The sequence below is a fragment of the Acidipropionibacterium virtanenii genome (assembly GCF_003325455.1).
In the GTDB taxonomy this organism is placed as follows: Bacteria; Actinomycetota; Actinomycetes; order Propionibacteriales; family Propionibacteriaceae; genus Acidipropionibacterium; species Acidipropionibacterium virtanenii.
In genome coordinates this window covers 169,933-285,275 of the sequence record NZ_CP025198.1, presented here as the reverse complement: position 1 = coordinate 285,275, position 115,343 = coordinate 169,933, and the positions used below count along the sequence as shown (strand labels likewise).

96 protein-coding genes and 1 riboswitch (2 of these 97 only partly in view) are annotated in these 115,343 nt (G+C 68.9%); of the genes, 47 read left to right on the top strand and 49 right to left on the bottom strand.

Annotated elements, in window-relative coordinates; all coding sequences use genetic code 11:
* Nucleotides 1-1,044, top strand: the 3' portion of a protein-coding gene (locus tag JS278_RS01245; RefSeq protein ID WP_114043602.1) for an AAA family ATPase. Its footprint begins 1,686 nt before the window's first position; only the last 1,044 of its 2,730 coding nucleotides appear in the window; the start codon falls outside the window, past its left edge; its stop codon occupies nt 1,042-1,044.
* Between the two features lie 65 nt (nt 1,045-1,109).
* Here JS278_RS01245 and JS278_RS01240 read toward each other — a convergent pair whose 3' ends face one another.
* The 8 genes from JS278_RS01240 to JS278_RS01210 form a co-directional block, all read right to left on the bottom strand.
* Nucleotides 1,110-1,598 carry a hypothetical protein gene (locus JS278_RS01240; protein WP_114043601.1) on the bottom strand — a complete coding sequence of 163 codons (489 nt, stop codon included), beginning with the start codon at nt 1,596-1,598 and terminating at the stop codon, nt 1,110-1,112.
* Between the two features lie 158 nt (nt 1,599-1,756).
* Entirely contained in the window at nt 1,757-2,287 is a 531-nt protein-coding gene (locus JS278_RS01235) for a barstar family protein (RefSeq protein ID WP_114043600.1), read from the bottom strand.
* A gap of 351 nt (nt 2,288-2,638) precedes the next feature.
* Nucleotides 2,639-3,256 (bottom strand): hypothetical protein, encoded by a 618-nt coding sequence (locus JS278_RS01230; RefSeq protein WP_114043599.1) that lies wholly within the window; start codon nt 3,254-3,256, stop codon nt 2,639-2,641.
* The gene (locus tag JS278_RS01225) at nt 3,253-3,588 is read right to left on the bottom strand and encodes a hypothetical protein (RefSeq protein WP_147243115.1); all 336 of its coding nucleotides are present in this window, start codon (nt 3,586-3,588) and stop codon (nt 3,253-3,255) included. Before JS278_RS01225 ends, JS278_RS01230 begins: the two co-directional genes overlap by 4 nt.
* Nucleotides 3,576-4,481: a polymorphic toxin type 50 domain-containing protein gene (locus tag JS278_RS15775; RefSeq protein WP_147243114.1), complete on the bottom strand. Its 906-nt coding sequence runs from the start codon at nt 4,479-4,481 to the stop codon at nt 3,576-3,578. The genes JS278_RS01225 and JS278_RS15775 overlap by 13 nt, the downstream gene beginning before the upstream one ends.
* 405 nt (nt 4,482-4,886) lie before the next feature.
* A complete protein-coding gene (locus JS278_RS01220) occupies nt 4,887-5,219 on the bottom strand; it encodes a hypothetical protein (RefSeq protein WP_147243113.1) in 333 nt (110 codons plus the stop codon).
* Nucleotides 5,207-7,429, bottom strand: coding sequence for an RHS repeat-associated core domain-containing protein (locus JS278_RS01215; RefSeq protein WP_114043596.1), 2,223 nt, complete (start codon nt 7,427-7,429; stop codon nt 5,207-5,209). Before JS278_RS01215 ends, JS278_RS01220 begins: the two co-directional genes overlap by 13 nt.
* 126 nt (nt 7,430-7,555) lie before the next feature.
* The gene (locus JS278_RS01210; RefSeq protein ID WP_181833791.1) at nt 7,556-9,676 is read right to left on the bottom strand and encodes a DNRLRE domain-containing protein; all 2,121 of its coding nucleotides are present in this window, start codon (nt 9,674-9,676) and stop codon (nt 7,556-7,558) included.
* A gap of 788 nt (nt 9,677-10,464) precedes the next feature.
* Between JS278_RS01210 and JS278_RS01205 the strand changes: the two genes are divergently transcribed.
* The 5 genes from JS278_RS01205 (at nt 10,465) to JS278_RS01190 (ending at nt 21,440) form a co-directional block, all read left to right on the top strand.
* A complete protein-coding gene (locus JS278_RS01205; protein ID WP_147243111.1) occupies nt 10,465-16,824 on the top strand; it encodes an RHS repeat-associated core domain-containing protein in 6,360 nt (2,119 codons plus the stop codon).
* Nucleotides 16,824-17,468, top strand: a complete 645-nt coding sequence (locus JS278_RS15770) for a hypothetical protein (RefSeq protein WP_147243110.1) — start codon at nt 16,824-16,826, stop codon at nt 17,466-17,468. The genes JS278_RS01205 and JS278_RS15770 overlap by 1 nt, the downstream gene beginning before the upstream one ends.
* A 421-nt stretch (nt 17,469-17,889) precedes the next feature.
* Complete coding sequence (locus JS278_RS01195) at nt 17,890-19,164, top strand: RHS repeat-associated core domain-containing protein (protein ID WP_181833790.1); 1,275 nt, start codon at nt 17,890-17,892, stop codon at nt 19,162-19,164.
* A gap of 5 nt (nt 19,165-19,169) precedes the next feature.
* The gene (locus tag JS278_RS15765) at nt 19,170-19,619 is read left to right on the top strand and encodes a hypothetical protein (RefSeq protein WP_147243109.1); all 450 of its coding nucleotides are present in this window, start codon (nt 19,170-19,172) and stop codon (nt 19,617-19,619) included.
* A gap of 1,419 nt (nt 19,620-21,038) precedes the next feature.
* The gene (locus JS278_RS01190; protein WP_114043591.1) at nt 21,039-21,440 is read left to right on the top strand and encodes a CbrC family protein; all 402 of its coding nucleotides are present in this window, start codon (nt 21,039-21,041) and stop codon (nt 21,438-21,440) included.
* Between the two features lie 277 nt (nt 21,441-21,717).
* On the opposite strand, the gene JS278_RS01185 is transcribed toward JS278_RS01190, so the two are convergent.
* The 3 genes from JS278_RS01185 to JS278_RS16295 form a co-directional block, all read right to left on the bottom strand.
* Nucleotides 21,718-23,049 (bottom strand): MATE family efflux transporter, encoded by a 1,332-nt coding sequence (locus JS278_RS01185; protein ID WP_114043590.1) that lies wholly within the window; start codon nt 23,047-23,049, stop codon nt 21,718-21,720.
* 13 nt (nt 23,050-23,062) lie between these two features.
* Nucleotides 23,063-23,749: a TetR/AcrR family transcriptional regulator gene (locus tag JS278_RS01180; protein WP_114043589.1), complete on the bottom strand. Its 687-nt coding sequence runs from the start codon at nt 23,747-23,749 to the stop codon at nt 23,063-23,065.
* A 253-nt stretch (nt 23,750-24,002) separates the two neighbouring features.
* Entirely contained in the window at nt 24,003-25,139 is a 1,137-nt protein-coding gene (locus JS278_RS16295) for an ISAs1 family transposase (RefSeq protein WP_245935063.1), read from the bottom strand.
* A gap of 188 nt (nt 25,140-25,327) precedes the next feature.
* On the opposite strand from JS278_RS16295, the gene JS278_RS01170 reads away from it, so the two are divergent.
* From JS278_RS01170 to JS278_RS01145, 6 genes are all read left to right on the top strand, one after another.
* Complete coding sequence (locus JS278_RS01170; protein WP_114043588.1) at nt 25,328-26,200, top strand: aminodeoxychorismate lyase; 873 nt, start codon at nt 25,328-25,330, stop codon at nt 26,198-26,200.
* Entirely contained in the window at nt 26,197-27,198 is a 1,002-nt protein-coding gene (locus tag JS278_RS01165) for a PfkB family carbohydrate kinase (protein WP_181833789.1), read from the top strand. The genes JS278_RS01170 and JS278_RS01165 overlap by 4 nt, the downstream gene beginning before the upstream one ends.
* A gap of 7 nt (nt 27,199-27,205) precedes the next feature.
* Nucleotides 27,206-27,703 carry a Cys-tRNA(Pro) deacylase gene (ybaK, locus tag JS278_RS01160; RefSeq protein WP_114043586.1) on the top strand — a complete coding sequence of 166 codons (498 nt, stop codon included), beginning with the start codon at nt 27,206-27,208 and terminating at the stop codon, nt 27,701-27,703.
* Between the two features lie 129 nt (nt 27,704-27,832).
* Entirely contained in the window at nt 27,833-29,212 is a 1,380-nt protein-coding gene (locus JS278_RS01155) for an extracellular solute-binding protein (RefSeq protein ID WP_114043585.1), read from the top strand.
* A gap of 5 nt (nt 29,213-29,217) precedes the next feature.
* The gene (locus tag JS278_RS01150) at nt 29,218-30,171 is read left to right on the top strand and encodes a carbohydrate ABC transporter permease (protein ID WP_181833788.1); all 954 of its coding nucleotides are present in this window, start codon (nt 29,218-29,220) and stop codon (nt 30,169-30,171) included.
* Nucleotides 30,172-30,176: 5 nt separating this feature from the next.
* Nucleotides 30,177-31,019, top strand: coding sequence for a carbohydrate ABC transporter permease (locus JS278_RS01145; protein WP_245935161.1), 843 nt, complete (start codon nt 30,177-30,179; stop codon nt 31,017-31,019).
* Here JS278_RS01145 and JS278_RS01140 read toward each other — a convergent pair whose 3' ends face one another.
* The 16 genes from JS278_RS01140 to JS278_RS01065 form a co-directional block, all read right to left on the bottom strand.
* The gene (locus JS278_RS01140; protein ID WP_181833787.1) at nt 31,020-32,027 is read right to left on the bottom strand and encodes a LacI family DNA-binding transcriptional regulator; all 1,008 of its coding nucleotides are present in this window, start codon (nt 32,025-32,027) and stop codon (nt 31,020-31,022) included.
* A gap of 119 nt (nt 32,028-32,146) precedes the next feature.
* The gene (locus JS278_RS01135) at nt 32,147-32,545 is read right to left on the bottom strand and encodes a hypothetical protein (RefSeq protein WP_114043583.1); all 399 of its coding nucleotides are present in this window, start codon (nt 32,543-32,545) and stop codon (nt 32,147-32,149) included.
* 41 nt (nt 32,546-32,586) lie between these two features.
* On the bottom strand, nt 32,587-33,078 hold the full coding sequence (locus tag JS278_RS01130; RefSeq protein WP_147243108.1) for a hypothetical protein: 492 nt from the start codon (nt 33,076-33,078) through the stop codon (nt 32,587-32,589).
* Nucleotides 33,075-33,953 carry a PIG-L deacetylase family protein gene (locus JS278_RS01125; protein ID WP_245935160.1) on the bottom strand — a complete coding sequence of 293 codons (879 nt, stop codon included), beginning with the start codon at nt 33,951-33,953 and terminating at the stop codon, nt 33,075-33,077. The genes JS278_RS01130 and JS278_RS01125 overlap by 4 nt, the downstream gene beginning before the upstream one ends.
* 59 nt (nt 33,954-34,012) lie before the next feature.
* Entirely contained in the window at nt 34,013-36,364 is a 2,352-nt protein-coding gene (locus tag JS278_RS01120; RefSeq protein WP_147243107.1) for a beta-ketoacyl-[acyl-carrier-protein] synthase family protein, read from the bottom strand.
* Complete coding sequence (locus JS278_RS01115) at nt 36,361-37,344, bottom strand: aminomethyltransferase family protein (RefSeq protein WP_114043579.1); 984 nt, start codon at nt 37,342-37,344, stop codon at nt 36,361-36,363. The genes JS278_RS01120 and JS278_RS01115 overlap by 4 nt, the downstream gene beginning before the upstream one ends.
* 6 nt (nt 37,345-37,350) lie before the next feature.
* A complete protein-coding gene (locus JS278_RS01110) occupies nt 37,351-38,667 on the bottom strand; it encodes a DUF6365 family protein (RefSeq protein WP_114043578.1) in 1,317 nt (438 codons plus the stop codon).
* On the bottom strand, nt 38,660-40,837 hold the full coding sequence (locus JS278_RS01105) for a GNAT family N-acetyltransferase (RefSeq protein ID WP_114043577.1): 2,178 nt from the start codon (nt 40,835-40,837) through the stop codon (nt 38,660-38,662). The genes JS278_RS01110 and JS278_RS01105 overlap by 8 nt, the downstream gene beginning before the upstream one ends.
* Nucleotides 40,837-41,352: a 3-hydroxyacyl-ACP dehydratase FabZ family protein gene (locus JS278_RS01100; RefSeq protein WP_114043576.1), complete on the bottom strand. Its 516-nt coding sequence runs from the start codon at nt 41,350-41,352 to the stop codon at nt 40,837-40,839. The genes JS278_RS01105 and JS278_RS01100 overlap by 1 nt, the downstream gene beginning before the upstream one ends.
* Entirely contained in the window at nt 41,349-41,630 is a 282-nt protein-coding gene (locus JS278_RS01095; protein WP_114043575.1) for a phosphopantetheine-binding protein, read from the bottom strand. Before JS278_RS01095 ends, JS278_RS01100 begins: the two co-directional genes overlap by 4 nt.
* A 78-nt stretch (nt 41,631-41,708) precedes the next feature.
* Nucleotides 41,709-42,452 (bottom strand): SDR family oxidoreductase, encoded by a 744-nt coding sequence (locus tag JS278_RS01090; protein WP_114043574.1) that lies wholly within the window; start codon nt 42,450-42,452, stop codon nt 41,709-41,711.
* A complete protein-coding gene (locus JS278_RS01085) occupies nt 42,449-43,357 on the bottom strand; it encodes an ACP S-malonyltransferase (protein ID WP_114043573.1) in 909 nt (302 codons plus the stop codon). The genes JS278_RS01090 and JS278_RS01085 overlap by 4 nt, the downstream gene beginning before the upstream one ends.
* The gene (locus tag JS278_RS01080) at nt 43,354-44,235 is read right to left on the bottom strand and encodes an ABC transporter permease (RefSeq protein WP_181833786.1); all 882 of its coding nucleotides are present in this window, start codon (nt 44,233-44,235) and stop codon (nt 43,354-43,356) included. The genes JS278_RS01085 and JS278_RS01080 overlap by 4 nt, the downstream gene beginning before the upstream one ends.
* On the bottom strand, nt 44,232-45,137 hold the full coding sequence (locus JS278_RS01075) for an ABC transporter ATP-binding protein (protein WP_114043571.1): 906 nt from the start codon (nt 45,135-45,137) through the stop codon (nt 44,232-44,234). Before JS278_RS01075 ends, JS278_RS01080 begins: the two co-directional genes overlap by 4 nt.
* A gap of 185 nt (nt 45,138-45,322) precedes the next feature.
* On the bottom strand, nt 45,323-46,114 hold the full coding sequence (locus tag JS278_RS16290) for a L,D-transpeptidase (RefSeq protein WP_245935159.1): 792 nt from the start codon (nt 46,112-46,114) through the stop codon (nt 45,323-45,325).
* A gap of 100 nt (nt 46,115-46,214) precedes the next feature.
* Nucleotides 46,215-47,750 carry a glycoside hydrolase family 32 protein gene (locus tag JS278_RS01065; RefSeq protein WP_114043570.1) on the bottom strand — a complete coding sequence of 512 codons (1,536 nt, stop codon included), beginning with the start codon at nt 47,748-47,750 and terminating at the stop codon, nt 46,215-46,217.
* A gap of 256 nt (nt 47,751-48,006) precedes the next feature.
* Between JS278_RS01065 and JS278_RS01060 the strand changes: the two genes are divergently transcribed.
* Nucleotides 48,007-48,939 (top strand): carbohydrate kinase family protein, encoded by a 933-nt coding sequence (locus JS278_RS01060; protein WP_114043569.1) that lies wholly within the window; start codon nt 48,007-48,009, stop codon nt 48,937-48,939.
* A 104-nt stretch (nt 48,940-49,043) separates the two neighbouring features.
* Here the strand turns inward: JS278_RS01060 and JS278_RS01055 are convergent, their stop codons facing one another.
* Both JS278_RS01055 and JS278_RS01050 read right to left on the bottom strand, forming a co-directional pair.
* Nucleotides 49,044-49,391, bottom strand: coding sequence for a type II toxin-antitoxin system PemK/MazF family toxin (locus JS278_RS01055; protein ID WP_114043568.1), 348 nt, complete (start codon nt 49,389-49,391; stop codon nt 49,044-49,046).
* Nucleotides 49,378-49,608 carry a ribbon-helix-helix domain-containing protein gene (locus tag JS278_RS01050; RefSeq protein WP_114043567.1) on the bottom strand — a complete coding sequence of 77 codons (231 nt, stop codon included), beginning with the start codon at nt 49,606-49,608 and terminating at the stop codon, nt 49,378-49,380. The genes JS278_RS01055 and JS278_RS01050 overlap by 14 nt, the downstream gene beginning before the upstream one ends.
* 145 nt (nt 49,609-49,753) lie before the next feature.
* Between JS278_RS01050 and JS278_RS01045 the strand changes: the two genes are divergently transcribed.
* The 9 genes from JS278_RS01045 (at nt 49,754) to JS278_RS01005 (ending at nt 64,537) form a co-directional block, all read left to right on the top strand.
* Nucleotides 49,754-49,993, top strand: coding sequence for an AbrB/MazE/SpoVT family DNA-binding domain-containing protein (locus JS278_RS01045; RefSeq protein WP_114043566.1), 240 nt, complete (start codon nt 49,754-49,756; stop codon nt 49,991-49,993).
* Nucleotides 49,990-50,418, top strand: coding sequence for a type II toxin-antitoxin system VapC family toxin (locus tag JS278_RS01040; protein WP_114043565.1), 429 nt, complete (start codon nt 49,990-49,992; stop codon nt 50,416-50,418). Before JS278_RS01045 ends, JS278_RS01040 begins: the two co-directional genes overlap by 4 nt.
* 15 nt (nt 50,419-50,433) lie before the next feature.
* Nucleotides 50,434-52,566, top strand: a complete 2,133-nt coding sequence (locus tag JS278_RS01035) for an NAD(+) synthase (protein WP_114043564.1) — start codon at nt 50,434-50,436, stop codon at nt 52,564-52,566.
* Nucleotides 52,567-52,782: 216 nt separating this feature from the next.
* Nucleotides 52,783-55,503 (top strand): ATP-binding cassette domain-containing protein, encoded by a 2,721-nt coding sequence (locus JS278_RS01030; protein ID WP_114043563.1) that lies wholly within the window; start codon nt 52,783-52,785, stop codon nt 55,501-55,503.
* Nucleotides 55,504-55,614: 111 nt separating this feature from the next.
* Nucleotides 55,615-57,381, top strand: a complete 1,767-nt coding sequence (locus JS278_RS01025) for a serine/threonine-protein kinase (RefSeq protein ID WP_114043562.1) — start codon at nt 55,615-55,617, stop codon at nt 57,379-57,381.
* A gap of 356 nt (nt 57,382-57,737) precedes the next feature.
* A complete protein-coding gene (locus JS278_RS01020) occupies nt 57,738-59,237 on the top strand; it encodes a hypothetical protein (RefSeq protein WP_114043561.1) in 1,500 nt (499 codons plus the stop codon).
* 277 nt (nt 59,238-59,514) lie between these two features.
* Complete coding sequence (locus tag JS278_RS01015; RefSeq protein ID WP_181833785.1) at nt 59,515-60,534, top strand: type IV toxin-antitoxin system AbiEi family antitoxin domain-containing protein; 1,020 nt, start codon at nt 59,515-59,517, stop codon at nt 60,532-60,534.
* Between the two features lie 172 nt (nt 60,535-60,706).
* Nucleotides 60,707-62,101 (top strand): aldehyde dehydrogenase family protein, encoded by a 1,395-nt coding sequence (locus tag JS278_RS01010; RefSeq protein WP_114043560.1) that lies wholly within the window; start codon nt 60,707-60,709, stop codon nt 62,099-62,101.
* Between the two features lie 156 nt (nt 62,102-62,257).
* Entirely contained in the window at nt 62,258-64,537 is a 2,280-nt protein-coding gene (locus tag JS278_RS01005) for a 6-phosphofructokinase (RefSeq protein WP_245935158.1), read from the top strand.
* A 79-nt stretch (nt 64,538-64,616) separates the two neighbouring features.
* Here the strand turns inward: JS278_RS01005 and ald are convergent, their stop codons facing one another.
* Complete coding sequence (gene ald / locus JS278_RS01000) at nt 64,617-65,732, bottom strand: alanine dehydrogenase (protein ID WP_114043559.1); 1,116 nt, start codon at nt 65,730-65,732, stop codon at nt 64,617-64,619.
* 263 nt (nt 65,733-65,995) lie between these two features.
* On the opposite strand from ald, the gene JS278_RS00995 reads away from it, so the two are divergent.
* From JS278_RS00995 to JS278_RS00980, 4 genes are all read left to right on the top strand, one after another.
* Complete coding sequence (locus JS278_RS00995; protein ID WP_114043558.1) at nt 65,996-66,934, top strand: alpha/beta fold hydrolase; 939 nt, start codon at nt 65,996-65,998, stop codon at nt 66,932-66,934.
* A gap of 88 nt (nt 66,935-67,022) precedes the next feature.
* Complete coding sequence (locus JS278_RS00990; RefSeq protein WP_147243106.1) at nt 67,023-67,475, top strand: hypothetical protein; 453 nt, start codon at nt 67,023-67,025, stop codon at nt 67,473-67,475.
* Nucleotides 67,472-67,885 (top strand): hypothetical protein, encoded by a 414-nt coding sequence (locus JS278_RS00985; RefSeq protein ID WP_114043556.1) that lies wholly within the window; start codon nt 67,472-67,474, stop codon nt 67,883-67,885. The genes JS278_RS00990 and JS278_RS00985 overlap by 4 nt, the downstream gene beginning before the upstream one ends.
* Nucleotides 67,886-67,967: 82 nt before the next feature.
* Nucleotides 67,968-68,732 carry an SOS response-associated peptidase gene (locus tag JS278_RS00980; RefSeq protein ID WP_245935157.1) on the top strand — a complete coding sequence of 255 codons (765 nt, stop codon included), beginning with the start codon at nt 67,968-67,970 and terminating at the stop codon, nt 68,730-68,732.
* 13 nt (nt 68,733-68,745) lie between these two features.
* Here the strand turns inward: JS278_RS00980 and JS278_RS16545 are convergent, their stop codons facing one another.
* The 3 genes from JS278_RS16545 to JS278_RS00970 all read right to left on the bottom strand — a co-directional run bounded on the left by JS278_RS16545 (nt 68,746) and on the right by JS278_RS00970 (nt 70,660).
* The gene (locus JS278_RS16545; protein WP_281269210.1) at nt 68,746-68,874 is read right to left on the bottom strand and encodes a hypothetical protein; all 129 of its coding nucleotides are present in this window, start codon (nt 68,872-68,874) and stop codon (nt 68,746-68,748) included.
* 63 nt (nt 68,875-68,937) lie between these two features.
* Nucleotides 68,938-69,687 (bottom strand): LppX_LprAFG lipoprotein, encoded by a 750-nt coding sequence (locus JS278_RS00975; protein WP_181833784.1) that lies wholly within the window; start codon nt 69,685-69,687, stop codon nt 68,938-68,940.
* A gap of 79 nt (nt 69,688-69,766) precedes the next feature.
* Nucleotides 69,767-70,660 carry a sulfite exporter TauE/SafE family protein gene (locus JS278_RS00970; RefSeq protein WP_114043553.1) on the bottom strand — a complete coding sequence of 298 codons (894 nt, stop codon included), beginning with the start codon at nt 70,658-70,660 and terminating at the stop codon, nt 69,767-69,769.
* A gap of 224 nt (nt 70,661-70,884) precedes the next feature.
* Here JS278_RS00970 and JS278_RS00965 point away from each other — a divergent pair, with 224 nt between their 5' ends.
* The 5 genes from JS278_RS00965 to JS278_RS00945 all read left to right on the top strand — a co-directional run bounded on the left by JS278_RS00965 (nt 70,885) and on the right by JS278_RS00945 (nt 76,912).
* Nucleotides 70,885-71,430 (top strand): hypothetical protein, encoded by a 546-nt coding sequence (locus tag JS278_RS00965; protein ID WP_114043552.1) that lies wholly within the window; start codon nt 70,885-70,887, stop codon nt 71,428-71,430.
* A gap of 258 nt (nt 71,431-71,688) precedes the next feature.
* Nucleotides 71,689-72,843 (top strand): L,D-transpeptidase, encoded by a 1,155-nt coding sequence (locus JS278_RS00960; protein ID WP_245935251.1) that lies wholly within the window; start codon nt 71,689-71,691, stop codon nt 72,841-72,843.
* 312 nt (nt 72,844-73,155) lie between these two features.
* A complete protein-coding gene (locus JS278_RS16540; RefSeq protein WP_181833783.1) occupies nt 73,156-74,283 on the top strand; it encodes a septal ring lytic transglycosylase RlpA family protein in 1,128 nt (375 codons plus the stop codon).
* 255 nt (nt 74,284-74,538) lie between these two features.
* A complete protein-coding gene (locus tag JS278_RS00950; RefSeq protein ID WP_114043549.1) occupies nt 74,539-75,822 on the top strand; it encodes a citrate synthase in 1,284 nt (427 codons plus the stop codon).
* A 22-nt stretch (nt 75,823-75,844) separates the two neighbouring features.
* Complete coding sequence (locus tag JS278_RS00945) at nt 75,845-76,912, top strand: adenosine deaminase (RefSeq protein WP_114043548.1); 1,068 nt, start codon at nt 75,845-75,847, stop codon at nt 76,910-76,912.
* A gap of 46 nt (nt 76,913-76,958) precedes the next feature.
* Here the strand turns inward: JS278_RS00945 and JS278_RS00940 are convergent, their stop codons facing one another.
* The 4 genes from JS278_RS00940 to JS278_RS00925 are packed head-to-tail and all read right to left on the bottom strand — an operon-like array spanning nt 76,959 to nt 80,526.
* Nucleotides 76,959-77,981: a sensor histidine kinase gene (locus JS278_RS00940; RefSeq protein ID WP_147243105.1), complete on the bottom strand. Its 1,023-nt coding sequence runs from the start codon at nt 77,979-77,981 to the stop codon at nt 76,959-76,961.
* A 31-nt stretch (nt 77,982-78,012) separates the two neighbouring features.
* Nucleotides 78,013-78,843: a hypothetical protein gene (locus JS278_RS00935; RefSeq protein ID WP_114043546.1), complete on the bottom strand. Its 831-nt coding sequence runs from the start codon at nt 78,841-78,843 to the stop codon at nt 78,013-78,015.
* 2 nt (nt 78,844-78,845) lie between these two features.
* Nucleotides 78,846-79,784: an ABC transporter ATP-binding protein gene (locus JS278_RS00930; RefSeq protein ID WP_114043545.1), complete on the bottom strand. Its 939-nt coding sequence runs from the start codon at nt 79,782-79,784 to the stop codon at nt 78,846-78,848.
* Nucleotides 79,785-79,842: 58 nt separating this feature from the next.
* Nucleotides 79,843-80,526, bottom strand: a complete 684-nt coding sequence (locus tag JS278_RS00925) for a response regulator transcription factor (RefSeq protein WP_114043544.1) — start codon at nt 80,524-80,526, stop codon at nt 79,843-79,845.
* Between the two features lie 634 nt (nt 80,527-81,160).
* On the opposite strand from JS278_RS00925, the gene JS278_RS00915 reads away from it, so the two are divergent.
* Nucleotides 81,161-81,493: a type II toxin-antitoxin system HicB family antitoxin gene (locus tag JS278_RS00915; protein ID WP_114043543.1), complete on the top strand. Its 333-nt coding sequence runs from the start codon at nt 81,161-81,163 to the stop codon at nt 81,491-81,493.
* A gap of 408 nt (nt 81,494-81,901) precedes the next feature.
* Nucleotides 81,902-83,530 carry an HNH endonuclease signature motif containing protein gene (locus tag JS278_RS00910; RefSeq protein ID WP_114043542.1) on the top strand — a complete coding sequence of 543 codons (1,629 nt, stop codon included), beginning with the start codon at nt 81,902-81,904 and terminating at the stop codon, nt 83,528-83,530.
* Nucleotides 83,531-83,763: 233 nt separating this feature from the next.
* Here JS278_RS00910 and JS278_RS00905 read toward each other — a convergent pair whose 3' ends face one another.
* Complete coding sequence (locus tag JS278_RS00905; RefSeq protein WP_245935250.1) at nt 83,764-84,732, bottom strand: acyltransferase domain-containing protein; 969 nt, start codon at nt 84,730-84,732, stop codon at nt 83,764-83,766.
* Nucleotides 84,733-84,737: 5 nt separating this feature from the next.
* Nucleotides 84,738-86,357, bottom strand: coding sequence for a beta-N-acetylhexosaminidase (locus tag JS278_RS00900; RefSeq protein ID WP_114043540.1), 1,620 nt, complete (start codon nt 86,355-86,357; stop codon nt 84,738-84,740).
* Between the two features lie 289 nt (nt 86,358-86,646).
* Here JS278_RS00900 and JS278_RS00895 point away from each other — a divergent pair, with 289 nt between their 5' ends.
* Entirely contained in the window at nt 86,647-87,657 is a 1,011-nt protein-coding gene (locus JS278_RS00895) for a ubiquitin-like domain-containing protein (RefSeq protein WP_114043539.1), read from the top strand.
* Between the two features lie 7 nt (nt 87,658-87,664).
* On the opposite strand, the gene JS278_RS00890 is transcribed toward JS278_RS00895, so the two are convergent.
* The 3 genes from JS278_RS00890 to JS278_RS00880 all read right to left on the bottom strand — a co-directional run bounded on the left by JS278_RS00890 (nt 87,665) and on the right by JS278_RS00880 (nt 89,775).
* Nucleotides 87,665-88,990 (bottom strand): alpha-L-fucosidase, encoded by a 1,326-nt coding sequence (locus JS278_RS00890; protein WP_114043538.1) that lies wholly within the window; start codon nt 88,988-88,990, stop codon nt 87,665-87,667.
* Between the two features lie 66 nt (nt 88,991-89,056).
* Nucleotides 89,057-89,578: a Panacea domain-containing protein gene (locus JS278_RS00885; protein ID WP_147243104.1), complete on the bottom strand. Its 522-nt coding sequence runs from the start codon at nt 89,576-89,578 to the stop codon at nt 89,057-89,059.
* A complete protein-coding gene (locus JS278_RS00880; RefSeq protein WP_114043536.1) occupies nt 89,575-89,775 on the bottom strand; it encodes a hypothetical protein in 201 nt (66 codons plus the stop codon). The genes JS278_RS00885 and JS278_RS00880 overlap by 4 nt, the downstream gene beginning before the upstream one ends.
* A gap of 182 nt (nt 89,776-89,957) precedes the next feature.
* Here JS278_RS00880 and JS278_RS00875 point away from each other — a divergent pair, with 182 nt between their 5' ends.
* The 3 genes from JS278_RS00875 to JS278_RS15760 all read left to right on the top strand — a co-directional run bounded on the left by JS278_RS00875 (nt 89,958) and on the right by JS278_RS15760 (nt 93,141).
* Complete coding sequence (locus JS278_RS00875; RefSeq protein WP_114043535.1) at nt 89,958-90,755, top strand: helix-turn-helix transcriptional regulator; 798 nt, start codon at nt 89,958-89,960, stop codon at nt 90,753-90,755.
* Nucleotides 90,756-90,780: 25 nt separating this feature from the next.
* The gene (locus tag JS278_RS00870; RefSeq protein WP_114043534.1) at nt 90,781-92,052 is read left to right on the top strand and encodes a chloride channel protein; all 1,272 of its coding nucleotides are present in this window, start codon (nt 90,781-90,783) and stop codon (nt 92,050-92,052) included.
* 99 nt (nt 92,053-92,151) lie between these two features.
* Complete coding sequence (locus JS278_RS15760; protein ID WP_147243103.1) at nt 92,152-93,141, top strand: hypothetical protein; 990 nt, start codon at nt 92,152-92,154, stop codon at nt 93,139-93,141.
* Nucleotides 93,142-93,168: 27 nt separating this feature from the next.
* Here the strand turns inward: JS278_RS15760 and JS278_RS00855 are convergent, their stop codons facing one another.
* Nucleotides 93,169-93,915, bottom strand: coding sequence for an FAD:protein FMN transferase (locus JS278_RS00855; RefSeq protein WP_114043531.1), 747 nt, complete (start codon nt 93,913-93,915; stop codon nt 93,169-93,171).
* 155 nt (nt 93,916-94,070) lie between these two features.
* Here JS278_RS00855 and fumC point away from each other — a divergent pair, with 155 nt between their 5' ends.
* Nucleotides 94,071-95,477 (top strand): class II fumarate hydratase, encoded by a 1,407-nt coding sequence (gene fumC / locus JS278_RS00850; protein WP_114046036.1) that lies wholly within the window; start codon nt 94,071-94,073, stop codon nt 95,475-95,477.
* Nucleotides 95,478-95,572: 95 nt separating this feature from the next.
* Here fumC and JS278_RS00845 read toward each other — a convergent pair whose 3' ends face one another.
* The gene (locus JS278_RS00845) at nt 95,573-95,842 is read right to left on the bottom strand and encodes a hypothetical protein (RefSeq protein ID WP_114043530.1); all 270 of its coding nucleotides are present in this window, start codon (nt 95,840-95,842) and stop codon (nt 95,573-95,575) included.
* 23 nt (nt 95,843-95,865) lie between these two features.
* Nucleotides 95,866-95,973: riboswitch (TPP riboswitch) on the top strand.
* Between JS278_RS00845 and thiC the strand changes: the two genes are divergently transcribed.
* Nucleotides 95,973-97,760: a phosphomethylpyrimidine synthase ThiC gene (gene thiC, locus JS278_RS00840; RefSeq protein ID WP_114046035.1), complete on the top strand. Its 1,788-nt coding sequence runs from the start codon at nt 95,973-95,975 to the stop codon at nt 97,758-97,760. It overlaps the preceding riboswitch by 1 nt.
* Nucleotides 97,761-97,861: 101 nt before the next feature.
* Here thiC and JS278_RS00835 read toward each other — a convergent pair whose 3' ends face one another.
* Both JS278_RS00835 and JS278_RS00830 read right to left on the bottom strand, forming a co-directional pair.
* Entirely contained in the window at nt 97,862-98,548 is a 687-nt protein-coding gene (locus tag JS278_RS00835; protein WP_015071996.1) for a suppressor of fused domain protein, read from the bottom strand.
* A 263-nt stretch (nt 98,549-98,811) separates the two neighbouring features.
* Nucleotides 98,812-99,672 (bottom strand): class I SAM-dependent methyltransferase, encoded by an 861-nt coding sequence (locus JS278_RS00830; protein ID WP_114043529.1) that lies wholly within the window; start codon nt 99,670-99,672, stop codon nt 98,812-98,814.
* Between the two features lie 58 nt (nt 99,673-99,730).
* On the opposite strand from JS278_RS00830, the gene JS278_RS00825 reads away from it, so the two are divergent.
* Entirely contained in the window at nt 99,731-101,083 is a 1,353-nt protein-coding gene (locus JS278_RS00825) for a C1 family peptidase (RefSeq protein WP_114043528.1), read from the top strand.
* A gap of 101 nt (nt 101,084-101,184) precedes the next feature.
* On the opposite strand, the gene pyrB is transcribed toward JS278_RS00825, so the two are convergent.
* Nucleotides 101,185-102,231: an aspartate carbamoyltransferase gene (pyrB, locus tag JS278_RS00820; protein ID WP_114043527.1), complete on the bottom strand. Its 1,047-nt coding sequence runs from the start codon at nt 102,229-102,231 to the stop codon at nt 101,185-101,187.
* Nucleotides 102,232-102,600: 369 nt separating this feature from the next.
* Between pyrB and JS278_RS00815 the strand changes: the two genes are divergently transcribed.
* Together JS278_RS00815 and JS278_RS00810 are read left to right on the top strand one after the other, a co-directional pair.
* Nucleotides 102,601-104,559 (top strand): penicillin-binding transpeptidase domain-containing protein, encoded by a 1,959-nt coding sequence (locus tag JS278_RS00815; protein WP_114043526.1) that lies wholly within the window; start codon nt 102,601-102,603, stop codon nt 104,557-104,559.
* 37 nt (nt 104,560-104,596) lie between these two features.
* Nucleotides 104,597-105,505, top strand: a complete 909-nt coding sequence (locus tag JS278_RS00810) for a mechanosensitive ion channel family protein (protein ID WP_114043525.1) — start codon at nt 104,597-104,599, stop codon at nt 105,503-105,505.
* 194 nt (nt 105,506-105,699) lie between these two features.
* Here the strand turns inward: JS278_RS00810 and JS278_RS00800 are convergent, their stop codons facing one another.
* Entirely contained in the window at nt 105,700-106,848 is a 1,149-nt protein-coding gene (locus JS278_RS00800) for a glycerate kinase (protein ID WP_245935156.1), read from the bottom strand.
* 179 nt (nt 106,849-107,027) lie between these two features.
* Between JS278_RS00800 and JS278_RS00795 the strand changes: the two genes are divergently transcribed.
* The 3 genes from JS278_RS00795 (at nt 107,028) to JS278_RS00785 (ending at nt 111,331) form a co-directional block, all read left to right on the top strand.
* Nucleotides 107,028-108,617: a CCA tRNA nucleotidyltransferase gene (locus tag JS278_RS00795; protein ID WP_114043522.1), complete on the top strand. Its 1,590-nt coding sequence runs from the start codon at nt 107,028-107,030 to the stop codon at nt 108,615-108,617.
* Nucleotides 108,618-108,637: 20 nt separating this feature from the next.
* A complete protein-coding gene (locus JS278_RS00790; RefSeq protein ID WP_114043521.1) occupies nt 108,638-110,155 on the top strand; it encodes a succinic semialdehyde dehydrogenase in 1,518 nt (505 codons plus the stop codon).
* Between the two features lie 159 nt (nt 110,156-110,314).
* A complete protein-coding gene (locus tag JS278_RS00785) occupies nt 110,315-111,331 on the top strand; it encodes a bile acid:sodium symporter family protein (RefSeq protein WP_114043520.1) in 1,017 nt (338 codons plus the stop codon).
* A 71-nt stretch (nt 111,332-111,402) separates the two neighbouring features.
* Here JS278_RS00785 and JS278_RS00780 read toward each other — a convergent pair whose 3' ends face one another.
* On the bottom strand, nt 111,403-112,329 hold the full coding sequence (locus JS278_RS00780; RefSeq protein ID WP_114043519.1) for an NADP-dependent oxidoreductase: 927 nt from the start codon (nt 112,327-112,329) through the stop codon (nt 111,403-111,405).
* 82 nt (nt 112,330-112,411) lie between these two features.
* Here JS278_RS00780 and JS278_RS00775 point away from each other — a divergent pair, with 82 nt between their 5' ends.
* A complete protein-coding gene (locus tag JS278_RS00775; protein ID WP_114043518.1) occupies nt 112,412-113,695 on the top strand; it encodes a C39 family peptidase in 1,284 nt (427 codons plus the stop codon).
* Between the two features lie 17 nt (nt 113,696-113,712).
* Nucleotides 113,713-115,343: the 5' portion of a DUF6049 family protein gene (locus JS278_RS00770; RefSeq protein WP_147243101.1), read on the top strand. The gene runs 451 nt beyond the window's last position; the window shows 1,631 of its 2,082 coding nt (coding positions 1-1,631); it begins with the start codon at nt 113,713-113,715; the stop codon falls past the right edge of the window.

The following is a 115,343-nucleotide window of genomic DNA, read 5'->3' as shown; positions in this document are numbered from 1 at the left end:
GGGGATGCCGCAGGGGACGACGCGGACGCGGACGACACCGGGGCTGAGGCCGGCTCAGGGGACGTGGGAGACGCCGGGCTCACCGTCGGGCAGGCGGAGGAGGCCGCCGCCCGGTGCGAGGCGGCCCACGACGAGGCCGAACTGGCCGAGAAGGCGGCCCGGGCGGCTCGCGAGGCGGTGGGTGAACGGCGCAGCGCGGCCCGCGAGGCGGATTCCGCGGCGGCGTCCACCCTCACCGCGGCCCGTGGGCAGGCCGAGAGGCTGGCGGCCAGGCTCGAGGAGGCCCGCGGCATCGCCACCGATGAGGATCTGGACGCCCGTGTCGAGACCGAGGACACCGCCCACTGGGAGGCCGAAGGGGAGCTTGAGAAGGTGTCCGGGGAACTGGCCGAGCACTCCCCCGATGAAGTCCGCGAGGCCGCCCGGGCCTCCCAGGCGCGATTCGAGAAGGCTTCCGATCGGCTCGGGCGCACCGGCACCCGGTGGGCCGGGCTCGACGGTCAGCTCAGGGGGATGGACCGCTCGGGGCGCCAGGACCGCTTCGACGACATGGAGGGCCGGGTGCACCGGCTGAGGATCGAGGTGACGGCCCTGACGAAGAGGGCGGACGCCGCACGGCTGCTGCGCGACACCCTGGTGAGGCACCGCGACGAGGAGCGCCGGCGGTATCTGGAGCCGTTCACCCGCCAGATCGAGACACTCGGGCGCGGCGTCTTCGGCGCCGATCTGGCGGTGCGGGTGGACGATTCACTGACGGTGACGCAGCGCCAGCTGGGCGGGAAGTGGCTGGCCTGGGATCAGCTGTCGACCGGGGCGAAGGAACAGCTGGGGCTGGTGGTGAGACTGGCCACCGCGCGGCTGGTGAGTCCTGAGGACGGCGTCCCGGTGATTCTGGACGACGCCCTGGTGTACTCCGACCGGGTGCGCTGCGGTCGGATGCTCAAGGAGGTCTCCAGCGGCTCGCAGGCCAACCAGGTGGTGGTGTTCACCAGCGCCCCGGAGCGTTACGACGCCGTCGACGCGGTCCACGTCGACTTCCGATGAGGCACGGCGCGGCGGAGGAGCCACCTAGATGAGGCTGGATACCGGGGCCACGGATCGGCGAACGCTCAACGAGGCAGGATTCCCTCCACAGCGGTCCCCCGGCCCTCCTTGTCCCACGCAACCACCATGTGCAAGACCTCGCCAATTCCGCTGCAGCCAAAAATGACCGGCCATGAACCTGTCCAACTTGAGACATCCTGGTCGCTCAACCGTATGTCGATACAGTCCCGATGGGCGGTGACATGCAGGTCTGCGCATCCGCTCTCGTCACTGTACTTGTCAAGGCGTACCGCGGCCCCCGGAACATAGAACGACGGAAGCGCCGACACATCATCCACATCGGCCCTGCCCGTAGTCACCAGAGTGATCTGGGTTATTGACTCCTTCTCGGGGTCTTGACTGAACTCCACGAGAATGTCGTTTCCGGTAGCCACGACCGGAATTGGCGGGACTGCCGCCTTGTAGTATGAGTCCCATGTGATAGTGACAGGAATATAGTAGTCAAAGTCTACGTAAAGACGGCTGACGGGCGCTGCGTTGTTGAGCTTGAGCACCTGCTACCTCCCGGTGTCCTGAATGGTCATAGACTGTGTTCCCAGCCGATTCCCTTGATGGAGCAAAATCTATCCGGCTCTTCGCGATCCGGAGCGTAGTTTTGGCCGGCCAAGGCCCGCGGGATCGCTCGCTATGGATGCTGAAGAGCCATCAACGCTCACGCGCCGTCGACCGGGGTCATCGCGATGTCCGCACCCGCTCCGCGCCAGCGGTCGAGGTCGGATGGTGTCTCGCCGTGGAGGATGACCTTGAAAGTGATCGGGCCATGGTCCCACCAGTTTCCGGCGTCCAAAGTAGTGCCGAACTCCTGTGCGGCGCCGTTGAGAACGTCCACGAGATCAGGGAGTCGAATAGACCGGGCGTCTTTGAGCATCTGTTCGGAATGGGGGATGGCGATGACTATACCGAGGCCGAAATCGGTCCGCTCGGGCGACAGGCTCATCCAGTCCAGGTCGCAGATGCACTCATCGAAGGCAGGCCAGTTCTCCCCGAAGTACCATGGGAACTGCAGCGCTGCGGAGAACTCGTCGATCATCGTGTCGATAGTCCGGCACTTGTGCCCGCGGACTGAACGAACGACATATCCTCTGTTATGGAGGCGCGTGGCAAATCCATCGAATCCCTGCCAGTCGGCCAGGACGCCGATGAATGTCTCGTCTATGATGTCGAGATTTACTGTGTTTTCCATGGTCAACGACCTCTCACGACGTTCTTGTGTGGGTGGGGTTTCGGTGATGACGCCAGACTCACCCAGAGATCCGGTGCTCCCAGAGCTGCAGGCGGTGGAAATACCGAGCACCAGCCCCGAGGGATCGGAGCGGCCGACGGGGTTCCCTGCCGGGTACTGCCGGAGATCGCCGGCGTCCAGGAGGCGGCGGGCTGAGTGGAGGTCCCGGTGGATGACCGGGTCGGTCGTTTCTATGTTGTCGATGACCTGCTCTCCTCGAGATGAAAGGGCTTCACCCGTATACCCGTCCTGATCTGTGGGCGTACCCGGCCAGGCTGTGGCCGGCTTCCCTTGGCGGTGGGTGTGTCGGGGTCAGGTGACTTCCCGGATGAGGAAGTCTCTGGGGCTGGCTGCGGCGATGATCTCGGCGAGTTGGCGGCGGACCAGGATCTGGCGGAAGGCTTCCAGGCCGTCGCCGAACCATTCGGGGCTGGCGGCGATGTCGACATCGGCCAGGGGTGGTGTGATGTGCAGCGGGGGGAGGAGTTCGGGGGCCAGGGGCAGCCACTTCCATGTGCCGCAGACGGGGCACCTCGCGCCTGTGCGCCGGTGCCGGGCGATGGTCTGGCGCCGGAGATCCTCGGGGTCGTACCAGGCTCGGCCGACGGTGGGTATGACGATCTGCCATGCGTCCCCGGCAGGGGTGGCGGGCCAGGCCACGGGACGCAGGTCAAGTGAGAACCGGCCCCGGAGGGTGTCGGCCAGACCGGCATCCACGCAGAGCGCGTCGTAGTTCCAGTAGGGCACCCAGGCCCCGACCGGGGTGAGGTTGCGCCGCTGCAGTGTCAGGAACCCGGTCTGCGGGCCCTGGGGGATCCCGCAGGCATGGCACCAGCCTCCGGCCCCGAACATCGGATCCAGGCCGAACGACTTCTCGGGCCACGGCCAGCCACGATTGCGCCTGGCCTCAAGTGCAACGAACTCTCTCATTTTGCTTTTGTGGCATAGATCCATGAGACGCCGTCATGCAGGTCGAGTCTTGGACGATCTGTGAGCTCGTAGGAATAGTCGACATAGATCTCCTGCGCAACTAAGGCCTCGAGTTCGCTGACGATATCTCTCATATCCTCCTCGTCTTCCTCGGTAAGACGGGACAACTGGAAGCGAAGCCTCAGGTGCCGCCCGTTCACCTCTACCCCGACCGCGTAGGCATGGTCGGGGTAGAGGCCGAGGGAGGCCTGCGAGGTCTGCGCGGTGGCGTAGTTCTCCCAGATCGGCGCCCGGGCGGGATCTTCGGGAGTTGGTAGTGTCATGGTTTCCACCTCGGATTATATGGTACGACACTTGGAGACTTAGTCCCCTTGATGAAGAATACATGCGTCGGTTGATCTATGTATCCTAGCCTCGGATTTTGATTGAATCCTGTAACGCTATTCACCCTCACGACTATATCATTTCCTTTGACGCCCAAGACCTGAGCATCTCCATTATGAAATGCGTCCAGCACGTCCTGGGCATCTTCAGCTGACTTGAAGTAGCTTCCTCCACCATATTGACTAGCTCCACGCACGTGGCGACCCTGCTTCTGGACACTGATAGTTTTCCTCACCGCGGCGCGGTCGATCGTCACGCCCTTGCTCGTGGTGATAAATCTCGGTGGGGCCGGTTGTGCCTTGGGTCCGAAGATGCGTCCGAGCCATCCACCGATGAAGGGGGCTGTGGCTCCGAAGATCATGCCGATCCCGGCGGAGGCCAGGATGCCGTTGCCGGTGATGGGTTCCCCGAGGATGAGTTGAAGAATGAGGTAGCCGACGACTCCTCCGACCGCGCCCAGCGCCGCGCCCTGGGCGATGGCACCGAACGGAACACATCCGAGGCACAGTAGGTAGGGGTTGGGTGGTGGGGGCAGGGGTGTGACACTCCGGGGTCGTGCGGGGGTGCGGTATCGGGCTTTGGAGACCGTGTGGCGGGCGGGGGCCCGACGGGGTGTGGTGTAGCGGGTGGCGCGGTGGCCTCCGCCGTTGTAGCCCCCGCCGTGGTACCGGCTGGCCCCGCGCCCCCCACCACCGCGGCCGCTGCCGCTGCTACCGCCGCCGCGGCTGGGGCGGTGGGTCTCGTGGAGGGACCCGCCGGTCTCGTTCATCGACCCGGTGGTGCCACCCCCGCAGGCCGTCGAGGTGCAGAACGCCAGCCCCGACGGGTCGGGACGATCCACCGGATTACCCGCCCCGTAGCTGTACGGATTCCACTGGGCGGGGTCGGAGACGTCCAGCAGGGGGTCGGGCTAGGCGAAGGCCCCAGCTACGGGAGTCCGGTGATCTCTTTGAAGTTGTCAATCGTCACCACTTGACAGGACGAGACGTCTCCGCTTCCATCCCTTCCCTCTGCAGACGCAAGTCACGTGTTGCGTCGGGCGTCCCTGCGGGCCTTGGCGCGACGACGCAGTTCCCGTTGGTGAAGACGATAGCTGGCCTCCTTGCCCAGGACGGGATCATCAGCGACTGACTCGACGACCTGTCTCCACGATCACGGTCAGCCGAGCAATACCGCGGGCGACGTGAACGTCGACGTACTGCTCAATTCGCTGTCGTTGATTTTCGGTTGAGCCTCTGGATGTGGATTACCATCTTGCGAGGTACACCCACCGCACTCCATCATGCGGATCCACTTTCGGATGAGTGGTGATTTCAAAAGTTGAATCAACGAAAATGTCCTGTCCAACCAGGGCTTCGAGTTCGCTGACGATATCGTTCATATCCTCTTCCCCGGCCTCGGTAACGTGTGACAACTGGAAGCGGAGCCTCAGGTGCCGTCCCTTCACCTCGACCCCGACGGCGTACGCGTGCTCAGGGATTAGGCCGAGGGAGGCCTGCGAGGTCTGCGCGGTGGCGTAGTTCTCCCAGATCGGCGCCCGGGCGGGATCTTCGGGAGTTGGTAGTGTCATGGTTTCCACCTCGGATTATATGGTACGACACTTGGAGACTTAGTCCCCTTGATGAAGAATACATGCGTCGGTTGATCTATGTATCCTAGCCTCGGATTTTGATTGAATCCTGTAACGCTATTCACCCTCACGACTATATCATTTCCTTTGACGCCCAAGACCTGAGCATCTCCATTATGAAATGCGTCCAGCACGTCCTGGGCATCTTCAGCTGACTTGAAGTAGCTTCCTCCACCATATTGACTAGCTCCACGCACGTGGCGACCCTGCTTCTGGACACTGATAGTTTTCCTCACCGCGGCGCGGTCGATCGTCACGCCCTTGCTCGTGGTGATAAATCTCGGTGGGGCCGGTTGTGCCTTGGGTCCGAAGATGCGTCCGAGCCATCCACCGATGAAGGGGGCTGTGGCTCCGAAGATCATGCCGATCCCGGCGGAGGCCAGGATGCCGTTGCCGGTGATGGGTTCCCCGAGGATGAGTTGAAGAATGAGGTAGCCGACGACTCCTCCGACCGCGCCCAGCGCCGCGCCCTGGGCGATGGCACCGAACGGAACACATCCGAGGCACAGTAGGTAGGGGTTGGGTGGTGGGGGCAGGGGTGTGACGGCCGCGGGTCTGGCCGGAGCCTTGTATCGGGCTTTGGAGACCGTGTGGCGGGCGGGGGCCCGTCGGGGGGTGGTGTAGCGGGTGGCGCGATGTCCTCCGCCGTTGTAGCCCCCGCCGTGGTACCGGCTGGCCCCGCGCCCCCCACCACCGCGGCCGCTGCCGCTGCTACCGCCGCCGCGGCTGGGGCGGTGGGTCTCGTGGAGGGACCCGCCGGTCTCGTTCATCGACCCGGTGGTGCCACCCCCGCAGGCCGTCGAGGTGCAGAACGCCAGCCCCGACGGGTCGGGACGATCCACCGGATTACCCGCCCCGTAGCTGTACGGATTCCACTGGGCGGGGTCGGAGACGTCGAGGATCGGGTCGGGCTGGGTGAAGGTCCCGGTGACCGGGTCGTAATCCCGCGCGCCCAATCTGAGGGTTCCGGCCACGGTGTCGGTGATCCCGGCGGCCATGCCCCGGTCCCCGGACCAGCCGCCAGGCTGGGGGCCGCGCAGCCCGCCGAACGGATCAGCCCGGCGCACCAGGGGCGCCGGGGTGGTGGCGGCATCGACCTGCCAGTCGGTGCCGCTGCCGTCGGTCCACTGCCAGGCCAGCCGGTTCGCCCCGCCGGTGGCGGTGCGCCGGGCGATGGCCGCGCCCTGATAGGTGTAGATCCTGGTCGCGGTGACCTGCCCGCCGGACACCGACAGTTCAGTGCCGCCGGGCAGGTAGACCGTCTGGACCCCGCCGATACTGGTGGCGGCCCGGTCCCCGTCGGCATCGTAGGCGTAGGCCGAGGACCTGTTCCCGTTGGTGGTGGTGGCTGCTGCCAGGTGATTCTCGGCGTCGTACTGGTTCTCCACGGTGCCGGTGGCGGTGCCGGCCAGCACCGATCCGGAGACCCGCCCGGTCGTGTTACCCCCGGCGTCGTAGCCGAAACTCGTAGTCACCGGCGTGGCGCCGGGGGCGGCCACGGTCTGGGAGACCGGCGCGTGAGGCCGGGCGGCAGTAGCCGCCGGGTAGGTCCACGTCGTGACCGTCCCGGAGACCTGGTCGTCCTGGCGGGTCCGGTTCCCGGCCGCGTCATAGGCCCACGACAGCGAGTAGGGCGCCGGCCCCGACGGGGAGGCCGGCGCCGACGCCGGACACGTCGCCGAGGCCACCGTGTAGGCCGTGGCCAGGCGCCCGGCGAAATCATGACCGAAGCACTGCGTGTCGGTCGCCGCCCCGGCCTCCGGCTGGGCGGCCGAGATGCTGCGGGTCAGCCCCGAATCCGTGTAGCGGTACGAGATATCGGCGTCCGCCTTCGCGGCGTTCTCCCGGTCCAGGCGCAGCCGGGCCAGCCGCCCGGTCGCCGGATCATGATCCATGGTCTGCCAGGTCAGATGGCCCGCCGAGGTTCCCGAGGCGATCTGGGCCAGCCGGTCATCGGCGTCCAGCACCGCATCGGCCACATACGCCGCGTTCCCCAGCAGCACCGTGTGCCGGTCCACCGCGTCATAGCCGTACCGCAACTCCTCGGCGGCCAACGGACCCGCCCCCGGCAGCACCGTGCGTTTGAGGGTGCCATTCGGGTTGTAGACGAACGACTGGGTATAAGTGCCCGCCAGACGGGCATCGATCAGACCCGCCACCGCCCCAGCACGTCGAACAGTTCGACGACGACCATCATCGAGATGCAGTGGCGGGTAGTACCTCTATGGAGTTGTCAAGGAGCGTGGGCGATACGACCTTGGCGGACGTGCCCTGAGATCAGCGGGTCAGGAGCATTGCTCCCGATCTGCCCGGAATGTCGCGCGTTCCTGGTAGGTGGTGTGGATGGTGACCTTGTCGATGGCCCCTGTCCAGGTGGTGCCTCCCCAGCCGATGCCCAGGGTCTTGCCCTGGGCGGGGGTGATGCCGGTGGCCTGGTAGGTGTCATCGTCGAGGTCGACGTAGAGGTTGGCGCGTCCGGCCCCGTCGTAGGCGATGCCGACGTAGGCCCAGGTGTCGGCCTCGGCGGCGGGGCCGGTGATGGTGGCGTCACCGACCGATGCGGTCCAGTGGCCGTCGGTGATGGAGATCATGAAGGCGCGGTGACCCGGGGCGGTGTACCAGAGTGCGAAGTGCTCTCCCGCGGCCAGGTCGGCGGATTCGGGGCGGATCCAGGCGGCGGCGGTGAACGCCTGCGTGGAGATCAGTCCCAACCCGGTGGAGTCCAGCAGGCGGACGTTCTGGCCGCCTGGGTGGAAGGCCTGTCCCTGGGCGGCGGGGCAGCCGGGGGGTGTGACGCCGCCGGTCCACAGTCCGGTGCCCTGGCCGTCCAGCGGCAGGTTGAGGAGCACGGCGGGGTCCCCGGTATCGGTGCCGTCGCCGTCCAGCAGCCATCTGTGGGCCAGGGTCTGGGTGCCGGCGGCCTTCAGGTCCAGGTGGGCAGTCGGGGACTGGTTGCCGGCCCGGTCGACAGCGAGCCCGTAGAGCGTGGTGGGGCCGAGCGGGGGTTTCAGCTTCACCGTCACCCCGGCGCTGGTGCCGGGCACCGCGGTGCCGGGCGGATTGGTGATCCCCCACCGGTAGCCGGTGACGTCGGACGTGGGTGAGGTGAGTGCGTAGCCGGTGGCCTGGTTGGCGACGGGATTCTGTTCGCCGGTGATCACCGGGGCCACCGGGGCGGTCCAGTCGGCGGTCACGGCGTAGGAGCCCGACCAGCCCGAGCATCCGCCGCCGGAATTGGAGCAGGCCTGGACACGGTAGGAGTAGGCGCCCTCTTTCGGCGGTTTCCAGGTGGCGTTGACCGTGCCCGCCCCGGTGATGTATCCGGAGTTGAATGTGGTCCAGGTTCCTGATCCGTAGGGCGAGACCCCGAACTTCGCATAGAGCTTCGAGTCGGTCTTGTCGCCCGAGGCGATGGCCGCTGACAGCGTCAGGGTCTTCGCCGAGGTGTAGGGGGTGCCGTTGTACAGCGGGGCGACGTTCGCCCTGGCGGGGGTGTTGGGGGTGACGTGGTAGACCACGGTCAGCGCGGGGGCCTGGCCCGCGATGGTGGCGTATCGGCGCCACCCGTCCCTGTTCGATTCGTTGGCCGAGCGCAGCATGAGGGTCATCGCTCCGGTGGTCTGGTAGCCCTTGACGCCCTGGGTCACGTTCCATTCTGTGCGCGAGTAGCCGGGGCATGAACTCGAATGGCCGTGGGCCACGGTGGCAGTACTCTGCAGAATCTTGGCGGCGGGCTGTTTGCTCCACGTTGTGGCTGAGGAGATGGGGTCGGTGGTCCAGGCCTGAACGCCGGGGCCGTAGGTGGACAGGTTGCAGTTGAAGTTCGCCGAGTGGGTGTTGCGGTGGGCCAGGGTCGCGGAGGCGATGACCCGGCCTTTGAGGGAGGCGAGGTTGAAGCGGTAGTAGACCCGCGAGACCTTGTTGTCGCTCCAGCCGTCGTAGCCGACGCGGGCCTGTTCGGCGCTGCCCCAGAAGGTCTGGCCGTTGTTCCACACCATCGTCCAGGCGGCCTGCCCCACGGTCATGGCCGGATCCACCACGACCGGGAACACGGTGCCGGGGTCGTCCAGCATCGCGGTGTCCACGCCGAGGGCCAGCCGGTGCCCGTCGACGGCCGCGGTGATCTGTCGGCGGTGGCCGTCCCCGCCCGTGGTGGCCACCGCGGCGGCATCGGAGCGGGCGGGGGCGGGTAAGTCGGAGGCGTCCCACATCGCCAGGCCGGGCGCGGTGAACACCAGGCCGCCCTCACCGTCGGTGACTGTCAATCCCTCACGTGAGGCGTTCAGTGACAGGCCCGGCGAGGCAGCCCACGTGTAGGCCAGGTTCGCCACCACGTCGGCGTCGGCCGCTGCCGCGCTGGTGATGACGAGGTAGGTCGCCACACCGGTCCCGGTGGCCCGGGCCACCAGATCCACCCCTGGTGCGACGTCGCGGTATACGGCGGTGTCCCCTGGTGACCACAGGTGTGGGTAGAACTGTGGGCCAGGACAGCTGGAACCAGCGCCCCGCCTCGTCGGCCAGGCGGGCCAGGACGGTCCCGCCACCGGCCTCCAGTGACGCGTCGACCGCGCCGGCCCGGGGAGCCAGTCGCCCCGCAGCTGGGGTGAGGTCCTGATCGACCGGCCTCCACGCCCCGTTCTGCTTGACCTGGGCGGGAGCCGGCGTGATCGTGGCCTCAAGCGTGCCATCGGGTCGGGCGGCCACCAGTGATGTCTGGGTGGTGGAGGCCGCCACCGGCACCGTGGCCCCGCTGGCCTTCGCCTGGGCCAGCGCCTCGGCCTCAGCCGGTGTCGCCGGGACCCCGGTCGGCTCATTGTCACCGGACTGTGGCTCGGCTGTCGCCGAGACACTGGGGTCAGGCTCCGGGCCGGCCCACGCGGCGGAGGTGGGTGCGCACATCAGCGCGGCCAGGCAGGCCACCGCTGTGAGGCGGCGGCGCAGCAGGGATGTCATCACAAGGGGGCCTCTCGAGTACGGTCGCGTCGTCGCGGCCCGGGTTCTCCGACGACCGGAGCCTAGCCATTAGCACACGAACCTGGCAAAACAACCATTTTCGACAGTGGATGGAGTGTGATCAGCCCGTCTACTTGCGCTGTACGCGGAATCTGGTCCATGCTTCTGTCCATCACGGCAGGCCGGACGCCGATGTGCGGCCTGGGGGTCCGTGACCGCCCTCGACAAGAGAGTCCCCACGATGACGCGCTCACCGCTTCCCGCCCTGTCGACCCCCGCCCGCCGGATCATGGTCACGCTGGCCGGGATCGTGGCCGCCACGGTCGCGGCCACCTGCATGCCCGCCGCCCCGGCCCACGCCGACCAGGTCCGGCGAAAGCGCCCGGCGACCACGGGCATGACGCTGACGGCGGCGAAGAAGGTGAAGGCCGGTACCGATCGTGCCGCGAGCCTGCCGGCACCGGCGTGGAAGGCCCCGTCCGCCCCTCTGCCGGCGGCAGGAGCGGCCTCGGTGGCCCCTGCGGCCACGATGCGGCGAGCGGGTTCGCTGCCGGTCCGCATCGGAACCCTCGCCGCGGCCCCCGCGGGCCTGAGAGCCCGGGCCGGCCGGACGGCGGCCGCGGCATCGGCCCCGGCCAGTGTGACAGTGACCTCACAGGCCCCTGCCACTGCGGGAGCCCCGTCGTGGCGGGTCAGCCTGGCCACCGCCTCGCCGGGGTCGGTGGCGCTGAGTCTGGATGTGGCATGGTTGGGCACCGCGGCATCCCGGGCGCGCCTGGTCCGCCTGCCGGCCTGCGCGGCGACCACACCCGACAGGCCGGCCTGCCAGACCGGCACCGAAGTCCCCACTGCTGCGGTGTCGCGGGGACAGGTGACCGGCGTGGTGCCCCTGGCGGCCGGGACCACGGTGATGGCTCTGACCACTGGGGCGTCGGGGACCGGTGGCGATTTCGCGGCGACGTCGCTGGGCGCGGCCTCGGCGTGGAGCGCGGGCGGGTCGTCGGGGGATTTCACCTGGTCCTACCCGGTGCGCACGGTTCCAGCTCCGGCAGGGACGGCTTCGGGCGTGGGGCTGGCCTACTCGGCGGCCTCGGTGGACGGGCGCACGGTGGCGACGAACAATCAGGCCTCGTGGGCCGGGGAGGGCTGGGACCTGTCCCAGGGCTTCATCGAACGGCGCTACACGCCGTGCGCCGAGGACATGACCGGCTCCAACACGGCGGCGAAGACCGGCGACCTGTGCTGGGACCAAGCGAATGCGACCGCCTCATTCGGCACCCATTCCGGGGAACTCGTCCAGGACGGCACATCGGCCCGGTGGCGGTTGCGCAACGATGACGGGACCCGCTTCGAACTGCTGACCGGAGCCGCCAACGGCGACAACGACGGGGAGTACTGGAAGGTCACCGCCCCCGACGGCACCCGCTACATCTTCGGCCAAGGGGTCGCCGGGTCGGAGAAGACCGCCACCAACTCCACCTGGACGGCCCCGGTCTTCGGAAACCAGCCGGGCGAGCCCTGCCATGCCACCTCGTTCGCGGCATCGGCCTGCAGCCAGGCGTGGCGCTGGAACCTGGACCAGGTGATCGATGCCCACGGCAACGCGATGGCCGCCTTCTACGCCACCGAATCCAACCGCTACGGCCAGAACCTCAACACGAAATCGGCTGCCTACATCCGTGGCGGCTATCTGACCCGGATCGTCTACGGCTACCGCGAGGGCGCCGCGACCACCAGCGCCCCGGCCAGGGTGGAGTTCACCACCGCGGACCGATGCCTGGACGGGGCCGCGTGCGGCGCCCCGTCGACGGCGACCGCCTCTCACTGGCCCGACGTGCCGGTCGACCAGATCTGCACGTCGGCCACCTCGTGCCCCACACTGTTCGCCCCGACATTCTTCACCACCAAGAGGCTGGCGCGAATCGCCTCGCAGATGAAGACCTCCTCCGGGTACACCGATGTGGACGTCTACACCCTGACCCACTCCTTCCCCGACCCCGGCGACGGCACTGCCCCGGCGCTGTGGCTGTCCCGCATCGACCACTCCGGGGCGGGCGGAGCGCTGCCCGACGGGGGCACCTCATTCGGCGGTCAGGCCTTGCCGAACCGGGTGGACGGGGTCGAGGACACCACCGGGGCAGTGGCCGCCCCGTTCTACAAGTACCGGATCGTCGCGGTCACCGAGCCCGGGGGCGGCCAGACCATGGTCGACTACCAGACCGCCCAGTGCACCCAGGCCTCGGTGGCCTCCTTGAAGCCCGAGTCGAACACATCGCGATGCTTCCCGACGTGGTGGACCCCGCCGGGGGCCACAGCACCGGTGCTGACATGGTTCCACCGCTACCCCGTGGCCAGGGTCGCCGAGCACGACACGACCGACGCCACCACCCCCGACGTGGAGACCAACTACTCCTACGGGGCACCGGGATGGCGCTACGACGACTCGGCGCTCACACCGGCCAAGTACCGCACGTGGAGCCAGTTCGCCGGCTATGCCAGCGTCGCGACCATCACCGGCAAACCGGGCCAGGCCGACTCCCTGAAGTCGGAGACGGTGTACTACCGAGGGCTGAACGGCGACCGGGCAGGGCCCACCGGAGGCACCAGGAGCGCGTCGGTCTCCTCGACCTGGGACAGGCCGGACACCGATGACTGGTGGAAGGCCGGAACCCCCCGCCAGACCACCACATACAACGGCATCTCCGGGCCCGTGGTCGATCAGACGGTCACCACCATCGGCGGCCTGACCACCACCGTCACCAATCCCGCGGGACGGGCGGCTGGCTACGCCCCGACCACCACGACCATTGACCACACCGTGCTGGCCGCCGGGGGCCGGCGCAGCCACAAGACCGTCGAAACGTCCGATCAGTACGGGAACCTGACCTCGGTCGACGACGCCGGTGACGTCGCGAAATCCGGGGACGAGCTGTGTACCCGCGCCACCTACGCCACATCGGCCTCCGGTCCGCTGAGTCTTCCGGCGACCACACGAACCCGCGCCACCAGCTGCGCCGGTTTCGAGGCTGCCAGCGCCTCCCAGGTGATCGAGGACACCCGCTACTACTACGACGCACAGGCCCTGGGCACAGCGGTGAAAGGTGATCTGTCGGCCGCCGAATCCCTGGCAACGGTCGCCTCTGACGGGGCGATCACCCGCCAGGTCGCAGCACGGGCCACATACGACGGGCTCGGCCGGCCACTGACCCTCACCGACCCGCTGGGCGCGGTGACCACCACCTCCTACACCACAGACGCCGCCACCGGCCTGGTGACCGGCACCACCACGACCAGTCCCGATCCCGACGGCGCCGGGCCACTGAAACCCCACGTGACCACCACCACCCTGGATCCGCGCTTCGGGACCCCCACCAAGACCGTGGAACCCGGCCGCGAGACCACCGAGACCACCTACGACGCGCTGGGGCGCACCACCACGACTTGGCTTCCGGGCAGATCGAAAGCCACCTATCCCACCAGCCCCTCGGTGTCCTACACCTACCAGGCCGGCGGGGTCGGGACACCGGCCGCGACCACGACATCGACGCTGTCGACGACTGGATCACGACTGGTCTCGACCGAACTGTTCGACGGGCTCGGGCGCTCCCGCCAGACCCAGCGTCAGACCATCGACCGGCACATCGACGCCGACGGCAACCCGATCGAGGCCGTCGGCCGGCTCGTCTCCGGCATCCGCTATGACAGCCGCGGCCTGGCGAGTGTGGAGAGCAGTGGCGTGCTGAAGTCCGGGGCTCCGACCTCCTCCTGGGTCCAGGTGCTGGATTCCGAGGTCGATTCCCAGACCGTGGCGACCTTCGACGGGGCCGGGCGCCAGAGCGCGGCGACCCTGTACTCGAAACAGACGAAGAAGTGGGCCACGACCTGGTCCTACGGCGGGGACCGGGTCACCGTCACCCCACCGGCCGGATCGATGCCCTCGACCACCGTCACCGACATCCGTGGCCGAACGGTGCAGAAGATCGCCTACAAGACGTCGAGTACCACTGGGCCGGCCCAGACCTCGGCGTGGACCCGGACCCCGGCCGGCCAGATCGCCTCGATGACCGATCCCGCCGGATCGGTGTGGCGCTACACCTATGACGCCCGCGGCAACCAGGTCAAGGCCGTCGATCCTGATGCCGGGACATCGACGGCCACCTTCGATGCGGCGGGGCGCAAGATCACCGCCACTGATGCGGGCGGCCGCACCCTGGCCTACACCTATGACGCGTTGGGGCGGGCGACGAGCCTGCGCGACGCGACGCCGGCGGGGAACTTGCGGGCCCAGTGGGACTGGGACACCCCGATGGTCGGCTATCTGGGTTCGGCGTCGCGGGTGCTGGCCGGTGGGGCCCGGTGGGTCCAGGCCACCACGGCCCGCGATGCGGCGGGGCGGCCGACGGCCACCGCGACCACTGTGCCGGCGGTGGCGGGTCTGATCGATGCCCGTCTGGCGGGTACTTATGCCCAGTCGTTCGTCTACTATCCCAACGGGATGCCGCGGCGCACGGTGCTGCCGGGGGCCGGTCCGCTGGCCGCCGAGGAGTTGCGGTACGGCTATGACGCGGTGGACCGGCACACGGTGCTGCTGGGGAACGCGGCGTATGTGGCCGATGCGGTGCTGGACGCCGATGACCGGCTGGCCCAGATCGCCTCGGGAACCTCGGCGGGCCATCTGACCTGGCAGACCATGGATCATGATCCGGCGACCGGGCGGCTGGCCCGGCTGCGCCTGGACCGGGAGAACGCCGCGAAGGCGGACGCCGATATCTCGTACCGCTACACGGATTCGGGGCTGACCCGCAGCATCTCGGCCGCCCAGCCGGAGGCCGGGGCGGCGACCGACACGCAGTGCTTCGGTCATGATTTCGCCGGGCGCCTGGCCACGGCCTACTCGGTGGCCTCGGCGACGTGTCCGGCGTCGGCGCCGGCCTCCCCGTCGGGGCCGGCGCCCTACTCGCTGTCGTGGGCCTATGACGCGGCCGGGAACCGGACCCGCCAGGACGACCAGGTCTCCGGGACGGTCACGACGTGGACCTACCCGGCGGCCACCGGTGTCCGGCCTCACGCGCCGGTCTCCCAGACCGTGGCCGCCCCCGGCGCCACGCCGGTGACTACGAGTTTCGGCTACGACGCCGGGGGCAACACGACCGGGCGGGTCTCCGGGTCGGTGCTGGCCGGCACCGCCACCGGGACCGTGGAGAACCAGTACGACGCCGAGAATCACCTGGCAGCAGCCACCAACACCAACGGGGGCAGGTCGTCGGCCTACGCCTACGATGCCGATGGGGACCGGGTCGCCACCAGTATCGGCGGGACCCAGACGGTCTACCTGCCCGGCGGCACTGAACTGTCGGTGTCCGGCGGGCAGGTCACCGCGACCAGGATCTACCAGTATCAGGGCGCGGCCATCGCCCGGCGCACCGCCACCGGCGGGGCGAACCGGCTGGCCTGGCAATGGACCGACGGGGCGGGCAGCGACTGGCAGGTCGATGCCGCCACCACCCCGGCGCCCCTGGTGCGCCGGGCTGATCCGTTCGGCGGGCTGCGCGGCCCCCAGCCTGGCGGCTGGTCCGGGGACCGGGGCATGGCCGCCGGGATCACCGACACCGTGGCCGGAACCCTCAGATTGGGCGCGCGGGATTACGACCCGGTCACCGGGACCTTCACCCAGCCCGACCCGATCCTCGACGTCACCGACCCCGCCCAGTGGAATCCGTACAGCTACGGGGCGGGTAATCCGGTGGATCGTCCCGACCCGTCGGGGCTGGCGTTCTGCACCTCGACGGCCTGCGGGGGTGGCACCACCGGGTCGATGAACGAGACCGGCGGGTCCCTCCACGAGACCCACCGCCCCAGCCGCGGCGGCGGTAGCAGCGGCAGCGGCCGCGGTGGTGGGGGGCGCGGGGCCAGCCGGTACCACGGCGGGGGCTACAACGGCGGAGGACATCGCGCCACCCGCTACACCACACCCCGCACACCGGCCCGCCACGCCACCACCAAAGCCCGATACCACACCCCCACCCGACCGGCCACCGTCACACCCCTACCCCCACCACCCAACCCCTACCTCCTCTGCCTCGGATGCAGCCCCCTGGGACCATTTGGCTGGGGACTCGACAAGACCTACACTTACTCACCCAGCGGTGACCCGGTTGAAGCGACAATCAAGGCCTTTCTCGCCGAAACGACCGTGTCCCGGTACATGATCGACTATCTCATCTGGTCCGCGATCACCAATCGAGATTTCGTTGATTCCCTCAGCGATGCAGCCACAGGCGGACGTGGTCCTGTACTGGTCGGACAGTCCGGAGAGAAGAGGGTCCGCGCGAAATACAATATCGGACCCAGAGAGCGCTACAGAGTCAACGACCACAACCGCATCTCAGACGGAACCAATAGGACTGCAATCACTGAAGTCAAGAACGTGAAATACCTTTGGTACAGTCATCAGCTCCAGGATGCATGGCAGCACGCGCAGGACGAAGGAAAAGACTTCGACCTGTACGTCCGAGGCGGCGAGAACAAGACAAGATTGTCACCGAAGTTGCAGAAAATGATCGACGAGAATGACAGATTCCACCTGAGGTACATACCATAATGGCAGAGAAATACACCCACGCTTCAGATGCTGGGGAATTCCTGGAACAACTATCTAACGACAAAGACTATCAGGCCAGGGAAAGAAAAGCGGAGAGGGAACGAGCCCAGCGCGAACGAGACTTGGCGGAGGCCGAATCACCGATTCTCGCAGACCTGAGAGGTGTGGGATATGATGTGACATCAATCTACTTTCTGAGCACAAAGTACGAAATTTATTCCGCTGCGCTGCCGGTTATTTTCAGGCATCTTGAGCGAGGAGGGTATCCAGGCTCGATTATGGGACACCTGGCTCGCCTGATGGGCGTGAAGGAGGCTCGGCCATACTGGGATCGGCTCCGCGGATTGTATGAGACGCACACCACGGAGACTCAGCTCTGCGATGGCCTCGCAGACGCTCTGGGCCGCTCGGCCGGCAAGGAGCAGTTCGACGGCCTGGTGGAGCTGCTGCTTGATGACTCCCGCGACGGCGTGCGGGTCATGTTCATTCCCGACATCATCCGAGTCGGTCGGGAACAGGGCTGGAAGGTCGTCGAGTCAGTCGCCGATGACCCCGTCCTGGGCAAGGAGGCCAGCTATCGTCTTCACCAACGGGACCTGCGCCGTCGCGCCAAAGCCCGCAGGGAGGCCCGCCGCAACAGGTGACCTGTGGTCGTGGTCGGATCGGGGAACGCGATGGCGTCGCGTCCGACTATCTGGAGTCCACTGATTACTTGATCACGGTCATCCGAGAGCCAGCCGTCAAAGTCCAGCGCAAGCAGTGGTTTTGGCCCGCTGATCTCAGGGCACGTCCGCAACGGTCGTATCGCCCACGCTCCTTGACAACTCCATAGAGGTACTACCCCTCACTGCCGCCGACGACAACGTCCACATCCTTGTGTTCACCTATGCCGTGCTGGGACGGGCGACGAGCCTGCGCGACGCGACGCCGTCAGGGAACCTGCGCGCGGTGGGGCGGGCACGGGCCGATCCTCGGAGGGGCATCTGACCTGGCAGTCCATGGACTACCTATGGACTACGACCTGGTGTCAAGCCCTGGGTCTTGTGGAGAGTCTGAAGGTTGTTCTTGAGGGTCGGCTCCAGGTCGTCGGCCTACGCCTACGACGCCGAGGGGGACCGGGCCGCCACCAGTATCGACGGGGTCCAGACGGTCTACCTTCCCGGCGGCACCGAACTGTCGCTGACCAATGATCAGGTCACCGCGACCAGGATCTACACCTACCAGGTCGCCACCATCGCCCGGCGCACCGCCGGCACCGGGGGCAACCGGCTCGCCTGGTGCTGGTCGGACGGGGCGGGCTCCGAGTGGCAGGTCGACGCCGCCGACACCCCGGCACCCCTGGCCCGCCGCGCTGATCCGTTCGGGGGGCTGCGCGGCCCCCAGCCCGCCGGCTGGTCCGGGGACCGGGGCATGGCCGCCGGCATCACCGACACCGTGACCGGAACCCTGCGGCTGGGCGTCAGGGACTACGACCCGGTCACCGGGACCTTCACCCAACCCGACCCGATCCTCGACACCTCTGATCCCGCCCAGTGGAACCCGTACAGCTACGGGGCCGGCAATCCGGTGGACCGTCCCGACCCCACCGGGCTGGCGTACTGCTCCTCCACCGCCTGCAGCGGCAGCAGCGGATCACTCGGCGAGTCGGGTGTCATCACCGAAACCCCCACCCGCAGCTCAGGCGGCAGCTCCGGCAGTCGTGGCGGCGGCTCCGGTGGGGGCAGCCGGTACCACGGCGGGGGCTACAACGGCGGAGGACATCGCGCCACCCGCTACACCACACCCCGCACACCGGCCCGCCACGCCACCACCAAAGCCCGATACCACACCCCCACCCGACCGGCCACCGTCACACCCCTACCCCCACCACCCAACCCCTACCTCACCTGCCGGGCCTGCACCTTCATCTGGGTCATCCCGATCGCCGTGGGCATCACCGAGGCCGCCATCGACACCGGCATCACCATCGGGATCGGCATCTCCATCGGTATCCTCGCCGACAAGATCAAAGAACGCATCCACACCGCCATCGTCCACAAGAACGAATCAGAACCTCGATCCGTCGACGACATCCTTGGCGATCTCCCAAGAGGCGACGCGAAAAAATCGAAATCATATGAGGTCGATAGCGAGGAGGAACTAGAAGACGTATGGAAACAGCTCACAGAGGGCGAACACACTGACGCCCACTGGAGCGGCCATGCTGAAGGTGAATCAATTCGACGATCAGATGGGGTTGAAGTCGGGATTCGCAATCATTCAAAATCCGGGGGTAGCACTATAGATATACGAATTCCAGGAGAGAGTAAAATGCGCAAAATCCATGTGAGAAGAAGGTGAACCGATTGGATGAGATTATAGAGCAGATTTTGATTGAGGGGACTGTTGATTGGAATTATCCCGCCTGGGTCAGATCATGTGTCGCTGAACTAAGGCCAAGCACACCGGAACAGGAATTTCTCGAGACTCTACGAATCATCAAGGCGATGCTCTATGACAAACTGATAGTCGCGGGAACTATAGACAACAACGGAATATTCATACCGTGGCCGATGAGCCCACAGGAATCATTCATGCGAATCCAGGACGAATGGCAATCTGATTGGAATAACGAGCTACCAACACCTGGCGCCATTGCTTGGTTCGATAACACAAGGAAAGGCGACTGCATCGGAAAGCATTTAATTCAGACGCAAGAGCAAGAAGATACGTACGGTAATCTGAATTCGAGAAAGGATGGTGGCAGCTATAGCACCACCAACCAGCAGTGCGACGGCCCCACATCCGCCACCTGACCCGGGCCATCAGCAAGGTCCAGCCCATCGTGCCACCGACTCCTGAAAGGTCCAGAGTCTCTAAGTGGTGCGACTCCGGACGAAGTGCAAGAGATAATTCCCGATGACCGAGAGAAGCGACCATTAAAGAACGCAGAAGGAGAACGATGGCTTCCAAAGAAGCCCAATGATGACTCGATAGCGCTCGAGAAGGGGAATCTCAAGATTGATGACCCTCTACATAATGACCCCTATCTAAAAGTGAGCCACAATGGACATATTACCCGTGTCTCACTCAAGGGAAACCCAGTTCTCAAGAAGCCACGATGATCGATATAAGAACAATTCTCGAAGCATCCATAGAAGACTATCCGGCCCTATATGAGTTGGCATGGGAATTGAATACCATCCATCCAATGCTGGGGTTGGAGTCTTCTACACGACGGGCCATGTGGGTTACGGGAATGCTCCTACGGAGTGAGCTTGTTAAGGCATACTGGTGCAAAGAACCATACGGAGGTATATGGCCAGCAGACACGGATCAGATAAGTGAGGATATTCTGGACCGTCGATTCTGGGTGCCGATACGTCGTGAAAAAATTGGGATCAGGATAGGTGCCACGATACGTGGAGAAGACGCCTATTACAAGCTGAAGAGGTGCAGACTCCTATAGTACAGCTATATGCTTCAACGTTATTGCGATGTCAGCATTTAAACGTGTCCACCGCTGAGACTGATAGGAGTCTGTGGACCCGCTGGAGGACGAAATGAGAAATTTTGTCGAACTTGAGGCCAGGCGCAATCGTGGCTGGCCGTGGCCCGAGAAGTCGTTCGGCCTGGATCCGATGTTCGGGGTCGAGGGCTGGTGCCATGCCTGTGGGATTCCCCAGGCTCCGCAGACCGGGTCGCTGACACTGCAGCGGCGCAACCTCACCCCGGTCGGGGCCTGGGTGCCCTACTGGAACTACGACGCGCTCTGCGTGGATGCCGGTCTGGCCGAGACGCTCCGGGACCGGTTCGCCCTTGACCTGCGTCCCGTGGCCTGGCCCGCCACCAACTCGCCGAGACCATCGCCGCAGCCAGCCCCAGAGACTTCCTACTCCGGGAAATCACCTGACCCCGACGAGCCACACAGCCAAGGGAAGCCGTCCGCAGCCTGGCCGGGTACGCCCACAGATCGAAACGGGCATACGGGCTCTTCAGGATCCATAGCGAGCGACTTCTCGGGCCACGTCCAGCCACAACTACACCTGGATCATGAAGAGCCGGATAAGATTTGCTCCATCGGAGGAATCAGGTGGGGGCACAGCACTCAAACATGCTCGATTCACCTGGATGTCATTCTGATGACATCTCCTCAGAATTGAGAGATAAGCCAGCATCTGGAGCGAGGACTGTGGAGATCCAGAATCCCGGCGCAAAGAAGAGGATCAAGATTCATGTCAGATAGCAAGTCCGAGGTCGACGAGATCATCGGAGAAGTGCTGATTGAGGGGCTGGTCGACTGGACCGATCCGGGATGGGTGCTGTCGAGCGTTGTGCAGATGCGTCCGGGGACCGCTACGGAGGAACGAGACGAGGCACTGACCTTGATCAGAGCCATGCTGACAGAGGGGTTCGCTACTGCCGGAGGGGTCGATCCTGACGGGAACTTCGTTGCATGGTGCTTGAGTCCAGACAAATCAGCAGACAAAATAGATGATGAATTCATCCGTGAGTGGGGAACGGAACTTCCTACTCCTGGCGCCATATCTTGGTTTCAGAACACCGCTCTTGGGGATGAGATTGCGAACCGTATCATCAAGAATGATGAGCATGGTCGGCCATCGCAACCAAGCTGACTCGATCCTCGCTATTACCCGCCCTTCAGCGAAACCCGTACAGCTACGAGGCGGGGAATCCGGTCGACCGTCCGATCCCTCGGGGCTGGCGTACTGCACCTCGACCGCTGGCGCGGGGCGGGTGCGGACATCGCGATGGCCCCGGTTGACGCGGTGTGAGCGTTGATGGCTCTTCAGCATCCATAGCGAGCGATTTCTGGAGCCACATCCAGCCAATACACCCTGGATCCTGAAGAGCCGGGGATCCTGCCTCGTTGATCGCTCACCGATCCGGGGCTCAGGCCCCCAGCCTCATCCAGGCGTCTCCCCTGCCCCGCCAGGCCAGGATGAGCCCGCGCACCAGCATGAACCCGCCGAAGGCGATCCACAGCCACACCACCCCGGCAGAACCGGTGGGCGAGGCGAGGAAGACGCCGAGGATCATCGGCAGGTAGGCCACCAGCATCACGACCTGGGCTCCGGACAGCCAGCGTCCGTCGCCTGCTCCGATGAGCACGCCGTCAAGCACGAACACCACCCCCGACAGCGGCTGCATCACCGCGATGACGATCAGCCCGGCGGCCATCGCCGCGCGCACCGCCGGATCCTGGCTGAAGGCCATCGGCAGCACGCGATGCAGAGCCAGCACCCCGACCCCGAGTACCACCCCCACCCAGGCCCCCCACTTGACCATCAGCGTGGTGAGCTCACGGGTCCGGCGCCGGTCCCCCGAACCCAGGGAGGCGCCGGTCAGCGCCTGCCCGGCGATTCCCAGGGCGTCCAGTGCCATCGTGAGGAAGTTCCACACCGTCATCGAGACCTGGTAGGAGGCCAGCGCCACCACCCCCAGCCGGGCCGCCACCCAGGTGGTGACCAGCAGCGAGATCCGCAACGCCAGGGTACGGATCAGCAGCGGGACGCCGTCCCGCAGGGAGCCGAGCACCCCCGCCGGCTGGAACCTCAGGGAGGCCCCCGCCCCCCGGGTGCGCACCACGAAGACGATCACCAGTGCCAGCGCCATCCCCACCTGGCAGATCAGCGTGCCCCAGGCCGATCCCGCGATCCCCCACCCCAGCCCCAGCACGAACCAGAGATTCAGCGCCAGGTTCACCGAGAAGGCGACGACCGTCACCACCAGCGGCGTCCGGGTGTCCTGGAAGCCGCGCAGCACCCCGGTGACCGCCATCGTCACCAGCATGGCGGGAATCCCCACCCCGGCGATCCGCAGATACTCCACAGCCGGGCCCGCGGCCGCCTGCTCAGTGCCGAAGAGGCCGACGACCACCGGCGCACCGAACACCAGCAGGGCGGCGACGAGCACGCCGATGATGATCGACAGCCAGGCTCCGTCGATGCCGGCCTGTGCCGCGCCCGCACGGTCACCGGCGCCCATCCGCCGGGCACTGGCCGCCGTCGTCGCGTAGGCCAGGAAGACGAACAGGCCGGTGGCCGTGGTGAGCACCGTGCTCGCGACCCCCAGACCGGCCAGCTGCGCGGTGCCGAGATGGCCGATCACAGCCGAGTCGGCCATCAGGAACAGGGGTTCGGCGATGAGGGACAGAAACGCGGGCACCGCCAGGTTCAGAACCTGGCGGTGCGTCGAGATCGTCTGCGGTTGTGCTGTTGTCACATATGACAGGGTGTCATTGCCTGATGGCCCCGGCAACGCTGGTCCGGATGAGGCCGAGCAGACGCCCCTCCAGCTGGGTGTGATCCTCCATGCGCAGGGCTCCGGTGGTGATGAGCACGCTGAACCCGTAGAGCATGGAACGCAGCATGAGCTCCAGGTCCGCGGAGCCGATGCCGAGGGCCCAGGACAACCCCTCGGGCAGTTGCAGTGAATCCGCGAGCACCTCGCGGGCCGTGCGGGGACCGTCCTCATCCTCGTCCGGGCCCGATTTCGACTCACCGACGTAGAGATAAGCCATCGCCCTGTCGGAAATCGCCGAGGAAACATTGAACCAACCGGGTTCAACGAGCGCGAACCCGATATACCCGCGGCAGGCAGACAGAATCACCTCTGTGGCGATTGTCTTCGGATCGGCCCCGGCATATTCCGCCCGGGCTCGGGCCACCGAAGTTCTCATCGACTCTGCCAGTTTCCGGCTCGCCTTGACGGCCACCTCGTCGAGGAGCGCCTCCCGGCTGTCGAAATGTCGGTAGGCCGCATTGGGCGACACACCCGTGCGCCGAGTGGCTTCGCGCAGCACGACGGCCTCGGCCCCCCCGGACCTGGCCAGTTCCAGCCCCGCGGCGACGAGTGCATGATGCAGGTCTCCGTGGTGGTACGTGTCTCGACTCTTTTCTTCACTGTGAAGCTGCTGTGCCATTCGCTTTCCCCCCTTGACTCCGGGCGGTGGCCACGACCCCCCTCGAGGCGACCTCGACGAGGCTTGATACCCCTCCACTCTAGGTCATTGAATGACACTGTAAACAGTCGGACCCGCGATATGCACAATTGGGCAGCGCGCTCGCCGGCCTTGATCTCGCGTGCATCACGTTCACATCACGGCCCGCCGGCCGCCCTTCTCCACACGCAGGGCCCCGGAAAAGTCGCGTCTCCTCCCTGTGGTGTTGTTGTGTTCAGAGTGTGAGGAGCATGTTGCAAGTGGCGAGTGGGTCCCAGGCGGCCTGACGGGTGGCTTGGGCCATGTTGGTGGCCCCGGTCAGCCGGTGGATGCTGATGGCCAGGTTGCGCAGGCTGGCCATCACGTGCGGGCCCTGGCCGGTACGGATCTGGCTGCGGTCCTCGTCGAACGTGACGTCGCGGACCCAATGGAGCCGGTTCTCCACGCCCCAGTGACCCCGGATCCAGGTCGTGATCCGGGCCGGGGAGGCGGCCGGCAGCCTTGCGGAGGTGATCAGGTAGACCACCTCGACGGTCTTCTTGCCGCCCCTGGTGGAGATCCGGCGCAGCTGGGCGATCTGGGAGGCGCCGGGGAACCCCAGATCGCGGGGGGCCTGGATCACCTTCAAGCTCCGCCGTGTGCGGCGACCGTGGAGCTTCTCCACGCTCACGTGGCCGACGGGAACGTGCTTCCAGGGCTGGCCGGCCAGTCTCCTCAACAGGGTGGGCTGGTTGGACTTGACGGTGAACACGTAGTCCGCCCCGGCGGCCAGGATCGCGGTCGCGGAGGCGGTCTGGGTGTGCAGCGCGTCGGCGGTGATCACCGCCCCGGCGGCCCGAGAGCCCAGGGCGGCGATCATGGCGGGCAGGGCGGGGATCTCGTTGGACTTGGCCTGGACCTCCTCCTGGGCCACGACCGTGCCGGAGGCGTGGTCGAGGCCGGCGACCAGATGGCGGGCCCGCTGGGTGGTTGAGCGGGAGCCCCGCAGTGTCTTGCCGTCGACCGCGATGACCCGGCGCCCCTCGACGGTGGTGGTGCGGGTCCAGGCGTACAGGCACAACTCGGCGTCCAGCATCGCGGCGTCGATGCGCGCGAAGAGTTTGCGCAGGGTGGATTCGCCGGGGGCCGATCTCAGCCCGAACTCCTCCAGCGCCGCGGCGGTCAGTCTGGCGGCCCATTCGCCGGTGGCGGTGAATCCCCGGCAGCCGGCCATCGCCGCTGAGACCGCGACCAGAAGCAGTCCTGGCAAGGGGTATCGCTTGCCGCGGGGTTTGCGGGGGTCGGGGATACGGGCCAGGTGATCGGCCAGCCGGGCATCGGGTGGGGGCGTGTCAAGGGTGCGTGCAGACACTGCGCTGGGAGAGGATGGCATCGCGGGCGGGGTCCTTATGGCTGGACGGGTTGTAGGAGTACTTCCATCCAATCCATGGCGGCCTCGCCCGCCCACCAGACACGCCGAACCTGGCTCAACCCCTAGTCACAGCACACACGACCGACTTTTCCGGAGCCCTGTCTCCACACGGCCGTGCCCCGCCCCCGCCCTGCGGATAGCCTGACCCCATGCCTGCCGAGCAGAGTCTTCTCGTCGCCGTCCTGGGGCGCGGCCCCCTCCCCCGTCCCGTACCCGTGGCCACCGCCGACGATCTCGGCCTGACCAGGGGTGACGGCGTCTTCGAGTCGATCCGGGTGGTCACCGCCGCGAACGGGACCTCGACCGCCCAGCAGATCGACGAGCACCTGGCCCGGCTGTCGCGCTCCGTCGCGGGAATCGGCGGCCCGACCCCCGATACCACGGCCTGGCAGCGCCTGATCGAGGAGATCATGGGCGCCTGGCGATTCCCCGGCGAGGCGGTCCTCAAGCTCATGATCACAGGCGGCCCGGGGGTGCTTCCGGGTGCCCCGCTGGGGATCGCGACGATATCGCGGACGCCGGAGTCCTGGATCGACGCCCGCGACGGGATCGACGTCACCCTGTTGTCACGGGGATATCGCAGTGATTCCTTCGCCGAGGCCCCCTGGCTGCTCGGCGGGGTCAAGACCCTGTCCTCGGCCGTCAACATGGCCGCGGAGCGCGAGGCCGCCGCCCGGGGTGTGGACGACGTCATCTTCACCAGTCTCGACGGCTACCTTCTGGAGGCTCCGACATCGGGGCTGGTCGTGTGCGACGCCGGCGCCCTGGTGACGACTCCGACCGGGGCCACCGGGATCCTGGGCTCCATCACCGTCGACATCGCGCTCAGCGGGGCAGATGAGGACGGCGTGGAGACCAGCAGCAGGCTGCTGCGACCCGAGGAGCTGGAATCCGTCGACGGCGCCTGGCTGCTGGACTCCACCACCGGCGTGGCGCCGATCCTCACCGTCGACGGCAGTCCGGTCAGGCAGGATCCCGGCATGACCGGCCGGCTGAGGCACTGGGCGGGGTTCCAGCAGTGACCTCCGGCACCACCCGCCCAGAGCCGACCGGCGGACGGCTCATCCACACCGGCCAGGCACTGGTGGACGCCGTCGCCGAGGTGCCGGCGCTTCCCCGCCGCGGCGGCAACACGATGGCGACCAGCTACGTCCGGTACGCCGGAGGAGCGGTGAACACACTGGTCGCCGCGGCCCGCTGCGGAGCCCGGGCGGTGCATGCCGGAACGGTGGGCACCGGTCCCGACGGCGACCTGATCCGCGAGGTGCTGGCCCACGAGGGGGTGCGGGTGAGTTCGCCGGCGGGCGGGCCGGACACCGGCACCTGCATCGTGCTGGTGGAGCCCTCTGGGGAACGCACCTTCGTCACGACCAGCGGCGCCGAGCGGCTCATCACGACCGACTCCCTTCAGACCTGCGATCCGAGGCCGGGCGACGCCGTCTGCGTCACCGGCTACTCGCTGGCTCTTCCGTCGACCCGCGACCCCCTGCTCGCCTGGCTCGAGAGTCTGGCCCCCGGCATCGACGTCGTGCTGGATCCCGGCGATGCGGCCGCCGAACTCCCCGGGCCGGTGCTGGAGCGGATGCTCCGCCTGACCACCGTGTGGACCGGCAACGCCGAGGAGTCCTCCGCCCTGGCGGCCGGAGAGCGGCCCGGCCCCACGGCCGCGGAGGATCGGCGGTCTGACCCGCTGAGCACCGAGGCCCTTGAGCGGTGCGCGGCCCGGCTGCCCGCCGGGTGCGTCGTGGTCACCCGCGACGGGCCCAGGGGCTGCGCGGTGCTGGCGGACGGCCGGGCCGCCACGGGAGTGCCGGGATTTCCCCGGCGGGCGGTCGACACCAACGGCGCCGGAGACGTCCACACCGGAGCCCTGATGGCCGCCCGGCTGACCGGGCGGCCCTGGCCGGAGGCGGCCCGACTGGCCAACGCGGCCGCGGCGATCGCGGTGACCCGGCACGGCCCCGACACCGCTCCCCGATCCGATGAGATCGCCGAACTCCTGGAGCGCAGGAGCCGATAATCGGGGCATGCCGCATTCCGACGCCGCCTCACCGGCCACCCGGGCGTTGGCCCGGGCGAAGGTCGAACACACCCTGCACGCCTACGAGCACGATCCCACCAACCATCACTACGGCGAGGAGGGTGCCGCCCGGCTCGGCCTGCCCCCCGAGGTGATGTTCAAGACGCTGGTGGTCCGGCTGGAGGGTTCGGGGGTGCCCACCCCGCTGGCGGTGGGCGTGGTGCCGGTCAGCGGGATGCTGGATCTCAAGGCCTTCGCCGCGGCGATGGGGGCCAAGAGGGCCACGATGGCCGATCCGGCCGACGCGCAACGGGCCACCGGATACATCGTGGGCGGTATCTCCCCGCTGGGCACCAGGAAGAGGCTGCCGACCTGCATCGACTCCTCGGCCCTGGATCACGACACGATGCTCGTCTCGGGGGGCCGGCGCGGGCTGTCGGTGGAGCTGGCCCCGGCCGATCTCATCCGTGTCATCGGAGCCTCGACAGCACCGATCGCCGGCTGAGAATGCGCCGTCACACCTCGCGCCGGGGCCGTGATGCGGATATTGCCCGGAACCCTTGACACGGGTCTGCCGAACGGCCTAATCTCTACATCACCTCACACGTGTTAGGTACTCAACGAGGAGACACGGATGTCATCCCTTTCACGACGGGCGTTCATCGGGCTGGGAGGTGCCGCGGCGGTCGGCACCGGTCTGTCCTGGAGGCGCCTCTCAGGCCTGGACATCCCGGGCCGCAACTCGGACGCGCTCTCGGTGTGCATCAACGGCACCGCCCAGGACGCCGCCGCCAACCAGGGCCTGATCGACGCCTTCCACAAGGTGCACCCGGACATCCCGGCACGCATCACTCCGGTCCAGGGGGAGGATCAGAGCGACTTCTTCGCCAAGGTCCTCACCCTGGTGGCCGCAGGCACTGCCCCCGACGTCGTGATGGTCGCCACCGAGGGCACCCAGCTCTTCGCCGATCGGCTCGCCTATCCGCTGGACGAGTTCGTGATGCGCGACAAGGCCGACATGCAGGAGTACTTCGATGACGTCCATCCCTCTCTGGTGGAGTCCTTCATGTACAAGGGGAATCTCTACGAGCTGCCGATGGATTACAACGCGGCCAATATGTTCATGTCCTCCAAGGCGATGACCATGGCCGGGCTCGACTACCCCGACATCCACTGGACCTGGGATGATTTCCACGGCTATCTCAAGGCGATGAAGAAGGCCGCCACAGGATCGTTCCGGCCGTTCTTCTGGACCAACCGGCTGTTCGGCGGCATCGTGCCGTGGCTTTACACCAACGACACCAGCTTCATCAAGCCCCAGAGATTCACCGGCGGAAGATGGTTCTGGAACCAGTTCTACCCCAAGGAGACCCAGCGCTCCGGCGGCTTCAGATGGACCGAGCCCAATGCCGAGGATCCCAAGGTGATCGAGGCCTTCGAGTTCATGCAGGAGCTGATCGCCGAGAATCTCGCCTCCTCCCCCGTCCAGGGTGGCGGCAACGAGCTGGTGAGCCGGTTCAGCGAGGGCGTCATCGGCATGACGCCGGCCGGCGGCTACTGGGTCGAGGGTCTCATCGAGGCCGGCATGAAGCGCACCGACTACGACGCCGCCTACTTCCCGAAGGGGCGCACCCAGCAGCACCAGTTCGGCTCCACCGGGTACACCATCATGAAGTCCTCGGACAAGAAGGACGAGGCCTGGGAGTGGATCAAGTTCTGCTCGACCCTCGACGGCATGAGGATCGTGCGCAGGAAGCCCGACTCCACCGCCGCCCGGCGCTCCTGGAACACCCAGCTCTACAAGAACGCCGGGCCCAGGCACTGGGACATCTTCTACAACACCGTCGACAAGTTCCCGACCTCCGCCCCGATTCCGGCGCCGCCCCAGGAGGCCGCCGTGGAGTCGGCGCTCATCAAGAACGTCACCAGCGCCGTCACGGGATCCAGGAAACACGTCACGGTCGCACTGAAGAATCTCCAGCGCGACCTCGAGCAGGCCTTCGGCGAGGAGTGATCACCATGGCAACCACCACAGCTCAGACCGTCATCGCCACCGTCCCCGCGACCCCTCCGGCCGCCCGCTCCCTCAAGGAGGCCAACCGCCGCAAGCAGGGCCGGATGGCCGGCTGGTTCCTGGCCCCCACCGTCATCGGCGTCGGGCTGTTCACCGTCGTCCCGATGATCGCCTCGATCGTGCTGGCCTTCTTCTCCTGGGACATCATCTCGACCCCGAAGTTCGTGGGCCTCGACAACTTCGCCACCATCGCCACCAGCTCGACCATCCGGGTGTCCTTCCTCAACACCTTCGGATTCGTCATCGTCGCCGTGATCCTGCAGATCGTGGTCGCCCTGGGACTGGCGGTCCTGGTGCAGACGAAGATGCCCGGCTGGCTGCGCGGCTTCTTCCGCTCGGCCTTCTTCTTCCCGCTCATCCTCTCGGCGGCCTCGGTCTCGCTCATCATGAGCTACCTGTTCAACGAGGATTTCGGCACCATCAACAAGATCCTCGCCCTCATCGGGCTCGGCCCGGTGAAGTGGCTGTCCACGGCTGCGGGGGCGATGGTCGTCACGATCATCGTGTACGTCTGGCAGAACTTCGGATTCACCTTCCTGCTGTTCATCGGAGGCCTGTCCTCCATCCCCGCAGACGTCTACGAGGCCTCCTCGATCGACGGGGCGTCGGGCTGGAACCAGTTCTCCCGGATCACCCTTCCGCTGGTGAGCCCGACCATGCTGGTGGCGTCGGTGATGGCGATCATCTCGGCCCTGCAGATCTTCGACCAGCCCTACGTGCTCACCCGCGGCGGCCCCGGCGACTCCACCAGAACCGCCGTCATGGTGATCTACCAGTCGGCCTTCACGGAACTGCACTTCGGGCTGGCGGCGGCGATCGGCCTGGTGCTGATGCTGGTCATCATGCTGGCCACCTGGGCGCAGTTCAAACTCTCCACCAAGTTCGTCTTCTACATGTGAGGCCGATGATGTCAACCACGGACAAGACACTGCCGGTGAGGACGCACCACCGCCTCTCCGCCTCTCTCATCGGACGGATCGTCGTCCTGGCGATCGCTCTCTTCCTGACCCTCGGGCCGGTGATGTGGACCCTCATCGAGTCCCTCTCCCCGGCCGACTCGACGGGCGCCCGGCATCTCAGTCTGGCCGCCTACCAGGACGTCTTCTCCAAGATCGACGTCATCCGGCTGTTCTGGAACTCGACCCTGGTCACCGGGCTGTGCGCCGTCGGCCAGATGGCCACCGCCGCACTGGCCGGCTACGCCTTCGCCAGGCTGCGGTTCAAGGGCTCGAACCTGCTGTTCGGCATCATCCTGGCCACCATGATGATCCCGATGCAGGTGACCATCGTGCCGGTGTTCATGCTGGTGCGCGGGATGGGCCTGGCCGACACCCTGTGGGCGCTCATCCTGCCGGCGCTGCCCACCGCCTTCGGCACCTTCCTCATGCGCCAGTACTTCATGGGGATCCCCGAGAGCCTCGCCGAGGCCTCCCAGGTGGACGGCGCCTCCCCGTGGCGCACCTTCCGCTCCATCTACCTGCCGCTGGCCACCCCCGGCCTGGCGGTGGTGGGGGTGCTGGCCTTCAACGGCATCTGGAACGAGTTCTTCCGGCCGCTCATCATGACCATCAGCAATGACAACTTCACCCTGCCGCTGGGTCTGGTGAGCCTTCAGGGCAAGCTCGGCACCGGCTCGATGTCCACGGTGCTGGCCGGCGTCGTGCTGTCGATGATCCCCGCCCTGATCGTCTTCATCTTCGGGCAGCGTCCGCTGCGCGAGGGGCTCACCGCGGGAGCCGTGAAGTAATCACCGGCTGGGCGGGGCCACCGATCCGCGCCGCAGCACCGGGGTCGGGACCACCACCTCGCCTCCCGGCAGGCGGGTCTCGCCCAGCGCTTCGAGCAGCAGGTCGACCGCCCGCTCGCCCATCTGCCAGTGCGGGATGCCGATGGTGCTCAGGCCCAGCTGGGGAGCCACGTTCGGATCGTCGTCATAGCCGACCACCGAGAGGTCCTCGGGCACCCTCAGCCCCAGCCGGGCTGCCGCGAGCAGCACTCCGGCGGCCACCCGGTCGTTGGCGCAGAGGACGCCCGTGGGCCGGTCCGGACTGTCGAGGACCCGGGCGCCCACCTCCAGTCCGCGATCGATCTCCCATCCGCAGACCAGTGCCCGGGCGGGGACCCCGGCCTCGCCCAGGGCGCGCTCACGACCGGCGTCGCGTCTCCTGGTGGCCTCGACCTCGAGAGTCCCGGTGAGGGCCAGAATCTCGCAGTGCCCGGCCTCCAGCAGCATCCGGACGGCCTGGTAGCCGCCCTCCTCCTCGTCGCACACCACCCCGGTCGAGGCCCCGTCGGGATCGAAGGCGTTCAGCAGGATGTGGGGTTCGCGCCGGAAGGGCGCCGGCGGCGTCCAGGCCTTCATCCCCTCGGCGGCGTAGAGCAGCCCGTCTACCTGGCGGGCCAGCAGAGCGTCGATGAACTCGCCGCTGCGGTCGGTCCGCCCGTCCGAGCCCATCACCAGCAGCACGTAGTCGGACTCGGCGGCGCGCACCGAGGCGCCGGCGAGCATCGGCCCGCCGTAGGCCCCGGAGATGACGCTGTCGGTGATGACGCCGAGGGTGTGGCTGGTCTGATCGCGCAGGCTCTGGGCGATCCGGTTCGGCCGGTAGCCCAGCCGCTCGGCCGCCTCGCGCACGGCCTGCTGGTTGGCGGTCGATATCGCGCCCTCCGCGCGCCCGTTGAGCACCAGGGAGACCGCGCTACGAGAGACGCCGGCCTCCCGCGCCACGTCCTGGGAGGTCACCTTCCGAGCCACCGCGCACCCCCTCCGGGGAGCGCTCTCCCCTCGATCGTCGATCCGCACTGATTCTACGGGGTTCTACGGGGCCGGTTTCGCTGTGCTGTGCTATCCAGGCGGATTCCCGCCAGGCCTGTTCAGAGGGATTGACGCCGGGCTGAGCGCAGGCTCATCGGCAGCCCGATCAGGCCGATGAGGATGAGGACGCCGAGGACGACGTGCACCCACTTGACGCCGGCCGATCCCAGCCCGATCTGGATGATCATGAGCACCGGCATCGCGACGGCGTGGGCCATGACACCGGCCGAGCCTCCCCTGCGCTTCCACACCACGGCCGAGACGGCGGCCAGCACGGCGGCCAGAGTGCCGGCGTAACCGAGGCCGGCGTGGGCCTCGATGAGGCTCCAGGAACCGCTGAGCATGAGGATGCCGAGGACCAGCTGGGCGGCGACGAGCACCACCGCGGCCCAGGTACCCCAGGTGAGGACGGAGGGAACGGTCGGTCCGGACTCGGGGCGCGGTTCAGAACTGCTCATAGGCTCCAGACTAGGGGCGACGATCTGCTCCGGCGGGGGATTCAGCTACCGGCCGTCCCCCTGCCCGGGAGCTGCCACCGCCCCTCCACCACGAAGGGACCGGCCAGCGCTCCCAGGCCCAGCGCCACCAGCACTGCCGGCCAGGTGATCGTGAGGACCATCGACCAGTCCATCACCAGCCAGTACTGGGCCCCGACCGCCACCGCCAGTCCGGCCGCGGCCACCACCAGACCGGCCAGCCGCTGGCGGCGCGGATCCCCGGTCAGCCGGGAGCCGGTCAGAGCCGCCGCCATCAGCACCGGGACCATCAGCGTCACCGCCGTCCCGGCTCCGCACAGCAGGCCGATGAGCAGCCCGCCGGCCCAGCCGCGCACCGGCAGCCCGGAGCCCGCCCCGGTGTCATCGGTGCCGACGGCCGTCCAGATGGCCAGCGTCAGCCCCCAGATCACCCCGACCACGGAGGCTCCCAGGGTCAGCACCCCGGCAGCACGGGCCACCCGTCCGGACTCGGTGGCCTCGCCGACGTCCCTCACGAGTTCCTCCGGACCGGCCATCCCCGGCCCTCGAGATCACAGGTGCAGTGCGACGGGGTACCGGGCCACGGGCCTCCCTCGAATGGCCAGCTGACGTCGAGAGAGCCCACCACCCCGGGCTCCCGGTAGAACTCCCAACCGAAGGTCGCCTCGAACAGCTCCGGGGGAAGCGAGGTGAATCCCTCGATGTCGGTCACCTGGCTGGCGTGGCAGCGCATCGCCGCCTTCTTGACGTCAACCAGGCCGCGGACGTCGACCCCCCAGCGCAGGTCCGAGGCGAGTGAACCGATCGGGTTGCCGTCGTCGCCCGGCATGGTGGGGTCGGGCATGTGGATGCCCTCCTCCAGGCCGCGCAGCCGGGCCATGCTCACCACCTCCTCCTGGTGGTCGCGGTTGATGGAGACCTCCAGGACGCGGGGACGGCGGGCCGCCTGCTCGACCCCGCTCCAGGTGACGTGATGCACCATGACGTGATCGGGATGGCCGTAGTTGCCGTGCCAGTCGTAACCGACCAGGGCGTCGGCGTCCTCCTCGTCCAGGACGTCGGCGAGTTTCCGGCCGGCCTCGTCGAGATCGGCGTTCATGAAGGCCTCGGGGGCCTTGTTCTGAACCCAGCCGGTCATGCCCGAGTCGTGGTAGCCCAGTGACACCACCCGGGCGACGCCGAGGGTCGCCGCGGAGCGCTCCAGTTCGCGGCGACGACGCTCGGAGACGGTCTCGCCGGGGGCAGGATCGGCGGCGGGCTCCCCGCACTCCCCGCCGGTGGCCACCACGAGGATGACCCGATCCCCCCTGGCGGCGGCCCGGGCCATGGTGCCCGCGGTGGAGGAGGACTCGTCGTCGGGGTGGGCGTGGAGGAAGACGATCGTCGACATGGCCCCCATTTTCCCCGACCCGGCCAAGGACCCCGCACATCCGAGAGGGCGGTCAGGCGTCAGGGGCGCACGATCAGGCTCTGGTGGGAACCGCCGACCCCCAACCCGCTGATGAGCGCACGGCCGCCACCGGCACGGACCGCCTCCAGGCCGAGGCCGATGAGGGGGGCCGCGGACTGGGTCTCGCCGGTGGCCGCCTTCGGGACCAGGATCCGAGTGTGTGCGCCCAGCCCCAGCTCGGCCAGGGCCTGCTTCTCGACGGCGTCGATACCGCCGCGCCCCGACGCCGCCGAGACGACCACCGAGAGGTCCTCCGGACCGATCCCGGCCTGGTCGAGGGCGGCCCGGTAGGCGCGCAGGCAGGCCCGTGGCCCGCCCATCCTGCCCGGGCCCTGCGCACCGCCGGCCATCCCGACGCCATCGATCCTCACCAGCGGCGGGCGCGCGGATGCGCCGGGCCCGTCGGTGCGCTCCAGCAGGACGGCTGCGGCGGCCTCCGCGAGGATCACACCGGTGTCGCGACCGGGCCGGGCGACGTCGGTGGTCAGGAATCCCGGAAAGCGGGAGTAACCCGCGACCAGGGCGTCGCAGGCCTCGTCGACGGCGACCACGATGACCCGGGAGCAGGCGCCGTTGCGGATGGTCTGCCGGGCCAGGTGCAGGGCGGCGACGCCGCTGGTCCAGCCCGAGCAGATCGTGGCGGTCGGCCCGTGCAGGCCGAAGGCCATGCAGACGTGGCCGGCGGCGGCGTTCATCACGGTGTTGGGGAACAGCCTGCTGTCTCCCGCACCGTCGGTCAGCAGCCCGCCCTGGAACCGCTGAATGGTCTCCAGGGGACCGGTCGAGGTGGCCAGGATCAGGCCGCACCCGGCGAGTTCGCCGCGCTCGATCCCGTGATCGCGGATGAGCTGCCGGGTGACGTGGGCCGCGAGCAGGCCGAGCCTGTCGAACCGGCGGACACTCCTCGGGTTGAGGCCGGCCCGCAATGCCGCCGTCGCGGCGCGGGAGACGGGGTAGTCATGGCCGGCCCAGACGCCCACCCGTTCCGTGGCCGGGACGGCGTCCTGCGCGACGGCCCGGTCGATCTGCGCCATGGAGGCCGCGCCTCCGGCCAGCGCGGCCACCCCGGTCACCGCGACCGCCTCGCGCGGCAGGACGGCCGGGGGACGGACGGCCGGCGTCTCAGCGGCCGGTTCCGGGGATCCGAGGGCCAGGCTGGCGTTGTTGCCGCCGAAGGCGAAGGAGTTCGACACGACGACGTCGACGGCCAGATCGCGCGCTCCGGAACCGACGACGTCCACCCGGCCGGCCGCCTCCAGAGCGGCGAAGGACTCCTGCGCGGTGGCATCCGGCGGCACATAGGTGGGATGGATGCGCTGGTGCTCCAGCGTCATCACCGAGACCACGGCCTCGATCGCTCCGGCGGCGCCCAGGGTGTGCCCGATCATGGATTTCGACGAGCTCATCGGGACCGGGACGTCGCGCAGCGCCTTGATGGTCTTGATCTCGCCGGCGTCATTGGCGGGGGTTCCGGTGCCGTGACCGTTGACGTAGTCGACGTCGCGGCCGTCGAGCCCGGCCATCCGCAGGGCCTGCCGCATCGCCTCCAGAGCCCCGCGGCCGCGCGGATCCGGGGCGGTGGGATGGTAGGCGTCGGCGCTCAGGCCGTAGCCCAGCAGCCGCGCGACGACGTGGGCGCCGCGACGCCGGGCGGTCTCTTCCCGCTCCAGCACGAGGAACCCGGCCCCCTCCCCCAGCGTGATGCCGTCGCTGCGGGTGTAGGGCGCGCAGTTGCGCGCCGAGAGCACCCCCAGGCTGGAGAAGCCGCCGAAGGACAGATATGCCAGGGGGTCGAGGCCGCCGGCGAGCACGACGTCGGCGAGCCCGTCCGCCACGAGTTCGAAGCCGTTGGCGATGGCGACCGATCCCGCGGCGCAGGCGTTGGAATGGACCAGCCGGGGCCCCTCGATGCCGAACTGCGCGGCCAGCGAGTCGGCGACGGCGTGCAGCGGGTATTCGAGCAGTTCCCGGGCATGGGTGTGCTCGATCCCGCGGCTGAGCCAGCGCCGCTGGAACCGCTCGCCCTGGCGGGCGGCCCCCAGAGACGTCCCCAGGCTCAGACCGATCCTTTCGGTGCGGTAGCCGCTGTCGGCGATGCCGGCCCGCTCCAGCGCCTCGGCGAGCGCCCTCTCCCCCAGACGCAGTGAGCGGTCCCTCAGCGGCCGGTCAGGCTCCGGGAGGGAGCGCACCTGGCCGGCGCGGTCGCTCATCACGCCGGGGCGGGGCACGATGGTGTTCTCCCCGATCCCGGTGCGGTCGGCGACCAGGTTCTGCCAGACCCGGGGGGCGTCCTCGCCGACGGCGCAGATCATGCCGTATCCGGTGATCACGATCGACATGGCGCCGCTCACCCTCCGATGATCTCGGACCAGGAGCGGGGGCTGATCGCCGGGCGCGCCAGCGTCCGGGCGGTCCGCCCCTCGATCTCCAGGTCGATCCCCGGCACTCCGAAGGGGTCGTCGAGCAGCAGCAGAACCAGACTGTCGGGGCGTCCGGCCCGTGGGGCGACCACCTGCACCCTGCCGATCGTGCTCCCCGCGTCGCGGACCTCGGCGTGCAGCTGGGGGGGTTCGCCGTCCAGCCGGGCTGCCACGATGCGCCGATGAGGTGCGGGAACCTCACGGATCGCGTCGCCGACGAACTCGTCATCGCGGTCCAGCGAGGCGAACCAGGCGATGCCCGTCTCCAGCACGGTGGCGTCCTCGATCTGCTGCGGCAGGACCGGGAAGTTCGTCTCGGCATGGATCCGGGCCAGCACGCCGGGATCGATCAGACCGCCGCCGAGCTTTCGCGCATCGGCCTCCAGGCGATCGCGCACCTCCGGACCCGAGAAGAGCACCAGGTACCCGTACTCCGCCGTCGACCCGGTACGCGCGATGAGCACCGGCTCGTCCCCGCAGCGGCCCGAGAGGGTCTCCCCGAGCAGAATGTCCTCGACCGGCGTGCCGACGGTGTACTCGCCGACGACCTCCCAGGAGCGCGGCCCCTCGATGTGCAGCGCGTGGAGGTCCGGATCCGAGACAGCGGTCGTGTCCAGGCCGGCGACGGTGCGTTCCAGGACCTCCGCCCAGGCGGGCTCGGCGTCCACCACGAGGTGGGTGGTCCCGGCGCCGATCAGTGCGGTCGCGAAGCCCGCGACCCGTCCGCTCTCATCCAGGAGCAGCGAGTCGGTGCAGGTGTCGATGGCGGCGAACTCGGTGGAGACCGCCAGGAGCCGGCGCACCGCCTCGGACCTGCCGGGGCCGGAGATCGCGATGACGGTCCTGCCCGGAACGTCGATCACGCCCACAGTGCTCCGGATGGCGTCGTAACTGTCTTCGATGGACAACATGATTCTTCATTCCTTACGGGTCGGGCTGGAGGATTGTCGGCCCGCGACCGGTCGCGCGGGGTCGGGGGCATCATTGATGGCACGGTCGAGGACGCCGTCGAGGGCGCTGTCAAGGACTTGCGCGACGGTGGGCAGCTCGGAGAGCCGGCCGATCAGGGCGTCGCGGGCCGGACGCCGCGGGGATTCGATCGCCTCCCGGCAGATCTCCTCCTGACGGTCCAACGAGTAGGCGGGGGCCTGCGGCAGCGCGTCGAGGTACGGGTTGCCGGCGCGCAGCGGCTCGAGTTCACGGACCCACCCGAACGGGTTGACGAGGTAGCGGAAGTCGAAATGCGGGAGGACCCGCTCCATCCGGGTGACCCAGTCGTCGACGAATGCCGAGTGGTCCCGGATGCCGTGCTCGTTGGTCAGCGCCACCACAGGGGTGCCGAGCAGCGCGGCCCGCGCCATCGCCCCGGAGGTGAGGTTGTCGCACAGGTACAGGTCCACGGCGGCGACCAGATCGGTGAAGTTCTGCATCCCCAGGCCGCCGAGGTTGACGACCTCCACCGGTCCGGCGTCCCGAGGCCCGGTCTGCGCTCCTCCCAGCGAGACGATGGTGACCCGGCGGCCGAGCCTGCCGCACAGTTCGACGAGCCACTGCGTCCTCAGCCCGGCGTAGGCGTCATGGTCGCGATCCGGGGCGCCCAGATGCGCTCGAGTCGTCGCCCGGCTCGCCCATCCGGAGACGGCGGTCATCACGACGGTGCGGCCGGCGTCGATCCCCAGGCTCGCGAGGACCGCGTCGCGGCCGCGGGCGGGCCGCAGGGTGCCGCCGTAGAGGTCGAAGGCGACACCTCCCGGGGCGTCGCCGGCGACCGGGACGGGACGCAGCAGCGGGATCTGGTCGGGTACCGGCTCGGTCCGCACCTCGGGCGGGAACCAGTGGTGGAGCTCCGGGCCGATCGAGTGCTGCGCGACGGCCAGCTCGAGACGGCTCCCGGCCCGGCCCAGGCACAGCGAGTCCAGGCAGATCAGCGGCGCCCCGTCGGCCAGGTCCGCGATCGTGAATCCGATCCGCTCCAGGCTGGTGAGGTGGTGGTCGGCGAGGATGACGGCGGCCAGGTCGGGGGCTGCGCTCTGCTGCCGCACGAAGGGGGCGGCGCGGCGTCCGCGCGGGATCTCCTGGACGTCGAGGCCCGATCCGCGAGCATATCCGGCGAACCGGGGCGAGGTGAGGAGAGTGACGGGCCGGTCGGCCAGCTGGCGGGCCATCACCACCGCATTCGCCAGTTCGCCGATCGAGTGGGATCCGGGAGCGATGAACATCAGCCGCTCAGCCATCGCCGAGGCCCCCCGTCAGGGCCTTCTCGGCCCGCGACAGCGAGGTCGTCACCGTCAGGTCGGCCGTCAGTGGGGCTCCTGCCGAACCCACCGCCGCCAGCACCAGGGCGTCTCCGAGGCGGCGGATGAAGATCTCCGGATCGTGCCCGCGCGGTCCCCGCACCGCCAGGCCCAGCCCGGACTCCAGCTCGATCGCGACGGCGTTGACGCTGCCTCGCCACGAGCAGTGGGCGTTATCGATCCGCCAGAGCCGTCCGCCGACGCTGATCACGATCGGCGATCCCCGCCGGATCGATGGGGTCAGCATGATCGACGTGTCCGCCACGGCCGAGCGGTCGCGCTGCAGACCGGCTCCTGGTTCGGGACCCGGGTGGGCGGTGACGCTGAGGGTGCTCTCATCGTGGATCGCCAGCGACCACCCGGCGCCGGTCTCCTGAGACCACTGGAGGACGCCGAGATCGTCGTCATCGATCCACTCCATCCCCTGGTCGTCGGTGTCACGCTTCGCCCCGCGGGCGCACCACAGCCCGGCGCGGTGGGAGATCAGTGCGCCGAGCGGCGCCCTGTTCGGGTGGGCGCCGGCCAGCACGGTGGTGCCGCGGTACTCCCACCGCACCATTCCGACGGTCGGGGCGACGGTCAGCCGGTGATCGGCTCCGTCGAGGACGACATGGCCCTGTTGAGGCCGGGCCGTCAGGCTGAGCTCGTCTCCCCCAGGGGAGCCGAGCACAGCGCGACGGACCGGCTGCCGTACCGGCCTGACGCGGGTTGCGGTGCCGGGCGGCCCGGATCCGGGCAGGTCGACGGACCGGGAGATGCGCAGGGTGCAGGTGACGGGTGTTCCCGGTGCCTCCCCGGTGAGGTGCGGGGCGCCCAGTCCCTCGGGCCGGGGGTGCGCCCCGCTCCACGTCGAGGTGACGGCCAGGGTGCCGTCGCTCCACCACAGCGCGGCGGGTTCGGGGCCCTGGTAGGCGGCCTCGAAGTCCGTCCACTCCTCGGGCCACAGGCCGTGAATGATCGGCCCGGCCCGCCACTGATCGTCGATCTTCACCCCGCGGTGGCCGATGCGGGTCCGGATCCAGGGGGAGGCGACGACGGTGACGCCGGGCTCCGGGGTACTGGTGATGCTGATCTCCTCCGCATCGACCCGCACCGTCCGGGTGATCGGATCCCCCGGAGCGGTGAGGGTCCACGCGCTCCCGTCGTCCGACGGGGTGGCGCGCACCGCCCGGTGGGCTCCCTGGCGGCGCACCCCGGGCGGTTCGGCGCCCAGCGCCGAGGGCCATCTCTCGCGCAGCAGCTCGTGGCCGCCGCGTCCGGCCAGTCGCACGGTACCGGCGTCGTCGACGCTCAGCCGGGCCCCCGAGGGGAGGGTCCGGTCGATGAGCAGCGAGGCGGCCGCCCCGGCCGGCACGGGGCGGCCGGGCGGCAGGTTGAGCGCCTCCCCGGCCAGCTGGCGGCACGACAGGAGCGTCCCGGAGTCGAGGTCGACGTCGACGGAGAACTCGAGGTGCCCGGCCACGACCGGGTAGGTCACCACCCAGCGCCCGTCGCGAAGCACCACTCCGGTTGAGACGGTCGCCGCCCGGCCCGGCTTCAGCATCTCCCAGCTCACGGCCGCGGTGGACCGCGGGCCTGTCAGCTCCCGATTGGCGTCCAGCAGGTCCCTGATGACTCCTGGCAGGTGGCTGACGAGTTCGAGATATCCCTCCTCATCGGGGCGGGCGGTCGGTGCGGCGCGGAATCCCGCCCGCAGGTAGAGCCCGAGCGCCCGGGAGTTCGACGGCGACGCCTCCAGCCGCAGCGTCCGCACCCCTGTCTCCTGGAGCATCCGGGTGAAGCCGTCGCGGAACAGCCGGCCAGGCAGCAGCGAGTTCCGGTGGCGCCGGTCGACGAGGTAGAGCCCGGCGAAGCGGGCTCCGGGCTCGCAGGAGCGGCGGCCGGATCCGAGGCCGAAGGCCAGGCAGCCGACGATCCTTCCCCCGTCCTCCCCCCTCCTTCTGTCCTCCCCCACCAGCAGGTCGGTGACGCAGCGCTCCCGCAGCACCGCGCGCAGGCCGGCCGCGTCCAACGGCCGTCCCAGGGCCGCCGGCCCGTAGCCGTTCCGGTTCAGGAGGCCGACGAGTTCCTCGGCGTCGTCGGCCCGATATGGACGTACCACCGCAGCCATCAGGCGGATTCTCCGGGCTGCATCACCACGGCCACGGTGCCCTCGGCGACCAGCCGGGATCCCACGGTGAGCCGGGCCCCGTACTCGAACATGTCGCCGAAGACGGTGCGGCACGCGACGTGGCAGGCCAGGACGTCGCCGGGAACGACCGGGTGGTGGAAGGTGAACCGCTTCACCCGCCCCAGTACTCCCATCATGGCGGCCGGCCCGGGGCCGTCGGCAGCATCGGCCCTGACATCTCCACCGGCCCGGGCATGCCCGTCGGGCGCGGGAGCCTGCTGGACTATCCCGGCGGTCTGCCCGGCGATCTCGATGAGCAGGACGCCGGGGTAGATGGCCCGGTCCGGGAAGTGCCCGCTGAAGACCGGGTCCGAGATGGTGATGTTCTTGATCCCGGTGCCGCTCCTGCCCGCGATGACCTCCTCGACCCGGTCGAGGAGGGAGAACGGGTGCCGGTGCGGCAGGAGCCGACGGATCTCGTCAGCGGAGTAGCACACCGGCGAGGGCGGGGTCATGACATCTCCGCCTCGATGGTGTCGGCGATCTTGTTGATCGATCCGAAGACGGTGCGGTTCTCGTCGCTGATCTCGACGCCGAACTCCTCCTCGAGGAGGCTCACGATCTCCAGCGTGTCCAGTGAGTCCAGTCCCAGTCCGCGGCCGAAGAGGGGCTCGTCGAAATCGACGTGCTCAGGAGGATCGGGCAGCTCCAGACCCTCGAGCAGGGATGCGCGCAGCCGCGTGTTGAGCTCGAACCGGCGAGCGGCCGCGTCGCGTTGTGACTCGGTCTCCATGGTGTACCTCCGTGGGTGGGTGGGTGATGCATGAGGTGATGTGTGGGGGCGTGCTGGCCGGCACGGTCCCCGGGGCCGTCATGAGGTCATTCCGCCGTCGACGACCAAGGTCTGTCCGGTGATGTAGGAGGACTCGGGGCCGGCCAGGAAGCGCGCGGCGCGGGCAACCTCCTCGGCCCTCCCCACCCGTCCCAGCGGGATGCGCTCGACCACCGAACTGCGCGTCGCAGGGTTCATGGCCCGGAACATGTCGGTGTCGACGAAGCCGGGTGCGACGCAGTTGACGCGGACGCCGAGCGGGGCGCCCTCCTTGGCCAGAGCCTGGGCCATAGCGATGATCCCGCCCTTGCTGGCCGAGTAGTTCGCCTGGCCCGCCTGGCCCCGGATCCCCGACGTCGAGGACATCAGCACGATCGAGCCGCCGCGCTTGCGCATCGCCCGCAGCCCGCCCCGGGCCACCAGGAAGGAACCGGTGAGATTGGTGTCCAGGACTCCCGTGAACGCCTCCAGGCTCATCGTCCCGGCCAGCCCGTCACGGGTGATGCCGGCGCAGACGATGACGGTGGCGAGGGTGGCGTCCAGCGTCCTCAGGTCGCGGAACCCGTCGCGCACCTGGGTCTGATCGGCGATGTCTGTCCGGCGGCCGCGGTACCAGCCACCGCCGTCCTCGATGAGACCTCGGGTCTCGGCATCGGCGGCGTCGTCGCTGCGGTACCAGCCGGCGACCGCGTAGCCGTGAGCGGCCATCTCGATCGCGGTGGCGCGGCCGATTCCCCGGGACGCGCCGACGACCAGGGCCAGGGGCCTGCCGTCATCACTCATCGGGAACCACCTCCGGGGCTGCGGACGGGACGGTTGTCGAGGTAGGGGCGCATCAGGCGCGCGAGGGCATGGCCGGGGCCGTAGACGGCGACCGACCTGCAGGCCGATGTCGCCTCCAGCACCGCCATCCACCGGACGGTGCGACGCAGGCCGGCGGCCAGGTCCTGCCGGACCTCCTCGGGCGAGGCGGCCAGCCGGCCGGTCGTGCAGCCGACGTAACCGCGACCCTTCGCCAGGCGGGTCGAGGCGAGCGCGTCGGCCCATGCCTGCTGCGCCGGCTCCATCAGCCGGGAGTGGAATGCGTGGCTGACCTTCAGCATCGTGCTGCGCGATCCGGTCGCCTCGTGCGCCGCCTCGATCCGGTCCAGTGCCCCCGAGAGCACCACCTGGGTGGGGCCGTTGACCGCGGCAACGTCCAACCCGTGTCGCTCGGCGAGCGCGTCGGCCCGGCTGCGCTGGGCGGTCTCCGAGCGCTCCTTGCCGGTGACCACGGCCAGCATGCCGCCCCGGCCGGGCGCGGCCGCCATCAGGCGGCCCCGCAGCTGGGCCAGCCGCACCGCGGAGACCGGGTCGAGGTGGCCCGAGGCCGCGGCCGCGGCCAGGGCTCCGATGGAATGGCCGGTGAACCGGTCGTCGGCATCCGGCTCATCGGAGTCACGCCCGTCGGGGCGGGCGGCGATCCAGCAGGACAGCGCGGCGGCGGTCAGCGCGGGCTGCTGGATCTGTGTGGGGGTGAGGGTCTCGACGGAGGCGCTCACGCACAGCTCGCGCAGGTCGAGCCCCGTGGCCTCCGAGGCCGATTCCACGAACCGGCGCGTCGCTGCGGACCTCTCCAGGGCCGCGCGGGCCATGCCGCGCGCCTGGCTCCCCTGGCCGGGGAACAGATGGAGCTGCCCGCCGCTCATCTGAGCACCCGGCCGATCCGCAGGGCGCCCAGCGTCGTGAACAGGATGAGGACGACGATCAGCGCGACGACGGTGAACAGCGTTCCGATGTCGAAGGAGGAGACCGAGAGGGTGAACCCGTAGTAACTGTCGAGGGAGGTCGCAGCCTGGGAGACGCCGCCCGCGAGGGTGTCGCGGGCCCGCCCTGCCAGCGGTTCGCGCAGCAGCATCGCGGCGGGCGAGAAGGGCAGCGCGTTGATGACGTCGCGGACCGTCGATGAGAGCAGCCCGACCGGAAGGTAGGCCCCTGCCAGGAAGCCGAGGAGGGTTCCGACGATGGTGCTCACGGCGGTGTAGGCGTTGGAGGACCTCACGAAGGTCAGGACGAAGGAGGAGACCGCAGAGAAGGCCGCAGAGAGCAGCAGGACGTATCCGGCCGCCAGGGCCAGACCGGGCCAGGAGATGACGTCGACCGAGTGCACCGCCATCAGCAGCGCGACGCCGATCACCATGATCACCAGGCTCATGAGGCTCGACACGATGAAGGCTGCCCCCTGGTAGCCGAGGATGAGCTGGAAACGCCTCATCGGGGCCACCCGGAAGTCCTTGAATCGCCCGAAGACCCGGTCGTCCACGAAGACTCCCATGGCTCCGAAACTCGTGGTGAACGTCGTGATCATGACGATTCCGGCCAGCACCCAGCAATTCACGAAGGCATGGATGTCGTCATCGGAGGCCGCCGGAAGCGACTCCTTGATGCTGTCGATCTGGAGAGACCCGAGAAAGAGCGTGTACAGCAGCAGGAGGATCACTGCGGACAGCAGCGAGAGGAACACTCCGGCCCGATCACGGAAATAAATCGTGAGGTTGCGTCGCACGAATGCCAGGGTCGTTCTCACCGCGTCTCTCCTGCCGTGAGATTCAGGAAGACGTCGTCCATCGATCCCTGGATGAACTGGAAGTCGGAGAACAGCCCCCGGGCGTCCTCGAGGATGTCCATGGCGGTCGCCGAGCCGGGCACCGGCGAGATGATCGCGCCGCCCTCGGCCCGCCAGTCGCCCCCCGGGACCCACTTCTCCAGGAGGTCGGTCAGCTCCGTGGAGCGGTGCCCGGCCGCCGGGACCAGGAGCAGGTGGGGCACGGCGTGGGCGGCGCGCAGCTCGATCGGGGTCCCGGTCGCCAGCACCTTGCCGTGATCGAGCACCAGGACGTCGTCGGCGGCCTCGGTCTCCTGCATGTAATGCGTGGTGAGCACGACCGTCAGACCGAACTCCTCGCGCAGCGCGTCGATGGAGTGCCACACCTGGGCCCGGCTCCCCGGGTCCAGTCCGGCCGTCGGTTCGTCCAGGAAGAGGGTCCGCGGCCGGTGCAGCAGGGCCCGGGCGATATCGACCCGGCGCTTCTGTCCGCCGGACAGCACCCCGTAGCGCCGGTCGATGAACTCGCCCAGGCCGACGATCTCGGTCAGCTCGTCGATCCGCGACCTCCCGAAGCCGTAGAAGGAGGCCCGCAGGAGAAGGTTCTCCTTGGCGCTGAGCAGCGGGTCCAGAACCGAGTCCTGGAACACCACCCCGGTCTGCTCACGGATTCTGTGATCATCGGCGGGACGACGCAATCCGTCGATCTCGATATCCCCGGAGTCAAAATCAAGGAGTGTTGTCAGGCATGATATGGTCGTCGATTTTCCCGCCCCGTTCTCACCGAGAAGGGCGAACAGCGAACCGTCCTCTACACTGAAGCCGATATTGTCTACGGCGATCACATCACGGTAACGTTTCGTAAATCCGGAAACCTCAATCATCCGGCATCCTTTGTCGCATGGAATTTCCCGCCACACAAGCTAGCACAGGGCCCCGACCGGCGTCGCAACAGGGGGCGGGATGACGAAATCGTGCGTCGGAGGCGGATCACTCAGGACTTGATGCGAGCCACCGGCTCAGGACCTGATGCGAGCCACCGGCTCAGGACCTGATGTGAGGCCTGAACTCAACGCACCACGACTCTGGTGCCCACCTCGGTGAAGTCCCAGATCGCCCTGGCATCCACCGGTGCCATCCGGGCGCATCCGTCACTGGCGTAGCCCGGGAAGCCGAGGGTGTTGAGCGGCTGGGCCAGATTCCCCTTGGCATCGTGGGGCAACTCGTGGAAGGCGATGTCCCCGGAGGCCCCGGCACGACGCCAGAAGGCCACGAAGTAGGGCAGCGTCCAGGCGTGCCCGGCGTCCAGCGACGAGCTGTTGCGCTGCTTGTACTTGACGCTGTAGGTGCCCGGAGGGGTCTTCCAGGGCAGTCCGGTGGTGAGCATCACCCGGGTCACCGCGCCCTCCTCCACCAGATAGACGTGGTTCTCGGCCTTGATCCACATCACATAGCGGCCGGCCCCGGCCGGCGAGGCCTGGCCGACCTTCAGGGAGGCCGGCGGGGCGGACGGGCTCGATGAGGAGCTCGGAGTCGGCCGGGCCGACGGGGAAGAGGGGGGAGACGAGGCCGACGCGGCTGATGCCGACGGGGTTCCCGCCGGGGACGGAGCCGGGGAGGCCGATGCCGGCGCACTCTCCCGCGCCCCCGCGGGCCGGGTGGTCGCCTGCGGGGCCGCGCAGCTCAGCCCGATCCCCGGGGCCCGGTCGCGCAGATCCCCCGACCCCGGAACCGAGTCGATACAGCTGCGGGCCACGGACGCCGAGCCGGACGCCCCGGTGGCCGCGCATCCGGCGAGCATGGGCAATGCCACGGCGCAGACCACCAGTCCGCGCCATATCCGCCTGCTGCCCCTCGTCACCGCGTCATCCCTCCTGGTGTGTGCGTCAACATCCAGGAGATCAGCATACGAGATCCGGCTCCGGAATCCTCCTTGACGGCGCACCCGGGGGTGCGTCCGCTCAACGGTCCGGGGTCTCCCAGATCGAGGCCGGACGGTGGATCCGGCAGCTGAGCGACGCCGGCGCGGGCCCGCAGCCCAGCTTGATCGCGCGGGGGCCGGCGGACGGGAAGACCGTCGAGCTGATGACCCGGCCGTCGGCGAAGACCTCCACCGAACCACGATCCACCAGAACCCTCAGGTTCACCGTGCCGGCGGATCCGGCCGCACCCACCGGCTGCTCGGCCCGCTCAGGCCGCACGGGAGCCCATCGAAGGAAGCCCTCCCCCAGCTCCAGGCTCACCCGGCCGGTCCCGGAGTCGTACCCGATCCGGGCCGCCCGACCATCGCCGGTGAGCCCGACGGCCAGGGTGAGCGAGCTGCCGGGATCGATCCCCAGCTCGATCTCGGCGGCCTCGACGTCCTCGTCCAGCCGTCGGACCTGCCACGGGGCCAGCGTGATCCGGCCCAGATCCCGGGTGCGGGTGCGCAGCCCCACCAGCTCACGAGCGGGGACCACCAGCAGGGTGTCGCCGTCGCCCAGTGAGAGCTCCCGGGGGACGGTGAGCTGGCCGCACCAGCCGTCGGCGGCCTGCGGGGGCTCGGGCGGGCCGTCGACCCCTCCGACGGCCGACATCCAGCCGATCGCCAGACGCCTGCCGTCGGGGGTCTCCATGGACTGCGAGGCGTAGTAGGAGGGCCCCTGATCGCACGGCCGCGGGGCGGTGACGTCGGTGAAGGGCCGGCCCGGCGCCCAGTCGCCGACCACATATCGGGCCAGGTTGGTGCGATCCGCCGAACTCGAGTCCTCGCCCGCCCGGGCTCCCATCGCGCAGTATGTGAGGACCCACCGACGCCGGCCGTCCGGGGCCGTCAGGGGGAAGAAGTCGGGGCACTCGGCCATGAAGACGCCGTGCTCGGGATCGCGGTGGAGCACCTGCTGGAACCGCCAGCCGGTGAATCCCTCGACGGTCGAGGTCTCGCAGCTGTACAGCCAGACCTCCCCGCGGCGGTCGGGAGTCTGCGCCCCGACCACCATGTACCAGCACCCGTCGGTGCACCAGATCTTCGGGTCGCGGAAGTCGGTGATCCCCTCGGGGCAGTCGATGACGATGCCGTGCTTGGTGAATGCGACGCCGTCGGTCGAGGTGGCCAGGCACTGCACCTGGCGTGCGCGGCCTGAGCCGTCGTCGAGCCACCGGTGCCCGGTGTAGAGGACAGCGAGGGTCGGGGTGCCCTGGGCGTCGGGCAGGACCACCGCCGATCCGGAGAAGACGCCGTCGCGCTCGGCCTCCAGCTCGGGGGCCATCGCGATGGGCTCGCGGCGCCAGGTGACCAGGTCGGCGCTGGAGACGTGGCCCCAGTGCATGGTGCCCCAGTCGGGGCCGTAGGGATTGTGCTGGAAATACACGTGATAGCGGCCGTTGAAGTGGCACAGTCCGTTGGGGTCGTTGATCCATCCGGCCCGGGCCGCGATGTGGAAGCGCGGGTACCAGCGGTCGTCACGGCGACCGAGCATCTCGGCGACGCCGCGCTCGGCGGATTCCAGGTCGGTCATGGCTCCCCTCCCGGCTCATCTGCAGTGACGACCTGTCACGTGTGAGGGCCTGAGCTGACAGGCTACCTCAATGCCTGCGCAATGCCTGCCCACCGGCTGCGCAATGCCTCCTCGGACTGAGCGAGTGCCGCATCCCCCCGATACCCGGGCACAACCTCCCCGATGGCGCGACCACTGCCTCCCCGATGGCGCGCGCGCCGGGCGAACAGGGCAGACTTGGCCTCTAGCATCACGCCCCGGATCTGGAGGAACCGTCATGAGCAGCGCCGCATCACAACCCACCGCACTGGTCATCGGGGAGGCCCTCATCGACGTCGTCCACAAGGGCGGCACCGTCAGCGAGCATCCCGGCGGATCGCCGATGAATGTCGCCATCGGGCTGGCCCGGCTGGGGCGCGATGTCGAGCTGGCCACCTGGTACGGCGACGACGAGCGCGGCGACGTCATCGAGGCCCATCTGGCCGCCGACAAGGTGGGGCTGGCCGACATCGTCCGCAACGCCGCCAGGACGTCGACGGCCACCGCGACGGTGACCGAGGACGGCAAGGCGACCTACGTCTTCGACCTGGACTGGTCGCTGCCGCGGGTCGACCTGCCCGCCGACTGCCCCGTGCTGCACACCGGCTCGCTGGGGGCGACCATCGAACCGGGGGTCGACGTCGTCCGCAGCGCGGTGATCGACGCCCGCCCGTCCGCCACGATCACCTACGACCCGAACATCCGCCCCGACCTGCAGCCCGACCCCGCCGCGGCCCGCGAGGTGGTCGAGGGATTCGTGCGGCTGGCCGACGTCGTCAAGGCCTCCGACGAGGACCTCGCCTACCTCGGCGAGGGGGCCGACGCCGAGGAGGTACTGGCGGGCTGGCTGGATCTCGGCCCCAAGCTGCTGGTGATGACCTGCGGCGGCGACGGCGTGATCGCACGGACCGCTTCAGGTCTGGAGGTGCACCTGCCCGCGAAGAAAGTGACGGTGGCCGACACGGTGGGCGCCGGCGACTCCTTCATGGCCGGACTCATCGACGGGCTGTGGAGCGCCGGGCTGCTCGGTGCCGACAACCGCGACGCCCTGGGCCGGATCACCGCGCCCCAGCTGGAGGCAGTCCTGGAACGCTGCGCCCTCATCGCCGGCATCACGGTCTCCCGTGATGGGGCGAACCCGCCCACCCTCGCCGAACTCGAGACGGCCTGAGGTGCTGCTTCGTGCCGCGCCCATCGGCCCCGGTATGCCACCGACACTGTGACGTTGTGGGGTGAGTTCGCCCCACAGAATCACAATGTCGAGGCCGGGAGTCCCTATAGCTCCAGGTGGAGCCTCAGGGCGTCATCGACTCTGGTCATGAGGTCTGCCGGAACCACGCCCAGCACCGGGCCGATCCGCTCGACCGACACCGAGCGGACCTGCTCGGCCTGTGCCTTGGAATCGCGCCGCAGGCCTGTCCCATCGGCTGGCAGCAACACCTGGAACGGGAAGATCCGGTTGATGTTGCTGGTGACCGGTACCACCGTCACCACCCCTCGCCCCAGTCGTCCGGCCGTCCGGTTCGCCGCGTCGTTGCTGACGATGACGGCCGGTCGCCGCTTGTTCACCTCCGCGGGGCGTGCCGGATCCAGGTCGACCAGCCTGATCTCACCGCGGATCATCGGCGAGACCATCGGCCGCTGCGGACTCCCATGCCTCGGCGTCTCCCGACGCCTCCCACTCCGTCCAGGCGGCGGCGTAGTCGTCTCCCAGCCCGGTCGTCTCGAGCATGCCGATGGCCTTCTGGATCACCGCGGACCTCGACCTCATCCCGGTGGCGCGGATGTACCGGTCGATGGTCTCCACCTGCTCCTTCGACAGGCTCACACTCAGCTTCATACCCCAATGCTACCTGGGTAGCATCGACGCCCAAGCATTGGTGGATCGGGCGGTGAGTTCACCGCCCGATCCACCAATGCTTGTCATTCACCCAGACATGCGAAGGTGCCACGGACAAATGGGAACTCACTGGTATTCTTTTCCCATGGAGACGATCATCGATTCGGGAGGACGCGTCGTGCTTCCCAAGCCTTTACGCGACGCCCTGGGACTGACACCCGGGACGACGGTGGACATCTCGGCTTACGGCGCAGGCCTCCAACTGATCCCCGGCGGTCGGACAGCACGGCTCGAACGAGAGGACAATGGCCGACTCGTCTCCCATGGCCAGACCGAGGTCACGGACGAGGCGATGTACGCGCTCATCGACGCGGGTCGGCGATGACCCCTTCGCCCCGACTGGCTGTGGACACCAGTGTCGCCATCCCCCTCCTCGTAAGATCTCACGTGCAGCACCGCGCCGTCGCCGAATGGGCCTCAGGCAGAACCTTGACCCTGAGTGGGCACGCACTTGCGGAGACGTACTCGGTCCTCACCCGCTTGCCCGGGGATGCGCGCGTCTCCCCGCAGGATGCGGTGACGTTGATCGAGGAGAACTTCACAGAGCCGTTGATCCTCTCTGCGTCCGCCGCCCGCCACGCGCCCCGAGAACTCGCGTCCTCAGGCGTCGCCGGGGGAGCAACATATGACGGGCTGGTCGCCCTGGCTTCACGTGAGCACGATGCTGTCCTCGTGACGCGCGACTCCCGGGCGAGGTCGACCTACCAGGCCCTTGACGTTCCGGTGAGGGTTCTCGCGGACGAAGCGTGATGCCAGACTGGGGGCGTGAACTTCCACTCCGCCTATGACCAGGGATTCGCCCGGGTGGCCGCCTGCACGTCCCGGGTCCACATCGGCGATCCGGCCTCCAACGTCGCCGGCATCATCGAGACCGTCCGCGAGCTCGACGGCCGCGGCGTGGCGATCGCCGTCTTCCCCGAACTGTGCCTGTCGGGCTACAACATCGACGACCTGCTCCTCCAGGACGTCGTCCTCGACGCCGTCCTGGACGCCGTGGAGACGCTGCGGGCGGCGTCGTCCGACCTGCTGCCGGTGATCGTCGTGGGCGCCCCGCTGCGCCACGGCAACCGGCTCTACAACTGCGCCGTGGTGGTGCATCGCGGCCGGGTGCTCGGCGTCGTGCCGAAGTCCTATCTGCCCAACTACCGGGAGTTCTACGAGAAGCGTCACTTCGCGGCCGGCGCCGACCTACCCGGAGTCTCCTCGATCCGGCTGCCGCGCGTCGCCTCCGCGCTGCCGGGCCCGACGCCGAACGAGGCCGGCCTCGGATCCACCGCCCCCTTCGGCACCCGGCTGCTCTTCGACGCCCTCGACCTGCCGGGGCTGACCTTCCACGTGGAGATCTGCGAGGACCTGTGGGTGCCCGTCTCGCCGGGCGCCGAAGCCGCCCTGGCCGGGGCGACCGTCGAGCTCAACCTCTCGGGATCCCCGATCACCGTGGGACGCTCCCGGGAGCGCCGCCGGCTGTGCGCCGCCGCCTCGGCCAAGCAGCTGTCCGCCTACGTCTACGCCGCCGCCGGGCCGGGAGAGTCGTCGACCGACCTGTCCTGGGACGGCCAGACGATGATCTACGAGTGCGGGGAGCTCCTGGCGAGGACTCCGCGCTTCGACCCGGAGCCCGGCTACTGCCTGGCCGACGTCGACCTCGACGCCATCCGCCAGGAGCGGATGCGCCAGGGATCCTTCGACGACAACGGCGTCGCGCTCCGCGCGAGGGACAACGCCCGCGCCGTGGCCGCCCGCACCCCCGACGAGGCCCTCGACGGCTGGCGGAGGATCGCGTTCGCCCTCTCCCCGCCGCGCACCGACATCGGCCTGGAGCGGGCGATCAGCCGCTTCCCCTTCGTGCCGAACGATCCGGGCCTGCTGGAGCAGGACTGCTACGAGGCCTACAACATCCAGGTCTACGGGCTGCGACGCCGCCTGGAGGCGATCGGCGGCTCGAAGGTGGTCATCGGGGTCTCGGGGGGCCTGGACTCCACCCACGCCCTGCTGGTCGCCGCCAAGGCGATGGACCAGGCCGGACGGCCGCGCTCCGACATCCTGGCGTTCACGATGCCCGGATTCGCCACCAGCGACCACACGAAGAGCAACGCCCTGGCGCTGTGCGAGGCGATGGGGGTGCCCTGCGAGATCCTCGACATCCGCCCCGCCGCCACGCAGATGCTCAAGGCCATGGGGCATCCGGCCGGGGACGGCGAACCGGTCTACGACGTCACCTTCGAGAACGTCCAGGCCGGGTTGCGCTACGACTTCCTGTTCCGCATCGCCAACCAGCGCGGCGGCATCGTGCTGGGCACCGGCGACCTGTCGGAGCTGGCGCTGGGCTGGTGCACCTTCGGGGTGGGCGATCAGATGAGCCACTACAACGTCAACCCCGGGGTGCCCAAGACGCTGATCCAGCACCTGATCCGCTGGTGCATCTCCTCGAATCAGTTCGACGAGGCCACCGACGCCGTGCTGGAGTCGGTGCTGGGCACCGAGATCTCCCCGGAGCTGGTGCCGTCGCGTCCCGGCGAGCAGATCCAGTCCACCCAGGCGAAGATCGGGCCCTACGAGCTCCAGGACTTCACCCTGTTCCACCTGCTGCGCAGGGGTCTTCGGCCCAGCCGGATCGTGTTCATGAGCCATCACGCCTGGGCCGACGCCGGGGCGGGGGCCTGGCCCCCGGGATTTCGTCCTGAGGACCGCAACGAGTACTCGCTGGGTGACATCAAGGAGTGGACAAGGCTGTTCCTGCGCCGGTTCGTGGGCAACCAGTTCAAGCGCTCCACCCTGCCCAACGGCTCGAAGGTGGTGGCCGGAGGCTCGCTGTCTCCGCGCGGGGACTGGCGGATGCCCTCAGACGCCGTCGCGAACGCCTGGCTGGCGGATCTGGAGACCGTCCCCGAGGAATGAGGTGCGCCCGGGGCCCGGGCCCCGGAAGTTGTGTAGGAAGTCGGGGCGTCATTTCCCACACGTCCTACAAGGCTTCCGGCCTGAAGAACTGCCCCCCAGGTGCCCCCGGGTACCCTCAGAGCCGGAAAGTGGCATAGGGACGGTCTAGCCTGTGGCCCAGGACATCGGCCCGAGACCGGTCGGCCACCAACCTCGCCACCGCTGACAGGAGACATCGTGACCCAGCCGCCGCCGTACGCCCCCTCGGCGGGGACCATGCCCGGCGGACGGGCCCCAGGGGCCCGCTCGATCGGTTCCCTCCCCCCGGCGCAGCAAGGCCTGATAGCTCAGGTCCTCAGTGTCAGATGCGGGCCCCGCAGCGCCCTGCTGACCCCCGGCTCGCCGGTGACGGTCGGGCGGGATCCCCTCGCCCAGCTGACCGTCGACGACTCCCGGGTCTCACGCGCCCACCTCGTCCTCACCGCTCTGGGGGCCAACCAGGTGGGGGTGGAGGATCGCTCCAGCAACGGCACCTTCCTCAACGGGCGTCGGCTGGACGGCCATACCGGCCCCGGGGCCCCGGGTGCGGTGCTGGTGGCTCCGTTCACCCTCATGATCGGCGCGGTCGACGGCTATCCGCTCACCGTGGAGGCCGCCTCCTCGCACAATCCGATCGAGTCCTCCCCCTTCAGCACGATCATGGTCCGCAGGCCGCCGTCAACGGCCGGGCCATCAGCTGCCACCGGGCCGTCCTTGCCCCGGCGGGGAGCCGCTCCCCCAACGGGCCCCACCCCCCGCCCCGGATATCCGGGCTCCTCACCGAGCACCGCCGCCTGGGGTGCCCCATCACCGGCCGAGTCCTCTCCCCTGACCGCTCCGATGCCTTCAGAACAGCCGTTCCCGCCCTCCGGGCGGAGGATGGCCGACAGCACCGGACCCGGCCAGACCGGACCATCAGCGCCCCCAGTCCCGACCGCCCCGAACGTCCCGACCGCGCCTCCCGGCCGAATGGCCGATCAGGCCCCCGGCACTCCTTCACGACCCGCCGGCGGCACCTGGACCGTCGGCCGCGATCCCAATGCCGCGATCTGCATCGACGACCCGCTCGTCTCCCGGGCCCACGCCGAGCTGCGGCCCGCCGGCGACGGCTTCGACGTCGTGGATCTCCGCAGCTCCAACGGCACCTGGATCAACTCCAGGCGGATCACCCGCGGTCACCTGGGCCCCGGCGACCGGCTCACCGTCGGCCGCACCTCCCTGGTCTGCCGCGACGGCCAGCTGTCCCTGGTCGCACCTCCGCGCACCACCCTGGCCGCCCACCACATCTCCTTCGCCCTTCCCACCGGCAAACAGCTCCTCGACGACGTCAACTTCGGTCTGCCGGCAGGCTCCCTGGTAGCGGTGATCGGTCCCTCGGGAGCCGGGAAGTCCACCCTGCTCAAGGCCCTGACCGGCTCCCAGCCCGCCACCGCCGGAACCGTCGTCTACGAGGGCGAGGATCTTTACCGCAACTACGACGGATTGCGCGGACGGATCGGCGTCGTGCCCCAGGACGATCTGGTGCACGGCCGCCTCACCGTCCGCCAGGCCCTCGACTACGCCGCGAGGCTGCGCCTGCCCAAGGACTACACGGCCGATCAGCGCAATCATGAGATCGACCGGGTGATGGGCGAGCTGAGCCTGGCCGAGCATGCTTCGACCACCGTCTCCCGGCTGTCGGGGGGCCAGCGCAAGCGGGTCTCGGTGGCTCTGGAGCTGCTCACCCAGCCCAGTCTGCTGTTCCTGGACGAGCCCACCTCCGGCCTGGACCCGAACCTCGACCGTTCGGTCATGAGGCTGCTGCGCCGCCAGGCCGACACCGGCCGGGTGGTGATCGTCATCACCCACAGCGTCGCCAACCTGGCCGCCTGCGACAAGGTGATGCTGCTGGCCCCCGGCGGAAAGATCGCCTACTTCGGGCCACCCGCCGAGCTCATGGCGCACTTCCAGATGGACGACTACGCCGACGTCTTCGAGGCGGTCACCGGTGAGCCGGATGTGTGGCAGCAGAGGTTCGCCGGCAGCCCGCTGGCCGCCGACGCCGCCCCTCCCGAGCAGAATGCGCAGCAGGGCGGTGGGAAGGCCCGGGTGCGGGTGAGTTCGGCCGCCAGGCAGTGGCGGACGCTGGTCTCCCGGCAGTTCCGGATCATGCTCACCGACCGCAACTTCGTGCTGTCGAGCCTCATGATGCCGGTCCTCATCGCCCTGATGGCGCTGGCGGTCCCGGGTTCGGCCGGATTCGGGCCCCAGGGGCGAGATCATCCCGGTGAGGCCTCGACCCTGCTGACGATCCTGATCATCGGCGCCTCCTTCATGGGTGTCTCGGCGAGCATCCGCGAACTCATCGCCGAACGTCCGATCTTCCTGCGGGAACGGGCCGTGGGCCTGTCCCAGCAGATGTATCTGATGTCGAAGGTGACCGTGCTGCTGGTGCTCAGCGTGCTGCAGACCGTCCTGCTGCTGGGGGTGGTGATGATCGGCAAGGACGGTCCCGGTGACGGGATCCTCATGCCGGGCTGGCCGGAACTGGGTGTGGCGGTCTTCGGCACCGCCTTCTCCTCGGCGGTGATCGGCCTGCTGATATCGGCGCTGGTCTCGACGAGCGAACAGGTGATGCCTGCCATGGTGGTGGCAGTGATGGCCCAGCTGGTGCTGTGCGGAGGAATCATCGAGGTCTCGGGACGCACCTTCATGGAGATCCTCGCCCTGCCCATGCCCGGGCGCTGGGGCTACGCCCAGGCAGCCGGCACGATCGACCTCCAGAAGATCCGGCTGGACGGCCCCGGAGCGGTCAAGGACCGGCTGTGGGATCACGATCTGCAGAGCTGGCTGATCGGCTGCGGGGCCGTCGTCGCGATCTGCCTGGTGGCCTGGGTGGCGACCGCCCTGGTGCTGCGACGTCAGAAGGCGACCGCGTGAGGAACCTCCCTGGACCATCCCGACGACCCTCTCAATTGGCGCTGTGGCCGGGATCTTCTAGGCTGACATGACATTCAGGGGCCATCGACCCGGCGAGGAAGGAGGTCGAGGATGACCGCACCGGGGGACCGACTCGGCAGCCGCTACGAGTTCGACGAGGTGATCGGCAACGGCGCCATGGGCCAGGTCTGGCGCGCCCATGACCAGCAGGGAGGCGTCGTCGCGGTCAAGATGCTTCACCCGCATCTGGCCACCGATTCCGACATCCGGCGCCGCTTCTTCGACGAGAGCCAGATCCTCACCTCGATCACCCATCCGGCGGTGGTGCGGGTGCGCGACGTCGTCATGGAGGGGGCGACGCTCGGAATCGTCATGGAGTACGTCGAGGGCCCCGACCTGGGCTCCGAGCTCAAGGAGCACGCCGGGCACAACCAGCGGATGCAGGAGGACTACGCCGCGCGTCTGGGTGCCGAGATCGCCGACGGACTGGCGGCCATCCACGCCGCGAAGATCTGTCACCGCGACGTCAAGCCCGCCAACGTGCTGCTCACCAAGGCCGGCCCGGGCCCCGACGATCCCGAGGCGACCAGGATCTCGGCCCCGGGAGGCGGCGCCTCGACCAGCGGCTGGCATCCCAAGATCACCGACTTCGGCGTCTCGAAGATCCTGGACTCCGCCGCATCCACCTCCACCGCCTTCGCGGGGACCCCGAACTACGTGTCCCCCGAGATCATCCTGGGTCGCCCTCCCACCCCGGCCAGCGACCTGTACTCATTCGGCGTCATGCTCTACGAGATGGTCGCCGGGCGCACCCCCTTCGCCGCCCCGAGCCGCGAGGCCGTGATGCATGCCCACATGGCTCAGGCGCCGGCCCGCCCCGACGGACTCTCCGACCGGATGTGGCAGATCATCTCCTGCTGCCTGGCCAAGGACCCCGCGGGACGTCCTGTCTCCGCCGAGATCCTGGCCCTCGAACTGCGCCGGCTGGCCGACGGGCAGGCCCCCGGCGAACTCCTGACCCCGTCGGTCGGCGCTCCCGGGGCGTCCCGGGCCGCCGCTGCGGCCGGTACCGGAGTGGCGGCGACCTATATCGCGGGGCAGGGGTGGGATGCGATGTCTCCGTCGCAGTCCCCCGCACCCTTCCAGCAGTCCCCCGGCACCCTTGTCGGGCCCTACGGGTCGGGTCAGGGCGTGGCTGGCCAGGGCGTCCCACCCGCCGGACAGGGCGGCTCGGCACCGTCGGGCGGCACCTTCTCCTCCCCCGGAACCGTCGGCGGATCCGGTTATCCGCCCGGCCTCTACCGGACGTCCCCCTATCCGACGGCGGTCGGCGCCTCCTATCCCGGCGCCTACCCGGAACCGCAGATGCCTCAGCCGGGCCCGGCAGCGCCGATGATGGCGGCCCCACCGGCGGGTGGCGGGCAGTCCGCACCGCCGAAGAAGAGTGGACGACGGTGGCTGCCCCTGATACTCGCGGTCGTGGCGGTGGCCATCGTGCTGGGTGTCGTCTTCAGCCCGATCGGCCTGGGGGGCAAGGACGATGACGCCAGCGGTGGCCCTTCCTCGGCGAGCACCCAGGGGTCGGGCGAGACCTCGTCCAGCGATCCCACGACACCGACCGCGGAACCCACGACGGCCGTGGCCCTGCCCGCCGGCGCCAAGGCGTGCTCACCGACCGTGGCGGTGGGGGGCAAGAACACCTCGTGCCCCTTCGCCGAGAACGTCGCAGCAGCGGTACCCGCCGACCACGGCGACCGGTTCTCCGTGACGGCGTACAGCCCGGCGACCAAGAAGGAGTACACCCTGGAGTGCACCTCGGGGCAGTACGTGCTGTGCACCAAGGCCGAGAACAACATCGAGGTCTACGTCATCAAGTAGCGACAGCGGAGGCCAGGGCGTCATCGAGCGGCGGAGTGCAGGGCGTCATCGAGCGGCGGAGGCGAGGGCCACCCGCGCCACATAGCTTCCTTGCCTCTTTCCATCACGCATTTCTGTGTGCTTGCTTTGCGTCTCTATCTCCGGCGTTGGCCCTCCTGCTAGAGGGCCAACGCCGGAGATAGAGACGCAAAGCAAGCACACAGGACACTGGAGAGACGTCGGCGTCGCCTTTCAGGCCCGTGTCCCCCGTTCGGGTGAGCCCGCGTTCCGGGATGCGATCCGGTGGGTCCGTCCGACTCCACCGTGTGAACTGTGTGCGAAGATGCTGGGGTCTCTCACACAGGAGGTTGGCGTCGATGGATGACGAGAGATTGCCCCGGAGCGCGGACGAGCAGGACACCACCGATCTGTGGAAGCAGGCCTCCCTGCCGACAGGCGGCGTCGCGAGTCACGGAGGCTCGGCGGATTCGGCCTGGCCGTCGTGGGTGCCGGGCGCCGAGCAGGCGTCCGCCCAGAGTGAGCCCTCCCTCGGGGCGCAGAATCCGCCAGGACCGACGGTCGTGGGCACGCCCTTCGGAGCGACGCCCGGTGCCGGTCCCCTGTCACAGCAGTCCCCGTACCCGCAGCAGTCGCCGTACCCCCAGACGCTGGGCTCGGCCATCTCGGGCCAGACCTTCACCGGGGCCTACGGATACCCCCAGCAGTCCCCCTACCCGCCGCAGTCCCCCTACCCGCCGCAGTCCCCGTACCCCCAGTCCCCGGGCTCGGCCATCTCGGGCCAGACGGTCACCGGGGCCTACGGATACCCCCAGCAGTCCCCGTACCCGCCGACCTCCCAGCCCACCCCGTACCCTCAGCCCTTCCCCGCGGCGCCCCAGTCGCCCGCTCCACCGGCCCAGCAGCCCCAGCAGACGGGGACTCATCGCGGGCGCACGATCGGCATCGTGGCCGCCGTGCTGGTCGTGGCGGTGGGCCTCGGATTCGGAATCCGCTACGCCCGTGGCGGTGATTCCGGAACGGCCACCGGGCCGGCCGCAGCCACCTCCGCGGCCGGCGCCGGTGGATTCTCCACCTCGAGCTCCCGGACCGTCGTCAATGACGGCGTCTCGAAGCCCACGGCCGAGCTGGTCAAACAGCTCTACGGCGACAACACGCTGGACGTGTCATGGGTCTCGCTGACGGCCACCGGTCGGACTGCCGTCGCCTTTGCGTCCGACTTCTCCATCGACGGACGGTCGGCCTCCGAGGACGGCGGCCACCTGGTGATGACGTCGCGCGGTGGACAGTGGCAGAAGCTGCCGGACGGCGTCATCACCACCGAGAGCGAATGCAGTGCGCTGATGCGGCTGGGCAGCAAGGAGTCCGTGGAGACCTCGGCGGTGATGAACCAGAAGTTCTGCGATCCAGAGGTGGTCTTCCGGCTGGTGAGCACCGCGGAGCTCAACACCGCCGGTCTCGGCGCCCTGCACATCACCAAGGCCGTCGACGACCTGTCGACGACCCAGCTGCTTCCCAGCGATCTCAGCGGCTCATGCACCAGATCGACCCCGCCGTACTCGTCCTACAGCGGTTTCGTGCCCGACATCTGGACCAAGGACGGCACGGTCCAGGCCTTCACCATCGAGGGTGGCTCGAACCGCACGAAGAGCGGGGCGGGGATCGGGACGTCACTGTCGCGGCTGATCCAGATCTACGGCAGCAAGCTCACCGACGTCACGAGCAGCTACCCGTACGAGGCGGTCGAGAAGGTACTGGCGATCTCCTCGGACGGCTCGGAGATGGACTTCCTCGTCTCGGGGGGCGACGTCACGAAGATCATCGTGCGCAGCTCGGCCTTCTCCACGAGCCAGTGCTGAACAACGACGTCAGTCGGCGGGCCACGCCCTGGACGCCGTGATCCGAACACTGTGACCCTGTGGGGCGACTTCGCCCCACACCGTCACAATGACGCCGGGGCAATAGCAGGTGACGGCACCGCGCCACAGACATTGGACGTGTTACCCATCGGATCGCCACAGGGTGTTGTCCGAAGTGTTGTCCCGATCCCGGATGTGTTGTCCGAACGGCCCGAGGTGTTGTCCGGGCGCCGCAGACTCTTCCCCGGGCCCGACTCACCCACCACGATTGCCTGTCATGAAGCCCACGACTCAGATCCCGCAGCCTCTGCTGCGGCTGGCAGGTGATCAGGCGGGCGTGATCACCCGTCGACAGGCCCTCGATGGAGGGCTCACCACGGACGGCGTCCGAGGGCTCCTGGATCGCGGCACCTGGATCCGGATCGCACGCGGCGTCTACAGCACATGTCCCACCGGATGGGAGCAGCTGGCGTGGGCGGGCTTGCTCATCGGCGGCCCCGGATCCTCGGTCGGCGGCGAGGCTGCGGCGTACCTCGTCGGCATCTCGCCCCGACCGTCCAGGATCGACATCTGGGCGCCGGCGGACGCCCACTACCGGCGCCGCCCCGCCACCGGGACGGCATGGCCGTGGGCCTTCCACCGCGGGACGCGCGCCCGGATCGGGAACCCGCCGCACTCCTCGGTGGAGGAGACAGTCCTGGACCTGTGCTCGCTCGCCACCGCCGACGGCATCAGCGCCCTGCTCGGCAAGGCACTCAGCGACCGCAAGACCACCCCGCAGCGCCTGACAGCCGCCCTCGAACGGGCGACCCGGCTGCCCAACCGACGTGCCGTCGCCGAATGCCTGGCGGTGGTCACGACAGGCGCCCAGAGCGCGCTGGAGACCCGCTACCTGCGCGATGTGGAGCGCCCCCACGGGCTGCCGGTCGGCACCAGGCAGAGATCGGTCTCGGAGCACAGCGTCTCCGACGTCGTCTACGAGCAGTACCGGACCATCGCCGAACTCGACGGCATGCTGGGGCACCGCGGACAGGGCGAGATCCGCGACGCCCGGCGCGACGTCAAGCATCTGCTGATGGGCATGGTCACGCTCCGCTTCGGATGGTCGGATCTGTTCAGCCGTCCGTGCGAGGTCGCCGCACAGGTCGCGGCCGTGCTGCGCCGTTTCGGATGGGAGGGGGCGCCGCGCCGCTGCCCTCGCTGCGCGGATTCTGATCCCGACCTCCCCACACCCCGGACGCCGTGGCCCGGACGTTGTGATTCTGTGGGGCGACTTCGCCCCACACCGTCACAATGACGCCGGAACTACCCACTCGACGACCCGGTGATGATCGCCGCCGCCCCTTGATCGTCCGATCACGGCCACCAGACTGGGTGGGGACAGACGGAACACAGGGGCGGGCCGGATCACGAGCTCATCCGCCCGGGATCCGGCGACACGCTCCGGCCACCATTTGAGGAGCGATGACATGGCGTACGCCACGACCAATCCGTACACAGGCGAGGCTGTCAAGGAGTTCCCGACAGCCACCGCCGAACAGATCGACGGCGCTATCGAGAAAGCCGACGCCACCTTCCGGCAGTGGCGCACCACATCGCCGAGGCGGCGCGCAGACCTCCTGCAGAAGGCCGCCGATCTGCTGCGCACCGACCATCGCCACTACGCCGAGGTGCTCACCCGGGAGATGGGCAAGCTCATCTCCGAGGCCGAGGCGGAGGTCGAGGTGACCGCGCAGATCTTCGAGTACTACGCCCGCCACGGCGCCCAGCTTCTGGCGCCGCGCTATATCAAGGCTGAAGGTTACGGCGACACCGACGTGGCCCTGGTCAATGATCCGATGGGGATCATCTACACCGTGGAGCCCTGGAACTTCCCCTACTACCAGATCGTGCGCACCACGGCCCCACTGGTGACCGACGGCAACGTCGTCCTTCTGAAGCAGGCCTCGATCGTCCCGCAGGCCGCCGCCGAGTTCCAGGACCTCATGCTCAGGGCCGGCGCCCCAGAGGGACTGTTCACCAACATCTACGCCTCCCACGACGCCTCCGAGCAGATCCTCGGCGACCCACGCGTCCGCGGCGTGGCGCTGACCGGCTCAGAGGGCGCCGGGGCCAGTATCGCCGCGATCGCCGCCAAGAACCTCAAGAAGTCGACCCTGGAGCTCGGCGGCTCCGACGCCTTCGTCGTCCTCGACGACGCCGACGTCGCCAAGGCCGCGGACTGGGCCGTGCTCGGCCGGCACTGGAATGCCGGCCAGGTCTGCACCAGCTCCAAGCGGCTCATCGTCGTCGACTCCGTCTACGACGAGTTCCTGGAGCACTACCGCAAGGGCGTGGCGGGGCTGGTCGCCGGGGACCCGATGGATCCGGCGACCACGCTGGCGCCGTTGTCCTCCCAGCAGGCCGCCGATGCCCTCGCCGAACAGGTGGAAGCGGCCAGGGACGAGGGCGTCACGGTCGAGACGATCGGGGCTCCGGTCCCCGAGCAGGGGGCGTTCGTCAGGCCCGTCCTGCTCACCGATATCCCGGAGGGCTCGGAGACCGCCAGGACGGAGTTCTTCGGACCGGTCACCCAGCTGTACCGGGCCGCCGACGAGGAGGACGCCGTGCGGATCGCCAACGCCTCGCCGTTCGGGCTGGGCGGTTCGGTGTTCTCCAGCGACATCGCACGCGCACAGGACGTCGCCCGGCGGATGGACACCGGAATGGTCTTCATCAACCAGCCCACCGGCGTCGCGCCCGACATCCCCTTCGGCGGGGTGAAGCGCTCCGGCTACGGACGCGAACTGCTCGACCTGGGGCTCAAGGAGTTCGTCAATCAGAAGGTCGTGGCCGTCGCCGACATCGACGGCAGCTTCTTCTGAGCCGTCCGGCGCCTGAGCACTGTCGCGGTGGGGGGCGGGTCCGCCCCGTGGCGGCGTCGCGGCCCCACCCCTACACTCGTCCAAACGTCCTGACAATTCGTCCGAATCGGGACCCGGCCCTCGCACGGGCGACGACCAACCGGCAGACTTGGTCCCGTGCGAAACGACGATCGTGACGAACAGCGCATCTTCGACCGGACCAGCCGGACCCCCGTCCTGCCCGACGGCCGCGGCGTAAGGATCGGCATCCTCACCAGCGGCGGCGACGCCCAGGGCATGAACGCCGCGGTGCGGGCAGTGGTGCGCTCGGCACTCAGCGTGGGCGCCGAGGTCTACGCCATCTACGAGGGCTACCAGGGGATGATCGACGGCGGCGACGGGATCCGGAAGTTCGGGTGGGACGACGTCGGCTCGATCCTCAACCGCGGGGGCACCGTCATCGGCACCTTCCGCTCCAAGGAGATGCGGGAGCGGGAGGGACGCCTCAAGGCCGTCCGCCACCTGCTGCACCGGGGCATCGACCGGCTCGTCGTGATCGGCGGCGACGGGTCGCTGACCGGCCTGAACCTGCTGCGCAACGAATGGTCCGGACTGGTGGCCGAGCTCGTGGAGCGCGGCGACCTGGCCGAGGAGGTCGCCCAGGAGCATCCCAGCCTCATGATCGCCGGACTCGTCGGCTCCATCGACAACGATCTCGTCGGCTCCGACATGACGATCGGCACCGACACCGCCCTGCACCGGATCGTCGACGCCATCGACGATCTCGCCTCCACCGCCGCCAGCCATCAGCGATCCTTCGTCGTGGAGGTGATGGGACGCCACTGCGGCTACCTGGCGCTGATGAGTGCGGTCGCCGGCGGGGCCGATTACGTCCTGGTCCCCGAGCAGCCCCCGGCCCCGGGCTGGGAGGAGGAGATGTGCGCCGAGCTGCGCAAGGGGCGCCAGTCGGGCCGTCGCGACTCCATCGTCATCATCGCCGAGGGCGCCACCGACCGCGAGGGCCGTCCGATCAAGGCCGAGTACGTCCGCCAGGTGCTGGCCGACCGGCTCGACGAGGACGCCCGCGTCACGATCCTGGGCCACGTCCAGCGCGGCGGCAAACCCAGCGCCTACGACCGCTGGGCGTCGACCTGGCTGGGCTACAACGCCGTCCACGAGGTGCTCACCGCGACCCCCGAGTCCGAGGGGATGGTCGTGGGCACCCGGTCCAACCGCTCCGAGCGGCTGTCCCTGGTCAAGGCCGTCGCAGACACCCAGGAGGTGCCCAAGCTCATCGAGGCCGGGCGGTACCGCGACGCCATGCGGATGCGCGGGCACTCCTTCACCGAGATGGACGCCATCTTCTCCGAGCTGGCCGATCCGGTGCGCACCAGCCCCGAGAAGGACTACAGGCGAATCGGGGTGATGCACGCCGGCGGGCCGGCCCCGGGCATGAACACGGCCATGCGCGCCCTCGTGCGGCTGGGCATCTCCCGCGGCCACACCATGATCGGCATCCACAACGGCTTCGTCGGCCTGGCCGCCGGGGACCTGGCCGAGATCACCTGGAGCCAGGTGGAAGGGCTCACCGGCGAGGGCGGCGCGATGCTCGGGACCCGCCGCGAGGTGCCGGCGACCCAGGACCTGTACGCGATCAGCCGGGCCCTGGAGAAGAACGAGATCGACGCACTGGTGGTGATCGGCGGCTACTCCGCCTATGACGGCGTCCACAAGATGACGACGGAGCGGGACCGCTACCCCGCCTTCCGGATCCCCACCGTCTGCGTGCCGGCCAGTATCGACAACAACCTGCCGGGCTCGGAGCTGTCGATCGGCGCCGACACCGCGCTCAACGTCATCGTCGACGCGATGGACAAGATCAAGGAGTCCGGCATCGCCTCCAAGCGCTGCTTCGTGGTGGAGACGATGGGCAAGAACTGCGGCTACCTCGCCATGATGAGCGGGATCGCGGCCGGCGCCGAGCGGATCTACCTCAACGAGGACGGCATCAGCCTGGACGATCTGGTGACCGACGTCCACTGGCTGCGGGAGTCCTTCGCGAAGGGACGCCGGCTGTTCCTGGCGGTGCGCAACGAGAACGCCTCGAAGAACTACACCACCGAATTCCTCGCCCAGATGATGGAGGAGGAGTCGCACGGGATGTACGACGTACGCACGGCCGTGCTGGGGCACATGCAGCAGGGCGGGTCGCCGTCCCCCTTCGACCGGCTGCTCGCCACCCGGCTCAGCTACCGCGCGCTGAACCTGGTGGACGACGAGCTGGCGGCCGATCAGGACGGCGCCTGGTTCATGGGGATCCGCGACGGAAGCACCTACGCGGGCGCGATGGAGACCATGAACTCCCTGGTCGACCCGCAGCACCGGCGTCCCCGCCAGCAGTGGTGGCTCGACCTGCGCACGGTGGTCCGGACCGTCTCTGATGAGTTGAGGAGCTGAGGACAACCCCTTCGAAACCCCGTAGCGGGGGCCCGGCGCGTGCCCGGTCCGCGTCGCGGGCCGGGCACGCCGAGGGGCGCTAGTTCGTCAGGTCGGCGATATTGCAGGTCGGGATGCTCAGGGCCTCGCCCACCGGTAGCGAGTACAGCTCCCGGTCGTGGGTCGTCAGGCCGCGAGCAAGATCGCGCCGGGTCTGGATGGCCTTGTGCCAGCCCTGATCGGCCAGCAGGGTGGCGTAACCCAGGGTCGAGTTGGTGAGCGCCATCGTCGAGGTGTGGGGCACCGCACCCGGCATATTGGCCACGCAGTAGAAGAGCGAGTCATGCACCCGGAACGTCGGATCGGTGTGCGTGGTCGGATGGGAGTCCTCGAAGCATCCGCCCTGGTCGATGGCGATGTCCACCAGCACTGATCCCGGCTTCATCTGCGCGACGGTCTCATTGCTGACCAGGTGCGGGGTACGTGCGCCCGGAACCAGCACCGATCCGATCACCAGATCGGCATCACGGCAGGCGGTGGCGACACCCAGCCCGGTGGAGAACTCGGTGGCGATGTGGCCCGACGAGATGTCGGAGATGTAACGCATCCGCGCAGTATTGACGTCGTAGACGGTGACGCCGGCACCCATCCCGAGAGCGATCTGGGCGGCGCAGAGCCCGGCGACCCCGCCACCGAGAACGACGACCTTGCCCTTGTGGACACCGGTTCCCCCGCCGAGCAGCGTCCCGTTGCCGCCGTGGGACTGCATCAGGCAGTTCGCGCCGACCTGGGGGGCGAGCTTGCCGGCGATCTCGGACATCGGCGAGAGCAACGGCAGCTGATGGTCGTCGGTCTCGACGGTCTCGTAGGCCAACGACGTCACCCGGTGGCGGAGCAGGGCCTCGGCGAGCGGCTTGTCGGCGGCCAGATGCAGGTAGGTGAACAGCAGAAGGCCCTCGTGCAGAAGGTCGTACTCGGCGGCGACGGGCTCCTTGACCTTGAGCACCATCTCGGCATCGGTCCACACCGTCGCGGCGTCGTCACTGAGGACCGCTCCTGCCGCCAGGTACTCGGCGTCGCCGATCCCCGACCCGACGCCGGCCCCCGACTCGACGCACACCTGATGACCGTGACCCACCAGGGCATGCACTCCGGCCGGCGTGATCGCGACCCGGAATTCGTTGTCCTTGACCTCCGCCGGAACTCCGATGCGCATCCGATCTCCTCACCTCGTTATGGATCTGGTCTCGACACTGTCGTCAACCTGGTTCCGACACCGATGCCAGCCAGGCCGGACACGCCTCGAGAGCGAGCCGCCCCAGGCGCAGCCGCCGTGCTGCACACGCTACCTGCCGGTCGTCGTCGCCCATCAGCCACCTCCTGAGGGCGACCGATCGGCGGGCACCGACGCCGTGACTGCGGATAGGCTGGCCCTGATCGCCTCAGAGGGGAGGCGGCCGGAGCAGATGGAGAACACTCATGGCTCTCAACGAGGTGACCTTCCTTTCCCACGACGGCCGCGACGAGATCCGCGGCTGGATCTACTCGCCCGTGCGTCCCGCCCGCGGCATCGTCCAGATCGCCCACGGCCTGGGCGAGCACTCCCGTCGGTACCTTCACATGATCACCACCCTGCTGGACGCCGGCTTCGCGGTCGCCGCCGACGACCACGCCGGTCACGGCGCCACGGCGATGGCGTCGGGGGTGTGGCAGGACACCGGCCCCGACGGCGTCGAGACCGTGGTGGTCGACGAGAAGTCTCTCCACGATCTGGCCGTCGAGCTGCACCCGGGCCTGCCCTTCGTGTTCTTCGGGCACTCGTGGGGTTCGATGATCGCCCGCGGCTACGCCTCCCGGTACCCCGAGGATCTGGCCGGGCTGGCGCTGTGCGGTATCGCGGCCGGGATTCACGGCATCGAGCAGACCCTGGACCGCGAGGCTCTCGACGCCGCGATCGCCGCGGGAGACGGCACCGACCCCGACACCGGCTTCCAGGATCAGATGTTCGACGGCTTCACCTCCCGGTGCGGCCCCGACGCCGGTCCCACCGCCTGGGTGGCCGCCGATCCGGCCGTGGTCGCCGATCACGGCGTCGACCCGCTCAACAATTTCGGTGCGCCGATGTCGTTGCGATTCGTGCGCGACTTCGCGCTCCTCTACGACCGGGTGAATGACGCCGCCTGGCCGGCGGGCATCCCCGCCGACCTGCCGGTGCTCATCCTGGCCGGGGAGCAGGACCCCGTGGCGAACTACGGCGAGGGCGCCCTCAAGGCGGCCAACCAGCTGTGGGACACGGGCCACGAGGATGTCGAGACCCGCATCTACTCCGGGGTGCGCCACGAGGTGCACAACGAGCCGGCCACCCGGGAGCGGGTGGAGGCCGACCTGCTGGCCTTCGTGGAGCGGGTCACCGCCTGACATCATTGTCTGACGTCACCGTCTGACCCGGTTCCCTCCGTCACCCGCGGGCGACGGACCCCGGCAGCTCTCAGAAGGGAGAACACCCGTGCCGTCGCCGTTGTACTCGCAGTTCGCCTCACTCGTCAATCTCATCGGGATCGCGGCCTCGGCGACGGTGCTCATCCTCGCCCTGGTACGCGCCCGGCACCGGGGCCGTGCCCTCGTGGTGGCCGGAGCAGCGGTGATACTGGCGGGAAACATGCTGAGCGAACTGGCGCAGGGCTCGGCGAACCTCCTCGGCTCGACCTCCATGGCAGGCGGCTCCTTGCAGGTGATCTTCTCGTTGGGGATTCTCGCCAGTCTCATGGTGGGCGTCGGCATCGTGCTGCTGGCCGTGGGGCTTGTCCGCGGGCACGGGAACCATCAGCGGCCCCCGCAGGAGCCGATTCCGACCGGCCAGACTTTTCCCGCACCACCGCCCGGCTCATATCCCCGGTATCAGGGGTGGCCGTCCGACTCCGGCGCGCCCGGCCACGATCAGGGCTGGGGGCCACGATGAATCCGGTATTCACGATCCTGGCGAGTGTGGTGCCCGAGCTGGCGTGCTGCCTGGCGGCCGCCGTCATCGTGCTGGTGGGGGCGCCTTCCCGGCTGAAGGCTCTCGGCGGCGCCGGGGCGCTGATGATGGTCGCCGCCGAGGCGACGCAGCTGGTGGTGTATCTGTCTCCCCATGACGGCATCGGCTGGCTGTGGATTCCCCAGGTGGTGTCGCTGTTCTTCGTCGCAGGGCTCGTGATGCTGGCGGTGGCGGCGACATCGCCGGCGGCCGGTGGGGCCACTACCCGGCCCGCCTCGCCCCCGCCGACCTGGAATCCCAACGGATTCCCACCCGGTGCTCCGCCGTCGCAACCGGCGCCGTTCCCCTCTCAAGTGCCTCCAGGCTCAGGTCGCCGCGGTCCAGCAGGGTGATCCGCAGCGCCATGCACGAATCACTAGCTGGAGCCGCGTTCCCGACAGGATCCTCGGCGGATCCAGCTCTCAGGCGAGTAAAATGTGCACACTGGAAGGCGTCCCACCTGAGGAGGCCATGATGTGCGGACGGTACGGGCTTTCACTGGGAGCCGAGGACCTCGCCCGGGTCTACCAGGCCATCGGCGACGACATCGACGGGTGGACGCCGCACTACTCGGTGGCACCGTCCACCACGATCCCGGTCCTGCGGGCCCGTCCCGACGAGGACGCCGGCTCCCCCGACGGCATCCGCGTCCTGGAACCCGCCCGATGGGGGTTCAAGCCGTCATGGGCCAAGGAGAAGGGCCCCCGGCCGATCAACGCCCGGCTGGAGACGGTCGCCACCAACGGCATGTTTCGCAACGCCATGCGGTCGGCTCGCTGCGTCGTCCCGATGACCGGTTACTACGAGTGGACCGAGGAGGGCGGCAAGAAGGTGCCGCACTGGATCCACGCCGACGGCCGACTGCTCAACGCCGTCTCGGTGGCCGCCGCCAGCAGGACCGATGACGGCTGGCTGGTGACCGTGGCGATCGTCACGACGACGGCCACGGACTCCGCCGGCCAGGTGCACGACCGGATGCCGGTCTTCCTCGACGAGGACGACCTCGACGAATGGCTGACGCCCGGCAAGCTCGACGAGACCGGCGTCAACGGGCTGGTGAGCCTGGCCGGCGAGGACGCCGCCCGGATCGCCGGGCACCTGGACACCTACCGCGTCGATCCCCGGGTCAACAACGTCCGGCGGATCGACCCCTCGGCTCCCGATCTGATCGAGCCCGTCGAGGACCTCTTCGGCATCTGAGCACGGCACCCGATCAGCTGACGAACAGGATCATCCCGAGCCAGACGATCACGACGACGGCGCCGATGATCCCCATCGCCCACACCAGCGCCCAGGTGAGGCGGTCCTTCGGCTCGGGCTCGTTGTCGTCGGGTTCACTCATCGCATCTCCAGCCAGTGGCACCCGGGAAGTCTACGGCGGACGGACCGGATCAGCTCAGCGGGATCAACTCACTTCCGGGATCGTCACCGGCTCGTCGAACTTCGACATGGTCATGTCGATGGTGGTCTTGTTACCGGAGCTGGTGATCGCCATCCTGGTCCTGACCGGTGCCAGATCGTCATTCGTCCAGTAGTCGGCGGGCACCGTGCCGGAGGCCGAGGCGCTCGCCGACGACCCCGAGGACCCTGCCATCTTCGCCCCGTCGAGCTGCAGGACGAAGTGGTGGCCTCCGGACTCCTTGCCCTTGTACTCGGCCGACGTCGCGGCGTCAGCCAGCTGGGAGAGCGCCATCGCCTGGTTGAAGCCGCTGTTCTGCGCGGAGTCGGAGGCGACCCATTTGCCACCGGTCTTCACCCAGGTCCTGGAGCCGTCCGACACCGTCTCCATGTTCTGACCTGCGCCGGTCATCGTCGAGTGCGTCATGGGCTTGTCCGGATCGCTCTGATCGGTGTCACCGGTCACCTTCACCGTCACCGCCCGGCCCTCGATCGTCGCCACAACCGTGCCTTCCGAGTGATAGCTCTTGAGCTTCTTCTGGGCGGCGCCCATCCGGGTGACGAAGTCCTTGGCGTCGACCGTTCCCTTCTTGAAGGGGAATGACGCCGTGCTCGCCTTCTGGGCCGCGGACGATGCCGCGCCGGAGCCGCCGCCCGATGACGACGTCGCCGCGCCGTTCCCGCCGCACCCGGCGAGGCCGCCGAGCGCCAGTGCTGCGATGAGGCCGGCGGCGCCGCGCCGGATCGAGTTCTTCATCATGGATCCTGTCTCTGGTCGAGGCCACCGTGACCCGCGCATGGGAGAAGGTTATCGATCACCGAGGGCAAGTCCCTCTTCAGATCAGCAGCGTGACGCCTGTCACGACCGTCAACACGATGACGAGGGTGTTGAACACCGCCTTGTTGATCCTCCCCGAGACCCACCGGCCGAACGCCACCGTGGCGATCATGAACGGGATCGCGATGAGCAGGGGGATCAGGTACTTGGTGGTGAGCATCCCCAGCCCGATCGAGAAGGGCAGCTTCACCAGGTTGAGCACGAGGTAGAACCACGCCCCGGTACCCAGGAAGAGTCGCACCGGGAAGCCCTCGGTCATGAAGTACATCGAGGTCACCGGACCACCGGCATTGGCGACCATCGTGGTGAATCCGGCCAGGCCGCCGAAGACCGGCCGCTTGAACCTCGCCCCGCGGGGCGGCTCGGCGTCGGCCATGGCCTCCGAGGCGGTCCGGGTGACGACGGGTTCGGCTACGGTCGCCGTCTCCCCCGGTTCGGCGCCCAGCGCCGGGATCGCCCCGCTCTCGGCCTCGACCGCGCCGGGCTCGACGTCCTCGGCCACCGGCGCATGACCGCCCTCGCCGTAGCCCATCCGCTTCTTGCGCCACATCGTGATGACGTTCCAGCCGACGAAGACCAGGATGATGACGCCGATGACCCGTTTCGTCACCGTGTCGTCGGCCCAGAACAGGAAGGCGGCGCCCAGCACCACGCCGATCACCACATTGGGCAGCAGCCGGCCCAGGGTCTTCCAGTCGACGTCACGGCGGTAGGCCCAGATCGTCATCCAGTCGCCCAGGATGCACATGGCCAGGGTGATTCCGGTGGCCTCCTTGGCCGGGATCAGCTGCGCCAGCGCCCCGATCCCCAGGATCGCCGCCCCCGGGAGCATCGCCTTGTCGAGGGCGATGAGCATCGCCACCACGATGAGAGCCACCCAGATCATGGACATACGCCGCACTCCATTGTCAGCCGACGCTCGGCATTTGTTCGGACAAGGTCAACGGTACGCCCACGGCGATCCCCGTCACCACCCCCCGGGCAGGACTCCTCGGCCAGGACTCCCGCGGCCACCCGGGTCTCGACCCTCAGCACCGGTAAGGGTAGGTTTACCTGGCCATCCCGCGCGGCTCCGACCCGTCCGCGGGGAACACGTCCATCGAGTAAGGAAGCTCAATGACACGCACCGTCTACCAGGCCATCAGCCGCATCTTCGCCGTCGTGCTGGCCGTGGCCGGAATCGGCCTCGCGCTCGGCGGCAACTACGCCCACGGCTTCGTCACCGATCAGCTCTCCCAGCAGAAGATCGTCATGCCCAGCGGCAAGGCGCTCACCAGCCAGGACATGAAGGACCATCTGGAGAAGTACGCCGACAAGCCCATGACGACCGGCCCCCAGGCCGAGGCCTTCGCCAACCACTACATTCAGGCCCACATGAACGCCACAGCCGACGGCAAGACCTACGAGGAGGTCTCCGGGGAGTACATCGCCTGCTCCGCCGACAATGCCAAGAAGAACACCGCCGAGTGCACCGCCCTCGGCGAGGCCCGCCAGACCCTCTTCATGGGCAACTCGCTGCGCGGCATGCTGCTCAACGCCTTCGGCTGGTGGCTGCTCGGCACCATCGCCATCTGGGTCGGCGTGGGAGCCCTGGTGCTCGCGGTGATCCTGGCCGTTCTCGGGTGGTTCGTGCTGAAGCCCCGACAGGCCTCTGCGGCCTGAGCGTCCTCGACGCGACCGCACGGCGTCCCGCTCCGTCACGGAGCGGGACGTCTCCTTGCCAGAGCCGCTTCACAGGTCGGCAACATGGAGACGGACAGACGAAGAGTTATCATAGTCTGCAGTCGGCCGCCAGTACATGAACCGAAAAACGGGAATTCAGGTGCAGCGGCTCCCGTCGAGATCGATCCGTTGGAGGCATCCGTGCCGTCATTCCCCACCCGACGTTCCGTGATCGTCGGCGGTGCCGCTCTGGTACCGCTGGCGATTGCCGGGTGCAGCTCCACATCCAAGGCTGCCAAGGAGACGTCCGGAGCGGCGAAGCCCTCCACCACCCCGACTCCGACCCAGAAGCCCAGCCCCGCCACGGTGGCTGTGAGTGCGCAGCACCCGCTGACCGCCGTCCAGCCCACCGACGCCCTGACCTTCGCAGTGACCAACGGCACGCTGACGTCGGTGGCCGTCACCAATGCCGACGGCGAGCCGGTCGACGGTGCCCTGTCCGGCACCGACCCGAAGAAGGTCTGGACCCCCAAGGCGCCCTTCCGGATCGGTAGCACCTACACCGTCGTCGCCACCCTCACCGGACAGACCGGCACCGCGAAGTCCACCACCAGGCTCACCACGATGAGCGGCGACACCAACACCACCAATCTTCTCTACGAGGACATGGACGTCGGCGTCGGCATGCCGGTGATCATCAAGTTCGACAACGAGGTCGCCGACGCCGCCAAGCGCAAGGCCATCCAGAACGCCATGACGATCACCACCACCCCGCAGCAGGAGGGCGCGTGGGGCTGGATCGACAACGCTCAGCTGATGTGGCGGCCCAAGGAGTACTGGAAGGCCGGCACGAAGATCACCGTCTCCGGGAAGGTCGCCGGACTGCCCACGTCCAGCCATCGCTTCCTCCAGGACAACATCTCCGGCAGCATCACCATCGGCGACTCCCGGATCCTCTACGTGGACATCGCCAACTACAAGATGCGCGTCACGAAGAACGGCAGCACCGTCAAGACGATCCCGATCACCACCGGCAAGGCGAACTTCGCGACCCGGTCCGGCACCAAGGTGATCATCGAGCGCGACTCCGCTCTCACCATGGATTCGACGACGGTCGGCATCCCCAAGGGCGATCCCGAGTACTACAAGCTCGACGTCAAGTGGGCCATGCGGGTCACCTACACCGGCGAGTTCATCCACGCGGCCCCGTGGTCGGCGGGCTCCCAGGGCTCGGCCAACGTGTCCCACGGCTGCGTGGGCACCTCGATGGCCGACGGCCAGTGGCTGTTCAACTTCTCCCGGGCCGGCGACGTCGTCGTCAACACCGGCTCCAACCGCCACTTCCAGCCCGAGCAGGGCATCGGCTGCTGGTGCTATGACTGGGCCGGGTGGCAGAAGCTCAGCGCTGTGTAACCCTCACCGTCGAGCGCGGGTCGAGGGTTGCCCCTGATCCCCCGCGCGCCTCCTGCGGGCTCGATCCCCGGGTTGCCCTGCGCACCGCGTCGACCGCGCCGTGACGCGGACCCTACGCTGCCCCGGGCGCTCCCGTCGGGGGTCCTCGGCAGCGCCGCGGTGCCTCCTCAGCCGCTGAATCCGCCACGCCGGCAACTCTCAACCTGCTTGGGGAGGGGTCGAGGGTCTTCCTAGTGTGCAGCGCAACACAGGGATCGCGCCGACTGGTGGGGTCTCGAGTTCCGACGCCGCATGGCGAGAGGAAGTTGCCCCGTGATTCTGCAGAAGCTGCGCGGACTCTCCGCGACCGTCGCGCTGGGAGTCGTGCTCACCGCCGGCGTGCCGGCGATCGTCGGCTCGATCGCCCAGGCCGCGACCACCACCCTTCATGCCAGCGCGGCTGTGAACGTGCGCACCGGGCCCGGCACCTCGAACGCGAGGATCGGCGTCCTGTACCCCGGCGATGAAGTGGCCGCGACCGGGTCCTCTGTCGACGGCTGGACGCCGGTGACCTACCAGGGCCGCAAGGCCTGGGTGTCGACCAGATACCTCGCCGGTGGCGGCTACACACCGGATACGACCACCACCAGCGCCGCCGGATCCGCCTGGACCACTGCCAACCTCAACCTGCGCGCCGGCGCCGGGGCGAGCCAGCGCGTCATCGCCACCCTGCCGCGCGGCACCGAGGTGACCCGCACCGGGAAGGTCTCCGGGGAGTGGACCGCAGTGACCTCCGACAAGGGTTCGGGCTGGGTCCACGGCAACTACCTGTCGGCCTCGCAGGTCACGGCCGTCAACACCTCGAAGGCCTCCAGCGCCCCGGTCGGCAATACTGCACCGACCGGAAAGGCCGCACCCTCGACCGTCGGCACCAGATACGCCACCACCACGCTGAACCTGTGGACGGCGGCCACCGGCTCCCGCTACGTCGGTACCGTCGACCGCGGTACCGCGCTGAAGTACACCGGCACGGTGAGCAACGGGCGCACCCAGGTGGTCGTCAAGGGGGCCGCCCGCTGGGTGACCAGCGACTACCTGTCGGCGAGCAGGCCCTCCTCGAGGAAGAACTCGTCGGCCGCATCCAGGTCGTCGTCCCGGTCGGGGGAGGGCCAGGCCACCACGACAGGATCGTGCCGGGCCTCCTACTACGACGAGGACCAGTTGACGGCCAACGGCGAGCGGTTCAACACCAATGACTACACGGCCGCCCACAAGACCCTGAAGTTCAATACGCGGGTGCGGGTCACCAATCCGGCCAACGGGAAGTCGACCGTGGTGCGGATCAACGACCGCGGTCCCTACGTCTCGGGACGCTGCCTCGACCTGTCCACGGCCGCCTTCTCGGCGATCGCCAGCACCGGTTCCGGGGTCATCGCGGTGAAGTACACCGTTCTGGGCTGACACGGCACGCTGCGCTGAGCACGAATCCACGTTGACAATCGTGCAACCGGCCGTAGCCTTGGATGTGCAATATTTCACAAGCCGACGCCCGTCCGGTGGGAGGATCCAGCGAGTTCTGGCGTCGCAAGGGCTTCCCCTTATCTTCGGGACGCCGCGACAAGGGCCGCCGCACCACCCAGGACCCGCCCCCTTCCGGGGCCTCCTGCGCCGGGCCGCCCGCAGGACCCGACGGGGCGAGCCCCGGGAAGGAACATGATGAGCGAGACAGCACGTTTCATCGACGGCGACACCGAGTTCGAGTTCGACAGGGTCGTCGCCAGCGACGGCCAGATCGGCTACGACGCCTCGGGGTTCCTCAACGAGACCGGGAACCTGTTCCTGGACCCGGCCTTCGTCAACACGGCCTCGTGCGACTCGAGGATCACCTACATCGACGGCGACAACGGCGTGCTCCGCTACCGCGGGTACCCGATCGAGCAGCTCGCCACGCACTCGACCTATCTGGAGACCGCCTACCTCGTGATCTACGGGGATCTCCCCAGCGCCGCGGAGCTCAAGACCTTCGAGGAGCGGATCCGCCGCTCCACCCTCATCGACGAGCGGATGCGCGACCTGTTCCGCTGCTTCCCCCGCCGCTCCCACCCGATGCCCGTGCTGGCGGCCGGCGTCATGGCCCTGTCGACCTTCTCCGAGAAGAGCGCCGGAATCGAGCCCGACCAGGTGGAGAACGCCACCGACCGGCTCATCGCCAAGATGCCGACCCTGGCCGCCTTCTCCTACAAGAACTCGGTGGGCCAGCCCACCCTGTACCCCGACAACTCGCTGTCCTACATCGAGAACTTCATCCGGATGAGCTTCGGCTTCCCCACCGAGGCCTACGAGTTCAACGACGAGATCACCCGGGCCCTGGAGGTGCTGCTCATCCTTCACGTCGACCACGAGCAGAACTGCTCGACGTCGACGGTGCGGATGGTGGGCTCCTCGGGAGCCAACCTCTACTCGGCGGTCTCGGCCGGCACCAACGCGCTGTCCGGACCCAAGCACGGAGGCGCGAACCAGGCCGTCATCGAGATGCTGCAGGGCATTCGCGATTCCGGCATGTCGACCCGCGAATTCGTGAGCCAGGTCAAGGACCACAAGTCCAACGTCAAGCTGATGGGCTTCGGGCACCGGATCTACAAGAACTACGATCCGCGCGCCGCGATCATCAAGGAGCACGCCGACAACATCCTCAAGCTCCACTCCGGGCGCCAGGACCTCCTGGAGATCGCCCAGGAGCTGGAGGAGACGGCGATGTCGGACGACTACTTCCGAGAGCGCAAGCTCTACCCGAATGTGGACTTCTACTCCGGTCTCATCTACGAGGCGATGGGCTTCCCGGTGAACATGTTCACGGTGCTCTTCGCCATCGGACGCCTGCCCGGCTGGATCGCCCATTACCGCGAGCAGCTGGCCACCAGCAACAAGATCTGGCGGCCGCGCCAGATCTACACCGGCGAGCAGGAGAGGGCCTACCGCCCGGTGGATCTGCGCCCCTGAGGTCTCCCGTTAGGCTCGCCCCATGACGCTCAGCCCCGACCTCGTCCGACTCTCCCCCAAGGTGGTCCTCCACGATCACCTCGACGGCGGGTTGCGCCCGGCGACCGTCCTCGACCTGGCTCGCGCCCAGGGGATCAGTGCTCCCGGCAGCACCGCTGATGAGGTGGCCGACTGGTTCTTCAGGACCGCGGACTCCGGCTCCCTGACCCGCTACCTGGAGACCTTCGACGTCACGGTCGGGCTCATGCAGACCCCCGAGGCGCTGCAGCGGGTGGCTCGCGAGTACGTCGAGGACATGGCCTCGGACCACGTCATCTACGCCGAGACCCGGTGGGCGCCGCAACAGCACGCCGCCGGGGGGCTGACGATGGCCGAGGCGGTCGACGCCGTCCAGGCCGGGCTCGACGAGGGTATGGCCGAGGTCGCCGAGCTCGGACGGCCCGTCGTCGTCAACCAGCTCATCACCATGATGCGCCAGCTCGACCCCGACCCGGCACTGGCCGTCCTCGTCACCGAGAGGCTGGGGCACGGAGTGGTCGGCGTCGACCTGGCGGGGCCGGAGGCAGGATTCGGACCGGGGCGGTTCCTCGACCTGTTCGACGACATCGCCGAGGCCGGCGGGCACGTCACCATCCATGCCGGGGAGGGCGACGGCCCGGGATCGATCCGCGCGGCCCTGGAGTGCGGTGCGGAGAGGCTGGGGCACGGAGCACGGTTGGCCGAGGACATCACGTCCTACGGCTCCGGGATCCTGCAGCTGGGAGAGGTCGCCGCAGAGGTCCTCCAGGCGGCGATCGCCCTGGAGGTGTGCCCCTCCTCGAATGTTCAGACCGGGCTGTGCCCGAGCGTCGGTGATCACCCGGTGGGTCTGCTGTGGCAGGCGGGGCTGCCGGTGACGATCTCCCCCGACAACCGCCTCATGAGTCGTACCTCGGCCAGCCGCGAACTCAGCCTCACCGGCGAGGCGCTGGGATGGGAACTGGAGGATCTCCATCACGTCGCGGTCACCGCCGCCGACGCCGCCTTCTGCGACGAGGCCACCCGCGAGATCATCCGGGAGAGGCTGGATGAGGGGTTCGCCGGGCTGTAGACGGGGCAGGATGCTCTCCCGGAACTCTCCCCACCCCTACCGCGGCTCAACCGGCCCGGTCCAGCAGCACCTCGATGCTCAGCGTGCCGCCGTCCAGCCGGGCCGTGGCGCCGCCGCCCATCTGCCGGGCGAGCGCCCCCACGATCGCCAGCCCCAGACCGGCATGCGGTCCGGTGCGGGCCGAGTCGGCCCGGTAATAGCGCTCGAAGAGCCGATCGACGGCCCGCGGCGTCATCCCCGCGGCATCATTGCGGACGGTCAGCCTCACCCGACCAGCCCTTCCGACCTCCTGCCCGGCCTCCCCGTCGGTCGGGTCGCCCGGCACCTCGGTCAGCCCGATCCACACCCCGCCGGTGGTGTAGCTCAGCGCATTGGCCACCAGGTTGCGCACCATCCTCGCCAGCGAGGTCTCCTCAGCGAGCACCATCACGGGATGGCCGGGCAGGCTCACCTCAGGCTCCACCCCGGCGGTCTCGAAGGAGGTGTGGAAGCCCACCAGCACCTCCCCGACCAGCGCCGTCGCATCGACCGGGGCCAGGTCGACGGCCTCGCCGGGGGCGTCCAGCACCGACAGTTCGAAGAAGTCGTCCAGCAGCCGCGACAGATCATCCACCCGGCGGTTGACGATCTCCAGCCGCTCCCGGTCCCGCCCGGGCCCATCGGGCTCGCCGGCCGCACCGCCCATGCCGTCGCGGGCCAGCAGTTGCAGGTACCCCTTGACGGCGATGAGCGGGGTCTTGAGGTCGTGGGAGATGTCGGCGATCTGGCCGCGCAGCCTCTCCTCCCGCCCCCGCCCGGCGACCGTCTCGCGACGCTCGGCGGCCAGTTGTGTGTCGAACAGCGCCACCAGGGCGTCAAGCTCCCGATCGCCCAGCGCCAGCTCCAGCGGCTCCACCGATCCCCTCCGCGACCGCGCCGCGATCTGATCCCGGACGCGACGCAGCTCGGCATGCCAGCGCCGGGTGCGCACCAGCAGGACCGTCAGGACGACGAGCAGCGCCCCGGCCAGCACCCAGCCGGCCGCCGCCCACGCCGTCACACCCAGCAACGGCACGCCAATCAACGTCACACCCAGCACCGCCGCCTCCAGAACCCCCGACTCACCGCACCTCGCGGCCGGCCAGCGCCAGCCATGACAGCACCAGCGCCACGGGGATGAAGATACCGGCGAACCACCACATCTGGTGCAGCACCCACGGCTCGGCCCAGTACCGGGTGATGCGGTTCATGTGCCACACCGGGTCGGCGGCCAGCAGCCACCCGACGAGCACGTTCGGGTCGGGCCCGGCCATCGCGTTGACGATGATCGTCGCGATGAACAGCACCATCATGATCACGACGGCCGCCATCGAGTTGCGCGTCACCAGGTACACCAGCCCGGTCGCCAGGATCAGCGCCACCAGGATCACGAACTCCAGGCCGACCAGCCCGGCCCACCGACCCACCTGGCGCCCGGTCAGCGAGGCATCACCTGCCGCCAGCGTCACCAGCAGGGTGATGACGTTGTGGAGGGTCCACAGCAGCGCACTCAGCCCGGTGACGACCAGCAGCCTCGACAGGTACAGCACGATCGGGGACTGGCCGCCGGCCACCGCCACCCGGGTGATGCCGTTGCGGTCGTCACCGCCGGCCACCGCGACGGTGGTGACGATGACGGCCAGCACCGAGACGGCTCCGAAGCAGGTCGCGGTGTACATCAGCTCCCAGAAACCGGGACGGTCGCCGAAGCCGAATCCGACGAAGCCGTCGATGAGCGGCGTCCCTCCCGGACCGACACCGGTCTGCCCGCCGAAGGAGAATCCGGACCCGGACTCCCCCTGGGCCATCAGGGCGAACGCCGCCATCGTCAGGACGAACCCGGCGGCGGTCAGGAGCAGGAAGCGGGAGTGGAGGAGCCGGTAGCAGTCGGCGCGCACGATGTTCCAGAGCATGATCAGGCCTTCCTGACGGGGTGGGTGGAGTCCGCGGCGGCGACGAGCTCGGTGAAGTAGTCCTCCAGACTCGCCCCGCGTAGGCCCAGTTCGTGGACGCCGACCCCGGCGTCCACCAGTTCGCGGTTGATGCGGGCGGCCTCATCCAGGTGGCTGCCGATCGTCAGCACGCCGTCGCCGTTGACGGCGAAGTCGCGGACGCCGATGCGCTCCTCCAGCACGGTGGCGGCCCGGGAGACGTCGTCGGTGCGGATCCGCAGGGTGCGGCGGCACTCCTGGTGCAGCCGGTCGGCGCCGACGCGTCGGATCAGCCGTCCGTGGTGGATGAATCCGTAGTCGGTGGCGAACAGGTCGAGCTCGGCCAGCAGGTGGCTGGAGATGAGCACCGTCGCCCCGTCCTCGTGGACCCGGCGCACCAGCTCGTCGCGGACGCGCATCGTCCAGGTGGGGTCGAGGCTGTTGGTGGGCTCATCGAGGACCAGCAGCTCGGGACGCCCCATCAGCGCCATCGCCAGCCCCAGGCGCTGCCTCATGCCCAAGGAGAACTCCCGCACCTTCTTGGAGCCGGTGGCCTCCAAGCCGGTGAGGTGCAGCGCCTGCTCCACGAAGTCGCGGCGCGGCAGGCCCCGCTGGATGCGCAGCGCCTCCAGGTTGCGGGCCGCCGACAGGTCGGGGCCGGCGGCGGCCGTCTCGACCAGCGAGCCGGTGCGCGAACGCTGCCGGGCGGCGTCCCGCCCGCCGTGCCCGAACAGCTCGACCACCCCCGAGGTGGGGCGGGCCAGCCCGGTGACCAGCCGGATGAGGGTCGTCTTGCCGGCCCCGTTCTCCCCGACCAGCCCGAAGATCTGCCCGGCCTCCAGATCCAGGCTCACCTGGTCGACGGCGACGGTGCGCCGATAGTGCTTGGAGACGTCCCTGACGCTCATCACGCTGCTGCTCATGGCATGCAGCCTCGCCCAGACAGGTCAAGGAATCGTCAAGAAACCCGTCAAGATCTTCTCAAGATTCCTTGAGCGTGTACCCGATCCCCCAGACCGTCCGGATCGGATCCTCCCCGCCGGCGTCGCGGAGCTTGCGGCGCAGGTTGTGCATGTGGGCGTTGACGGTGTGCTCCTCGTATCCTGCCGACCGCCCCCAGACCTGCTGGTACAGGCTCGGCTTGGGGTGCACCAACCGCGGGCCGCGCATCAGGACGGTGAGCAGCCCGAACTCGGTGGCGGTCAGGGCCAGGCCGGCCCCTCCGATCGAGGCGGTGCGGGCCGTCTCGTCGAGTTCCAGCTCGCCGACCCGGTGGACGGTGCGCAGCCCGGCCCCATGCCGGGTGCGCCTCATGGTGGCCTCGCAGCGGGCGACCAGCTCGTCGACGTCGAAAGGCTTGGTGAGGTAGTCGTCGGCGCCCAGCTGCAGCAGGTCGATCTTGGAGCGGGTGGTCTGGCGGGCTGAGATGACGATGACCGGGACGTCGGACTCGGTGCGGACGGCTCGCAGCACCTCGTCGCCGCTCTTGAAGGGCAGCATGAGGTCGAGCAGCACCAGGTCGGGCTGCTCGGCGTGGGCCAGCCGGATGCCGTCGGGGCCCGAAGCGGCCGTCACGACGCGGTAGCCCCGTTCCGAGAAGAGCTCGCCGAGGAGACGGGCGGTCTCGCGGTCGTCCTCGACGACAAGTACGACGGGCCGGGTCATGGGGACAGTCTGCCCGCAGCGCCCCCCTGTGTCAGGCTGACTGTGAGCCGGGGCGGACGGCCGAGCGCCGGGGAATGTGAGGACGGCCCCGAAGCCCTGTCGACTTGATGCCCGTCATTTCGCATCAACTCGACAAAAATTCGCCTGCGCTTGGCGTCCTGGCCGCGACGCAGCGCCGCCCAGACGACGGCGGGCTGAGAATTTTCCAGCTACGCCAATGAGCCGCACCATCAGGAATGGTGCTTCACCATGTCCATACATCTCATGAAGGTGGATGCTACTTCCCGTTGAGGCACATGGTGCCACCACGACCTCCGGTATCCGATAAGCCGCATTGGCCAGATCGCGCAGGCTGCCGGAACCGTCATGATGACCTGGGAGGCCAGGCAGTTGCGGCAGTTCGAGGAGAAGATGATGAGGAACGACGCATCGTCTGGCTGACCGACATGATGGGTGTCTGGGCGGCCGAGCACATATTTCGGGCCACCCCGCCAGGGGGAACCTCCCACCGGGTCTACAAGACTCCGTGGCCGGGTGACCCGAGAGTCAATATTCAGAACGATGACGGTTCGGCGAAGGCCTACCGGGTACGCCAGGTGCTGGCAGCGATCGACAAGCTCGTGGAGGAGGACCAATGCCCATCATCAGTGACCACTACAGCTATCGGGTGCGCTGGTCGGCCGAGGACGAGGAGTACCTGGCGACTGTGGCCGAGTTCCCATCGTTGTCATGGCTGGCGGCCAGCTCCCACGAGGCGTTCGAAGGCATCCAGCGACTCGTCGTCGACGTCATGGGCGACATGGCTCACAACCATGAAGAACTGCCCGTGCCCCTGGGCGTCCGGGTCTACTCCGGGAATTTCATGGTCCGCATCCCCCCGGAAGAGCACCGGCAGCTCGCCATTGAGGCGGCCGAACAGCACGTCTCACTGAATAGGCTGGTGGCCTCTCGCCTGGCCGGGGAGTGAAGCTCCTTCGGCGTCCGGGGACGGGCTGATCGCTACGAGCGCGATCCTCGAGGAGGCACGCGGCGAGAAGCTCGACGTGTTCGCGGGACCCCAGGGCATCGAGCCCCAGATCGAGGGGTGGATCCAGCCCAAGGCCGGGGTACGGGTCCGGACAGTTTCTGTCAGCGGTCTCTGGTAGACGTGGATCCTCTGGGATCAGGCGTGATCGACGAGAGAATCCCCACGATGGCAGTGGTATTTCAGGCGCAACGTGGAGAACCTCTCGCCGGCCCGAAATCTGTCGCGCCCCGGACCCGACCGATTCAGGGATGTGAGGTGGGAATCGCTAAGAAAACACCGAGAATCTGAACCGCTATTTTTTAGATTCAAGATCTGGTATATGGCGTTCACATCGTTTAGAGTTGCTCCATGGAACGAGACTTCTGGGAACTCAGCGGGGTGATCGAACAGGCGCTGGACGCCATCGACCACACCGGCGACTCCCGGATGCCCGACACCCAGAAGGTCGCCGCGATGAGACGGGCCCGGGCCCTCGCCGACCGGATGGTGGCCCTGGCCGCCGTCTATACCGACCTGGTGGCCAGAACAGGGGCCACCGAGAAGACCACCGGGACACCCCTGAGCGACTACCTGGCCGTCACCGAAGGACGCAGCTCATCGGAGGCCACCGGCCTGGTGCACCAGGCCAGCCGGATCACCGTCGACCCCCGGGTGCGCGACGCCGCCCTGGCCGGAACCGTGTCCCCCGGCAAGGCCGCCGCAGCCGGCGCCGTGCTGCGCGAGATGCCCCTGACCGAGATGACCGAGGCGCAGCGGAGTGCTGCGTCCGGCGTGCTGCTCGACCAGGCCGCCAGCGGGGCCACCACCCGCCAGATCAGCCGCAGTGCTGACAAGGTGCTGGGCCAGGTCGCCCCCGGCCTGGCCCCGACCGCCGACCAGAAGGCCGCCGAGGCCGAACGCCGCAGGCGCCAAGCCGTCCGCGAGCGCTACCTCACCTTCACCGACACCGGCCAGGGATCGGTCCGCTTCTTCGGACAGCTACCCCAAACCGAGGGAGACCTGCTCCGCAAGGTCGTGCAGGCCTGCGTGGAACGCGGACGCGGCGACGAACGCCGGGAGCTGGAGAACCTCAAGGCGCAGAAGACCTCCGGGGAACTGAGCGCCGGCCAGTACTTCGCCGCACGGACGGCCCTGGGGGAGCGGGAGTCCCGCACCACCGCCCAGCGCCAGGCCGACGCCCTGACCGACATGGTCGCCGTTCTCCAGGACCAGGGACAGATCCCGGTCGCCGGCGGTGAGGCGCCGCGGGTCGTCGTCACCCTCGACTACACAAAGCTCCTGCAGCTGGCTGTGGAGGCGGCGGCCACCGGTACCCGCCCCGACGGGACGGTGCTGGATGAGGTGTCGGCGGCCCGCCTGCGCACCGCCCTGACCGGCACCACCGAATCCGGCCAGGACGTGTCTGCCTCGCAGGTGCGTCTGGCCTGCTGCGACGCCGGAGTCCTTCCCCTGGTCCTCGGAGACCAGTCAGAGATCCTGGATGTGGGCCGGGAACACCGGCTCGTGATACCCCAGATCCGCAAGGCCCTGGCCCTGCGGGACTCCGGCTGCATCTTCCCGGGCTGCACCGTTCCCGCAGGGGCCTGTCAGGCTCACCACATCATCCCCTGGTGGGCCGGCGGGGCCACCTCCCTGGACAACCTCGCCCTTCTGTGCAGGCGGCACCACGGCGTGGTCGAACCCCACCGGTACGACCCCGCAGCCGACCAATGGCGCATCACCTTCGACCCCGACACCGGGAAACCCCAGGTCCACCCACCCCGACGCCTCCGCCACGACCTCCCACCGGGAAGACCGGACCCGGAGGAGAGCTCTGCTCAGCTGGAGGAGGCCGTGGAACCAGAGGGGATGACCATGAGAGAACGCGACGGAATAGGGGAGGACTCTGCTCCAGAGGTGGACAAGAGACGGTCCGATGCAGGACCGGGGAAGAGCTTCCTCCCGGAATCCACAAAGCAGGAACCTCTCATCGCCTGAGTCAGATCTGCCGTGTCAAGCAAGAGAGTTCCGTTCACCAACGCCCCGCCGACCCTGTTCCGCAAGCGACCCAGGACCCAGCTGTCCTGGCTGGACACCATCCCTCGCGAGCAAGCGTGACACGTCGAAAGGGCATCATCCTGGACACTCCTCCACTCGGGTCAATCCTCGAAGGAGTCCTCGTCAATCTCGAGGATCGAGCAGGTCTCCCCCACCGACCCCCGCACCACTCATCACGGCAGCTCCAGCCACCCCGAACAGTTGTGGACGTGGCCGCCTGCCCGCCACAGATCGATCATGGCGCGGTGCAGGCGGGTGTCGTAGGGCAGGTTGTCGAGGATTTCGCCGATCCGCTCGCCGTCGGAGAAGGGCCGGTCGAAACCGAAGAAGATCCCCGAGCCATCAGAAACAGGACGGTCCCACACCGTCCATCGCCGTGCGAAAAGATCCATGTTGGAGCCCGGCATCCGCCCCATGAGATCGGCGTCCAGCAGCCAGGAGTGGCAGACGGCCCGCCCGAAGGTGCCCTCCTCGGTCGCCAGTTCGGGGAAGTGCCCGGTGAAGAATCCGCGGGCCCGCCCCAGCGAGTCGTCGACGACGTCGGGGCTCAGCGATCCGATCGGTGCGATATGGGTGGACAGCACGAGCGGGCCCTTCTCGGCATCGCCCTCCTGCCCGTCGCCGGCGTCCGGCGCCCCGAGAGTCGACCGGGTGATCTCGAACTGGAGCCGTCCCAGCTGAGCGAACCCTCCGCGCCAGATCATCTCGATCCAGTCGGCCTGGCCGAACCCGAACCGCCCGGTCACCGCCATCGTCTTGCGCACCTGGCGGCCCAGATCGCACAGGGTCTCGGCTATCACCTGTTCCGGGTAGCCGATCCCCCTCCAGTGCTCGGCCACATCGGGAGCGGTCTCGATCATGGCGGCCAGCGGGACGGCGCCCTCGACCTCACCGGCCCGTTCAGCAGTGGCGGTCGCCGCCCCGGCAACCGGGATCCCCGCCCGGTCCGCCTCGGTGAGGAAGGTCTTCTGCCCGGAGAAGCGCCCGATCCGCCTGCGGATCAGCCCGGCCATCTCCTCGGCCCGCGCGGACGCCATCCGGTTGCCGGACACCGCCTCGAGAGTCCTCAGAGTGGGAGCCCTCAGATCTGCGCCCAGCCCGACCAGATTCAGCACATCGCTCAGCTCAGGAAATTTGATCATGGTGCTCACCAGGCCTGATTCTCTTTCGGGGGGCGACGCCGCCGCCCATTGCCGCCGAGCTGCCAGGGGTGCGGCCCGTCGAGCGGCCTCACATTGACCCCGGCTGCCTCCAGCCGGTCCATGTGGGCGGCGACACGCGCCCGCACCGCCTCGGCGTCCATCCCGTCGGGCCTGCCCCAGGCCGCCTCGGCCAGTGCGATGGCGCGTGGGAAGGCCATGTACTCGACCTCCTCCATAGTGTCCATGTACTCGCTCCACAGCTGGAACTGAGTGCCCAGCACGCGGCTCCGCTCCTCGCCGGTACACCCCACCACCACGTCCAGCGGATCGAACGAGATGGCGTCGTCCAGGGTGGTCAGCGACCCGATGGAGTAGCGCTCCTGAGGATCCTCGGACTGGTAGTAGTCCAGATAGGTGTGCGACGTCGGCGCCAGGATCGCCTCCATGCCTCCTCTCAGCGCCCGGACGGCGGCGTCGCCGGGACGCCATGCCGCGCACACCAGGCCGTCGACCGGCCCGTCGTCGATCACCTCGTCCCATCCGACCGGGATGCGTCCGCGCTCGACCAGCCAGTCGCGCAGCCATCCGGTGAACCAGTGCTGCAGCTTCTCTGGGACAGTGCCCAGCTCGGCGGCCCGCCGGGCGATCTCGGGCGAGGAGACCCACTGGGTCACCGGGGCCTCGTCGCCGCCGATCGCCACATACTTCGAGTCGAAGATGTCGAGCACCTCGGTCCAGATGTCGGCGACGAACTGGAGCGCGTCCTCGGACATGTTGAGCACATCGTCGCTGATCCCGTACTCGGTGCGCACCTGGCCGGGCACGCGTCCGGGAACCGCCAGAGAGGGCTCGGCTCTCAGGGCGGCGGCGGCGTGGCCGGGGAATTCGAGCTCGGGGACGACGGTGATGCCGTACTGATCTGCGAAGTGCACCAGGTGACGCAGCTGGTTCTGGGTGTAGAAGCCGCCGTGGGGGGTGCCGTCGGCGCCGTGATACGGATTGATCGACTCGAGTCGCCACGATCCGAGCTCGGTGAGACCCGGGTGAGAGAGGCTCTGGAAACGCCACCCCTGATCCTCTGTGAGGTGCAGCACCAGCGTGTTGACGCGCAGCTGACTGAGCAGCTCGACGAAATCCATCACACGGCGGATCGGCATGAAGTGACGGCCCACGTCGAGCATGCAGCCGCGCCAGCCCCATGACGGCGCATCGACGATGCGGACCGCGGGAAGCTCCCACCGGGTGCTCTGCGCGCCGGGGAGGAAGGCGTCGGGGCCCAGCAGCTGGCGCAGCACCTGAGCGGCCCACACGGCACCCCGCTCGCTGCCCGCGGCGATGCTGACTCCTTCCGCGGCGACCTGGATCGTGTACCCCTCCTCGGGCAGGCCGAGGTCGAGGGCCACAGCGATACCAGGGGCCTGCGAGGGCTCCTCGGCCAGGCTCAGCGCCAATCCGGTGGCCTCCGAGAGGACCCGCCGGACGGCCCCGGCCAGGGCTTCATCACCTATGATCCGCGACCCCGGAGTGAGGGCACATCCAGGCCCGTCCTCGACCTCCAGGTGGCGCGGACGGGGAACGATGCCCGTGATCCGGCTGGCAGCGGTGACAGGGCTGTGAGGAGGCATGACGTCAGTACATCACGCGCCTGTTGAAGCGGCGGACGACCGCCCCCACGCTCGCCAGGGCTCGCTGCCCCCACCGGGCGGGTCAGGTCGGGCGGGTCACGTCTGCGACCGCCGGCACCACCAGGCGGCTCAAGTCGGACGGGTCGGGTTCGCTCTGAACAAATTCTGAACAATTTTCATGTTCGACCCCTCGGATACCGTAAGCTGAGTGGGCCATTGGCCCACCGAGAACACCGATCCGACACGTCTGCAGGTGCGGTGAGCTCACCCCGATGTCGAGGAAGTTGAATTGACCAGGATAGTGTCCGCCGCTGTTGCCGTCTCCGTCGCGCTCACCGCCACGGGGACTCTCGCACTGGCCAAGACCCTCAACTGGAACAGTGTCGTCATCAGTGTCGACGGTGTGATCCAGCAGACCAAGGTCAAGCCGGGAACCGTCGCGCAGACCCTCCAGGCCAAGGACATCTCGGTACACCGCCGGGACTCCGTCCAGCCCTCGCTCGGCACCAGAACTTCCAACGGCACCTACATCGCCGTCGACTACGGCCGAAAGCTGACCATCAACCTCAACGGGACGCCGATCACGCGATGGACCACCGCACGCAATGTCGGTGACGCGCTCAGCCAGTTCAACCTCAGCGATCCCGGGAACTACGTGTCGGTGAGCCGATCGACCACCATTCCCCGCAAGGGCCTGAGTTTCACCGTCACAACCGCCAGGAACTTCTCCAGCAGCCCGAAGAGCGCCGCCGTCGGCGAGACATCGACGCCGAGAACCGACGGGGCAGCCAGCGGCAGCACCGGGGCGCCGGCCCCGGGCTCCTCCTCGAACACGTCGAAGGGCACCGCGAAGGCACCCTCGAAGGCCGCTGCCGGAGCAACGTCCTCCAGCCGGTCCAGCGGCACCGGCGCGAAGAGTGGACAGAAGCAACACTCGACGTCGAGATCCCACTCGGGCAAGTCCGGCTCGTCGCATCATCGCTCCACCTCCTCGACGCCGAAGAAGACCAGCCGGACGACGGCGAAACAACATACGAAAAAACAGACGAGACAACGCCCCAAGGCCACAACGAAAAAGCATTCAGAATCGTCGTCATCCCGTTCGAAGCGGCCGAATTCTCACGCCCCGAATAACCGTGTCCACGGCCCGAACAATCGTTCTCACAGTTCGAACAACCGTCACCAAAGCTCGAACAATTCGAACAACCGCTCCTACAACCACCGCAGCGGAAGCGACCATTCGAACCACGGCGGCGGCCCCAGGCGTCACGGGTGGGGGTTCCTGTCCTGGATCAAGTAGCCGCGGATCACCGCAACCGGACCTCCAGCACCGTGTCAATGGGATCGGGCAGCGGATAGCTCCACTCGGGTTGCGGCCCGAAGGAGACCATCGCCCGCGACCTTCCGCCCACCACCGTCCAGGAGTCGACCAGCGGCAGCTCGGAGCCGTCGGCCAGCAGATGCACCGACGCCACCTGGTCGCGGTCCAGCCCGTCGAGCAGCAGTGGGCCGATCGGCGGCTCCATCACGTGGGCGTAGAGCTTCTGGTGACCGGCCGTCCACCACCCCCAGTCCGGCTTGCCCAGACCGGCCGGTCCGCAGCCACGGATCGACGCCGAGTTGACCTCCATCCACTCCCCGATCCGGGCCAGGATCCGCCGCGACCCGACGGGAATGGCGCCGCGGGCGTCGGGCCCCACGTTGAGCAGCAGGTTGCCGCCCTTGGAGACGCATTCCACGAGCCGGTGAATGAGCATCGGGGCGGATTTCCAGTCGGTGTCGGACCGACAGTATCCCCAGTGATTGTTGAGAGTGAGGCAGCTCTCCCAGGGCACCGGACTGCCATGGATATCGACGATCGGCGCGGCGGGGATCACCTGCTCCGGGGAGGTGAAGTCGCCTGACCAGGGGGTCGGGGCGTCGGTGAGCAGGGAGCCGTGGTCGGAGCCCGACCCCTCCAGACGGTTGTCGAGGACGGCATCGGGCTGGAGCTCCCGGACCATGCTCATCAGCTCCGCGGCTCCCCATTCCTGCGGCCCCATCCCGGGATAGGAGAAGTCGAACCAGAGCACGTCCAGCTTCCCGTAGTTCGAGCAGATCTCGCGCACCTGGCCGTGCAGGAACTCCCGGTACGACGCCAGGTCGGGAGCATGATCACGGAACTCCTCGGCGTCGCGCATCGGGTGGTGGAGATCGCCGAAGTGCGGGTAGTCGGGGCGCGCCCAGTCCAGCAGCGAGAAGTACAGCCCCAGCCGGATGCCGCGCGCCCGGAAGGCCGCCAGGAACTCGGAGACGAGATCACGGCCCAGCACGGCGGCCGTCGTGTAATCCGACAGTTCCGAGTCGAAGAGCGCATAACCGTCGTGATGCTTGGCTGTGAGTACGGCGTACTTCATGCCGGCAGCGGCGGCGGTGGCGGCCCAGGCGTCGAAGTCGGGGTCGGGACGGAAGGCCTCCACGGCCGGCCGGTAGTCGTCCAACCCGATGCGCTCGTAGGAGCGGACCCATTCACCACGGGCGGGCACCGCGTAGGCACCCCAGTGGATGAACATCCCGAAACGGTCGGCCCGCCATCGGGCCGACCGGTCGAAACGGGGATCGACGGGCACTGGAGCGGTCAACGAACTCGTCATGGGGACCATCCTCCACCCCATTCCCGCCTCGGATCGGGAAACCAGCCGCGTCCCGGGGCCGAAACGTCAGGAGGCGCGAACGATCGACTCGCCGACCGGGATCCGCCGCTCGGCGGGCAGCCCCCGGAAGGCCGTGATCAGCTCCTCGTCGCAGATTCCCCGGCCGGCAGGATCGGCCGGCCAGGGGGCCAGACCGAGGGCCAGGGTCCGCAGATCCTCCACCGGGACGTCCCGGTAGGCGAGCCACAGTCTGTCGAGGAATTCAGACGTCTCCCAGGGCATCCGCGGCAGGACCCTGCGACGACGCCGCGCGATCGGCCTGCGCCCGGAGAACCGGCACAGCTGGGACGGCACCACCGGTCCGTGCTCCAGCGCATGCACCTCCTCGGCGAACAGCCTGCGGCCGGTCGAGGCGAGGCAGTGACCCTGGGCCAGGTACATCAGCAGATGCAGCTTCATCGGAGTCACGCTCGATCGTGGACGCTGCGCGTCCAGGTCGATGAGGTGGTCGGCGACGGCGTCAGCGGTGATGCTGGGCCCGGTCAGCGCCTCCCGCGAATTCTCCCCCCAGTAGCGCATACCGATCACCCGTCCGCACGATCGACGGCGGCCGGTGGGAGGTCGGCGGCCAGCAGCGGAGAGTGCATCCCTGTGCTCCCCAGCCCTGAGACGAGGTCGGCGGGAATGACCCGCCCGGTGCTCACGGCGTTGTGGCCCAGCTCGACCGCCAACCGGCCGGAACGACGGCCGACGTGGCCCGAACCGGAAATCTCGTTGGTAGTCATGCTCTGGGCAACGCTCAGTTGACGCGCGCTATTCCCGCTTTTCCCGGTTCCAGTATCCGGGACCTCTTCGGACGCCGGGGGTCACCCGCGACCGTGCCCGATCCCAGCCTGCGGAGGGCGCGACGTCACCCCTTGTGAGCGGATATACCGGAATTGTCAGTGAGCGACGTCACACTGTGGGTATGGCTGAGGAGGAACCGCCCCGCACGGCTCCCAGATACACGGTGAGCCAGGACGGCGTCGTCATCACACCCGAGGTGTGGGCGAAGGCCGGGGACGACGACGCCCGCGACCAGCTGCTCGCCGCAAGTATGAGCCCCGAGGAGTTCGCCGCGTACAAGCGCGGCCGGCAGGCACGCGATGAGGTGGACCGCCTGCTGAGCCACCCGCCTCCCCCGGCACCGGTCACCGGACCCACCTACTGGATGAAGCTCCGGTCCGTCTCCGCCGCCATCCGGCCCCGCAGGCGGCTCACCTTCTGGTACGGGGCCGAGAAGGGGATCTCCCACCGGCACGTCGACCCGCTGCGTCTCACCCGGGTGCGGCGCCACTGGTATCTCGACGCGTGGGATCTCGACAAGGAGGCCGGGCGGCTGTTCCGAATCGACCGGATGGCGCCGCCTCATGTGGGCGACAGGCTGCCCGATCCCCGCCCGGTCCCCCACCGGGTACCGCCCGACGACTTCCGCGCCCAGGCACTCGATCCTCGAACCCGGCTCGGGGCCGACCTCGTCCTGCGCTGCCAGGAGGACGACGCCCTGGGGCGGTTGCCCGACGTCGACGGGATCCTCGATCCCCTCGACTGGCAGACCTTCGCATTCACCGCTCTGGTCGGTGACTGGCGACAGCTCGTCGCCGCCCTGGCGACCGTCGACGCCGCGATCACTGTACGGGGACCGGACGAGTTCCTGGAGTACCTCACCCGGGCCGCCACCCGCCTGGCGACCATCTCCGGGCGCACCGAGGAGGACGTGCGCTGAATGCTCAGCCGGTACCGTCTGAACCGTGCCACGTTCGCTGCGAGTCATCCTGGCGGTTCTCGCCGCCGGCCTCGTCGCAGGCGTCGCCGGTGGCCTGCTGAGCCTGCTCAATCACGGCATCGAGACCCTGGCCATGGGCCGTCCCTACTTCCGCGACCCCGCCGGAGTCGCCTCCGTGCCCACCTGGCGACGAATCTGCGTGCCGGTCATCGGCGGCCTGGCGGCCGGACTCGTCTGGACCCGGCTCCGTCGACGAGGACAGATGGTCTCGGTGCGTCAGAGCGTCGACGCCGCCCATCCGCAGCGTCTGAGCCCCGACACGGTGGTCGACGCCCTCGCCCAGCTGATCATCGTCGGTTCGGGCACCTCCTTGGGGCGCGAGACCGCGCCCCGCCAGATCACCGGATATCTGGGCCAGGTCATCTCCGAACGGTTCGGACTGGGCCGGGAGGGGCGGCGAACCATCATCGCCACCGCCTCGGCCGCCGGCCTGGCCGCCGTCTACAACGTCCCACTGGCGGGTGCCCTCTACGCCCTCGAGCTCATCCTCAAGCCGGACCTGCGCACCAGGAGGGGCTGGCTGGAAGTGCTGGCGGCCGCCGCCGTCTCCGGGCTGGCAACCGTCACAGCGTGGATGTTCAACGGCAATGCGGCCACCTACTGGCTGCCCCACCGCAGCGCACTGCAGCCGAGCTGGCACGACGGGCTGGTGCTGCTCATCATCGCCATGGCGTGCCTGGTCGGAGGCGGCCTGTTCGGGCGGTGCGTGACCGCCGCGAAGGTCCGTCCGGTCCCCGTCCGGGCGCTGTGGTGGTCAGCTCCTCTGGGATCTGCTCTGGTGGCGGTCATCGCCCTGGTGATGCCCCAGGTGCCCGGAAACGGCCAGATCATGGTCCAGGCGGTGCTCGAGCGCCCGCTGCTGCTGAGCACCCTGGGCCTGATGGCGATGGCTAAACTGCTGGGCACCTCCATCGCGCTGCGCACCGGTGCCACCGGAGGTCTTCTGACACCGTCGCTGGCGGTCGGTGCCTGTCTGGGAGCGGCCGTCGCGGTGGCCTCGGGCCATACCACCGCAGGGGACGTCGCCGTCTTCTCGGTGGCCGGGGCGGGATGTCTGCTGGCAGTGACCCAGGAGGCCCCGTTGTTCGCCCTGGCCTTCATCCTGGAACTCGTCAAGGCTCCGGCCGATCTCATCACCGCGGTCTGTGCGGCGGTGTGGCTCACCTGGGCCGGTCATCTCGGTTTCACCCGGGTGCTGGCGCTCTGGCGGGGTCGCAGGGCGCAGCCGGACGGGTGAGCCCGCAGATCTGCCGGAGAATTCCGGCATGCACCGGGTGGATCGGAGGATTCCGGCATGCACCGGGTGGAATGACCGCCCGCCACCTAGAATCCAGCCATGGCCGGGCAGAAGAAGAACAGTGGGAGCGGCGTGATCGCCGTGGCCGTGGTGGCCGCCGTGATCGTTTTCAACGCCGTACCGAGCCTCGGGATCCTGCCCGTGGTGATCCTCATCCTGGTGCTCATCCTGGTGGGTCTCACCCGCGCCGCTGTCGCTGGCAACAAGCGCGCCTCCAACCAGGTGACGGGTCCGGGCCAGGGCGGGTCCCACCCGGGTCAGGCACCGGTCCGGCAGCTCGGCCAGGCGCAGGAGTTCGGTCAGTACCAGTCGTCAGGCCAGTCCCGGCCGTCGGAGCAGTCCCGGCCGTCGGGCCCGATCGAACCGTTCAATCCGATCGAACCCTTCAACCCGATGCGGCCGGCGACATCGACGGCGGGCTCGGCCGAATACACGACCACGATGTCGCAGCAGGCCCAGCAGCGTCTCAAGGATGAGATCCGCAGGCGGCTGGCCACCACCCAGAGCGGCCAACAGGCTCTGGAGCTGCAGACCGCCGCGCGGGAGCAGGACGCCGGGCGGCACGTCATCACAAGGCGGTCGGCACCCCCGAGCGCACCGGGGCCCACCGGCTCCTCGTCGCCGACCGCCACTCGGCCGGCTCCGCAGGCCCCCCGGCCGACGTCGACCCCTCAACCTCCGCCGGTGCCACCGTCCCGGCAGAGCTCCCGAAGAGCTCCCGGCAGCGAGATCGACCTGCGCGACGTCGATCTGGCCGATGCCGGACCCGGGATGCGCCCGGGCGCCGATATCGACCTCCATGACGTCCAGGCGGGCCCGGTCGGCAATGACCTGGACCTGCCAGCCCGGTCACGGGGGCGTCTGCCGGCCCCGAGCGCGACGGTCCGTTCGCTCACCGGATCCAGCGCGATCAGCAACGCCGGAGCACCGTCCAGCCTGCTCGGCTCGGCCATGTCGACGTCGTCGCTGTTCTCCGCGGCGACCGGCTCCTCGCTCACCCTCAGCTCCCTGAGCCGGTCCGAGGACTGATCACCGGTCCCGCGACCCGGGATCTGGTCAGGCGCGGAAGGCGCTGCTGGCCCAGGCCCGCCCGTCGGCGGTGAAGGCGAGCACCTCGCAGCCCCGCGCGATGGCGAGCAGGAGATCGCTCGAGTCGCCGTCCCGGATCCCGGCGGCCAGCAGACGCGCGGTCATGATGTCGGGAGCTACCACCGTCACCTGGGAGAAGAGCGTCCCCGCAGCAGCATCGAGGGAGTCCGCGGTGACGGTGGAGACGGCGCGCAGATCGCCCCGGCACACCGCCTGGCTGATGAGGGCGTCTCCCCCCGGCTCGGTGATGCCGACCGCCCACGGCTCCCCGTGCACCGGGGCCGGACCGCAGGTGAGCACGTCTCCACCGGCGGTGACGCACCAGTTCTCGATCCCGGCCGCGACCAGGATGCGACCAGCGGCGTCAACCGCCATCGCCCGGGCGCCGGACAGGTCCACCCCCGGGTCGACGGTCCGGGGATCCGGCCCGCCCCGGGAGCGGTCGGTGCAGGTGAACTCGGCGCGCACCGCATGAAGCACCTGGGAGTAGGTCCGGGGATCAAGGCGGCACGACGTCGTCACGCTGACGGCGGCATCGCCCACGTCGAAGACGCAGCGGCGGACGAGGGGGGCATCGGGGAGGCGGCGCTGCATCGACGGCGTCGCGAGGACGCAGCCCTGGACTGGCGGGGTGTCGAAGACCGATCGCTGGGTGAACGGAGCGTCGATCCTCCGGATGCTGAACTTCCCTGAAGCCGTCGTTGCTGTGGTCATGGACACAATCCATCGCGCCGTACTGTGGTGAAGCTGTGACTGCTCTGATGTTCCGCTGAGATCTGTGCACAGACGCGTGGACAGCCATCCCGACGCCCCGCCTGCAACCCCATCCCGACGTCCCGCCTGAAGGGCCTTCCCCGTAGGCTGTGACCATGGCAGAGATGCGTGAAGAGAAAGACAGCATGGGCACGATCGAGGTGCCTGCCGATCACTACTGGGGGGCCCAGACGGAGCGTTCCCTCCACAACTTCGAGATCGGCCGCGACACCTTCGTGTGGGGCCGCGACATGATCCGTGCGCTGGGCACCCTCAAGAAGTCGGCAGCCCTGGCCAACAAGGAGCTGGGCGAGCTGCCGGGCGATGTCGCCGACCTCATCGTCGCGGCCGCCGACGAGGTCATCGCGGGCAAGCTCGACGACGAGTTCCCGCTGGTGGTCTTCCAGACCGGCTCGGGCACCCAGTCGAATATGAACACCAACGAGGTGATCTCCAACCGCGCCATCGAGATCGCCGGCGGGCAGATGGGCTCCAAGGCGCCCGTCCACCCCAACGACCACGTCAACCGGGGTCAGTCCTCCAACGACACCTTCCCGACCGCCATGCACATCGCCGTGGTCACCGAGATCAACGAGAAGCTGTACCCGGCGGTCTCTCAGCTGCGCGACACCCTCGACGCCAAGGCCAAGCAGTACGACGACGTCGTCATGGTGGGCCGCACCCACCTGCAGGACGCCACCCCGATCCGTCTCGGCCAGGTCATCTCCGGCTGGGTCGCCCAGCTCGACTTCGCCCTGGACGGCATCCGCTACGCCGACTCGCGGGCCCGCGAACTGGCCATCGGCGGCACCGCCGTGGGCACCGGCCTCAACGCCCACCCGAGGTTCGGCGTCACCGTCGCCAAGCACGTCACCGAGGAGACCGGCCTGGAGTTCAAGCAGGCCGAGAACCTCTTCGCCGCGCTGAGCGCCCACGACGCCCTGGTGCAGGTCTCCGGCTCCCTGCGGGTGCTGGCCGACGCGCTGATGAAGATCGCCAACGACGTCCGCTGGTACGCCTCCGGCCCCCGCAACGGCATCGGCGAGCTGCTCATCCCCGAGAACGAGCCCGGCTCCTCGATCATGCCCGGCAAGGTGAACCCGACCCAGTGCGAGGCCATGACGATGGTCGCCACCCGGGTCTTCGGCAACGACGCCACCGTCGGCTTCGCCGGTTCCCAGGGCAACTTCCAGCTCAACGTGTTCAAGCCCGTCATGGCCCACGCCTGCCTGGAGTCGATCCGCCTGCTCTCGGACGCCTGCGTGTCCTTCGACACCCACTGCGCCTACGGCATCGAGCCGAACATGGACAAGATCAACGAGAACCTGGACAAGAACCTCATGCAGGTGACCGCCCTCAACCGCCACATCGGTTACGACCTGGCCTCGAAGATCGCCAAGAACGCCCACCACCAGGGCATCTCGCTGCGCGAGTCGGCCCTGACCGTCGGCGGGATGACCGCCGAGGACTTCGACAAGTGGGTAGTCCCCGCCGATATGACCCATCCGTCCGCGGCTGAATAATCAATGGAGGGGGCAACCCCCCACCGAGGATTTTCCTCCCAACACGCCGTCATCGCGCTCTCCAGAGCTGCGGGACGGCGTGTTGGGAGTGAATCCTACGAGGCGACGATGCCCGGCAGACCCGGATCGTCCATCCAGGGCAGCAGGGGCTCGAACCGGTCCTTCCAGGATCCGCCGTCCAGGGCCGTCAGAAGGCCGGTCACGCCGCCCTCTCCCAACGCCCGGCACAGCGCCGCGAAGGTCACCGCGGCATTGGTCGCCGGGCCCCCGGCGCCCGTGAAGCTCCCCACCGAGAGGGTCTTGGCCGTCAGCTCGGGCCGGTGATCGACCCCTCCATGTCGAGATGAGACCCGCCCGAACAGCACCGGGAGCGGGGTCTAGGGTGGGCCACATCCCACGGGAGTCCTCGGCAGAGGACTGAGATCGGGCTCACGCCGCCCGGACCGTTCGAACCTGTTCGGATCATGCCGACGTAGGAAGAAGGAGCTGACTGGCATGCCCATGTCCACCCGCACCACCCCCGAGAAGGACGCCACGACTGCGCGCCCGGACGGGGAGAACTACCCCACCCACCACCTCGGCCATCTGGTCGACGCCGCCCACGGGATCGACGTCCCGGTCACCATGATCAACCAGGACGACGCCCCCGACGGCAGCGCCAATCCCCCGCTGGCGGTCTACCGCACCATCGGCCCCGACTGCGACGTCACCCGCGGCCTGCCGTCGCTGCGCTCCGGATGGATCACCGGGCGCGACGACGTCGAGAGCTACGAGCCGCGAGGCCGTGATCTGTCGGACGACGGCCGCTCGGCGGTGCGCCGCGGTGCCGCCAGCCAGGAATGGAAGGGGGAACGGCGTCCCCCGCTGCGGGCCCGGGCCGGCGCCACCGTCACCCAGATGCACTACGCGCGGGTCGGCGTCATCACCCCCGAGATGCGCTACGTGGCGCTGCGCGAGGGCTGCGACGTCTCCCTGGTGCGCGACGAGCTGGCCGCCGGGAGAGCGATCATCCCCGCCAACGTCAACCACCCCGAGGCCGAACCCATGATCATCGGGAAGGCCTTCGGGGTGAAGGTCAACGCCAATATCGGCAACTCGGCCGTCACCTCGTCGATCGCCGACGAGGTGGACAAGCTGCGCTGGGCCACCCGCTGGGGCGCCGACACCGTGATGGACCTGTCCACCGGCGACGACATCCACACCACCCGCGAGTGGATCCTGCGCAACTCCCCGGTGCCGATCGGCACCGTGCCGATCTACCAGGCTCTGGAGAAGGTGGACGGGGATCACCAGGCGCTCACCTGGGAGATCTTCCGCGACACCGTCATCGAGCAGTGCGAGCAGGGCGTCGACTACATGACGATCCACGCCGGGGTGCTGCTGCGCTACGTGCCGCTGACCGCCGACCGGGTCACCGGGATCGTCTCGCGCGGCGGATCGATCCTGGCCGGCTGGTGCCTGGCCCACCACCGGGAGAACTTCCTATACGAGCACTTCGACGAGCTCTGCGAGATCTTCGCCCGCTACGACGTCGCCTTCTCCCTGGGTGACGGGCTGCGGCCCGGATGCCTGGCGGATGCCGACGACGCCGCCCAGTTCGCCGAACTCGACACCCTGGCCGAGCTCACGAAGCGGGCCTGGGAGCATGACGTCCAGGTGATGGTGGAGGGGCCCGGCCACATCCCCTTCCACCTGGTCCGCGAGAACGTGGAGCGCCAGCAGGAGCTGTGCGACGGCGCCCCCTTCTACACCCTGGGGCCGCTGGTCACCGACATCGCGCCCGGCTACGACCACATCACCTCGGCCATCGGTGCCACCGAGATCGCCCGCTACGGCACGGCGATGCTGTGCTACGTCACCCCCAAGGAGCACCTCGGGCTGCCCGATCGCGACGACGTCAAGACCGGCGTCATCACCTACCGGATCGCCGCCCACGCGGCCGACGTCGCCAAAGGCCACCCCGGAGCCCGGGAGCGCGACGACGCCCTGTCGAAGGCGCGCTTCGAGTTCCGCTGGCGCGACCAGTTCGGGCTGTCCCTGGACCCGCAGACCGCCGAGTCGATGCACGACGAGACCCTGCCCGCCGAGCCCGCGAAGACGGCCCACTTCTGCTCCATGTGCGGGCCGAAGTTCTGCTCGATGAGGATCTCCCAGGACATCCGCGACGACTTCGGTGACGCCGCCGAGCAGCGACGGGTGGCCGAGGCCGGAATGGCCGCGAAGGCGGCGGAGTTCAGGGCCTCCGGAGGAGAGGTGTACCTGCCGGACCCGGTGCGCCGCTGAGCGGTCAGGGGCCGGTGGGGGAACCGGTCACCCACTGTGGGCGGTGAGCTGTGTCGAGTTGATGCTGGTCATTCCGCATCAACTCGACACAGTGTCGCGGATCAGACCACCGACTCCCGGTGCATGTCGGTGTAGTTCACCTGGTGGGAGTCCAGCAGCTGGGCCAGCGCCTCGTAGTCGTTCTGCTCGAGGAAGGTGCGCTCGGCCTCGGTGATCGGCACCGCCATCAGCCAGTGCACCTTGAGGTCGTCATCGATCTCCACCGCACCGAGATCCCCGGCGGTGAAGGGGTGCGACCACATGATGTGCGGGGTGGTGGCCTTGTCGTCGTAGAGGGAGACGACGTCGCCGTAGACGACGCCGGGGGCCATCATCCAGCCGTCCTGGAGCACCGCGAAGGCGCAGGATCCCAGGATCTTGCCCATGACGTCGGAACCGGGCATGCCGACCGCCATCAGCTCGACGCGGACGTCCAGCTTCGTGCCGTCGGCCATCGGCAGTTCATTGGGCCGGGCGTGCAGGGTGACGGTCGACCAGGTCGTCCAGCCGGGGGCCGGTGCGTCGGCACAGGTGAGGACGTCGACGCGGTTGTCGCCGGCGGCGTCCACCATCCCCTCGACATTCGGCGTCCCGCCGATCGACCCGACGGCGGCGCCCACGACTGCAGGGCCGGTCGGGGGCAGGGTCTCGGGGACCGCGACGTCGGCAGGCAGCTCCTCGGGGTCTATGGGCCCGGGGACGAATCCCCCGGGTAGTCGGGCAGCGTCCATATGGTCGTCGTTGGTCACGCCCTCACCTTAATAGGCGGGGGAACGACCCCCCCGGCCCCCCTCGTAGCGGCAAGCCAGCACTAACCCAGTACCCCGTCGCCGGCCACAACGAAACTGGCGCCTGTGAGTTTACTGTGGAGATTTTCCTCCCAACACGCCGTCCCCGAGCCCCAGCGAGCGCTGGGACGGCGTGTTGGGAGGAAATTCCCCCAGTCAGGGACGGCAGGGGAAAGGCCCTGGGAACGACAGCGGGCCCGGCCAGGGGAAAGGCGGCGGCCCCCTCAGTCCCGAGGTTTCCGGGCGACGACGGAGAAGGTCAGCGGGATCCGGGGGCTTCCCTCCGGCAGCTGCCACCCGGCATCGGTGTGGACCATGCCCTCCATCGGCCTCCAGTCCATCGCCGGATGCTCACCGAGCGCCTCTATCCGCAACCCGGCGTCCAGCAGCACCGTCACCACCTCCGACAGGTCGTGGACCCACTCGTGATTGGTGTGGCTGGGCATCGGGTCGCCGGTGTAACTCTGGTCGGAGACGTAGTCGCTCTGCCCGCCGCCCGACAGGTAATCGGTCGTGATTGTCCACGGCTCGAACTCCATCGCGCCGAGCACCGGATGGTCGTCGCGGATCAAGAACACCCCGCCGGGCTCCAGCAACGTGGCGATCGACCGCGCCCAGGCCTCCAGGTCGGGCAGCCAGACGATGGTCCCGGTGCTGGTGACCACGACGTCGAAGGTCCGGGCGATGATGTCGGAGGCGTACCGCGCGTCGCCCTCCACGAAGGTGATCGGGGCGCCCACCCGCTCGGCGATGCCGCGAGCCTGCTCCAGAGCCTTCGGGGAGAAGTCCAGGCCGTGGACGTCGCAGGCGCCCAGACGCCACCAGGACAAGGTGTCGTCGCCGATGTGGCACTGCAGATGCAGCAGGGAGCGGCCTGAGACGCTGCCCCGGGTCAAGCCGGGCCCGGCCGCCAGGTGCGGGGTCAGCACGGCCAGGTCGCGGCGGACGACGTCGGTGACGGCGCCCGGATCGGCGATCAGGGCGTCGACGGCGTAGAAGTCCGACGCAGCATGGATGCCGGCACGGTCGTCCCAGGAGGCCCTGTTGTCGGCCAGGGCATCGCTGGTCTCGGCGTCGTCGCTCATGGTCGTCCTCTCCGAGGGAACACCCATCCCATCACAACCCTGAGGTAGAACTGACACCATGACCATTCAGACCCGCTCCGTCACCTCCAGGGCCGTCGACGACGACCTGCTCGCCACGCTCCCGACCACCGACGACCCCACCCTGCGCCTGGCCCTCAACGCCGTCACGCACTCCGGCGTCGACAATTCGGCTCTGGACCGCGAGAAGGTCACCGGCACCCCCAAGGTGATGTCGAACCGCCTGGACGACTGGTCGGCCACCTCCCAGCAGAAGTCGGGCCGCTGCTGGCTGTTCTCCTCGCTCAACCTGCTGCGCTCCGCGGCCCGCACCGACCTCGGCGTCAAGGACTTCGAGCTGTCGGGCAACTACGCGGTCTTCTGGGACAAGTTCGAGCGCGCCAACTACTTCCTGAACGACATCATCGCCACCGTCTCCGAACCCCTGGACTCCCGCCTCATCCAGTTCATGCTGGCCGAAGTGCTGGGCGACGGCGGCCAGTGGGACATGGCCGTCTCCATCTACGCCAAGCACGGCGTCGTCCCCAAGGAGGCGATGCCCGAGACCGAGCCCTCGACCCACACCGCCCAGATGAACAAGCAGCTCCAGACACTGCTGCGCAAGGCCGCCCTCGACCTGCGCGAGCAGGCCGCCGCCGGCGCCTCGCAGGAGGTGCTCGACGCCGCCCGCCGCGGGATCCTCGCCGATGTCTGGCGCATCCTGGTGATCAGTCTCGGCAACCCGCCGTCCAGCTTCGAGTGGGAGTGGATCGACGACGACAAGAACTTCCACCGCGACGGCGTGCTCACCCCGACCGAGTTCTACGCGCGTCACGTCGGGATCGACCTGTCCGGCTACGTGTGCCTGGTCGACGACCCGCGCCGCGAGCACCCGAAGGGCCGGGCGCTGACCGTCGAGCATCTGGGCAATGTGGTGGGCGGGCGCCAGATCCGCTACATCAACGCGCCCATGGACACCATCAAGAGACTGGCCGCCGAGACCATCGTGGCCGGCGAGCCCGTCTGGTTCGGCGCCGACGTCTCCCAGCAGTCCGAGCGCGACGACGGCCTGCTGGTCGGCGACCTGTACGACTACTCCGGCCTGTTCGGGGTGGATCTGTCGACCACCAAGGAGCAGCGGGTCAACACCGGTGCCTCGGCGATGAACCACGCCATGCTGTTCACCGGGGTCGATGTCGCCGACGGCGCCCCGCGACGCTGGAGGGTGGAGAACTCGTGGGGCGAGGAGCCCGGCGACAAGGGCTTCTTCACCATGGACGACGCCTGGTTCACCGACTACGTCTTCGAGGTGGTGGTGAAGGTCGACTCCCTGCCTGAGGAGCTGCGGGCCGCGGTCGCCGAGGAGCCCCTGGCCCTGCCGGCCTGGGACCCGATGGGCACCCTCGCGCGCTGATCAATGGGGGGCGACATTTTCTCGTCCTGGAGACTCGGGATCCGCACCGACGGTGCCGGAACCGGGCCTCCAGGACGAGAAAATGTCGCCTGGGACTCCCCTCAGGCCCAGTCGAGGGCCGCGTTCCAGCTCTGATTCTTGGTGGCGGCCTTCACGGCCTCGGCCGAGCAGCCCATCGCGACCAGGAAGATTGCCATCCGGATTCGCAGGCCGTTGTCGGTCTGGTGGAAGATCGACAACCCGGGCAGATCGTCGACATCGCTCGACAGGTCGAAGGAGTCGTGCCGGGAGTCGCGCGGCAGCGGGTGCATGATGACGATGTCCTGCGCCCCGGCGTCGTGGAGGATCTGCCGGTTGAGCAGATTGCCCGTTACATTGGCGGTGGCCAGCACCTCCTCGGTCATCCGCTCCCGCTGGACGCGGGTGGCGTAGACCGCGTCGGCTCCGCTCACCGCCTCCCCGGCGGAGTCGCACTCGATGATCCGGTGGCCGCGTTCGGCGACGTAGTTCTCGATCTCCAGGGGCAGTTCGAGGCTGGGCGGGCTGAACAGCCGGAAGGTGATGCCCGAGGCCAGGGTGAGCAGCTTCATCAGCGAGTGCACGGTGCGCCCGTACTTGAGGTCGCCGACGATGGCGACGGTGGCCCCGTCGACCGTCTTCCCGCGAGCCTCGAGCTCCCGGGTGAGGGTGTAGAGATCCAGCAGGGCCTGGCTGGGATGCTCACCGTCACCGTCACCGGCATTGATCACCGGCACCACCGACGCCTCGGCGAACTCGGCCACCGATCCCTTGTCGGGGTGGCGGACCACCATGACGTCGGAGTAGCCCGAGACCACCCGCGAGGTGTCGTGGATCGACTCCCCCTTGGCCATCGAGGAGAAGGTGAACCCGGTGGTGGTGGTCACCTCGCCGCCCAGCCGCAGGAAGGCCGACTCGAAGCTCAGCCGGGTACGGGTGGAGGGCTCGAAGAAGAGGCTGCCCAGCACGGCGCCGTCCAGCACGGTGCAGCGGACGGTACCCGCAGCGATGGGATCGACCAGTTCGGCGAGCTCGAAGATCTGTGACAGGAGACCGGAGTCCAGCTGCTGGACGCTCAGCAGGTGACGTCCGGGGCCGAAGGGGGGGAATTCGTCGGGGGTCCGGGTCATGGGCAGGCTGCTCCTTCGCCTGGGAGGCTGTACAAGTGACCTGCCGCACGCGGCAGGGGGCACAAGGCGTCCCACCGCCGGGAATCGGGAGGCGGTGGCAGCCTATCCCCCGTCCGCCGTCGACCGGGGCGGCGTCCATGGGCGCGAGTTCACTCCCGGGCATTTCAGCCGGAGAGGGGCCTGCACGTCGCGGATCTGTCCCGACCCCCGCGCGTCGCGCTGAAATGCCCGGATACCGCGAGGGGCAATACGCCCCCGACTCGCCAGGGCCGGAAGTCACAGTCGGCACCCGACGGCGATCCGCTTCGCTGCTGCCGCAGGAATGGTTGTATGAAGACTGTTGGTCACAGCTCCTGAGAGGACGCGCCCATGCCGCAGAATCCCGTCGTCTCGCGCCGCAGTTTCGGCAAGGCCGCCGCCGGAACCACCGCGGCTCTCGCCCTGGGCGGCGGCATGCTCGGTTCCTTGGCGGCATGCAGCTCCTCCGACGACAACGCCCCCGACGCCGCCAGACAGTCGGCCCAGAAACTCGCGGCCGGGCTCACCAAGGGCGACCTGAAGAACGTCCCCCTCGACGACCCGGCCACCGCCGTCTCCGACCTCAAGGTCATCTTCACCGGCATGGACGGGCTGCGTCCCATCACCGCTCTCGCCTCGGTGACGAAGGACGGCGATTCCTGCACCGCCACGCTGGCCCACACCCTGGCCCTCGGCTCCCGGAAGTGGGCTTTCACCTCCACCGCCACCCTCAACCAGGACGCCGGCACCTGGAAGACCGCCTGGGAACCGGCGATCGTCCACCCCCAGCTCGGTCAGGCCACCCGGCTGCGGCACACCCGCAAGCTCGGCGAGCGCGCCCCCATCACCGGCAACGAGGGCAAGGACATCGTCGTCAAGCACACCGTGCATGATCTCGGCATCGACAAGTCCCACCTCGACAAGACGAAGTGGGAGGCCTCCGCGACCGCCCTGGCCAAGCTGGTCAAGATCGACGCCAAGACCTACGTCGCCAAGGTGAAGGCCGCAGGCGACCAGGCCTTCGTCGTCGCCATCACCGTCCGCGAGCAGGACATCCCGCGCAATATCGACAGCGTCGACGGAGCCTCGGTTGTCGACCGCGATCTCATGCTCGCCTCCACCCGCACCTTCGCGATCGGACTGCTCGGCACCTCGGGACTGGCCGACGACTCGGACGTCAAGCGAGGCAAGGGCGAGATCCAGGAGGGCGACGTGGTGGGCAAGTCCGGTCTCCAGCTGCGCTACGACGACCAGCTGCGCGGCAAGGTCGGACACGTCATCTCGATCGTCGCCCGCAAGGACCCGACGTCCTCCGCATCTCCAGCCTCCCAGCCCACAGTCACGGCGACCGGCTCGTCCAGTGCGTCCCCCGACACACCGCAGGGCCTCTTCTCGGTTCCGGCCACCGACGGCAAGGCGTTGCGCGTCACCCTGGATCCGGACTCCCAGTCCAAGGCCGAGGCGGCGCTCAGCCCGGTCAAGGGGGTCGCCTGCCTGGTGGCCGTGCAACCCGGCACCGGCCGCATCCTGGCCGCCGCGAACTCCACGGCCGCCAGCGCCAACGGCTACGCCACCTCCGGTCAGTACGCACCCGGCTCCACCTTCAAGATCGCCACCACCCTGGCCCTGGTGCGGGCCGGGCTCACGACGTCCTCACCGGTGAACTGCTCGCCGAACATCACCGTCAACGGGCGCAGCTTCCACAACTACTCCGACTACGACTCCTCCTACTCGGGCTCGATCCCACTGGTCGACGCCGTGGCGCAGTCGTGCAACACCGCCTTCATCTCCCAGCACGCCAAGGTGACCTCGGCAACCCTGCGCAAGGCCGCCGGGAGCCTGGGCATGGGCACCGACTACGACACCGGCTTCCCGGCCTTCTACGGCCAGGTGAGCGACACCACCGCCGCCGACGTGCTGGCCTCCGACATGATCGGCCAGGGCGGGGTGCTGGCCTCCCCGATGGCGATGGCCGGGGTGGCAGCCTCGGTGGCGGCCGGCAGGACCGTCATCCCCTGGCTGGTCGAGGGCCATCAGCCGAAGTCGAAGGCCACCGCGCTGTCCACCAAGGAGGTGGCCGCACTGCGGCAGGTGATGATCGCGACCGTCCAGAAGGGTTCGGGCCGGGTACTCTCGGGACTCGCCACGGGTGCCAAGACGGGCACCGCCGAGTTCGGAGAGTCAGGAAAGTTGAGGACCCACGCGTGGATGATCTGCTGGACGTCAGCCATCGCGGTCGCCTGCATGGTCGAGATCGGCGAGTCCGGGTCGGGGACCGCCGGCCCGCTGATCAAGGCCTTCCTGTCATGAGATCTGCCATGAGCGGCTCCACGTGGGGGGCGATACCATGCTGAGCCCGCTGAACGTGCTGGTCCCCATGAAGGGGAGCACCACCCTGTTCAAGAATTTCGAGTGGATCTGGCCGCAGACGCCGATCCATCTGGGCTACATCATCGTCGTGGCGCTGGTGGCGCGCTGGCTGATGCGCAAGGGCATCGACCAGCTCATCAAATGGATGAACTCCCGCAGCGCCAAGCGCCCCGCACCCGAGGTGAACCGGACCGGCCGGGCCTGGAGCGACATCATCGGCCGTGGCGCGGAGCGCCAGACCAAACGGGCCACCACGATGGGCCGGCTGATGTCGAACATCAGCGTGGCCCTCATCGCTCTCATCGCGATCTTCTCCGGCTTCTCCGCGGTCGGCATCCAGCTGACGCCGGTCATCGCCTCGGCGGGAGTGGCCGGCATCGCGATCGCCTTCGGCGCGCAGTCCCTGGTGAAGGACCTGCTCACCGGCATGTTCCTGATCTTCGAGGATCAGTACGGGGTGGGCGATGTGGTGGAGATCGACGAACTCAAGGGCACCGTGGAGGAGGTGGGTCTGCGCACCACCAGGCTCCGCGATTTCAACGGCATGTCCTGGTACCTGCGCAACGGCGAGATCCTCAAGGTGGGCAATATCACCCAGGGCTGGGCCCAGGAGACCATCGACATCGCCGTCCACCAGTCGGAGGACCCGCAGGTCGTGATGAGGGTGATCCGCAAGGTACTGGCGGAGGTGGACCAGGATCCGGCCTTCGCCGAATCCCTGCTCGAGGAGCCCACCGTGCTCGGCGTGACCGATATCTCGAAGGGTGTGATGACCTTCCAGGTGAGCGTCAAGTGCGTCGCCCAGTCGCAGTTCGACGTCATCCGGACCACCCGCCGCAAGGTCAAGGACGCCTTCGACGAGGCGCGGATCAGGGGCGCCTTCTGATGACCTGGGCGATCATCGGGCTGGGGCTTCTGTTCACCCTGCCGATCATCGTGCTCGGCGCCGGGTTCCTGGTGATGATGATCGCCAGGCCCGGCCTCACCGGGGCCCGGTCGGGCCCGGGCCGCGTGCCACCCGGCCAGGCGCCCCCCGATCAGCCCGATCAACCGGATCAGCCCGATCCGCCGGACCCGCGGCTACTCGGTCCCCATGGCCTCGGCGACCACCCGGACCAGCAGCCCCCTGGCCCCGGCGATTGACCTGGCCGGGTCCGGCTCGATGTCCGAGAGCGCCAGGACCCCGTCGAAGGCGTCGCGGTCCTCCCCCTCCAGATCGCACACCCCGCACACGGCCCACACCGGCACGCCGGCCGCCCGGGCCATCCGCCGGACGGCGTCGGGGGTCTTGCCGAGCAGCGTCTGGTGGTCCAGCCGTCCCTCGCCGGTGATCACCAGGGAGGCGCCGGCGATGTGCTCGGTGGCGTGCGACCAGCCGAGCACCACCTGCGCCCCGGGCCGGTAGCCGGCCCCCAGGCAGAGCAGCGCGAAGCCCGTCCCGCCGGCCGCACCGGCCCCCGGATCGTCGCGGTGGATGACTCCCAGCGCCGGCTCGACGGCTCCGGCGAACATCTCCAGGGCGTGGTCGGCGCGAGCGATCCCCTCGGCGTCGAGGCCCTTCTGCGGCCCGAAGACGGCGGCCGCCCCGTTCTTTCCGAGCAGGGGGCTGGTGACGTCGCAGGCCACCGTGAGCTCCACCTCGGCCAGCCGCGGACTGAGGTGGGTGAGATCGACCAGGTCGAGGGCCTCCAGGCCCGCCGCCCCGGCGTCGATGTCGTTGCGCTCGCGGTCCAGGAAGCGCGCCCCCAGGGCCTCCAGCAGCCCGGCCCCGCCATCGGTGCTGGCCGATCCGCCGATCCCGATGGTGATGGACGTCACCCCGGCGCGCAGGGCGGCCGCGATCACCTCGCCCAGCCCTCTGCTGGACGCCGTCAGGGCGCGTTGCGGGGTGGGCGGGCCGGACACCCGGTCGGCCCTCTCCAGGCCGCAGCAGGCCGCCATCTCGATGACGGCGTCGTCGCCCCGGCGGGCCCATTCGACCTCGGCGAGATCGCCGGTGGCGCCGTGACAGCGTGTGGTCACGGCCTGGTAGCCGGCCGCCAGGGCCGCGTCGAGGGTCCCCTCCCCGCCGTCTGCCACCGGGATGGTGATCACCGGCAGCCCGGCCTCCCCCCGGTGGATCCCCTCGGCCACGGCCTGACAGGCCTGACTGCTGGTCAGCGACCCCTTGAAGGAGTCCACGGCGACGACGACGGTGCCGATGTCGGTCACGACGGCTTGCGCACTCATGGGCCTCAGCATGTCACCTGTTCGCCGTGCGGTCCGCTCCCGGGGGACCACCCTGGCCAGGATCGGCCGGTCCCGGCTCCGCCCGGTGGGACGTTCGGCGGCCCGCCCGGCGACCGCCCGGAGTTCGGGAGGTCGGGAGCCGAGGTGAAACCGGACCGCACCACGTAAACTGAAACACTGTGCCCGGACCACTTGACGCCCTGAACCCCACCGATGAGGAACGGGGCTGCACCCTGCCCCGGCTGCTGGAGCACAGGATCGAGCGGCTGTTCACCTCGATCCCGCTGGTGTCGGATCTGGGCCGGCTGTTCGCGCAGGCGGGCCATGACCTGTACCTGGTGGGCGGATCGGTGCGCGACGCCCTGATGGGCACCCTGGGTCACGATCTCGATTTCACCACGGACGCCCACCCCGACGAGATCGAGAGGCTGGTGCGCACCCGCACCCACGCGGTGTGGGACATCGGTCGGCAGTTCGGCACCATTGGTTGCAAGATCCCTTCGGGAGGCGGTTGCAAGATCCCTTCGGGGAGTCCGAAGAACCCTGCTGACGCTGGCAGGAACCCCGCCGAGGGCTCTGCGACCTCCGCCGACGCCGGCACCCCCGATTCCTGGGTGGTCGAGATCACCACCTACCGCACCGACGTCTACCGGCCCGATTCCCGCAAGCCCGAGATCGCCTTCGGGACCACCATCGACGAGGACCTGATCCGCCGCGACTTCACCATCAACGCGATGGCCGTACATGCAGACACCCGCGGATTCGCCGACCCCCACGCCGGGCTGGCCGACATCGCCGCCGGACTGCTGCGCACCCCCTTCCCTCCCGAGCGGTCCTTCTCCGACGACCCGCTTCGGATGATGCGGGCAGCCCGGTTCACCTCCCAGCTGGGCTTCCAGGTCACCGACCCGGTCCGCGAGGCGATGACCGAGATGGCCGGGCGGATCGAGATCATCTCGGCCGAGCGGGTCCGCGACGAACTGTCGAAGCTGCTGCTCACGGACAGTCCCCGCCAGGGGCTGGATCTGCTGGTGAGCACCGGGATCGCCGGATACGTACTGCCGGAGCTGCCGGCCCTGCGGCTGGAGCGCGACGAGCACCACCGCCACAAGGACGTCTACCAGCACAGCCTCACCGTGCTCGACAAGTCGATCGCGCTGGAGAAGAGCCGCGGCCACCGGCCCGACCTCACCGGACGACTCGCCGCACTGCTGCACGACATCGGCAAGCCCGCCACCCGCCGCTTCGAGGCCGGCGGGAAGGTCTCCTTCCACCATCACGACATCGTCGGCGCCAAGCTCGCCAAGAAGCGGCTGCGGGCTCTGGCCTTCCCCGGCCAGCAGGTCAAGGACGTCGCCCGGCTGGTCGAGCTGCACCTGCGCTTCCACGGCTACGGGGATCAGGCCTGGACCGATTCCGCGGTGCGCCGCTACGTCCGCGACGCCGGGGACCAGCTGGAGCGCCTGCACATCCTCACCCGCTCCGACTGCACGACCAGGAATCGCCGCAAGGCCGAGCGGCTCGAGTTCGCCTATGACGATCTGGAGCACCGCATCGGCGAGCTCGAGGCCCAGGAGGAGCTGGAGGCGATCCGGCCCGATCTCGACGGCTCCCAGATCATGGAGACCCTCGGGATCAGGCCCGGGCCGGTGGTCGGGAAGGCCTACAAATTCCTGCTGAACCTGCGCCTGGACGAGGGCCCGAAGACCCCCGACCAGGTCCGCGAGGCCCTGCTGGCCTGGTGGGCCGATCAGCCCGAGTCCAACTGATCGTTCCGGCCGGAAGGGGAATGACGGTGTACGACCTCGCAGACGCGGTGACGGCCGATCCCGGCGCCCCGCGCAGCCGGATCCTCAGCCCCTTCGACCAGGAGCCGGTGGGCGAGGTCCCGCTGACCGGGAGCGCGGCCCTGGATCGGGCCTTCACCACGGCGTCGGCCGCCCAGAAGGCCTGGGAGACCACCTCGCTGCGCGACCGCGCCCGGATCCTGGAGCGCTTCGCCGGACTGCTGATCGATCATCGCGACGACCTGCTGGATCTCATCGGTCTGGAGACCGGCAAGAACCGTGCCAGCGCCATGGAGGAGTTCGCCGACACCGTGCTGTGGACCCATCACGTGGCCCGCCGAGGACCGGCCCTGCTGCGGGAAAGACGCCGTCCGGGAGCCTTCCCGGTGCTCACCAGGACCGTCGAGAGGCATCTGCCCAAGGGCGTGGTCGGCGTCATCACCCCGTGGAACTATCCGCTGACGCTGCCCATCGGCGATGCCGTGCCGGCCCTGATGGCGGGCAACGCGGTGATCCTCAAGCCGGACTCGCAGACCCCGCTGACCGCCGCTGCGGCGCTGAGTCTGCTGCGCGAGGCCGGGCTGCCGACCGAGCTCATGCAGATCGCCGTGGGGCCGGGACGCCGCATCGGTGCCCCGATCGTCGAGCGCTCCGACTTCCTCATGTTCACCGGCTCCACCGCCACCGGCAGGGAACTCGCCGCTCGCTGCGCCGAGCGGCTGATCGGCTTCTCGGCCGAGCTCGGCGGCAAGAATCCGCTCCTGGTCCTGGCCGACGCCGACCTGTCCCGGGCGGTGCCCGGCGCGGTTCACGCCTGTTTCGCCAATTCCGGCCAGCTGTGCATCAGCATGGAACGGATCTACGTCCACGAGTCGGTCTGGGAACCCTTCGTGACCCGCTTCGTGGCGCGGACGCGGGCCCTGCGGCTGGCTGCGGGCACCGGGTGGGACGCCGACATGGGGTCGCTGGCCGGGGCCGGGCAGCTCAGGAAGGCCGTCGAGGCCGTCGACGACGCGCGGGCCAAGGGAGCGACGGTACTGGCCGGGGGGCGTCCGCGCCCCGACCTTGGCCCGTACTTCTACGAACCGACCGTGCTGAGCAACGTCGTCCCGGGCATGAGGGTCCACGACGAGGAGACCTTCGGCCCGGTGGTGAGCCTGTACCGGGCGGCGTCGGACGAGGAGGCGGTGGACGCCGCCGACGACTCGGAGTACGGCCTGAACGCGAGCGTGTGGTCGCGGAGACGTGGCGGCTGGGCGGCCCGCCGGCTGCACAGCGGGACCGTGAACATCAATGAGGGGTACGGGGCGGCATGGGCCTCCCACGACGCCCCGATGGGCGGGTTCAAGGCGTCAGGGCTGGGACGCCGGCACGGGGATGAGGGGATCCTCAAGTACACCGAGGCGCAGACCGTGGCCGCCCAGCGGCTCATCCCGATCGCGGGCCCGGCCGCCCTGGGCCACCGTGCCTGGGCAGGCCTGCTCACCGGCGGGGTCCGGGCGCTGCGCCGGTTCAGGTGAGGTCAGGCGGCCGGAGCTCGTGTTCATGATCCGGACATGTGTACCGAGGATTGGGACGACGTCTTAATCTGTGCGTCGAGGCGGACGGGCAGACGGCTCGCCGGAGTGGCCTCCCCGACGCCGGCGACTGCGGCGACGGGCTCACAGGAGGCTCAGCCGATGTCGAGGATCCAGCAGTTCGGGTCATGGCTGACGAAATGGTTCACAGCCGTGGTCGTGGTATGGGCCGCATTCACCTACCTCATTCCCCAGGCCGGGGTCTGGGCGAAGTCGTACACCAACATCTTCCTGTCCGTCATCCTCTTCGGGATGGGGATGACACTCAGCCTGGGCGACTTCAAGCGCCTCGTGAAGATGCCGCTGATGGTCATTGTCGGCACTGTCGCCCACTACGTGATCATGCCGCTGCTGGCGGTGCTGCTCTGCTGGATCTTCCACCTCGACGGGATGCTGGCGGTCGGCGTGATCCTGGTCGGCTGCTGCCCCTCGGGCACCTCGTCGAACGTGATGTCCTTCCTGTCGCGCGGCGACGTGGCCCTCGACGTCTCGATCGGACTGGTCTCCACCCTGCTGGCACCGCTCATGGTGCCGCTGCTGATGAGCCTGCTGGCCAGCCAGTACGTCTCCATCCCCACCGGGAAGCTGTTCATGACCGCTCTGCAGGTCGTCCTGATCCCCCTGGTGCTGGGCGTGACCGTGCACACCCTCTTCGGCCACAAGGTGGACGGCGTGCGGACCGTCATGCCGGCCGTCTCCCAGCTGGCGATCCTCGTGATCATCGGCGCCGTGGTCTCGGCCAACCACGCCGTCCTGTTCAGCGCGGCCACCGCCCTGGCGCTGCCCGTGGTGATCCTGCACAATCTCTCCGGTTACGGTCTGGGCTACCTGTTCAGCCGGCTGATGTACCGCGTCTACCCGAAGGGCTTCGGCTACGCCCAGCAGAAGGCCATCACCTTCGAGGTCGGCATGCAGGACTCGGGTCTGGGGGCGACGCTGGCGCTGCAGGCCTTCGCCGCCAACCCGATCGTCGCGATCCCCTCGACCTTCTTCAGTGTCTGGCACAACATCTCCGGATCGGTGCTGGCCTCCTGGTGGCGCCGTCACGATGATCGCAGGAAGATCGCCGGCGCGACCGGGGCGGCTCCCGCCGAGAAGCAACCGGTCTCCGTCGGCTGAGATCGCAGGGGACCCCGGATCGTCTCATCCCGGGTCCCCGGCTCGCTCGTTCAAGGGCTGGCCGTCGGGCGTCACTCGTCGGGGTGGATGACGATCTTGCCTTGGATGTGGCCCGTCCTCGACTCCTCGAAGGCCTCGGGCAGCTCGGCCAGCGGGTATGTCGCGGCGATGTCGGCGTGCAGCTCGCCGGTGACCGCCAGACCGGCCAGTTCGTTGGTCTGAGTGCCGGAGGGGCGCACCCATGCGTACAGGCCGCCCTCGGAGGCGACGGCGGGGTCGGCGATCGAGCCGTGCGCCCCGCCCGGGGTGAGCACCTCCCTGGTCACATCCAGCACCCCGCCGATCAGATCGAGCACGACGTCCACCCCGCCGGGCGCGATCTCGCGCACCCGCTCGGCCAGCCCCTCGCCGTAGGCCACCGGGGTGGCGCCGAGGGCCTTGAGGCGCTCGTGGTTGCGCTCGGACGCCGTGCCGATCACCTGGGCGCCCAGGTGCTGGGCGATCTGGACGGCGAAGGACCCGACGCCGCCCGAGGCGTTGTGGATGAGCACGGTCTGGCCGGCTTCCGTGCCCAGCCGGGTGAGGGTCTGGTAGGCGGTGAGCCCGGCCAGCGGCAACGCACCGGCCTGGTCCCAGTCCAGCTCGGCGGGCTTGTGGGCCAGGGCCTCCAGGGGCACCGGGACCAGTTCGGCGAAGGTGCCGTGATGGATCCAGGCGGTGCGGGCATAGGCCAGCACCTCATCACCGACCTCGTATCCGGGAACGTCGGCGCCCAGCTGCTCGATGACCCCGGCGACATCCCAGCCCGGAACCACCGGGAACACGGAGTCGTAGATCGGGTCGAGTCCCCCGGCCATCACCTTCCAGTCGACCGGATTGACCCCGGCCGCTCTCACCCTCACCAGGGCGTAGCCCGGCGGCGTCTTCGGGACGGGCCGGTCGTCGACGAGTTCAAGGACCTCACTGCCGCCGAAGCGGCTGTACTGCTGGGCGCGCATGGCGCCACCGTAACCGCCGATCGACCGCCCCGAAAGAGCTCAGACCCGAGATCTCCGCCCATCGACTGCAAGAATCGGCCAGGTGACATCCAGCCGGCTGACCGAGTTCCACGCCTGGGCGGCCCACCCCCGGCAGGGGTGGGAGGCCTTCTGCGCGGGCCGATGGGATTCCACCGGCCCGCGCGACTTCTCAGATCCCTTCGTCGACGAGACCGACGGCTCGGTGGTTCGCGGCCAGAGTCCGCCGGTCCGCTACGAGACGACCACATGGACCTCGCCATGGCACCGACCGCCCTTCGCCTCCCAGGAGGTGATCGTCTCCTTCAACGCCACCACCCCCGGCCATTCCTGGATCGAGGTGCAGATCCAGGTCACGACGCGGCAGACGGAGACCACCGGCACCGTGGCGGCCGAGCGCACCGCCCTCGAACCGTCCTGCCCGAGCCGCTGGTTCACCATGGCCCGCTGGTGCCAGGAGCTGCCGAACCCTCGTGACCCCGACCAGGGCGGCGCGATCCACCGCGCCGGCGTCGACGGTCAGGCAGACCAGAACGCCCGCGTCGACACCGACACCCTCTTCGCCGCCGAGGGCCGGGCCGTCACGGCTTACCGGCTACGCGCGGTCCTGCTGTATCCGCGAGGTGCTCCCGAACGCCCCGCGATCACCCTCCTGGGCGCTGCAGCCACTTCGCTTCCTCGCGACGCGCCCGTCGAGGCTCCCGGCGACACCGGCCCCGCCGGCTCCACGGACCCCACCAGCCCCGCAGGGCCCGCCGCGGGCCTGGAACTGGCCGTCCGGCCGCTCTCCCAGATGGTTCACCGGGGAGTTTCCCCACAGTACGGAGGCGGTGGCGAATCGTGGTGCTCGCCGACCTCGGTGGCGATGGCGATGGGTTACCACGGCGTCATCGATCCCGTCGACGCCGTCGTCCCGCAGACGGCCCGCGGCACCTGGGACCACGCATACCGCGGGGCCGGGAACTGGGCCTTCTCGGCGGCCCACGCGGCCGCCCACGGACTGGAGGCCTTCGTCACCCGCCTGCCGGATCTGCGCGCCCTGGAGGAGTTCATCGTCGCCGGCATCCCGGTGGTGGTCTCAGCGAGCTTCCGGGCCGCCGAGCTGGACGGGGCCGGCTACTCCACCGACGGCCACCTAATGCTGGTCACCGGCTTCACCGCGAGCGGCGACGTCATCGTCAACGATCCGGCAAGCCACGAGGAGCCCTCCGACGAGCACGTGCGCACGGTCTACCGTCGGGACCAGTTCGAGAGGGTGTGGTTGAACGGCTCGCGCGGGGTGGTCTACATCATCGCCCCGCCCGGTACACCCCTCCCGCCGCACCCGGACCGCCGGTCACAGGCGTAGTCCCTAGGATGGTCGCCGTGCCTTCCCAGACCGCCCGTGCTTCCCGGTCGGCGCCTGCGCACGTTCTGGCGGCCCTGTTGACGATGCTGCTGGGGGTGGTGGGTGCCTTCTGCGGGGTCGCGCCCGCCCATGCCGCCGAGCCCTCGGTGGGGATCACCCTCACCGGCGTCAGCCCGGCGACCGTCGACGCCAAGGGCACCATCACCATCACAGGCACCGTCCGCAACACCTCCTCGGTGGCGATGAGCTGGGTGCAGGCCTCCTTCTGGCGCTCCCGCGATCCCATCTCCGACACCGACTCGCTGGGCTCCCTGGCGGTGTCCCCACCGACCGTGCCGGTCGGTGAACGGTGGTTCCACGAGCCGGGAGGCAGGAGCATCGCCAACATCACCGATCCCGACGGGACCACGGTCTTCAAACCGGGAGAGAAGGCCAACTTCACGGTGAGCGGCACCGCGTCGGCCATGGGTCTGACGAGCACCGACGCCGCATACCTCATCGGCGTCCATATCCAGGCGACCCCGGCCGGGCACTCCCGGATGACCGTCGGGCGGGCGCGCGCCTTCACCGTCGTCTCGGGTGCCTCGACGAAGGCCCGGCTGGCGCCTGTGATCACCCTGTCATCGGCCCCCTCGGTCCGGCTCGACGGCACCTTCACCGACGACCACCTGGCAGAGGAGTTCACCGGTCGTCTGGATCGTCTCATCGATGAGGCGGCCAGCCGGAGGTCGACGGTCCTGGTGGATCCGGCACTGGTCGACGAGGCCACCGCCATGGCCGCCGGTTACACCGTCAACGGCATCACAGGAACCGGCACCGGTGCGGCCAGGGCGTGGCTGGCCAAGCTCACCCCGCTGCTGACCAGCGGGCGCATCTACCGGCTGCCCTACGGCGACGCCGACGTCGTCGCCGCCGCCCGGACCGGCCACTCGACCGTCATCTCCCGCTCGGTGAAGGCCCTGGACGTCAAGAACCCGGCCCGCTCGCTGCCGCTGGCCGTCACCGATGAGGCGGGCGCCCTGGACCGGCCCAGCCTGAACCTCATCACCACGATGCTCAAACCCTCCCTGGTGCTCACCGCCGCCGCGCCCGCCGGTCCGGCGCACCGCCAGAACGGGGCCACTGTCATCGGCCTGTCCCACTCCTTGCTGGCAGGCGGGCCCGACCACCAGACCAGCGCCGGGCAGCTGCGCGGCAGGCTGCTGGCGCAGACCCTGTTGATGTCCCGCGAGAACCTGCCCGCAGTGACCCTGGTCGGCGACACCGCCCAGCTCGACGCCACCGCCCCGCTGGGCACCTCGACGTCGTGGCTGACGCTGACCGACCTCGGCTCCGCCATCGCCTCGGCCACCGCCACCACGGCCCCGCTGCCCGCGCACAGCAGCACCGCCACCGCGCTGACGGGGGACTGGTGGACCACGCAGATCACAGCGGCCTCGGACGCGGCCGACTGGGGCAATGTACTGGGCAACGGAGCCGTCGCGGAACTGCAGACCGCCCGGATCCTGTCACGCTCGCTGAGCCTCTCGCTGGCCGCCGACCGGCGGTCCGCCTGGCTGCGCGACGCCATGGCCCCGGCCACCGACCTGCTCGGCGGATCCGGGGTGCAGCTGCACTCGGCCGCGAGCTTCGTGATGTCCTCGTCCAG

Excerpts from the sequence above, each read along its gene's own strand:
- JS278_RS01235 (WP_114043600.1), bottom strand. The coding sequence starts at position 2,287 with ATGGAAAACACAGTAAATCTCGACATCATAGACGAGACATTCATCGGC.
- JS278_RS01230 (WP_114043599.1), bottom strand. The coding sequence starts at position 3,256 with ATGAGAGAGTTCGTTGCACTTGAGGCCAGGCGCAATCGTGGCTGGCCG.
- JS278_RS01205 (WP_147243111.1), top strand. The coding sequence starts at position 10,465 with ATGACGCGCTCACCGCTTCCCGCCCTGTCGACCCCCGCCCGCCGGATC.
- JS278_RS15770 (WP_147243110.1), top strand. The coding sequence starts at position 16,824 with ATGGCAGAGAAATACACCCACGCTTCAGATGCTGGGGAATTCCTGGAA.
- JS278_RS01190 (WP_114043591.1), top strand. The coding sequence starts at position 21,039 with ATGTCAGATAGCAAGTCCGAGGTCGACGAGATCATCGGAGAAGTGCTG.
- JS278_RS01180 (WP_114043589.1), bottom strand. The coding sequence starts at position 23,749 with ATGGCACAGCAGCTTCACAGTGAAGAAAAGAGTCGAGACACGTACCAC.
- JS278_RS16295 (WP_245935063.1), bottom strand. The coding sequence starts at position 25,139 with ATGCCATCCTCTCCCAGCGCAGTGTCTGCACGCACCCTTGACACGCCC.
- JS278_RS01170 (WP_114043588.1), top strand. The coding sequence starts at position 25,328 with ATGCCTGCCGAGCAGAGTCTTCTCGTCGCCGTCCTGGGGCGCGGCCCC.
- ybaK (WP_114043586.1), top strand. The coding sequence starts at position 27,206 with ATGCCGCATTCCGACGCCGCCTCACCGGCCACCCGGGCGTTGGCCCGG.
- JS278_RS01155 (WP_114043585.1), top strand. The coding sequence starts at position 27,833 with ATGTCATCCCTTTCACGACGGGCGTTCATCGGGCTGGGAGGTGCCGCG.
- JS278_RS01150 (WP_181833788.1), top strand. The coding sequence starts at position 29,218 with ATGGCAACCACCACAGCTCAGACCGTCATCGCCACCGTCCCCGCGACC.
- JS278_RS01145 (WP_245935161.1), top strand. The coding sequence starts at position 30,177 with ATGATGTCAACCACGGACAAGACACTGCCGGTGAGGACGCACCACCGC.
- JS278_RS01135 (WP_114043583.1), bottom strand. The coding sequence starts at position 32,545 with ATGAGCAGTTCTGAACCGCGCCCCGAGTCCGGACCGACCGTTCCCTCC.
- JS278_RS01125 (WP_245935160.1), bottom strand. The coding sequence starts at position 33,953 with ATGTCGACGATCGTCTTCCTCCACGCCCACCCCGACGACGAGTCCTCC.
- JS278_RS01115 (WP_114043579.1), bottom strand. The coding sequence starts at position 37,344 with ATGTTGTCCATCGAAGACAGTTACGACGCCATCCGGAGCACTGTGGGC.
- JS278_RS01110 (WP_114043578.1), bottom strand. The coding sequence starts at position 38,667 with ATGGCTGAGCGGCTGATGTTCATCGCTCCCGGATCCCACTCGATCGGC.
- JS278_RS01105 (WP_114043577.1), bottom strand. The coding sequence starts at position 40,837 with ATGGCTGCGGTGGTACGTCCATATCGGGCCGACGACGCCGAGGAACTC.
- JS278_RS01100 (WP_114043576.1), bottom strand. The coding sequence starts at position 41,352 with ATGACCCCGCCCTCGCCGGTGTGCTACTCCGCTGACGAGATCCGTCGG.
- JS278_RS01095 (WP_114043575.1), bottom strand. The coding sequence starts at position 41,630 with ATGGAGACCGAGTCACAACGCGACGCGGCCGCTCGCCGGTTCGAGCTC.
- JS278_RS01090 (WP_114043574.1), bottom strand. The coding sequence starts at position 42,452 with ATGAGTGATGACGGCAGGCCCCTGGCCCTGGTCGTCGGCGCGTCCCGG.
- JS278_RS01085 (WP_114043573.1), bottom strand. The coding sequence starts at position 43,357 with ATGAGCGGCGGGCAGCTCCATCTGTTCCCCGGCCAGGGGAGCCAGGCG.
- JS278_RS01075 (WP_114043571.1), bottom strand. The coding sequence starts at position 45,137 with ATGATTGAGGTTTCCGGATTTACGAAACGTTACCGTGATGTGATCGCC.
- JS278_RS01065 (WP_114043570.1), bottom strand. The coding sequence starts at position 47,750 with ATGACCGACCTGGAATCCGCCGAGCGCGGCGTCGCCGAGATGCTCGGT.
- JS278_RS01060 (WP_114043569.1), top strand. The coding sequence starts at position 48,007 with ATGAGCAGCGCCGCATCACAACCCACCGCACTGGTCATCGGGGAGGCC.
- JS278_RS01055 (WP_114043568.1), bottom strand. The coding sequence starts at position 49,391 with ATGATCCGCGGTGAGATCAGGCTGGTCGACCTGGATCCGGCACGCCCC.
- JS278_RS01050 (WP_114043567.1), bottom strand. The coding sequence starts at position 49,608 with ATGAAGCTGAGTGTGAGCCTGTCGAAGGAGCAGGTGGAGACCATCGAC.
- JS278_RS01045 (WP_114043566.1), top strand. The coding sequence starts at position 49,754 with ATGGAGACGATCATCGATTCGGGAGGACGCGTCGTGCTTCCCAAGCCT.
- JS278_RS01040 (WP_114043565.1), top strand. The coding sequence starts at position 49,990 with ATGACCCCTTCGCCCCGACTGGCTGTGGACACCAGTGTCGCCATCCCC.
- JS278_RS01025 (WP_114043562.1), top strand. The coding sequence starts at position 55,615 with ATGACCGCACCGGGGGACCGACTCGGCAGCCGCTACGAGTTCGACGAG.
- JS278_RS01020 (WP_114043561.1), top strand. The coding sequence starts at position 57,738 with ATGGATGACGAGAGATTGCCCCGGAGCGCGGACGAGCAGGACACCACC.
- JS278_RS01015 (WP_181833785.1), top strand. The coding sequence starts at position 59,515 with ATGAAGCCCACGACTCAGATCCCGCAGCCTCTGCTGCGGCTGGCAGGT.
- JS278_RS01010 (WP_114043560.1), top strand. The coding sequence starts at position 60,707 with ATGGCGTACGCCACGACCAATCCGTACACAGGCGAGGCTGTCAAGGAG.
- ald (WP_114043559.1), bottom strand. The coding sequence starts at position 65,732 with ATGCGCATCGGAGTTCCGGCGGAGGTCAAGGACAACGAATTCCGGGTC.
- JS278_RS00995 (WP_114043558.1), top strand. The coding sequence starts at position 65,996 with ATGGCTCTCAACGAGGTGACCTTCCTTTCCCACGACGGCCGCGACGAG.
- JS278_RS00985 (WP_114043556.1), top strand. The coding sequence starts at position 67,472 with ATGAATCCGGTATTCACGATCCTGGCGAGTGTGGTGCCCGAGCTGGCG.
- JS278_RS00980 (WP_245935157.1), top strand. The coding sequence starts at position 67,968 with ATGTGCACACTGGAAGGCGTCCCACCTGAGGAGGCCATGATGTGCGGA.
- JS278_RS16545 (WP_281269210.1), bottom strand. The coding sequence starts at position 68,874 with ATGAGTGAACCCGACGACAACGAGCCCGAGCCGAAGGACCGCCTCACC.
- JS278_RS00975 (WP_181833784.1), bottom strand. The coding sequence starts at position 69,687 with ATGAAGAACTCGATCCGGCGCGGCGCCGCCGGCCTCATCGCAGCACTG.
- JS278_RS00970 (WP_114043553.1), bottom strand. The coding sequence starts at position 70,660 with ATGTCCATGATCTGGGTGGCTCTCATCGTGGTGGCGATGCTCATCGCC.
- JS278_RS00965 (WP_114043552.1), top strand. The coding sequence starts at position 70,885 with ATGACACGCACCGTCTACCAGGCCATCAGCCGCATCTTCGCCGTCGTG.
- JS278_RS00950 (WP_114043549.1), top strand. The coding sequence starts at position 74,539 with ATGAGCGAGACAGCACGTTTCATCGACGGCGACACCGAGTTCGAGTTC.
- JS278_RS00945 (WP_114043548.1), top strand. The coding sequence starts at position 75,845 with ATGACGCTCAGCCCCGACCTCGTCCGACTCTCCCCCAAGGTGGTCCTC.
- JS278_RS00935 (WP_114043546.1), bottom strand. The coding sequence starts at position 78,843 with ATGCTCTGGAACATCGTGCGCGCCGACTGCTACCGGCTCCTCCACTCC.
- JS278_RS00930 (WP_114043545.1), bottom strand. The coding sequence starts at position 79,784 with ATGAGCAGCAGCGTGATGAGCGTCAGGGACGTCTCCAAGCACTATCGG.
- JS278_RS00925 (WP_114043544.1), bottom strand. The coding sequence starts at position 80,526 with ATGACCCGGCCCGTCGTACTTGTCGTCGAGGACGACCGCGAGACCGCC.
- JS278_RS00915 (WP_114043543.1), top strand. The coding sequence starts at position 81,161 with ATGCCCATCATCAGTGACCACTACAGCTATCGGGTGCGCTGGTCGGCC.
- JS278_RS00910 (WP_114043542.1), top strand. The coding sequence starts at position 81,902 with ATGGAACGAGACTTCTGGGAACTCAGCGGGGTGATCGAACAGGCGCTG.
- JS278_RS00905 (WP_245935250.1), bottom strand. The coding sequence starts at position 84,732 with ATGATCAAATTTCCTGAGCTGAGCGATGTGCTGAATCTGGTCGGGCTG.
- JS278_RS00900 (WP_114043540.1), bottom strand. The coding sequence starts at position 86,357 with ATGCCTCCTCACAGCCCTGTCACCGCTGCCAGCCGGATCACGGGCATC.
- JS278_RS00890 (WP_114043538.1), bottom strand. The coding sequence starts at position 88,990 with ATGACGAGTTCGTTGACCGCTCCAGTGCCCGTCGATCCCCGTTTCGAC.
- JS278_RS00880 (WP_114043536.1), bottom strand. The coding sequence starts at position 89,775 with ATGACTACCAACGAGATTTCCGGTTCGGGCCACGTCGGCCGTCGTTCC.
- JS278_RS00875 (WP_114043535.1), top strand. The coding sequence starts at position 89,958 with ATGGCTGAGGAGGAACCGCCCCGCACGGCTCCCAGATACACGGTGAGC.
- JS278_RS15760 (WP_147243103.1), top strand. The coding sequence starts at position 92,152 with ATGGCCGGGCAGAAGAAGAACAGTGGGAGCGGCGTGATCGCCGTGGCC.
- JS278_RS00855 (WP_114043531.1), bottom strand. The coding sequence starts at position 93,915 with ATGACCACAGCAACGACGGCTTCAGGGAAGTTCAGCATCCGGAGGATC.
- fumC (WP_114046036.1), top strand. The coding sequence starts at position 94,071 with ATGGCAGAGATGCGTGAAGAGAAAGACAGCATGGGCACGATCGAGGTG.
- thiC (WP_114046035.1), top strand. The coding sequence starts at position 95,973 with ATGCCCATGTCCACCCGCACCACCCCCGAGAAGGACGCCACGACTGCG.
- JS278_RS00830 (WP_114043529.1), bottom strand. The coding sequence starts at position 99,672 with ATGAGCGACGACGCCGAGACCAGCGATGCCCTGGCCGACAACAGGGCC.
- JS278_RS00825 (WP_114043528.1), top strand. The coding sequence starts at position 99,731 with ATGACCATTCAGACCCGCTCCGTCACCTCCAGGGCCGTCGACGACGAC.
- pyrB (WP_114043527.1), bottom strand. The coding sequence starts at position 102,231 with ATGACCCGGACCCCCGACGAATTCCCCCCCTTCGGCCCCGGACGTCAC.
- JS278_RS00815 (WP_114043526.1), top strand. The coding sequence starts at position 102,601 with ATGCCGCAGAATCCCGTCGTCTCGCGCCGCAGTTTCGGCAAGGCCGCC.
- JS278_RS00810 (WP_114043525.1), top strand. The coding sequence starts at position 104,597 with ATGCTGAGCCCGCTGAACGTGCTGGTCCCCATGAAGGGGAGCACCACC.
- JS278_RS00800 (WP_245935156.1), bottom strand. The coding sequence starts at position 106,848 with ATGAGTGCGCAAGCCGTCGTGACCGACATCGGCACCGTCGTCGTCGCC.
- JS278_RS00790 (WP_114043521.1), top strand. The coding sequence starts at position 108,638 with ATGACGGTGTACGACCTCGCAGACGCGGTGACGGCCGATCCCGGCGCC.
- JS278_RS00785 (WP_114043520.1), top strand. The coding sequence starts at position 110,315 with ATGTCGAGGATCCAGCAGTTCGGGTCATGGCTGACGAAATGGTTCACA.
- JS278_RS00780 (WP_114043519.1), bottom strand. The coding sequence starts at position 112,329 with ATGCGCGCCCAGCAGTACAGCCGCTTCGGCGGCAGTGAGGTCCTTGAA.